This window comes from Nocardioides sp. SRI_004 (genome assembly GCF_057586415.1).
Genome location: NZ_JBYCZV010000005.1, coordinates 280,452 through 371,657, shown reverse-complemented (window position 1 = coordinate 371,657; position 91,206 = coordinate 280,452). Strand labels below are relative to the sequence as shown.

Annotated in this window: 86 protein-coding genes and 2 tRNA genes (1 of these 88 cut by a window edge); 53 read left to right on the top strand and 35 right to left on the bottom strand. The window is 72.4% G+C overall.

Annotation, left to right across the window (positions count from 1 at the left end; genetic code table 11):
- The 5 genes from surE to ilvC all read left to right on the top strand — a co-directional run.
- Positions 1–909 (top strand): 5'/3'-nucleotidase SurE (gene surE / locus AC2YHB_RS09555; protein ID WP_487353808.1); only part of this gene is annotated, 909 nt, incomplete at its 5' end.
- Positions 910–969: 60 nt separating this feature from the next.
- Positions 970–1,836, top strand: a complete 867-nt coding sequence (locus AC2YHB_RS09550; RefSeq protein ID WP_179647650.1) for a CHAD domain-containing protein — start codon at positions 970–972, stop codon at positions 1,834–1,836.
- Between the two features lie 237 nt (positions 1,837–2,073).
- A complete protein-coding gene (locus AC2YHB_RS09545; RefSeq protein WP_242530292.1) occupies positions 2,074–3,834 on the top strand; it encodes an acetolactate synthase large subunit in 1,761 nt (586 codons plus the stop codon).
- Entirely contained in the window at positions 3,834–4,373 is a 540-nt protein-coding gene (ilvN, locus tag AC2YHB_RS09540) for an acetolactate synthase small subunit (RefSeq protein ID WP_036541462.1), read from the top strand. Before AC2YHB_RS09545 ends, ilvN begins: the two co-directional genes overlap by 1 nt.
- A 34-nt stretch (positions 4,374–4,407) precedes the next feature.
- A complete protein-coding gene (gene ilvC, locus AC2YHB_RS09535; protein WP_036541464.1) occupies positions 4,408–5,433 on the top strand; it encodes a ketol-acid reductoisomerase in 1,026 nt (341 codons plus the stop codon).
- 70 nt (positions 5,434–5,503) lie between these two features.
- Here ilvC and AC2YHB_RS09530 read toward each other — a convergent pair whose 3' ends face one another.
- The gene (locus AC2YHB_RS09530; protein ID WP_036541466.1) at positions 5,504–5,872 is read right to left on the bottom strand and encodes a DUF6907 domain-containing protein; all 369 of its coding nucleotides are present in this window, start codon (positions 5,870–5,872) and stop codon (positions 5,504–5,506) included.
- A 173-nt stretch (positions 5,873–6,045) separates the two neighbouring features.
- Between AC2YHB_RS09530 and AC2YHB_RS09525 the strand changes: the two genes are divergently transcribed.
- Complete coding sequence (locus tag AC2YHB_RS09525) at positions 6,046–6,321, top strand: helix-turn-helix domain-containing protein (protein ID WP_242530291.1); 276 nt, start codon at positions 6,046–6,048, stop codon at positions 6,319–6,321.
- Here the strand turns inward: AC2YHB_RS09525 and AC2YHB_RS09520 are convergent.
- The 5 genes from AC2YHB_RS09520 to AC2YHB_RS09500 all read right to left on the bottom strand — a co-directional run bounded on the left by AC2YHB_RS09520 (position 6,311) and on the right by AC2YHB_RS09500 (position 12,394).
- Positions 6,311–6,745, bottom strand: a complete 435-nt coding sequence (locus tag AC2YHB_RS09520; protein WP_036541468.1) for an EamA family transporter — start codon at positions 6,743–6,745, stop codon at positions 6,311–6,313. The two genes, AC2YHB_RS09525 and AC2YHB_RS09520, sit on opposite strands and share 11 nt — an antisense overlap.
- A gap of 60 nt (positions 6,746–6,805) precedes the next feature.
- Complete coding sequence (locus AC2YHB_RS09515; RefSeq protein ID WP_487353807.1) at positions 6,806–9,685, bottom strand: PKD domain-containing protein; 2,880 nt, start codon at positions 9,683–9,685, stop codon at positions 6,806–6,808.
- Positions 9,686–9,821: 136 nt separating this feature from the next.
- Entirely contained in the window at positions 9,822–10,646 is an 825-nt protein-coding gene (locus AC2YHB_RS09510) for an ABC-2 transporter permease (protein WP_179647647.1), read from the bottom strand.
- Positions 10,647–10,649: 3 nt separating this feature from the next.
- Complete coding sequence (locus AC2YHB_RS09505; RefSeq protein ID WP_036541474.1) at positions 10,650–11,471, bottom strand: ABC transporter permease subunit; 822 nt, start codon at positions 11,469–11,471, stop codon at positions 10,650–10,652.
- A complete protein-coding gene (locus AC2YHB_RS09500) occupies positions 11,468–12,394 on the bottom strand; it encodes an ABC transporter ATP-binding protein (RefSeq protein WP_036541476.1) in 927 nt (308 codons plus the stop codon). The genes AC2YHB_RS09505 and AC2YHB_RS09500 overlap by 4 nt, the downstream gene beginning before the upstream one ends.
- A 121-nt stretch (positions 12,395–12,515) precedes the next feature.
- Between AC2YHB_RS09500 and AC2YHB_RS09495 the strand changes: the two genes are divergently transcribed.
- A complete protein-coding gene (locus AC2YHB_RS09495; protein WP_179647646.1) occupies positions 12,516–13,160 on the top strand; it encodes a DsbA family oxidoreductase in 645 nt (214 codons plus the stop codon).
- Between the two features lie 85 nt (positions 13,161–13,245).
- Here the strand turns inward: AC2YHB_RS09495 and AC2YHB_RS09490 are convergent, their stop codons facing one another.
- From AC2YHB_RS09490 to AC2YHB_RS09465, 6 genes are all read right to left on the bottom strand, one after another.
- Complete coding sequence (locus tag AC2YHB_RS09490) at positions 13,246–13,698, bottom strand: MaoC family dehydratase (RefSeq protein WP_036541482.1); 453 nt, start codon at positions 13,696–13,698, stop codon at positions 13,246–13,248.
- Between the two features lie 83 nt (positions 13,699–13,781).
- Positions 13,782–14,315: a hypothetical protein gene (locus tag AC2YHB_RS09485; protein ID WP_179647645.1), complete on the bottom strand. Its 534-nt coding sequence runs from the start codon at positions 14,313–14,315 to the stop codon at positions 13,782–13,784.
- Positions 14,312–15,601, bottom strand: a complete 1,290-nt coding sequence (locus AC2YHB_RS09480; RefSeq protein WP_179647644.1) for a DUF58 domain-containing protein — start codon at positions 15,599–15,601, stop codon at positions 14,312–14,314. Before AC2YHB_RS09480 ends, AC2YHB_RS09485 begins: the two co-directional genes overlap by 4 nt.
- A gap of 5 nt (positions 15,602–15,606) precedes the next feature.
- The gene (locus AC2YHB_RS09475) at positions 15,607–16,590 is read right to left on the bottom strand and encodes an AAA family ATPase (protein ID WP_242530290.1); all 984 of its coding nucleotides are present in this window, start codon (positions 16,588–16,590) and stop codon (positions 15,607–15,609) included.
- Positions 16,587–16,970: a hypothetical protein gene (locus AC2YHB_RS09470; RefSeq protein WP_179647643.1), complete on the bottom strand. Its 384-nt coding sequence runs from the start codon at positions 16,968–16,970 to the stop codon at positions 16,587–16,589. Before AC2YHB_RS09470 ends, AC2YHB_RS09475 begins: the two co-directional genes overlap by 4 nt.
- Complete coding sequence (locus AC2YHB_RS09465) at positions 16,967–17,710, bottom strand: DUF4129 domain-containing protein (RefSeq protein ID WP_179647642.1); 744 nt, start codon at positions 17,708–17,710, stop codon at positions 16,967–16,969. The genes AC2YHB_RS09470 and AC2YHB_RS09465 overlap by 4 nt, the downstream gene beginning before the upstream one ends.
- Positions 17,711–17,793: 83 nt before the next feature.
- Here AC2YHB_RS09465 and efeU point away from each other — a divergent pair, with 83 nt between their 5' ends.
- The 4 genes from efeU to serA all read left to right on the top strand — a co-directional run bounded on the left by efeU (position 17,794) and on the right by serA (position 22,844).
- On the top strand, positions 17,794–18,648 hold the full coding sequence (gene efeU, locus AC2YHB_RS09460) for an iron uptake transporter permease EfeU (protein WP_036541492.1): 855 nt from the start codon (positions 17,794–17,796) through the stop codon (positions 18,646–18,648).
- 17 nt (positions 18,649–18,665) lie between these two features.
- Positions 18,666–19,862 carry an iron uptake system protein EfeO gene (efeO, locus tag AC2YHB_RS09455; RefSeq protein WP_179647641.1) on the top strand — a complete coding sequence of 399 codons (1,197 nt, stop codon included), beginning with the start codon at positions 18,666–18,668 and terminating at the stop codon, positions 19,860–19,862.
- Positions 19,859–21,133 carry an iron uptake transporter deferrochelatase/peroxidase subunit gene (gene efeB, locus AC2YHB_RS09450; RefSeq protein WP_179651918.1) on the top strand — a complete coding sequence of 425 codons (1,275 nt, stop codon included), beginning with the start codon at positions 19,859–19,861 and terminating at the stop codon, positions 21,131–21,133. The genes efeO and efeB overlap by 4 nt, the downstream gene beginning before the upstream one ends.
- A gap of 121 nt (positions 21,134–21,254) precedes the next feature.
- Positions 21,255–22,844 carry a phosphoglycerate dehydrogenase gene (gene serA, locus AC2YHB_RS09445; RefSeq protein WP_179647640.1) on the top strand — a complete coding sequence of 530 codons (1,590 nt, stop codon included), beginning with the start codon at positions 21,255–21,257 and terminating at the stop codon, positions 22,842–22,844.
- Positions 22,845–22,847: 3 nt separating this feature from the next.
- Here serA and yczR read toward each other — a convergent pair whose 3' ends face one another.
- Positions 22,848–24,308, bottom strand: a complete 1,461-nt coding sequence (yczR, locus tag AC2YHB_RS09440; RefSeq protein ID WP_179647639.1) for a MocR-like transcription factor YczR — start codon at positions 24,306–24,308, stop codon at positions 22,848–22,850.
- A 61-nt stretch (positions 24,309–24,369) separates the two neighbouring features.
- Between yczR and yczE the strand changes: the two genes are divergently transcribed.
- From yczE to AC2YHB_RS09380, 12 genes are all read left to right on the top strand, one after another.
- Entirely contained in the window at positions 24,370–25,062 is a 693-nt protein-coding gene (yczE, locus tag AC2YHB_RS09435) for a membrane protein YczE (RefSeq protein ID WP_179647638.1), read from the top strand.
- A 40-nt stretch (positions 25,063–25,102) separates the two neighbouring features.
- Positions 25,103–26,332 (top strand): toxic anion resistance protein, encoded by a 1,230-nt coding sequence (locus tag AC2YHB_RS09430; RefSeq protein ID WP_036541503.1) that lies wholly within the window; start codon positions 25,103–25,105, stop codon positions 26,330–26,332.
- A 38-nt stretch (positions 26,333–26,370) separates the two neighbouring features.
- Entirely contained in the window at positions 26,371–26,880 is a 510-nt protein-coding gene (locus tag AC2YHB_RS09425) for a hypothetical protein (protein ID WP_051931552.1), read from the top strand.
- Positions 26,877–28,721 carry an AAA family ATPase gene (locus AC2YHB_RS09420; RefSeq protein WP_308645455.1) on the top strand — a complete coding sequence of 615 codons (1,845 nt, stop codon included), beginning with the start codon at positions 26,877–26,879 and terminating at the stop codon, positions 28,719–28,721. The genes AC2YHB_RS09425 and AC2YHB_RS09420 overlap by 4 nt, the downstream gene beginning before the upstream one ends.
- Positions 28,718–30,037 (top strand): hypothetical protein, encoded by a 1,320-nt coding sequence (locus AC2YHB_RS09415; protein WP_179647637.1) that lies wholly within the window; start codon positions 28,718–28,720, stop codon positions 30,035–30,037. The genes AC2YHB_RS09420 and AC2YHB_RS09415 overlap by 4 nt, the downstream gene beginning before the upstream one ends.
- Positions 30,034–30,999 (top strand): glutamate ABC transporter substrate-binding protein, encoded by a 966-nt coding sequence (locus AC2YHB_RS09410; RefSeq protein WP_179647636.1) that lies wholly within the window; start codon positions 30,034–30,036, stop codon positions 30,997–30,999. Before AC2YHB_RS09415 ends, AC2YHB_RS09410 begins: the two co-directional genes overlap by 4 nt.
- Positions 30,996–32,123 carry a hypothetical protein gene (locus tag AC2YHB_RS09405; RefSeq protein WP_179647635.1) on the top strand — a complete coding sequence of 376 codons (1,128 nt, stop codon included), beginning with the start codon at positions 30,996–30,998 and terminating at the stop codon, positions 32,121–32,123. The genes AC2YHB_RS09410 and AC2YHB_RS09405 overlap by 4 nt, the downstream gene beginning before the upstream one ends.
- Positions 32,120–34,543: a serine/threonine-protein kinase gene (locus AC2YHB_RS09400; RefSeq protein WP_179647634.1), complete on the top strand. Its 2,424-nt coding sequence runs from the start codon at positions 32,120–32,122 to the stop codon at positions 34,541–34,543. Before AC2YHB_RS09405 ends, AC2YHB_RS09400 begins: the two co-directional genes overlap by 4 nt.
- Positions 34,540–35,688 (top strand): PP2C family protein-serine/threonine phosphatase, encoded by a 1,149-nt coding sequence (locus tag AC2YHB_RS09395; protein ID WP_179647633.1) that lies wholly within the window; start codon positions 34,540–34,542, stop codon positions 35,686–35,688. Before AC2YHB_RS09400 ends, AC2YHB_RS09395 begins: the two co-directional genes overlap by 4 nt.
- The gene (locus AC2YHB_RS09390; RefSeq protein ID WP_036541511.1) at positions 35,681–36,967 is read left to right on the top strand and encodes a vWA domain-containing protein; all 1,287 of its coding nucleotides are present in this window, start codon (positions 35,681–35,683) and stop codon (positions 36,965–36,967) included. Before AC2YHB_RS09395 ends, AC2YHB_RS09390 begins: the two co-directional genes overlap by 8 nt.
- The gene (locus AC2YHB_RS09385) at positions 36,964–37,770 is read left to right on the top strand and encodes a double zinc ribbon and FHA domain-containing protein (RefSeq protein ID WP_179647631.1); all 807 of its coding nucleotides are present in this window, start codon (positions 36,964–36,966) and stop codon (positions 37,768–37,770) included. Before AC2YHB_RS09390 ends, AC2YHB_RS09385 begins: the two co-directional genes overlap by 4 nt.
- 65 nt (positions 37,771–37,835) lie before the next feature.
- On the top strand, positions 37,836–38,729 hold the full coding sequence (locus tag AC2YHB_RS09380; protein ID WP_179647630.1) for an SDR family oxidoreductase: 894 nt from the start codon (positions 37,836–37,838) through the stop codon (positions 38,727–38,729).
- Positions 38,730–38,764: 35 nt separating this feature from the next.
- On the opposite strand, the gene AC2YHB_RS09375 is transcribed toward AC2YHB_RS09380, so the two are convergent.
- The gene (locus tag AC2YHB_RS09375) at positions 38,765–39,730 is read right to left on the bottom strand and encodes an IS481 family transposase (RefSeq protein WP_179647629.1); all 966 of its coding nucleotides are present in this window, start codon (positions 39,728–39,730) and stop codon (positions 38,765–38,767) included.
- 104 nt (positions 39,731–39,834) lie between these two features.
- Positions 39,835–40,404 carry an O-methyltransferase gene (locus AC2YHB_RS09370; protein ID WP_036541517.1) on the bottom strand — a complete coding sequence of 190 codons (570 nt, stop codon included), beginning with the start codon at positions 40,402–40,404 and terminating at the stop codon, positions 39,835–39,837.
- Between the two features lie 558 nt (positions 40,405–40,962).
- On the opposite strand from AC2YHB_RS09370, the gene AC2YHB_RS09365 reads away from it, so the two are divergent.
- The 5 genes from AC2YHB_RS09365 (at position 40,963) to AC2YHB_RS09345 (ending at position 45,365) form a co-directional block, all read left to right on the top strand.
- Positions 40,963–41,124 carry a hypothetical protein gene (locus AC2YHB_RS09365; RefSeq protein WP_179647628.1) on the top strand — a complete coding sequence of 54 codons (162 nt, stop codon included), beginning with the start codon at positions 40,963–40,965 and terminating at the stop codon, positions 41,122–41,124.
- A gap of 10 nt (positions 41,125–41,134) precedes the next feature.
- On the top strand, positions 41,135–42,229 hold the full coding sequence (locus tag AC2YHB_RS09360) for a 3-isopropylmalate dehydrogenase (RefSeq protein WP_051931559.1): 1,095 nt from the start codon (positions 41,135–41,137) through the stop codon (positions 42,227–42,229).
- Between the two features lie 79 nt (positions 42,230–42,308).
- On the top strand, positions 42,309–43,388 hold the full coding sequence (locus AC2YHB_RS09355; RefSeq protein ID WP_487353811.1) for a branched-chain amino acid aminotransferase: 1,080 nt from the start codon (positions 42,309–42,311) through the stop codon (positions 43,386–43,388).
- Positions 43,389–43,549: 161 nt separating this feature from the next.
- A complete protein-coding gene (locus AC2YHB_RS09350) occupies positions 43,550–44,518 on the top strand; it encodes a daunorubicin resistance protein DrrA family ABC transporter ATP-binding protein (RefSeq protein ID WP_036541521.1) in 969 nt (322 codons plus the stop codon).
- A gap of 1 nt (position 44,519) precedes the next feature.
- Positions 44,520–45,365, top strand: a complete 846-nt coding sequence (locus AC2YHB_RS09345) for an ABC transporter permease (RefSeq protein ID WP_487353806.1) — start codon at positions 44,520–44,522, stop codon at positions 45,363–45,365.
- 6 nt (positions 45,366–45,371) lie between these two features.
- Here AC2YHB_RS09345 and AC2YHB_RS09340 read toward each other — a convergent pair whose 3' ends face one another.
- The gene (locus AC2YHB_RS09340; RefSeq protein WP_179647625.1) at positions 45,372–48,482 is read right to left on the bottom strand and encodes an ATP-binding protein; all 3,111 of its coding nucleotides are present in this window, start codon (positions 48,480–48,482) and stop codon (positions 45,372–45,374) included.
- A 59-nt stretch (positions 48,483–48,541) separates the two neighbouring features.
- Here AC2YHB_RS09340 and AC2YHB_RS09335 point away from each other — a divergent pair, with 59 nt between their 5' ends.
- Positions 48,542–48,958 (top strand): MmcQ/YjbR family DNA-binding protein, encoded by a 417-nt coding sequence (locus AC2YHB_RS09335; RefSeq protein ID WP_487353805.1) that lies wholly within the window; start codon positions 48,542–48,544, stop codon positions 48,956–48,958.
- On the opposite strand, the gene AC2YHB_RS09330 is transcribed toward AC2YHB_RS09335, so the two are convergent.
- On the bottom strand, positions 48,945–49,766 hold the full coding sequence (locus AC2YHB_RS09330) for an alpha/beta fold hydrolase (RefSeq protein ID WP_487353804.1): 822 nt from the start codon (positions 49,764–49,766) through the stop codon (positions 48,945–48,947). The two genes, AC2YHB_RS09335 and AC2YHB_RS09330, sit on opposite strands and share 14 nt — an antisense overlap.
- A gap of 72 nt (positions 49,767–49,838) precedes the next feature.
- Between AC2YHB_RS09330 and AC2YHB_RS09325 the strand changes: the two genes are divergently transcribed.
- Both AC2YHB_RS09325 and cimA read left to right on the top strand, forming a co-directional pair.
- The gene (locus AC2YHB_RS09325) at positions 49,839–51,530 is read left to right on the top strand and encodes a serine/threonine-protein kinase (RefSeq protein ID WP_179647623.1); all 1,692 of its coding nucleotides are present in this window, start codon (positions 49,839–49,841) and stop codon (positions 51,528–51,530) included.
- 161 nt (positions 51,531–51,691) lie between these two features.
- A complete protein-coding gene (gene cimA / locus AC2YHB_RS09320; protein ID WP_179647622.1) occupies positions 51,692–53,299 on the top strand; it encodes a citramalate synthase in 1,608 nt (535 codons plus the stop codon).
- A gap of 4 nt (positions 53,300–53,303) precedes the next feature.
- On the opposite strand, the gene AC2YHB_RS09315 is transcribed toward cimA, so the two are convergent.
- Positions 53,304–53,900 (bottom strand): TetR/AcrR family transcriptional regulator, encoded by a 597-nt coding sequence (locus AC2YHB_RS09315; RefSeq protein ID WP_179647621.1) that lies wholly within the window; start codon positions 53,898–53,900, stop codon positions 53,304–53,306.
- Between the two features lie 96 nt (positions 53,901–53,996).
- On the opposite strand from AC2YHB_RS09315, the gene AC2YHB_RS09310 reads away from it, so the two are divergent.
- Positions 53,997–54,551, top strand: coding sequence for an NAD(P)H-dependent oxidoreductase (locus AC2YHB_RS09310; RefSeq protein ID WP_036546901.1), 555 nt, complete (start codon positions 53,997–53,999; stop codon positions 54,549–54,551).
- 60 nt (positions 54,552–54,611) lie between these two features.
- Complete coding sequence (locus AC2YHB_RS09305) at positions 54,612–56,036, top strand: amidase (RefSeq protein WP_036546899.1); 1,425 nt, start codon at positions 54,612–54,614, stop codon at positions 56,034–56,036.
- A gap of 10 nt (positions 56,037–56,046) precedes the next feature.
- Here AC2YHB_RS09305 and bioD read toward each other — a convergent pair whose 3' ends face one another.
- From bioD to AC2YHB_RS09270, 7 genes are all read right to left on the bottom strand, one after another.
- Positions 56,047–56,760 (bottom strand): dethiobiotin synthase, encoded by a 714-nt coding sequence (gene bioD / locus AC2YHB_RS09300; RefSeq protein WP_179647620.1) that lies wholly within the window; start codon positions 56,758–56,760, stop codon positions 56,047–56,049.
- Complete coding sequence (locus AC2YHB_RS09295) at positions 56,757–57,884, bottom strand: 8-amino-7-oxononanoate synthase (protein ID WP_179647619.1); 1,128 nt, start codon at positions 57,882–57,884, stop codon at positions 56,757–56,759. The genes bioD and AC2YHB_RS09295 overlap by 4 nt, the downstream gene beginning before the upstream one ends.
- A complete protein-coding gene (locus AC2YHB_RS09290; RefSeq protein ID WP_487353803.1) occupies positions 57,881–59,173 on the bottom strand; it encodes an adenosylmethionine--8-amino-7-oxononanoate transaminase in 1,293 nt (430 codons plus the stop codon). Before AC2YHB_RS09290 ends, AC2YHB_RS09295 begins: the two co-directional genes overlap by 4 nt.
- A 4-nt stretch (positions 59,174–59,177) precedes the next feature.
- On the bottom strand, positions 59,178–60,380 hold the full coding sequence (gene bioB, locus AC2YHB_RS09285) for a biotin synthase BioB (protein WP_179647617.1): 1,203 nt from the start codon (positions 60,378–60,380) through the stop codon (positions 59,178–59,180).
- A gap of 97 nt (positions 60,381–60,477) precedes the next feature.
- Positions 60,478–61,089 (bottom strand): CbiQ family ECF transporter T component, encoded by a 612-nt coding sequence (locus tag AC2YHB_RS09280; protein WP_179647616.1) that lies wholly within the window; start codon positions 61,087–61,089, stop codon positions 60,478–60,480.
- Between the two features lie 8 nt (positions 61,090–61,097).
- Positions 61,098–61,799, bottom strand: coding sequence for an energy-coupling factor ABC transporter ATP-binding protein (locus tag AC2YHB_RS09275; RefSeq protein WP_179647615.1), 702 nt, complete (start codon positions 61,797–61,799; stop codon positions 61,098–61,100).
- Positions 61,796–62,386 carry a biotin transporter BioY gene (locus AC2YHB_RS09270; protein ID WP_036546880.1) on the bottom strand — a complete coding sequence of 197 codons (591 nt, stop codon included), beginning with the start codon at positions 62,384–62,386 and terminating at the stop codon, positions 61,796–61,798. The genes AC2YHB_RS09275 and AC2YHB_RS09270 overlap by 4 nt, the downstream gene beginning before the upstream one ends.
- A gap of 128 nt (positions 62,387–62,514) precedes the next feature.
- On the opposite strand from AC2YHB_RS09270, the gene AC2YHB_RS09265 reads away from it, so the two are divergent.
- Positions 62,515–63,015, top strand: coding sequence for a TetR family transcriptional regulator (locus tag AC2YHB_RS09265; protein ID WP_179647614.1), 501 nt, complete (start codon positions 62,515–62,517; stop codon positions 63,013–63,015).
- On the opposite strand, the gene AC2YHB_RS09260 is transcribed toward AC2YHB_RS09265, so the two are convergent.
- The 3 genes from AC2YHB_RS09260 to AC2YHB_RS09250 are packed head-to-tail and all read right to left on the bottom strand — an operon-like array spanning position 62,999 to position 65,121.
- Positions 62,999–63,811 (bottom strand): hypothetical protein, encoded by an 813-nt coding sequence (locus AC2YHB_RS09260; RefSeq protein ID WP_487353802.1) that lies wholly within the window; start codon positions 63,809–63,811, stop codon positions 62,999–63,001. The genes AC2YHB_RS09265 and AC2YHB_RS09260 overlap by 17 nt on opposite strands.
- Positions 63,804–64,340 carry an RNA polymerase sigma factor gene (locus tag AC2YHB_RS09255; RefSeq protein WP_487353801.1) on the bottom strand — a complete coding sequence of 179 codons (537 nt, stop codon included), beginning with the start codon at positions 64,338–64,340 and terminating at the stop codon, positions 63,804–63,806. The genes AC2YHB_RS09260 and AC2YHB_RS09255 overlap by 8 nt, the downstream gene beginning before the upstream one ends.
- Positions 64,341–64,359: 19 nt before the next feature.
- Positions 64,360–65,121 carry a hypothetical protein gene (locus AC2YHB_RS09250; RefSeq protein WP_036546874.1) on the bottom strand — a complete coding sequence of 254 codons (762 nt, stop codon included), beginning with the start codon at positions 65,119–65,121 and terminating at the stop codon, positions 64,360–64,362.
- A gap of 133 nt (positions 65,122–65,254) precedes the next feature.
- Here AC2YHB_RS09250 and zwf point away from each other — a divergent pair, with 133 nt between their 5' ends.
- Positions 65,255–66,703, top strand: a complete 1,449-nt coding sequence (gene zwf / locus AC2YHB_RS09245) for a glucose-6-phosphate dehydrogenase (RefSeq protein ID WP_036546871.1) — start codon at positions 65,255–65,257, stop codon at positions 66,701–66,703.
- A 3-nt stretch (positions 66,704–66,706) separates the two neighbouring features.
- On the opposite strand, the gene AC2YHB_RS09240 is transcribed toward zwf, so the two are convergent.
- Positions 66,707–67,606 carry a helix-turn-helix transcriptional regulator gene (locus tag AC2YHB_RS09240; RefSeq protein ID WP_036547059.1) on the bottom strand — a complete coding sequence of 300 codons (900 nt, stop codon included), beginning with the start codon at positions 67,604–67,606 and terminating at the stop codon, positions 66,707–66,709.
- Positions 67,607–67,755: 149 nt separating this feature from the next.
- On the opposite strand from AC2YHB_RS09240, the gene AC2YHB_RS09235 reads away from it, so the two are divergent.
- Positions 67,756–69,093 (top strand): MFS transporter, encoded by a 1,338-nt coding sequence (locus AC2YHB_RS09235; RefSeq protein WP_487353800.1) that lies wholly within the window; start codon positions 67,756–67,758, stop codon positions 69,091–69,093.
- Positions 69,094–69,106: 13 nt separating this feature from the next.
- Here AC2YHB_RS09235 and AC2YHB_RS09230 read toward each other — a convergent pair whose 3' ends face one another.
- From AC2YHB_RS09230 to AC2YHB_RS09220, 3 genes are read right to left on the bottom strand one after another with little or no spacing between them, the layout of a single operon-like run.
- A complete protein-coding gene (locus AC2YHB_RS09230) occupies positions 69,107–70,597 on the bottom strand; it encodes a flavin-containing monooxygenase (protein WP_179647609.1) in 1,491 nt (496 codons plus the stop codon).
- Positions 70,594–71,439: an SDR family oxidoreductase gene (locus tag AC2YHB_RS09225; protein ID WP_179647608.1), complete on the bottom strand. Its 846-nt coding sequence runs from the start codon at positions 71,437–71,439 to the stop codon at positions 70,594–70,596. Before AC2YHB_RS09225 ends, AC2YHB_RS09230 begins: the two co-directional genes overlap by 4 nt.
- Positions 71,436–72,374 carry a patatin-like phospholipase family protein gene (locus AC2YHB_RS09220; RefSeq protein WP_218864585.1) on the bottom strand — a complete coding sequence of 313 codons (939 nt, stop codon included), beginning with the start codon at positions 72,372–72,374 and terminating at the stop codon, positions 71,436–71,438. Before AC2YHB_RS09220 ends, AC2YHB_RS09225 begins: the two co-directional genes overlap by 4 nt.
- A gap of 85 nt (positions 72,375–72,459) precedes the next feature.
- On the opposite strand from AC2YHB_RS09220, the gene AC2YHB_RS09215 reads away from it, so the two are divergent.
- The 5 genes from AC2YHB_RS09215 (at position 72,460) to AC2YHB_RS09195 (ending at position 76,234) form a co-directional block, all read left to right on the top strand.
- Positions 72,460–73,089, top strand: coding sequence for a TetR/AcrR family transcriptional regulator (locus AC2YHB_RS09215; RefSeq protein ID WP_179647607.1), 630 nt, complete (start codon positions 72,460–72,462; stop codon positions 73,087–73,089).
- A 149-nt stretch (positions 73,090–73,238) separates the two neighbouring features.
- A complete protein-coding gene (locus tag AC2YHB_RS09210) occupies positions 73,239–74,255 on the top strand; it encodes a methionine ABC transporter ATP-binding protein (protein WP_179647606.1) in 1,017 nt (338 codons plus the stop codon).
- A complete protein-coding gene (locus AC2YHB_RS09205; protein ID WP_036546863.1) occupies positions 74,252–74,923 on the top strand; it encodes a methionine ABC transporter permease in 672 nt (223 codons plus the stop codon). The genes AC2YHB_RS09210 and AC2YHB_RS09205 overlap by 4 nt, the downstream gene beginning before the upstream one ends.
- A gap of 11 nt (positions 74,924–74,934) precedes the next feature.
- A complete protein-coding gene (locus AC2YHB_RS09200; RefSeq protein WP_179647605.1) occupies positions 74,935–75,867 on the top strand; it encodes a MetQ/NlpA family ABC transporter substrate-binding protein in 933 nt (310 codons plus the stop codon).
- An 82-nt stretch (positions 75,868–75,949) separates the two neighbouring features.
- Positions 75,950–76,234 carry a hypothetical protein gene (locus AC2YHB_RS09195; protein ID WP_179647604.1) on the top strand — a complete coding sequence of 95 codons (285 nt, stop codon included), beginning with the start codon at positions 75,950–75,952 and terminating at the stop codon, positions 76,232–76,234.
- Between the two features lie 14 nt (positions 76,235–76,248).
- On the opposite strand, the gene AC2YHB_RS09190 is transcribed toward AC2YHB_RS09195, so the two are convergent.
- A complete protein-coding gene (locus tag AC2YHB_RS09190; protein WP_179647603.1) occupies positions 76,249–77,454 on the bottom strand; it encodes an HNH endonuclease signature motif containing protein in 1,206 nt (401 codons plus the stop codon).
- Positions 77,455–77,799: 345 nt separating this feature from the next.
- On the opposite strand from AC2YHB_RS09190, the gene AC2YHB_RS09185 reads away from it, so the two are divergent.
- Entirely contained in the window at positions 77,800–78,579 is a 780-nt protein-coding gene (locus tag AC2YHB_RS09185) for a DUF6357 family protein (RefSeq protein WP_179647602.1), read from the top strand.
- On the opposite strand, the gene AC2YHB_RS09180 is transcribed toward AC2YHB_RS09185, so the two are convergent.
- A complete protein-coding gene (locus AC2YHB_RS09180; protein ID WP_308645454.1) occupies positions 78,569–79,444 on the bottom strand; it encodes a 3-methyladenine DNA glycosylase in 876 nt (291 codons plus the stop codon). The two genes, AC2YHB_RS09185 and AC2YHB_RS09180, sit on opposite strands and share 11 nt — an antisense overlap.
- 124 nt (positions 79,445–79,568) lie before the next feature.
- Between AC2YHB_RS09180 and AC2YHB_RS09175 the strand changes: the two genes are divergently transcribed.
- The 10 genes from AC2YHB_RS09175 to AC2YHB_RS09130 all read left to right on the top strand — a co-directional run bounded on the left by AC2YHB_RS09175 (position 79,569) and on the right by AC2YHB_RS09130 (position 89,275).
- A complete protein-coding gene (locus AC2YHB_RS09175) occupies positions 79,569–80,342 on the top strand; it encodes an acetoin reductase (protein ID WP_179647601.1) in 774 nt (257 codons plus the stop codon).
- A gap of 52 nt (positions 80,343–80,394) precedes the next feature.
- The gene (locus AC2YHB_RS09170; RefSeq protein WP_036546854.1) at positions 80,395–81,207 is read left to right on the top strand and encodes a fumarylacetoacetate hydrolase family protein; all 813 of its coding nucleotides are present in this window, start codon (positions 80,395–80,397) and stop codon (positions 81,205–81,207) included.
- A complete protein-coding gene (gene gltX / locus AC2YHB_RS09165; protein ID WP_179647600.1) occupies positions 81,204–82,679 on the top strand; it encodes a glutamate--tRNA ligase in 1,476 nt (491 codons plus the stop codon). The genes AC2YHB_RS09170 and gltX overlap by 4 nt, the downstream gene beginning before the upstream one ends.
- Positions 82,666–83,646 carry a CPBP family glutamic-type intramembrane protease gene (locus AC2YHB_RS09160; protein ID WP_179647599.1) on the top strand — a complete coding sequence of 327 codons (981 nt, stop codon included), beginning with the start codon at positions 82,666–82,668 and terminating at the stop codon, positions 83,644–83,646. The genes gltX and AC2YHB_RS09160 overlap by 14 nt, the downstream gene beginning before the upstream one ends.
- A gap of 45 nt (positions 83,647–83,691) precedes the next feature.
- Positions 83,692–83,766: transfer RNA gene (locus tag AC2YHB_RS09155), tRNA-Gln, on the top strand.
- Positions 83,767–83,955: 189 nt separating this feature from the next.
- Positions 83,956–84,028, top strand: a tRNA-Glu gene (locus AC2YHB_RS09150).
- Between the two features lie 268 nt (positions 84,029–84,296).
- Positions 84,297–86,669: a M4 family metallopeptidase gene (locus AC2YHB_RS09145; RefSeq protein WP_487353799.1), complete on the top strand. Its 2,373-nt coding sequence runs from the start codon at positions 84,297–84,299 to the stop codon at positions 86,667–86,669.
- A gap of 155 nt (positions 86,670–86,824) precedes the next feature.
- Complete coding sequence (locus tag AC2YHB_RS09140) at positions 86,825–87,289, top strand: DUF2231 domain-containing protein (RefSeq protein WP_036546851.1); 465 nt, start codon at positions 86,825–86,827, stop codon at positions 87,287–87,289.
- 7 nt (positions 87,290–87,296) lie between these two features.
- Positions 87,297–87,968, top strand: a complete 672-nt coding sequence (locus AC2YHB_RS09135) for a response regulator transcription factor (RefSeq protein ID WP_487353798.1) — start codon at positions 87,297–87,299, stop codon at positions 87,966–87,968.
- A gap of 47 nt (positions 87,969–88,015) precedes the next feature.
- Positions 88,016–89,275 (top strand): sensor histidine kinase, encoded by a 1,260-nt coding sequence (locus AC2YHB_RS09130; RefSeq protein ID WP_487353797.1) that lies wholly within the window; start codon positions 88,016–88,018, stop codon positions 89,273–89,275.
- A 1-nt stretch (position 89,276) separates the two neighbouring features.
- Here AC2YHB_RS09130 and AC2YHB_RS09125 read toward each other — a convergent pair whose 3' ends face one another.
- Positions 89,277–89,759, bottom strand: coding sequence for a hypothetical protein (locus tag AC2YHB_RS09125; protein ID WP_487353796.1), 483 nt, complete (start codon positions 89,757–89,759; stop codon positions 89,277–89,279).
- Between the two features lie 95 nt (positions 89,760–89,854).
- Between AC2YHB_RS09125 and AC2YHB_RS09120 the strand changes: the two genes are divergently transcribed.
- On the top strand, positions 89,855–91,206 hold the 5' portion of the coding sequence (locus AC2YHB_RS09120; RefSeq protein WP_487353795.1) for a DNA-3-methyladenine glycosylase 2 family protein. 154 nt of this gene lie beyond the right edge of the window; the window shows 1,352 of its 1,506 coding nt (coding positions 1–1,352); it begins with the start codon at positions 89,855–89,857; its stop codon lies beyond the right edge, outside the window.

Genomic DNA, 91,206 nt, shown 5'->3' with positions numbered 1-91,206 from the left:
GGGCTCAAGGTGCTGCTCACCAACGACGACAGCGCGCGCGGCCTGGACGCGGGCTACGGCACCGACGGCAAGGGCCTGTACGTGCTGCGCAAGGCGCTGTGTGCCGCGGGAGCCGACGTGCTCGTCGTGGCGCCGTGGTCGCAGCAGAGCGGCGCCGGCGCACGGATGACCTCGCCCGGCTTCGCCCCGGTCTCGATGACCGTCCAGGCCGTCACGCCGCCGGCGGCGTACGCGGGCGACTGCGCCGGCAGCCCGAGCGCCGGTGCGGTCTTCGGCGTCTGCGTCGCCGCCGCTCCCTGCTCCTCGACGACGCCGTCCGGTTCCCCGGCCGACGCGGTCAACATCGCGCTCAAGCGCTTCGCCGCCAACTACTGGCCCGCCGGCCCGGACCTCGTCCTCTCCGGCACGAACTTCGGGCAGAACATCGGCGCCACGCTCAACCACTCCGGCACGGTCGGCGCGGTCGTCACCGCGCACGAGTACGGCGTCCCGGCGATCGCGTTCAGCGCCGAGGCGCCGCGCGACCTGGCCCAGATCCCGAACGTGCCCTTCGCCGCGACCGCCGACTTCGCGGTCAAGCTGGTCACCGCGCTGCGCAAGCGCAACGCGCTGACGGCCGGCCTCGTCCTCAACGTCAACCACCCCTTCGTCGGGGCCGGTGAGACGCTCGGCAAGGCCGTCCAGGCCGATGTCGGCTACAGCAGCGACCTGGGCCTCACCTTCCTCGACGACGTCCCCGCGACCGGTGGCACCTACCGCCTGGTGGCCGGCGCGCCCGCCACCGAGACCCGGCGCAACGCCGACACGACGGCGCTGGCCCGCAACGACATCCCGGTGACGGCGCTCGACGGTGACTGGGGCCGCCCGATGCCGATCCAGGTGTCGCTGGTCATCGGCTCGCTGAAGTAGCAAGGACCCCGGGGTCACTGCCCCGTCCGGGACGTCGTGTCCGGATGGGAGGATGGGGCAGTGACCACGGCTGGGGAGCTGCTCGCCGCAGAGATCGGCCGCCTCGCCGCGGACCTGACGGCCCGGCGCGCAGGAGCGTTGTCCGACGAGCCCGACGCGGTGCACCAGCTCCGCACGACGGTACGACGCCTGCGGAACGTGCTCGCCGCCTTCCGCCGCTGCTTCGACCCGGACCGGTCGGCGGAGCTCGCGGCCGCCCTGGCGTCGTACGGCGACCTGCTGGGGGAGTGCCGTGACCTGGAGGTCCGGGCCGCCGACGTGACCGCCGCGCTCGACGCCCTCGGACTGGCCGACGCGCGGGGCGACGCGCTCGGCGAGGCGCTGGTCGGCCCCCTGCTCGTCCGTCACGCCGCCGCCCACGCCGCACTGGTCGGCTGGCACGCCGGCCCCGGCGTGCGGGCGCTCGACGCACTGCTCGCCACCTGGACCGAGTCACCGGCCCTGGCCCGCCGCGCCCGCCGGCCCGCGGCCGGCGTGGCGACGAAGGCCGTACGCCGCCAGGCCCGCCGGGTGCTGGCCCGCGCCGACGCCGTCGTCGCTGCCGAGGGGGTCGAGGAGGCCCGGCACGGCCTCCGCAAGGCCGGCCGGCGGCTGCGGCACACGGCCGACGCGGTCGCCTCCGTCGACGTCGACGGCTCCCTGCGGGTGCTCGGCGGGCTCGGGCACCGGGTCCAGGGCGCGCTCGGCGACCACCGCGACGCCCTGCTGCTGGCCGAGCACGTGCGCCGGTGCGCGGCCGGGCAGGCCGACCGCGCCGACCGGGCGTCGTACGAGCTGGTCGCCGGGCACGCCGAGAAGCTCGCTGCCGAGGCCCTCGCGGGGCTCGACGAGACCCTCTCCGCACTCCGTGCCGAGGTCATTCCATGAGACGCGCGTCTTGGTATCTGGGACGGGGGCGCTACGTTATTCGACGGCACGACCGGGGCGGCGTACGGTGGGCGCATGCATCAGCAGCTTCTCGTACGCACCGGACGCGCCGCCTGACCTCGTCAGACGTCGCGTCCCACCCCTCGTTGCCTCCGCAACAGAGGGGTTTTTGTTTGTACGACGAACCACACCCCCGCCGGCGCAGGCCGGCAAGCAGCAGAGACAGGAATGAGTCGGATGACTGAGCAGCAGGGCTCGGGCGAGACGATGACCGGCGCGCAGAGCCTGGTCCGGTCGCTCGAGGCGGCAGGTGTCACGGACATCTTCGGCATCCCGGGAGGCGCGATCCTCCCGGCCTACGACCCGCTGATGGACAGCAGCATCCGGCACATCCTCGTACGCCACGAGCAGGGCGCCGGCCACGCCGCGCAGGGCTACGCCTCGGCGTCGGGCCGCGTGGGCGTCTGCATGGCGACCTCCGGCCCGGGGGCGACCAACCTGGTCACCCCGATCGCCGACGCGCACATGGACTCGGTCCCGATGGTCGCGATCACCGGCCAGGTCGGTGCCTCGATGATCGGCACGGACGCCTTCCAGGAGGCGGACATCCGCGGCATCACGATGCCGATCACCAAGCACAACTTCCTCGTCACCGACCCGGCGGAGATCCCGGTCAAGATCGCCGAGGCCTTCCACATCGCCTCGACCGGTCGCCCCGGCCCGGTACTCGTCGACGTCACCAAGTCGGCACTGCAGGCGACGACGTCGTACGCCTGGCCGACCGAGGTCACCCTCCCCGGCTACCGCCCGGTGACCCGGCCGCACGCCAAGCAGATCCGCGAGGCGGCCCGGCTGATCCTCGAGTCCCGCAAGCCCGTCCTGTACGTCGGCGGCGGCACCATCCGCTCCGGCGCGGCCAGGGAGCTGGCGACCCTCGCCGAGCTCACCGGCATCCCGGTGATCACCACGCTGATGGCGCGCGGCGCGTTCCCCGACAGCCACCCGCAGCACCTCGGCATGCCGGGGATGCACGGCACCGTGGCTGCCGTGGCCGCGCTGCAGAAGAGCGACCTGATCATCAGCCTCGGCGCCCGCTTCGACGACCGCGTGACCGGCAACCTCGACTCCTTCGCGCCCGGCGCGAAGGTGATCCACGCCGACATCGACCCGGCCGAGATCGGCAAGAACCGCTACGCCGACGTCCCGATCGTGGGCGACGTGCGTGAGGTCCTCGTCGACCTGATCACGACCCTGCGCACCGAGCAGGAGGCCGGCAACACGGGCGACTACGAGGGCTGGGTCGCGTTCTGCGCCGGGGTGAAGAAGAAGTACCCGCTCGGCTACGAGACGCCCACCGACGGCGGCCTCTCCCCGCAGTACGTCATCGAGCGCCTCGGCGTGATCTCCGGCGACAACACCATCTACACCGCGGGCGTCGGCCAGCACCAGATGTGGGCGGCCCAGTTCGTGAGCTACGAGAAGCCGAACACCTGGATCAACTCCGGTGGCCTCGGCACCATGGGCTTCGCCGTCCCCGGCGCGATGGGCGCCAAGGTCGCGATGCCCGACCAGACGGTGTGGGCGGTCGACGGCGACGGCTGCTTCCAGATGACCAACCAGGAGCTCGCCACCTGCGCGATCAACAACATCCCGATCAAGGTCGCGGTCATCAACAACGAGTCGCTCGGCATGGTGCGCCAGTGGCAGACGCTGTTCTACAACAGCCGCTACTCCAACACCGACCTGCAGTCGAAGCGGATCCCCGACTTCGTGAAGCTGGCCGACGCCTACGGCTGCGTCGGCCTGGCCTGCGAGTCGCCCGACGACGTCGACGCGACCATCGCCAAGGCGATGGAGATCAACGACGTCCCGGTCGTCGTGGACTTCCGGGTCCACCGTGACGCCATGGTGTGGCCGATGGTCGCCGCCGGCACCAGCAACGACGACATCAAGTACGCGCGCGACCTCGCGCCCCAGTTCGACGAGGACGACCTCTGATGGCCCAGCACACCCTGTCCGTCCTCGTCGAGGACAAGCCCGGCGTCCTGGCGCGGATCTCCGCACTGTTCAGCCGTCGCGGCTTCAACATCACCTCGCTCGCGGTCGGCCCGACCGAGCACGAGGAGATCTCGCGGATGACGATCGTCGTCAACGTCGACTCCTCGCCGCTCGAGCAGGTCACCAAGCAGCTCAACAAGCTGGTCGAGGTGATCAAGATCGTCGAGCTCGACCCGGCCGCCTCGGTCAACCGCGAGCTGGTCCTGGTCAAGGTCGGCGCCACCGCCGAGAACCGCAGCCAGGTGCTCGACGTCGTCCAGCTGTTCCGCGCCAAGGTGATCGACGTCGCCTCCGACGCGATCACGATGCAGGTCGTCGGCAACGCCGACAAGATCAGCGACTTCCTGCGCGTGCTCGAGCCCTTCGGCATCCGCGAGCTCGTGCAGTCCGGCATGGTGGCCATCGGCCGCGGGTCGCGCTCCATCTCGGAGCGGGGCAAGCCCGTCGCCGTACCGGTCCCGCCTGCCGCCAACGCCTGAAATCCCCAACCCAACCAGCAAGGAGAAGCCCGACGTGGCTGAGATTTTCTACGACGACGACGCCGACCTGTCCCTCATCCAGGGCAAGAACGTCGCGGTCATCGGTTACGGCAGCCAGGGCCACGCCCACGCGCTCAACCTGCGCGACTCCGGCGTCGACGTCCGCGTCGGCCTCAAGGAGGGCTCGAAGAGCCGCGCCAAGGCCGAGGAGCAGGGCCTGCGCGTCCTGACCCCGCGCGACGCCGCGGAGGAGGCCGACGTCATCGTCATCCTCGCCCCCGACCAGCACCAGCGGAAGCTGTACGCCGACGACATCGCGCCGGCGCTGACCGAGGGCGACACCCTCGTCTTCGGCCACGGCTTCAACATCCGCTTCGGCTACATCAAGGCGCCCGAGGGCGTCGACGTGATCATGGTCGCCCCGAAGGCCCCCGGCCACACGGTGCGCCGCGAGTACGTCGCCGGCCGCGGCATCCCGGACATCATCGCCGTCGAGCAGGACGCCTCGGGCACCGCCTGGGACCTCGCGAAGTCCTACGCGAAGGCGATCGGCGGCACCCGCGCCGGCGTCATCAAGACCACCTTCACCGAGGAGACCGAGACCGACCTGTTCGGTGAGCAGGCCGTCCTCTGCGGTGGCGTCTCGCACCTGGTCCAGGCCGGCTTCGAGGTCCTCACCGAGGCGGGCTACCAGCCGGAGATCGCCTACTTCGAGGTGCTCCACGAGCTCAAGCTGATCGTCGACCTCATGTGGGAGGGCGGCATCGCCAAGCAGCGCTGGTCGGTCTCCGACACCGCGGAGTACGGCGACTACGTCTCCGGCCCGCGCGTCGTGACGCCCGCCGTCAAGGAGTCGATGCAGGCGGTCCTGGCCGACATCCAGAGCGGGGCCTTCGCCGAGCGGTTCATCGGCGACCAGGACAACGGTGGAACGGAGTTCCTCAAGCTCCGCGAGGAGGAGGCCGCCCACCCGATCGAGGCGACGGGCAAGGCCCTGCGCGCCCACTTCTCGTGGAAGCAGACCGACGACGACTACACGGAGGGCTCGGCCGCGCGCTGACCTTCCGTCGTACGACGCCCGACGCCCCCGGATCCCGTGTGGATCCGGGGGCGTCCGCGTCTCACCCGTCTCACCCGTCGACGCCGACGGCGTCGAGCTGGGCCAGGAGGGCTTCCGCCAGCGCCCGGGCCCCCTCGACGGTCAGCACCATGCGGGGCCGGGCGGCCTCCGTCGCCTCGACGACCAGCCAGGTGCGGTCGTCGGCGTCATGGCGGCCGGCGCGCACCACGAGGGTGAGCGGCCGCAGGGAGGCCGTGACCGGCACCGTGTCGGCGGGGCCCGCGACGACCGGCAGCAGCGCCGGCTCGCTCTGGTGGTAGCGGTCCTCGGGGTGGTCGTCGGCGGCGTGCTCGCGGGTGCACCACGGTGGGCAGCGCCCGTCGGGCCAGGGCGGGCGGCCCGCCTGTGCTGCCGCCCGCACGCCGTCGCCACCGGTCATGCGCCTCACCCCCGAGATGTCCCTTGCTCCGTCAGCCGGACCCTAGGACCCGCGCCCGACGCATGCACCCGTCGCCGGGGCCGTCGTCCACAGGTCGTCGGCAGGCAGCCAGTTGTCCGATTAGCATACGAGTATGGTCCCTTCCGGGTGGTCATACGTGGATGATGGTGGGCGTGGCGGGCAAGCGTGCGGACGACAGCTGGCAGGCCTACGCGCGCGAGCTCGGGGTGAACCTGCAGCGGGCCCGGCTCGCGAAGGGCCTCAGCCAGGAGCGGGTCGCGCATCTCGCCGGCATCGCGGGCTTCACCTACCAGAAGTTCGAGAAGGGCGAGTCGCGCCCGGGCACGCCGATGAACCCGCAGCTGCTGACCCTGGTGTCGCTGAGCCAGGTGCTCGAGGTGCCGATCGTCGACCTGCTGCCGGACTTCCAGCCCGACGTCAGCCGCTGACCACCAGCAGCACCGCACCGGCGCCGACCAGGGCGATCCCGCCCCACTGCAGGAGCGAGAGCCGCTCCCCGAGCAGCGTCACGCCGAAGACCGCGACCAGCACGACGCTGAGCTTGTCGACCGGCGCCACCAACGAGGCGTCGCCGACCTTGAGCGCCCGGAAGTAGCAGATCCACGACGCGCCCGTGGCCAGGCCCGACAGCACCAGGAAGAGCCAGGTGCGGCCGCCGACCTCGCCGGGGGAGTGGAACTTCCCGAGCGCCAGCAGGATCAGGCCGAGGGTCACGAGGATCACGACCGTGCGAACGAAGGTCGCGACGTCGGAGTCGATCTCCTTCACGCCGACCTTGGCGAAGATCGCCGTGAGGGCCGCGAAGACGGCCGAGAGCAGGGCCCAGAACCACCACGCCGAGGTCAGCTCCATGTCCCGACGCTACCCGGGCCGATGCCGTCGTGGGGACACAGGACGGCACCGGCCGGGCAGTCAGTGCAGGGCGATGACGACGCTCGACCCCTTGGCGGCGGCGTCGGTCGAGGCCACCTGGTCGCCGTACTGTCCTGCCGCGACGGGGCCGCCGGTGTCGACGACGAGCTGGTCGACGTGCCCGCCACCGACGCCGATCAGGCGCTGGCGCACGCTCGAGCCGGCCGGTTCCGCGAAGGTGGTCGTCGCGGACGAGCGGTCGGACCACACGGTGACCACCCAGCCACCGGGAGTGGTGACCGTCGGACTGCGATGGGCCGTCGTGGCGGTCGTCTCGGCTGCGCCGGCGAGCGCGGCGACGGGGCCGCCGGGGTCGGTGCCGGAGTACGCGAGCACCGTCAGGGTGGCCTTGACGGCGGTCGCGCCGAAGGCCACGGTGACATTGCGCCCCGCGTCGTCGGCGGCAGCGACCCGTTGCCAGACCACGGTCGTCATGGAGTCGGTCGTCGCCGCCTGGCCCACCTGGGTCCACCCGGCCGGCGCCGCCGGCACCGTGGTCGTCGCGGTCGAGACCACCGCGACGAGCCCGTCGCCGGCCTGGGCCGTCGCCGGGATCGGGGACACGATGCTCGTCGCATTGGTGACCTTGCCGGTCGAGTCGCGGAACGCCACCGGGCTGGTCGTGCCCTCGATCACGACGGGCTGGGCCGAGGACCCCGTGCCGCCCCTCTCGTCGGTCACGGTGAGGGTGACCTGGTAGGTCCCCGCCGCGGTGTAGAGGTGGCTCGGCTGCGGCCCGGTCGCCGTGGTGCCGTCGCCGAAGTCCCAGGACCAGCCGACGACGGTGCCGTCGGCGTCGGTCGAGGCGCGGCCGTCGAAGGCGCACGTCTGGCCCGCGCAGGTGGTCGTGAACGACGACGTGGGCAGCTCGTTCGTCAACGGGCCGAGGAACATCGTGCCCGAGGACCATTGCGGGTTGGTGTCGATGCCGCCGCCGCTGATCCGCGTCCAGCCGCCACTCGCGATGCCGTTCGTCACCGGCATGCTCCACAGGTCGTTGGTGGTCATCCCCGCCCAGAGCCGTCCGTCCGCGTAGAAGAGGTTGCGCACGTCGCGCAGCACCGGGAAGGCGGAGGAGGGGACGCTGAACTCCTGGGCGCCCACGATCAGGCTGTCGGGGGAGAACCACCGCCAGAAGATCTTGCTCTGCCCCGAGCGCGTGTAGTACAGCCGGTGCTGGGCGTAGGCCATTCCGGTGACGCCCGACAGCTGGCCGTACAACGTGGGCACCCGGCCGCGGTAGGTGCGGGTCCCGCCGCTGAGCGTCACGTTGCTCCACACCGGGTCGTTGTAGGGGTCGATCACGGTGTCCGGACCGAAGGCCGAGCCGTCGAAGGTCCGGTAGTGCAGCTTGTTGTCGTTGGCGCCGTACACCAGCTTGGTGCCGACCATGAACGCACCACGGACGCTGTTCCAGTTCGCGCCGCCGGTGGTCGGGACGGTCGTCGGCGTGGTGGCCGTCGTGCCGGTGAAGGCCCGCGTGGTGACCGTCGTACCGGACAGCCGGTAGAGGCTGCGCGGGAGAACCGGATCGGCGATCGAGACGGGCGCGCTGCCCCCGTCGACGGGGAAGAAGGCGAGCCGGGCACGGCGGTAGAGTCCGTCGCCGATGTACTCGGTGTCGCTGCCCACGTAGATGCCGTTGTCAGTGGCCAGCAGCTCCTCGGCCCCCACGCCCGTGGGGTTGCGGCCGGGGTTCCACGTCAGCGGGATGCCGTTGTCCGGGTCGAGCGCGGCCAGGCCGGGCCGCGGCACCTGACCGGCCTGCTCGTCGGCGCCGCTCTGGATCGCGTTCAGCCACTTCTGGTGACCGCCGACGTAGACCGCGTTGTCGGCGACCGACACCGAGAGCAGCGAGTCCTGGCCGGTCGCGGCCTGCCAGACCGGTTGCACGTCCTGGCCCGTCACCGCGACGTCGAAGCGAGCGGCCGAGTCGCACAGCGTGCCGTTGTAGCCGGCGCCGCTCGACGCCACCACGAAGTAGGAGCCGTCGGGGGAGAAGTCGACGTCGCGGACGTAGGAGTCGAAGGCATTCTTCTGGCACGCCGGCGTGTAGCGCAGCGTCTTCCAGTCCGGGGCGACCGTGGCGCTGTCCGGCCCCAGGTTGACCAGCATCACCTGGTCGCGGTCCAGCCCGTCGGCGTGCTTGAAGTTGCCGATCGCGGCCAGCCGGGTGCCGTCCGGGCTCGCGGCGAGCTTCGCGACGCCGACCGGCGCCTTCGCCGTGCCCGAGGGCCAGTTGTGGTTGGTGTCGACCGCGATCCTCAGGTAGTCGTCGACGGCCCCCGTGGTCGCGTCCAGGGACGCGAGCCCGGCGCGGGGCAGGGTCGCCACGGTCGTGAAGCTGCCGGCGAGCAGCAGCCGGTTGCCGACCAGTGCGATGTCCAGCACGCTGCCGTTGGGGCTGGGGTTGCGGAACGCCGTCACCAGGGCGCCGGTGGACGTGTCGATCTTGATGATGTTGCGGACCTTCGTCGTACCGGCGAGCTTGAAGGTCCCGGCGACGTACAGGGCGCTTCCGTCCGCCGACGGCACCAGCGCGTTGACGCTGCCGTCGAGCGCCGGTGCGAAGGTCTGGTCGAGGGTGCCGGTGAGCCGGTCGTAGGCGAGGAGGTACGGCGTGGGGAGCTGCGCGCTCGTGCCGGGGTTCTGGGCGATGGTGAACGTCCCCCCGACGAACACCTTGCGCCCGACCTCGGCGATCGCGAGGATCCGGCCGTCGAGGATGTTGGGTGTGGTGGCCGGGACCGCGGACGGGATCAGTCGCTGGTGGGCCGGCTGCGCCCCGGCCGGTGGGCCGGCGGCCGCCGCGGTGAGGGCGGCGGCGGCCAGTGCCGCGGCGAGGACGACGCTCAGGGTCCGACGGTGTGGATGACGCACAGGTGCCCCCCATTGACTCGGCCGAGACGAGTCGAGAGTCGCACCATTCGACCTCCGGCGACTCACCCATTTCGGGCAAGAACGCCGACGGCTCGCCCCCGGCACGAGTGCGGGAACGAGCCGTCGACGTCGCGTCCTACTTCACCTCGGAGCGGCGCACGAACAACCCGCCCACGACGAGGGGCAGCACGATCCAGATGGCCGAGGTGGTCCCTAGCATCGCCCACTCCCGCGCCGTGTCCGTGGCTCCGTCGAAGAGCGTGACCTGGCTGGTGTTCCAGTCGACCCACGGCTGGAGGTCCGCGAACCACTCGCGCACCTCGGCCAGCAGCACGAGGATGCCCGGCATCACGAACGACACGACGAAGTAGCCGACGATCGCGGCCGGGGAGCTGCGGAGCACGACGCCGAGCGCGAAGCCGACCGCCATCCCGACGAGGTTGCCGAGCACGATCTGCGGCACGGCGCCGAGCGAGACGTTCCAGACGGTGTCGACGCCGGCCACGGCCGAGCCCGCCAGGTTGCCGAGGGCACCGACCGCGAACGCGACGGCCATCGACACCACGCCGACCAGGAGGGTCGCGGCGGCCTTGGCGCCGATCACCCGGCCCCGGCTCGGGACCAGGGTGAACGTCGTCAGTCCGCTGCGCTGGCTCCACTCGCTCGTGATCCCGAGGATGGCGATCATCGGCAGGATGACCGAGAGCGGCAGGCCGATGGCCGTCGCGAAGCTCTCGTAGGTGATCTGGTCATCGGGGGCGAACAGGATCACGGCGACGGTCGCGATGACCGAGAGGGCCGCGACGCCCACCATCAGCCAGAGCCCCGAGCGGGTGTCGAACATCTTGCGCAGCTCGACGTGGAGCACGCGGCGGAACGGGGTCGCGGCGGGGACGGCACGGGCGGGGGCGGCCTGGCCGGCGCCCCTGCCCGTGCCCGTCTCGACGGTGGTGGCGGTCATGGCTCACTTCACCTCGGACCGCAGCACCAGGCGCAGGCCGACGAGCAGCGGGAGCACGATCCACAGCGCCGAGGTGACGGCGAGCTGCGCCCACTCCTGGCCGGTGAGGGTCGAGTCGAAGAGGAGGAAGCGGGTCTGGTTCAGGTCGAACCACGCGCCGTTGTCCGCCCACCACTGCTGGGTGGACGCGAGGGCGCTGGTCAGCCCGGGCAGGACCAGCGCGGTCACGAAGTAGCCGACGATCGCGGCGGGGGAGTTGCGGAACAGCAGGCCCAGCGCGAAGCCGAGCAGCATGCCGAGCTCGTTGGCCAGCACGATCTGGGCGAAGGTTCCGGCGGAGATGTCCCACTGGGCGTCGACACCGGTGATCGCCGAGGTGATCAGGTTGCCGGCTGCGCCGACCGCGAGCGCGACGAGCATGCCGAGCGCGCCGATGGCGAGGGTGTTGAGCAGCTTGGCGGCGAGCACCCGCGGCCGGCTGGGCACCAGGGTGAAGGTCGTCAGCGACGTGCGCTGGCTCCACTCGCTGGTCACGGCGAGCACGCCGATCACCGGGAGGACGATCGACATCGGGCTGCCGACGGCGGCCGCGAACGAGTCGAAGGTCAGGGAGTCCCGGTCGCCCAGGAGGACGGTCAGGGTGGTCGCGATCACCGAGGCGATCACGATGCTGGCCATCAGCCAGAAGCCGGAGCGGGTGTCGAACATCTTGCGGAGCTCGACGCCCACGACGCGGCGGAACGGCGTGGCGGCCGGCGCCGGACGCGTCCGCGCCGCAGCGGGTACGACGGCTGCGGAGGCCTGCTCGAGGGTGGTGGCGCTCATGCTGCTGCTCCTTCGGTGGTCGAGGCGTGGTTCACGGTGTCGCGCTGGCTCTCGGCGGTCAGCGCGAGGAACATCTCCTCGAGGCCGGCGCCGTCGGCGGCGCGCAGCTCGGTGACGGCGATGCCGGCCGCGAAGGCGGCCTGGCCGACCCGGGTCAGGTCGGCCTCGGCGAGGACGGCGCCGCCCGAGCTCGGCCGGGCGGTGATGCCGGCGGCCTGGAGGGCGCCCGCGAGCGCCGTACCGTCGGCGGAGCGAACGAGGGTGCCGGCGCCGGCCAGCAGCTCGTCCTTGGTGCCCTGGGCGACGATCCGGCCGTTGCCGATGACGACGATGTCGTCGGCGATGACCTCGATCTCGTGCAGCAGGTGGCTCGACAGGAGCACCGTGCCGCCCTGGTCGGCGAAGTCGCGCAGCAGGTCGCGCATCCAGCGGATGCCGGCCGGGTCGAGGCCGTTGGCCGGCTCGTCGAGGATGAGCACCTCGGGGTCGCCCATCAGCGCGGTGCCGATGCCGAGCCGCTGGCGCATGCCGAGGGAGTAGTTGCGCACGCGGCGGCTGGCCTCGTCGGGCGTGAGGCTGACCCGCTCGAGCATCTCGTCCACGCGGGTGCGCGGCAGGCCCATCGTCAGGGCGGCGATGGTGAGGATCTCGCGACCGGTGCGGCCCGCGTGCTGGGCGGAGGCGTCCAGCAGCACGCCGACCTCGCGGCCCGGGTCGGGCAGGTCGCGGAACCGACGGCCCAGGACGCGGACCTCGCCGCTGCCCGGGTTGGTCAGTCCGACCATGACCCGCATGGTGGTGGACTTGCCGGCACCGTTGGGGCCGAGGAAGCCGGTGACCCGGCCCGGCGCGGCGGTGAACGACACGTTGTCGACAGCGGTGAAGCTGCCGTAGGTCTTGGAGAGCGACTCGACTGTGATCATGGCCCGAAGCCTCGCCGGGAGCAGGCCTCGGGCGCTTCGGGCAGATCCCTTGACCGACCCCTGAGCCGACCCTGAGGCGGGTCAGGGGAAGCATTCAGGGGTACGACGCGTTGCACCCCTCGTGCGTATCGAGATCTGGGCCGACGTCGTCTGTCCGTGGTGCTACATCGGCAAGCGACGCCTGGAGAAGGCGGTCGCCGGGTTCGAGCACGCGGACGAGGTGGAGGTCGTCTACCGCTCCTACGAGCTGGACCCCTTCGCCCCCGAGGTCGGCACCGAGTCGACGGTGACCGTGCTGGGCCGGAAGTTCGGCGCCGACGAGGCCGGCACCCGCGCCATGATGGCGCGCGCGGACGAGGTCGCCGCCGGCGAGGGGCTCACCTTCGCGCACGCCGACGCCCTGCACGCCCGCACCCTCACCGCCCACCGGCTGCTGCACCTGGCCGAGGCGGAGGGCCGGCAGCACGAGCTGATGGAGCAGGTGCTGGCGGCGTACTTCACCCGTGGTGAGTCGCTCGGCGACCACGACGTGCTCCGCAAGGCGGCGGCCGAGGCCGGTCTCGACGCGGGCCGGGTCGACGAGGTGCTGGCCGGCGACGAGTACCGCGACGAGGTCATGGCCGACGTCGCGCAGGCGCGCGCCTACGGCTCGTCCGGCGTGCCCTTCTTCGTCATCGACGGACGCTTCGGGATCTCCGGCGCGCAGCCGACCGAGCTGTTCGAGCAGGCGCTCGAGCAGGCTTGGAGCAGCCGGGCCGACGCCTGACTCGTCCGGCAGCTCATGCACTTGTCGGGTGTTGCAACGCCTGACAAGTGCATGAATACCCGGTCGACCGGGGATTCATGCAGCGTCAGGGCAGCAGCAGGACGACCGTCTCCGCGACACAGGCGGGCTTGTCCTCGCCCTCGATCTCGATCGTGTGCTGCACGGTGAGCTGCTTGCCGCTGGGGATGTCGACGACCTCGCCCATCTTCACGTGCAGGCGGATCCGCTTGCCCACCAGCAGCGGGTGGGGGAAGCGGACCTTGTTGACGCCGTAGTTGAGCTTGGCGCCCGGGGTGCGCAGCGTGAAGACCTGGCTGCCGAGCCACGGCACCAGCGACAGGGTCAGGTAGCCGTGGGCGATGGTCCCCCCGAAGGGGCCTTCCTTGGCGCGCTCCATGTCGACGTGGATCCACTGGTGGTCGCCGGTCGCGTCGGCGAACTGGTTCACCCGGCGCTGGTCGATGGTCACCCACTCGCTCGTGCCGAGATCGGTGCCGGCCGCCTCGGCGACCTCCTCGAACGTCGTGAACACCCGCATGCCTGACTCCTTCGTCCCGTGAAGCTCGCTGGATCCGACCCTAGTAGTCACCGGGACCGCCGCGCACCGGGGCCCGCCGGGTCTCACTGCCTGGTCGTCAGCCACGCCAGTGCGGCCAGGGCGAGCAGCGCCACCACCACCGCCCCCGGTACGACGTCCGTCCCCTCCGCCGCGACCGCGAGCACCCCGACGGCGAGGGTCGCCGCCCCGATCGGCGTCGTCCGGGAGACCACGGCGCGCACGACCCGGCGGTCCGCCGTGCGGCCGGGCGGGCCCGAGGCGGCGTACGCGGTCGTCGTGTGGAAGACGAGGAAGGCCACGGCCACGACGAGGACGGGACCGCCCGTCGGGTCGGGGACGGCGGCCACCCACCATGCCGCGGCGACGCCCAGGGTGAGCAGGGGAGCAGGACTGTCGGGCAGCTCGGCGGACCCGAGCGCGAGCAGCCCGACGACCGCGGCCGGCCACCACGGGCTGTCGGGTGCGGCGGTCGCGACGGCGACCACGACCGCGAGCATCGGCCCGACCACGAGGAGCCAACGGCCGACGGCGGCGGGGGACAGGGTGGCGACCCAGCGACCCCGGCGGTCGCGGACGGTGACCTGCAGGCCGCTCATCGCCGCACCATGCGTGGCGTCGACGAGCGCCGGGTGAGGTCGCGCAGGACGCGGTCGATGCTGTGCGGACCGGCCCAGGTGACGACCGGGATGCCCAGCGACGCCATCCGGTCGCGCTCGACGCGGCGCTGCAGCATCCGCAGCCGCCAGGCCAGCCGCTCCTCGGGCGTGCCGCCGGGGCCGGCGCCGCTCGCCAGCTCGGCCGGCAGCGTGTCGACGACGACCACGTCGATGCCGGCACTGGTCAGCATGGCGACCTGCTGGGTCGACGCGGGCTCGATCAGTGGGGACAACAGGATCGCCAGGGTGCCCGCGCCGAGACCCTGGCGGGCCGCGAGCGCGTCCTCGCCACGGGCCGTGCCGGGCTCCACCAGGGCGAGCGTGTCGAGCAGCCGTCGCAGCTGGTGGCGGCCCGACGACGAGGGCAGGAAGCTGACCCGCCAGTCGCCGAACACCCGCAGCCCGACCCGGTCGCCCCGGCGCAGGAAGTGCTCGGCCAGCACCGCCGCCGCGCGCACGGCGAGGTCCATGCTGCTGCGGGCGCCCGTGATGCCCTCGCTCGCGCCCACGTCGTTGACCGCGTCGACCAGCAGCACGACGTGGGCGTCCTCGTCGGCGTGCGTCGCCGTCACGTGGAGCGTCCCGGTGCGGGCCGAGGCCGCCCAGTGGATCCGCCGCAGCCGGTCGCCCGGCTCGAACGGGCGCACCTTCGCGAACTCGGTGCCCTCGCCCGGACGGCCGGCCCGCTCCTGCCCGACCAGCCCGTTCGGGTGGGGTGCGGGAGCGGTCGTGTCGACCTGCTCCTTCGACGGCAGGACCGTCAGCCGGAGCGGCTGCGGGCGGTCCGCCACCCAGCGCCAGGCCGCCCAGGCGTCGTACGCGGTGACGGCGGGGGCGCCCAGCGTGCGCCGGCCCCACCGGACCGGGCGGAGCCCGATCTCCGCCCGCGCGACCCCGCCCTCCTCCGGCACGAGGAGGCCGTCCGCGGGCTCCACCTCGAGCCAGCGCTGGCCGGGGTGGTGGGCGGCGACCACGCCGCCGGGCGGCAGGTCCTCGACGGTCGCCGACCAGAGCAGGTCCTCGCCCTCGTGCACGGCGAGCGAGCCGCCGGTCGCCGCCACGGCGGGTACGACGCGCGGGCGGGACGCGGCGCCGGCGAGCGCGACCAGCAGCAGCGGGGTCGCCAGCACGACGAGGTCGATCCGGCCGAGCACGATGCCGACGAGGAGCAGGCCGAAGCCGAGGGTCACCGCCCGCAGGTGGGCGTGGGTGGGGTGCCAACCCATGGTGCTCACCGTCGTTCCCGCGCCGACGGCGCCGGGACGTGGCCGAGGACGGACTCCACGACGGAGCGCCCGGTGACGTCGCTCATCCAGAGCTCGGGACGGATCGTGATCCGGTGGGCGAGCGCCGGCACCGCCACCGCCTTGACGTCCTCGGGGGTCACGAAGTCGCGGCCGGCGACCACCGCGTGCGCGCGGGAGACCAGGAGCAGGGCGAGCCCGCCGCGGGGTGAGGAGCCCACGAGCGTGTGGTGGTGGGTACGGGTCGCGGCGGCCAGGGCCACGCAGTAGCGGCCCACGTCCGGGTCGACCGTCACCGACTCGACCGCCTGCTGCACGCCGAGCAGTCCGGCCGCGTCGACGACCTGACGGACGGCGACCTCCTCACGTCCGCGCTCGAGCCGGCGGCGCAGCACCTCCCACTCCTCGTCGGCGCCCGGGTAGCCGAGCTCGACCCGGAGCAGGAAGCGGTCGAGCTGGGCCTCGGGCAGGGGATAGGTGCCCTCGTACTCGACCGGGTTGGCCGTGGCGAGCACGTGGAAGGGCGCCGCCAGCGGGAAGGTCTCGCCCTCGACGGTGACCTGCCGCTCCTGCATCGCCTCGAGCAGCGCGGCCTGCGTCTTCGGCGGGGTGCGGTTGATCTCGTCGGCGAGCAGCAGGCCGGTGAACAGCGGGCCGGGCCGGAACGTGAACGCCGCCTCCCGCTGGTCGTAGATGAACGAGCCGGTGAGGTCGGCCGGGAGCAGGTCCGGCGTGAACTGCGCCCGCTTGAAGTCCAGGCCCAGCGCCTGCGCGAAGGACCGCGCGGCCAGCGTCTTGCCGAGGCCCGGGAAGTCCTCGAGCAGCACGTGGCCGCCGGCGACGATCGCACTGAGCACGAGGGTGAGGGCGGGCCGCTTGCCGACGATCGCCGTCTCGACCTCGTCCAGGACCCGCTGGGCGATCGCCGACGCCTCGGCCGGCGTCGTCGCGGGGACCACCGGCGCGCTCACAGCTCCTCCAGCCGGTCGAGAACGCCGGCGAGCTGCCGGCGGTAGCGGTCGGGGGAGTCGAGGGGTGGCCGGTCGAGGAAGCGGCGCACCTCCCCGGGCAGGGCCGAGCGCGGGGCGATCCCCGCAGGACCCGCGAGGACGGCCGTCGTACCCAGGAGCTGGTCGACGACCTCGACCACCTCGGCATGGAGGGCGGTCGGGTCCTGGGCGGCTACCAGCCGGGCGAGGTGGGTGAGCTGCAGGTCGTGGGCCCGGTCGTCGCGCACGTGCAGCGGCTCCTCGTCGGGCCACACGATCTCCGGGACCTCCCCGGCGAGCACGAGGGCGAGGACGACGAGGGTCGCGGTCGCGACGACGGCAGCGATCAGGGCGAGGGTCATCGGACGTTCCTCCGTCGCGCTGCGGGCAGGCCCCGCAGCAGGGTGGCCAGGCAGGCCGCGGCCTCGGACCGCTGGGCCTCCCCGAGGGCGTGCTGCGAGAAGCGCGCCTCGCGGTAGAGCACGGCGAGGCGGTCGATCGCCCCGCCATCGAGGTCGTACGACGCCAGCACGTGCGCCACGAACTCGGCCGGGGTGTCGGCGGGATCGCGGTGGAAGCGCTCGGACTCGGTGGCGGCCTCGAGCCGGAGCCAGGCCGCGACGATGCCGTTGCGCGCGGTTCCGGCGTCCAGGTCGGCGATGCCCTCGGCCAGCGCCTCGGCCAGCGCGTCGGCGTCGTCGAGCGTCTCGGGCTCGACCGGGTCGAGGAGGAGGCCGGCCGCGGGGCGGCCGTCCCGGCGCCGGCGGTGGCGCAGCGAGAAGCGCAGCCGGACGAGCACGGCGGCGAGCACCAGGCCGAGCGCGACGACCAGCGCGACCGCGGCGGCGCGGCCCGGCAGCAGCAGGCCGTCGCCGTCGCCGGACCGGTCCCGGTCGTGGTCCGCCTCCTCGGGCTCGCCGCCCCGCTCGCCGGTGATGTCGTCGGTCGGCCGCTCGCCCTCGGACACCGAGGGCGGGTCCGACTCGAGGACCGGCCAGTCGACGCCCTGCCCGGACGCGGTCGCCAGCACGCACAGCAGGAGGACCAGGGCCCCGGCGAGCAGGAGGCCCGGTCGTTCGAGGTCGCGCGACCCCTTCCCCATGACGGGAGGCTACGCGCATCCGGTGCCATCGGAAATGGACCCCGGTTAGGTGAGGCTAAGCAAACGGCGTACATTGGCGAACCGTGCTCGCCAACTTCCTGATCGGACTGCGCGAAGGCCTCGAGGCCGCGCTGGTGGTCAGCATCCTGGTGGCCTACCTGGTCAAGTCCGGGCGCCGGGAGCTGCTGCCGCGGATCTGGGCCGGAGTCGGCCTGGCCGTCGGGGTCGCGCTCGCCTTCGGCGCCGCGCTGACCTTCGGTCCCCGTGGGCTCACCTTCGAGGCCCAGGAGGCCATCGGCGGGACGCTGTCGCTGGTCGCCGTCGCGTTCGTGACCTGGATGATCTTCTGGATGTCCACCGCCGCGCGCGGGCTCGGCGCGGAGCTGCGCGGCCAGGTCGACCGGGCCGCCGACGCCGGCCGGTGGTCGCTCGCCCTCGTCGCGATGCTCGCGGTCGGGCGCGAGGGCCTGGAGACCGCGCTCTTCCTGTGGGCCGCCACCCAGGCCGGCACCCGCGACGCAGCCGGCTCGGTGACGCCCACCTGGGAGCCGCTCGTCGGCGCCCTGCTCGGCATCCTCGTCGCGGTCCTCCTCGGCCACCTGATCTACCGGGGAGCGGTGCGGCTCAACCTGACCGCCTTCTTCACCTGGACCGGCGCCTTCCTGATCGTCGTCGCCGGCGGCGTCCTGGCCTACGGCATCCACGACCTGCAGGAGGCCGGGATCCTGCCGGGCCTGCACAGCCTGGCCTTCGACGTCTCCGACGTGATCCCGCCGTCGTCCTGGTACGGCACGCTCCTCAAGGGCGTCTTCAACTTCTCGCCCGCCACGACGAGGCTCGAGGCCCTCGCCTGGGTCGTGTACGTCGTGCCGGTCGGCCTCCTCTTCCTGTTCCGCACCCGGATCCCCACCTCTCGTCCGACGCCCGCGGCGTCCTGAACCAGGAGCACCCCTCCATGCGCATCCGCACGACCCTCCTCGCCTCGGTGGCCACGCTGGCCGTCGTACCCGCCCTCGCGGCGTGCACCGAGAACGCCTCCTCGGACGGCGACAAGGGCGGCGACGCCCGCGCCGTGACGGTCACGTCGAGCGACGTCGCGTGCGAGCTGTCCGCGGTCGAGGCCCCCGCGGGCACGCTGACCTTCGACGTCACCAACACCGGCAGCGACGTGACCGAGTTCTACCTGCTCGGCAGCGACGGACTGCGGATCGTCGGCGAGGTCGAGAACATCGGTCCCAACCTGACCAAGAAGCTCACGGTCAACGCGCCCGAGGGCGACTACTTCACCGCCTGCAAGCCGGGCATGGTCGGCGAGGGCATCCGCGCGAAGTTCGCGGTCAGCCACTCCGACGACGAGGCCGGGGTCAGCGCCTCCGACCAGGAGCTGATCGACCAGGCGCAGGCCAACTACCGCTCCTACGTGCAGGACCAGTCCGACCAGCTGCTGCTCCGGACGAAGGAGTTCGTCCAGCTCTACAAGGACGGCAAGGACGACGAGGCGCGCGCGCTCTACCCGAAGGCGCGCGAGCACTGGGAGCGCATCGAGACCGTCGCGGAGTCCTTCGGCGACCTCGACCCGAAGACCGACGCGCGTGAGGCCGACGTCGACTTCGCGGCCGGCGAGAAGTGGACCGGCTGGCACCGCATCGAGAAGGACCTGTGGCCGCAGGACGCCACGGGCTACCGGGTGCTCACCCCGCAGCAGCGCGCGACCTACGCCGACGACCTGCTCGCGAACACGACCGAGCTCGACCGGCGCATCCACGCCACCGGCAAGGACGCGCTGACCTACCCGATCGACGCGATCGCCAACGGCTCGATCGGCCTGCTCGAGGAGGTCGCCACCGGCAAGATCACCGGCGAGGAGGAGGCCTGGTCGCACACCGACCTGTGGGACTTCCAGGCCAACGTCGACGGCGCCCGCGTCGCCTACGAGGGCGTGAAGCCGCTGCTCGCGACCAAGGACGCCGCGCTCGCCGACGAGCTCGACGCCAAGTTCGGCGCCCTGCAGGAGCTGCTCGACCAGCACCGGTCGGGCGACGGCTTCGTGTCCTACACCGAGCTGTCGAAGGACGAGGTCAAGGCCCTCTCCGACGCCGTCAACGCGCTCTCCGAGCCGCTCTCCAGGCTCACGCCGGCGGTGACGTCCTGACCGCGGCAGGCGGCCCGGCCCGGCTCAGCCGGCGCGGCCTCCTCGGCGGGGGCGCGGCCGCCGCCGGGGTCGCCGGCGCGTTCGCCGCCGGACGCCTCACCGCTCCCGAGACCACTCCGGTCGCGGGCCCGGTGGCGTCGTACCCCTTCCACGGCGAGCGGCAGGCCGGCATCGTCACGCCCGCCCAGGACCGGCTGCACTTCGTCGCGCTCGACGTCACCACCGACGACCGCGACGAGCTGGTCGCGCTGCTGAAGGCATGGACCGAGGCAGCTGCGCGGATGACGAACGGCGAGTCCGCAGGCCCCGTCGGCGCCGTCGACGGCCCCGGCAACGTGCCACCCGACGACACCGGCGAGGCGCTCGACCTGCCGCCGAGCGGGCTCACCATCACCTTCGGCTTCGGCCCGGGGCTGTTCGTCGACGCCGACGGCAAGGACAGGTTCGGCATCGCCGACCGCCGCCCGGAGGCGCTCGAGCAGCTGCCGCGCTTCTCCGCCGACGTCCTCGACCCGGCCCGCAGCGACGGCGACATCTGCATCCAGGCCTGCGCGGACGACCCGCAGGTCGCCGTCCACGCGATCCGCAACCTGGTCCGCATCGGGTTCGGTACGACGGCCGTGCGCTGGTCGCAGCTGGGATTCGGCCGGACCTCGACGACCTCGACCAGCCAGTCGACGCCGCGCAACCTCTTCGGGTTCAAGGACGGCACGGCCAACATCAAGGCGGAGGAGACCGCCGCCCTCGACGAGCACGTCTGGGTCGGCGCCGAGGACGACCCGAGGGCCGGCTGGCTCGCCGGCGGCTCGTACCTGGTGACCCGCCGGATCAACATGACCATCGAGGTCTGGGACCGGCAGCCGCTCGAGTCGCAGGAGCAGTTCGTCGGGCGCACCAAGGGCTCCGGCGCGCCCCTGTCGGGCGGCGAGGAGTTCACCGAGCCGGACTTCGCGATGTCGGGCTCGAACGGGCCGATCATCCCGACCGACGCGCACGTCCGCGTCGTGCACCCCGACGCCAACGACGGCGTCCGGATCCTGCGCCGCGGCTACAACTTCGTCGACGGCAGCAACGACGTCGGTGGCCTCGACGCGGGGCTGTTCTTCATCGCCTACCTGCGCGACCCGCGCACGCACTTCATCCCGCTGCAGCGGGCGATGTCGAGGAACGACGCGCTCATGGAGTACCTCCGATTCACCGGCCAGGCACTGTTCGCCGTACCCCCCGGAGTGGCCGAGGGGGAGTGGGTCGGCCAGGCGCTCTTCGCGTGATCACGGGGCCTGACCACTCCGTGTTCACAAGTTAGAAACACGCTCCCCGTGGGGGTACTGTGGCGAGCGCGCACAGCGTCGTGCACGTCTCCACCCGCACGTTCCCGCGAAGGACACCGCTGTGACTGATCGCCCCGTCGTCCTCATTGCCGAAGAGCTCAGCCCCGCCACCGTCGAGGCGCTCGGCCCGGACTTCGAGATCCGGCACTGCAACGGTGCCGACCGTGCGGAGCTGCTGCCCGCGATCGCCGACGTCGACGCGATCCTCGTCCGCTCGGCGACCAAGGTCGACGCCGAGGCGCTTGCGGCGGCCAAGCGGCTCAAGGTGATCGCCCGCGCGGGGGTCGGGCTCGACAACGTCGACGTGAAGGCGGCGACCCAGTCCGGCGTGATGGTCGTCAACGCCCCGACCTCCAACATCGTGTCCGCCGCCGAGCTCGCCGTCGCGCTGATGCTCGCCGCCGCCCGCCACGTCTCGCCGGCGCACGCCGCGCTGCGCAACGGTGAGTGGAAGCGCTCGAAGTACACCGGCATCGAGCTCTTCGAGAAGACCGTCGGCATCGTCGGCCTCGGCCGGATCGGCGTCCTCGTCGCCCAGCGCCTCGCCGCCTTCGGCATGAACGTCATCGCCTACGACCCCTACGTGCAGCCCGGCCGCGCCGCGCAGATGGGCGTGCGCCTGGTCGACCTCGACACCCTCATGGCCGAGTCCGACTTCATGTCGGTCCACCTGCCGAAGACGCCCGAGACGGTCGGCCTGATCGGTGCCGAGCAGCTCGCGAAGGCGCGGCCGCAGCTGGTGCTCGTCAACGCCGCCCGGGGCGGCATCGTCGACGAGGCGGCCCTGTACGACGCCCTCAAGACCGGTCGCATCGGCGCAGCCGGCCTCGACGTGTTCGCCAAGGAGCCCTGCACCGACAGCCCGCTCTTCGAGCTGGAGAACGTCGTCGCCACGCCGCACCTGGGGGCCTCGACCGACGAGGCCCAGGAGAAGGCCGGCATCGCCGTCGCGAAGTCGGTGCGCCTCGCGCTGTCCGGCGAGCTCGTCCCCGACGCGGTCAACGTCCAGGGCGGCGTCATCGCCGAGGACGTGCGCCCCGGCATCCCGCTCACCGAGCGGCTCGGCCAGATCTTCACGGCCGTGGCCGGCGAGGTCGCGCAGAGCCTCGATGTCGAGGTCCGCGGCGAGATCGCCGAGCAGGACGTCAAGGTGCTCGAGCTCGCGGCCCTCAAGGGCGTGTTCAGCAGCGTCGTCGAGGACCAGGTCTCCTACGTCAACGCGCCCCTGCTCTCGGCCGAGCGCGGCGTCGCCGTACGCCTCGTCACGGACAGCGACAGCCCCGACCACCGCAACCTGATCACGCTGCGCGGCACCCTCGCCGACGGCACCCAGGTGTCCGTCAGCGGCACGCTGGTCGGCATCCACCAGCGCGAGCGGCTCGTCGAGGTCAACGGCTACGACATCGACATCGAGCCGACCGACCACCTCGCGTTCTTCACCTACGTCGACCGGCCCGGCATGGTCGGCACCGTCGGCCAGATCCTCGGCCAGGCGCAGGTCAACATCGCCGGCATGCAGGTGTCCCGCGAGACCAAGGGCGGCGAGGCGCTGGTGGCGCTGTCCGTCGACTCCGCGATCCCGGGCGAGACCCTCGCCGAGATCGAGGCCGCCATCGAGGCCACCTCGATCCACGCCGTCGACATCCTCTGACCGTCAGGCGACGAGGACCGGTTCGCTGCCTGACGGCGGCGTGGGCGACCCCGTCCGCCCGCTGCTGACGACGGCCCAGGCGTCGGCGATCCGGTCCACGGCCTCGACGAGCTGGGGCGCCGCGATCGCGTACGGGATCCGCAGGTAGCGGTCCAGGCCACCCTCCGGTGCGAAGGACGGCCCGGGAGCCAGCAGTACGCCGTGCCGCTCGGCCTCGGTCGACAGTGCGGTCGCCCCGCTCGCGGGCAGGCGGCACCACAGCGCCATCCCGCCGGCCGGCATCCGGAACTCCCAGTCGGGGAGGCGCTCGGCCAGTGCGCCGGCGAGGGCGTCGCGCTGCTCGCGCAGGCGGGTGCGCTGGATCGCCACGACGTCGTCCATGCTGCTGGTGAGCAGCCGGGTGAGGACCAGCTGCTCGAGCACCGGCGCCCCCAGGTCCAGCCCGACGCGGGCGCGGGTGAGCCGGTCGACGAGCGCGTGCGGTGCACGGATCCAGCCGAGCCGCAGTCCGCCCCACACGCTCTTGCTGGCGCTGCCCACGCAGATCGCGTCCTTGCTGTACGACGCGAACGGGCGCCGCGCGACGAACGCGGGATCCTCGTCCAGGTGGAGCAGGTGGTGGGCCTCGTCGACGACGGCGATGGCGTCGTGGCGGGCCAGGAGCCGGGCATAGGCCGCGCGGTCCGGCTCCGACATCACCAGCCCCGTCGGGTTGTGGAAGTCGGGCATCAGGTGCACCAGGCGCGGCCGGTGTCGCGCGAGTGCCGCGCCGATCGCGTCGAGGTCCCAGCCCAGCGGGTCGAGGGTGGTCGTCGCGAGCCGCCCACCGCCGCTGCGCAGCGCCTGCACCGCGTTGGGGTAGGTCGGCGACTCCATCAGCACCCGGTCACGCGGACCCGCGAGTGCGGCGCCGACCACGGCGGTCGCGGCCAGCGCGCCGGGCGTCACGATCACCTGGTCGGGATCGGTCGGCAGCCCCCGGGCGTCGTACCTCGCGGCGATCGCGGCCTGCAGGGCGGGCATGCCGGCGGGGAAGTACCCGTGGCTGCCGAGGTGGGCGGGCAGCTCGGCGGCGGCCTCGGCGTACAGCGCGGCGATGCCGGGCGGAGCGGTGGCGGCCGCGCAGACCAGGTCGATGACGCCGTTGCCGACGTCGCTGGGCCACAGGGCCCGGTCCAGCGCCCGGGTGCGACCGCCGGGCAGGCGGGTGAAGGTCCCCGACCCCTGCCGGGCCTCGGCGTAGGCGGTGTCGCGGAGCCGGGCGTAGGCGCGGGTCACGGTGGTCCGCGAGACGCCGAGCGCCTCGGTCAGGTCGCGCTCGCTGGGCAGGCGGGTGCCGTAGCCGATCCGGCCGTCGCCGATCAGCTCGCGCAGGGCGTCGGCGAGGCCGGCGTACGCGGGGGAGCGGTCGAAGCCGTCGACGAGGGCCGCCAGCCGTGCGGCGGTCAAGGTGGTCTGGCTCATACAGGCCACTCTCTCATGATTGGCTATTTGGAAACAGTCCAATCCCGGACAGGCTGGTCCCATGTCCAGCTCGACCGTGCAGCTCGCCGACCTCGGCCCGATCACCCAGCTCCGTGCCGGCCGCCTGCCGCGCCGTCTCGTCCAGCTCTACGTCGGCCTCTTCCTGTACGGCGCCAGCCTCGCCCTCATGGTGCGCGGCGACATCGGCCTGGCTCCCTGGGACGTGCTGCACTCCGGGTTCATCCGCCACGTGCCGATCACGCTGGGCCAGGCGGTGGTCCTCTTCAGCTTCGTGGTGCTCGTGCTCTGGATCCCGCTGCGGGAGAAGCCCGGCATCGCCACGATCTCCAACGCGATCGTGGTCGGTCTCTCCGCCGACCTCACGCTCGCCGTGCTCGACGCCCCGCACGCGATGGCCGCCCGGGTGGCGCTGATGGTCGGCGGCATCGTGCTCTGCGGACTGGCCACCGCGCTCTACATCGGCGCCCAGCTCGGCCGCGGACCCCGGGACGGCCTGATGACCGGCCTCGCCCGTCGTACCGGTCTCTCGATCCGGCTGGTGCGCACCGCCCTCGAGGTCGCCGTCGTCGTGATCGGCCTGCTCCTGGGCGGCACGCTCGGCGTCGGCACGGTCGCCTACGCGCTCGCCATCGGGCCGATCGCCCAGTGGATGATGCCGTGGTTCCTCGTCGATCTGGGCCCGCTCGGCCGGGTCGGTGGCATCCCTGAGGCGGACCCTGAACTTCTGCGCTGACCCTGCATGAAGGGTGGGTTCCGTGGATAGGCTCGGGGCCATGACCACCGATGGTTCCCAGGCACCCGCTCCCGAGCCCAGCCCGCTCGCACCCCCCGAGCCTGCCCTCACACTCACCGCGCCCGAGCCGGCCGCGCCCGTCGTCGAGACCCAGGCGCCGAAGATGGCGCCGCAGGTCGAGGCGGCGATGGTGCCCGAGCTCGACGCGAAGGTCGACAACTTCCTCACCTCGCTGACCTCGACGAAGGCCGGCAGCCCGGAGTTCGCGGCGCAGGCGGAGAACGTCCGCACCATGGGCGACGCCGACATCCGCAAGGCCGCCGAGACGTCCAACCGGATGCTCGACAAGCCGGTCAGCGCGCTCAAGGCGGGCGGTCTGTCCGAGGGCTCCACCGTCGGCAAGACGCTGCTCGACCTCCGTCGTACGGTCGAGGACCTCGACCCGGGCCAGGCCACCGGCGCGAAGAAGTGGTGGAACAAGCTGCCCTTCAACGACAAGATCGAGGACTACTTCCGCAAGTACCAGTCCTCGCAGACCCAGCTCAACGGCATCCTGCACTCGCTGCGCAGCGGCCAGGACGAGCTGACCAAGGACAACGTGGCGCTCAACCTCGAGAAGACCAACCTCTGGTCGGTCATGGGACGCCTCAACCAGTACATCTACGTCGCCGAGAAGCTCGATGCCAAGCTGTCCGCGAAGATCGCCGAGCTCGAGCTCAGCGACCCGGAGACGGCCAAGACGCTCTCGCAGGACGTGCTGTTCTACGTCCGCCAGAAGCACCAGGACCTGCTCACCCAGCTCGCGGTGTCGATCCAGGCCTACCTGGCGATCGACATCATCATCAAGAACAACATCGAGCTCATCAAGGGTGTCGACCGGGCCACCACGACCACGATCTCCGCCCTGCGGACCGCGGTCATCGTCGCCCAAGCACTGAGCAACCAGAAGCTGGTCCTCGACCAGATCACGGCGCTCAACACGACGACCTCGGCGATGATCCAGCGCACCTCCGAGATGCTCAAGGACAACTCCGCGCGCATCCAGGAGCAGGCGGCGTCGTCGACGATCGGCATCGAGCAGCTCCAGGCCGCCTTCGCCAACATCTACGCCACGATGGACTCGATCGACGAGTTCAAGCTCAAGGCGCTCGACAACATGTCGACCACCATCGGCGTCCTCGAGAACGAGGTCCAGAAGTCCAAGGCGTACCTCGACCGGGTCCAGCAGCACGACGCGCGCAATGCCGCCGGCACGCTGGACATCGGCTGAGCGCGCGGTCGCCGGCCGAGGGGACAGGACGGGATCGGGTGGGGCTGAAGTCGTGGTTCAAGCGGGGCAGGGACGCTGAGGAGCAGCAGTACGCCGCCCCGCCACCGCCGACCGAGAAGGACATCCTCGCGGCGCTGAACCGGATCAACGCGATGCTCCGGGACGGCAACGCGCCGCCGGTGGTGGTCTCGCGCGTCGTGCGGATCGCGCGCACGATCCACCAGACGCTGCCGCGCCTGCAGCAGATGGGGCTCGGCAGCCTCGAGGCCTTCTCGGTCGTCGCGACCGCGACGGACTACCTGCCCGAGGCGGTCGACGGCTACCTCCGCCTGCCCCGCGACTGGGCCGACACCCGGCCGATCGACGGCCAGAAGACCGCGCTGATGATCCTCATCGAACAACTCGAGCTGCTCGGAGCCACGATGGACAAGATCTTCGATGCGGCCAACCGCGCCGACGCCCAGGCGCTGGTCGCGCACGGACAGTTCCTGGACGCGAAGTTCGGGCACTCCTCGACCGGTGGCGACCTCAACCTGGGGTCGCAGTGACGGCGCCGGTCGGCAGCCTCGCCGACGCGCTCGACGCGCTCGCGGCCGTCGCCCGTGCCGCTGGTGCGGACGAGGCAGCCGCCCGGGCGGAGGGCGAGGCCGTCGCGGCCACGGTCTCGGAGCGCTCGCGCGGCGCGTTCGTCGACTGGTGCATCCAGACCGGGCGGGATCGGTCGGCGGAGGAGCACATGCTCGCCGCCAAGCGCGGCAACCGCTTCCGGGCCGGGCCGACGCCGCTGATGGCCCAGCTGCTGCTGGAGAAGTCCCCCCACTCCGCCGACTACGCCGGCGCGCTCGCCGACGCCGCCCTCGCCGGCTCCCGGCTCGGCGAGCCCGGGCCCGACGCCGTCGGCGCGGCGACCACCGTGACCACCGCCCAGCTGGGTGGTGGCAGCGCCGGACTGACCCCGCCCGTCGGCGGTCCGGGCGCCTTCCAGCTGCCCGAGCGGCAGCCGGTCCCGGGCGTTGGCGACGAGGTGCTGGAGCAGGTCCGCCGCGTCGGTGAGCAGGTACGACGCCAGCTCGGCGCGCTCAACGACGCCGCGCCGCTCCTCCCCGCCGACCCGGTGACCGGTCCTGCGCCGGCGGTTCCGTCCGCGGGCGGCCCCGCTGACGGCGTACAGACGCAGGCGGCGGAGCCGGAGAAGCCGGCCGAGGAGCCCGCGAAGCCGGAGGAGCCGACCAAGACGGTCGAGGAGCTCCTCGCGGAGCTCGACGCCCTCATCGGTCTCGCCAACGTCAAGGGCGAGATCCACCGGCAGGCCGCGGTGCTGCGGGTCGAGGGGCTGCGCAAGAAGGCCGGCCTGGACACCCCGACGATCACCCGCCACCTGGTCTTCAACGGCAACCCGGGCACCGGCAAGACGACGGTCGCCCGGCTCGTCGCAGGGATCTACCGCGCCCTCGGGCTGCTCTCGAAGGGCCAGCTGGTCGAGGTCGACCGCTCCGAGCTCGTCGCGGGCTATCTCGGCCAGACGGCCGCGAAGACCGCCGAGGTCGTGGCGTCGGCCGAGGGCGGCGTGCTGTTCATCGACGAGGCGTACTCGCTCTCCGGCGACCAGTACGGCAAGGAGGCGATCGACACCCTCGTGAAGGAGATGGAGGACAAGCGCGACGACCTCGTGGTCATCGTCGCCGGCTACCCGCTCCCCATGGCGGTCTTCATCTCCGAGAACCCCGGCCTCGAGAGCCGCTTCCGCACCACCATCGACTTCGCCAACTACACCGACGACGAGCTGGTCGGCATCTTCAGCTCGATGGTCTCCGGCGCCGACTACGACGCGAGCGACGCGGTCGTCACGCGGCTGAAGGAGATCCTCGCCGAGACCCCGCGGGGTCCGTCCTTCGGCAACGCGCGCTTCGTGCGCAACCTGATGGAGGCCGCGATCGGCCGCCACGCCTGGCGCCTGCGCGACATCGCCGAGCCGACGCTGGAGCAGCTGCGCACCCTCGAGCCCGAGGACCTGGTCGTCGACCCCAACGACACCGCGCCGGATGCGGCCGATGCGCCGGCAGCCGAGGGCGAGGTCGTGCCGCCGGCCGACGCGCCGCCGGCCGAGCCGGTGGAGCCGTTCGTCCCCGAGCCCCAGCCCGAGCCGGAGCCTCAGCGCGAGCCTCAGCCCGAACCCCAGCCCGTTCCGGAGCCGGAGCTGGAGGCGTCGCCGCTCAGCGGCGCGGAGGCGACCCTGATCGTCAAGCCGTCCGCGGCCCCGCCGCCCCCGCCACCCCCGCCGCCGGCACCTCCGGCGCAGGAGGCGGCCGGTCCGTTCGGCACCGAGACCACCCTGCCCCAGCACCCCCGCCGGCCCGACCGGCCCGCCGCCCCCGAGGAGCAGTCGTGAGCCAGACCGCCCCCCCGCAGGCAGCCCCGCCGCCTGCGGCCCCCGCTCCCGCGGCCGCCCCCGCCACGACGTCGGCGACGGCGTCAGCCGACCAGGGCCACGTCGACACCCCCGCCCTGCTCAACCGCTGGCAGCTGATCGGGATGACGGTGGCGATCGTGTTCGGCATCGTCAGCGCGCTCGTGCAGTTCCTGGGGTGGCAGGCGGACGGCCGGGCGGCTGACGACACCCAGCAGCTCGTCCGCGTCCAGAAGATCCAGTCGTCGCTGCTCCGTGCGGACGCCCTCGCGACGAACGCCTTCCTGGTCGGTGGCCTGGAGGATGCAGGGCAGCGCGCGGAGTACGACGCCGCGATCGACGACGTGCTGACGGGCATCACCGCCGCGGCCGACGCGCAGCCGAAGGATCGTGCGGTCCTGGAGGAGCTGGCCCTCCGGGTCAACGACTACGTCACCGCGGTGGCCCAGGCTCGCGACTACAACCGTCTCGGCTATCCCGTCGGCGCGGAGTACCTCAGCGGGGCCAGCACCGCGCTGCGCAACTCCGTGCCCGCGACCGACACCTCCGACCCCATCGACGCCGCGATCCCGATCCTCGCCGCCCTCGTCGCAGCCAACACCGACCGAGCAGAGGGCTCCATGAACGGTCAGCACCCGTTCTGGCTGCTGCTGGTCGGGGTCCTCGCCCTCGCGGCTCTGTTCGTCATCAACCAGCAGCTGGCCGGCGCCTTCCGGAGGCGGGTCAACAAGGGTGTCGCCATCGCGGGCGCGATCGTGCTGGTCGTGACGATCGTGGGTGTCGTCGGTGCGTGGCTGCGGGACAACTCCAACGACAGCCTGCGTGAGGGCGACCTCGCGCTGGCGATCTCGCAGGCCAACGCCCGGACCGCGGCGAACGACGCCAAGGCCAACGAGAGCCTCGCGCTGATCAAGCGCGGCTCCGGTGCCACCTACGTGACCAACTGGGAGAAGTCGGCGGAGGTCGTCAAGAAATCGTCTCGCCGTGACACCGGTGAGCAGTGGAGCGACTACGACGCGGTCTACCGGGAGATCCGGAAGCAGGACGACGGCGGCCACTGGACGAAGGCCCGCGACCTCGCGACGACCACCGGTGATGACGGCTCGTCGAAGCCGCTCAACGCCTTCGACAGCGCATCGGAGACCATCGTGGCGACGGCAAGCGACAACGTCACCGGCGACCTCGAGAGCGGTCGGGGACTGGCGCTGGCGGTCAGCATCCTGTCCCTGCTGCTCGGACTGGGCGCAGCGGCCTTCGTCGCCCGAGGTATCGGCGAGCGACGGAGGGAGTTCTCGTGATCCGTGCGACGACGCCGCGCGTGCTCGCCACCACGCTCACGGCTGCACTGCTCCTGCTCGGCGCCTGCGGCTACGACGAGACCGTGGTCCCGCCGCCGAAGGCGGCAGGGAGCACGCCTGCCGCCGGCACGAAGCCGGTCGAGTGCGACAACCCGACCCAGTCGTACGCGCCGAGCACTGACCGCGGTGCCGCCAGGGCGCAGCTGCTCAACGAGGACCGGCTGGTCGTCGGAGTCTCCGCAGACACCTTCCAGATGGGATGGGCCAATCCCTTCAAGGACAGTGAGATCCAGGGCTTCGACATCGATGTCGCCCAGGCCATCGCCGACGCGCTCGGCGTCGACCTCCAGTTGCGCGTCATCAGCGCGGCCGAGCGTCCCACGCTGCTCGGTGCGACCATCGACGGTGAGACGCACGAGCAGGAGATCGATCTCGTTGCCCGCAACTACACGATGAACTGCACGCGCTGGAGCCAGATCGGCTTCTCCGCCGTCTACTACAACGCGACACAGAAGGTGCTGGTCCGCGAGGACGACGTCGCGGCCTTCGAGAAGAAGGGCGTGAAGTCGCTGTCGGGCAAGAAGGTCTGCGCTCCGGCCGGGTCCACCAGCATCGACAACATCAAGAAGATCCAGCCCGACGTCGTGACGGTGGCGGCAGCCAACCACACGGGATGCCTGGTGAAGTTCCAGCAGGGTGAGGTCGACGCGATCACCGGCGACGACACGGTGCTCGCCGGTCTGGCCGCGCAGGACCCCTATGCCGAGGTTCCCGAGCAGAAGAAGCTCACCGACGAGCCCTACGGCATCGGCGCCAACCAGGACGACGTCGCCCTGATCCGCTTCGTCAACTCCGTCCTCGAGGAGCGGCGCAGCAACGGCGACTGGCAGGCGTCGTACGACGAGTGGCTCGAGCCCTACCTCGGCGACGCGACGCCGCCGACCCCGCAGTACGGCCGGTGACCGTGCAGCAGGCCGCGACCGCCACCGCCCCCACCGCCCCCGGCAAGCTCGGGGACGCGCTGGACCCTGCGGCGATCCAGACCTACCTGGCCGAGCTCGACACCTGGCTGCGGGTACGACGATCGGAGCTCGACGAGCTCGACCGAGCCGCGATCGCGGCGGGTCGGGGTGGCGAGCTCGCGGGCGACATGTCCCTCGCGCTGGCGCTCTGGAAGGCGATCGCCGACCGCTACCAGCTCGTCTTCGCGACGTGGGACGGCGGACGGGTGCTCCGCCAGGAGCGGGAGCGGATCTCCGCGCTCGTGTGGGGGCGCCTCGACAGCGCGTCCGAGCTGCCCGGCGGGTTGGCGGTGTCGCTGCCCGAGGCCGGCCGGCTCTGCGACGCGCTGACCGGCCAGCTCCGCACCCGCCTCGCGCTGGTGCCCGACGCGGACAGGTCGGCGACCCGGATCCGTGAGCTGCGCGCCCAGCTGGAGCGGATCCGCGACCAGGTGGGCCTCGAGCCCGCCAACAGCCGCGACGCCGCGATCGAGCGCCTGGCCGAGCTGATGGCCCGGCTCGAGGTGCTGACGGCCAAGGCGGAGCGCGGCGGCGACGTGGGGGGCATGCTCGGTCCGCTGGAGGCCGAGGCGACGACCTTCGAGCGCGACCTGATCGTCGGCAACGCGCGCCGCCGCGACGCCCGCAGCAAGGTCCTCTCCGCACGCGAGCTCCGCGCGGACCTCGAGGCCCGCGAGGCCGCCCTGGCCAAGCTCGCCGAGACGGCGGTCGCCACCGTCGACCCGGCGCCGCGCTACGCCGTCCCCGACGTCGAGCTGCTCGGTCCGGTGCCGGTCACCCCGGAGGGGATCGAGCCCTACCTGGAGCGCCTCGACCGGGTGGCGCAGGCGATGGAGGTCGCGCAGCACGCGTACGCCGCCGCGCTCGACGAGCACACCCAGCTCGTCGGGCTCCTCGACGGCTACGTCGCGAAGGCCCGCGCCGCTCGCCTCGCCGACAACCCCGACCTGGCCGAGAGCGAGCGCGCCGCGCGCGCCCTGCTGGAGCGTCGCCCGTGCCCGATGGCCGTGGCCCGCCAGCTCGTCACGACCTACCAGACCTGGCTCACCAAGGAGACGCCATGAGCTGCACCCAGCCCGGCTGCACGGGCAGCATCGTCGACGGCTACTGCGACGTCTGCGGCATGGCCGGCGACAGCGCCGCCGCAGCCCCCGCAGCCCCCGCAGCCCCTGCCGCGACGGCGGCGTCCGCACTGCCCGGCCCCGCCGGCGTGACGGCCACGGGCACGCTCAAGGCCTCCCGCGGCGCCAACGGCGACCCCTGCCCGCAGCCCGGGTGCACCGGCAAGATCCTCGACGGCTACTGCGACGTGTGCGGCTCGCCCGCCCTGCCCGGCGCACGCGTCGCCGAGGCCGCGGCCATCGCGGAGTCGCAGCCGCTCTCGGGCCGCGAGGGGACGTCCGCCACGGCCGCCAGCCGCGTGCAGTCGGCGGCGATCGGCTCCAAGCGCGCCGGTACGACGGGCAGCTACGCCACGCGGCGCACCCGCACCGGCTCGCAGCGGATGCGCTCGGCCCGGCTCGGCGCCGGCCTGACCGTCGTACCTCCCGCACCGCCGGTGGACGCCGCCAAGGCGATCATGGCCGACCCGCAGGTGCCCGAGGACAAGCGCAGCTGCTCCAAGTGCGGCAACCCGGTGGGACGCAGCATCAACGGGCAGCCCGGTCGCAGCGAGGGCTTCTGCCCCAACTGCGGCCAGCAGTTCTCGTTCACCCCGAAGCTGCAGCAGGGCGACCTCGTCGCGGGGCAGTACGAGGTCGCGGGCGCGCTCGCGCACGGTGGCCTCGGCTGGATCTACCTCGCCCGCGACCGCAACGTGTCCAACCGCTGGGTCGTGCTCAAGGGCCTGCTGAACTCCGGCGACCCGGACGCGCTGGCGGCGGCGATCGCCGAGCAGCAGTTCCTCGCCCAGGTCGAGCACCCGCTCATCGTCGAGATCTACAACTTCGTGACGCACGAGGGTGCGGGCTACATCGTCATGGAGTACGTCGGCGGCAAGTCCCTCAAGCAGATCCTCAAGCAGCGGATGGCCGCCAACAACGGCGCCTACGACCCGCTGCCGGTCGACCAGGCGCTGGCCTACATCCTCGAGCTGCTGCCGGCGTTCCAGTACCTCCACGACCTCGGCCTCGTCTACTGCGACTTCAAGCCCGACAACATGATCCAGGTCGGCGACGCGATGAAGCTGATCGACCTCGGCGGCGTCCGCCGGATCGACGACGAGGAGTCGGCGATCTACGGCACGGTCGGCTACCAGGCGCCGGAGGTCGCGGAGATCGGGCCGTCGGTCGCCTCGGACATCTACACGATCGGGCGCACGCTCGTCGTGCTGACGATGGAGTTCCGCGGCTACCAGGGCACCTACCTGCACAGCCTGCCGCCGGTCGACTCCACGCCGCTGTTCCAGGAGAACGACTCGCTCTACCAGCTGGTCGCGAAGTGCTGCGCCCCTGACCCGGCCGACCGGTTCGCCTCCGTCGACGAGATGCGCTCCCAGGTGCTCGGCGTGCTGCGCGAGGTCGTGGCCCGCAAGCGGCAGGGGACCGCGACCACGTCGGCGGCCTCCGTGCTCTTCGAGTCGCCGGCGACCTCGCGACCGATCACCGAGTGGAGCCAGCTGCCGAAGCTGCGCGAGGACACCACCGACCCACAGCACAGCTGGCTGTCGTCGATCAGCGCCGACGACCCGAAGAAGCGGCTCGCCGACCTGCAGCAGGCACCGGAGGACAGCGCCGAGGTGTGGCTGGCCCGCGCCCGCGCCGCCCTCGAGCTGTCCGACGCGAAGGGCGCGCAGGCGCACGCGCAGGCGCTCCTCGCGGCCGACCCCTGGGAGTGGCGCGCGCTGTGGATCGAGGGCCTGGCCGCCGTACAGGCGCAGGACTGGGAGACGGCGAAGGCGTCCTTCAACGCGGTCTACCAGCAGGTCCCCGGCGAGCTCGCGCCCAAGCTGGCGCTGGCCTTCGCCTGCGAGCGCGGCGGCCTGCCGGAGGTGGCCGAGGGGCTCTACCAGGTGTGCGTCGCCACGGACGCGGCGTACGTCCCGCCGGCGGCCTTCGGCATGGCCCGCGTGCGGGCCGACCGCAAGGACACCCCGGGTGCCGTGGCCGCGCTCGACCTCGTCCCGAACACCAGCCGCGGCTACACCGAGGCCCGCCAGCAGCGGGCGGAGGTGCTGCTCTCCGGCGGTGCGCACGACCTCGCCGTGCTCGACCAGGCGATGCGGACCATCGAGTCCTCGAGCATCGACGGCAGGACCCGCCAGCGCTACACGGTGCGGATCCTCACCGAGGCGCTGCCGGTCGTCTCCGGCAACGGGCAGGTGCCCGAGGGCGCCCGGATCGGCTCCGTCGCCGCGACCGAGGTGGGGGTGCGCGACGGCCTCGAGAACGCCCTGCGCTCGCTGGCGCGCGACGCCATCGACGTGAAGGAGCGGGTCGAGCTGGTCAACCAGGCCAACGCCGTGCGGAACTGGAGCCTGACGTGACCTGTCCCTCCTGCGGCACGGCCGTCACCGAGGGTGCCCGCTTCTGCGAGGCCTGCGGCGCCCAGCTCGGTACGACGGTCGCGGCTCCCGCCGCGCCGATGACTGCGCCCGGGGGCGACGCCGACCACCCCCTCGGCGACGCGCCGATCAGCGCGCCCACCCGCAAGCCCGCCTCGGCGCTGCCGGACCCGCCCGCTCCCGCGGGCCGTCGGCCCTGCACGGAGTGCGGGGGAGAGGTCGGTCCCGACCTCTACTGCCTGGAGTGCGGGACGAAGGCCCCCAGCGAGCGCGACCACTTCGAGGAGCAGCCCGCCCCGTGGGTGGCCGGCGTGTGCGACAAGGCGATCGGCAAGAGCCGCAACGAGGACGCCATGGCGCTCCTCGCCGGCCAGGCGCCCGGCTCACGGGCCGTGCTGGTCGTGATGGACGGGGTCTCCAACTCGATCGACTCCGACGTCGCCTCGCTCGCCGGCGCCCGGGCGGCGCGCGAGGTGCTGCGCGTCCCGCTCCCCGCCGGCATGGGGACGCCGCAGGGCCGCGACGCCGCCGTCGCCAAGGTGTTCGCCAACGCCGCGGCCGCGGCCAACACCGCGATCATCGCCGTCACCGACCCCGACTCGACCAACCCCGCCTCGGCCACCTTCACCACGGCCGTGCTGGAGGGCGCCCGGATCAGCTGGGCCAACATCGGTGACTCGCGGACCTACTGGATCCCCGACGCCGGCACCCCGGTGCAGCTCTCGGTCGACGACTCCGTCGCACAGGCGCAGATCGCCTCCGGCGTACCGCGGGAGGTCGCGGAGAACGGCCCGCAGGCCCACGCGATCACCAAGTGGCTGGGCCGTGACTCGGAGGACTTCGTGCCGACCGTCGGCAGCCTGGAGGTCACCGAGCCGGGTTGGCTCCTGGCCTGCTCCGACGGCCTGTGGAACTACGCCTCGACCCCCGAGGCGATCGCCGAGCAGGTCCACGCCGTCGGCTCCACCGAGCCGCTCACGATCGCCACCGCACTCGTCGCCTTCGCCAACGGCGCGGGCGGGCACGACAACATCACCGCAGCGCTGGCCCGCGTCGATCCCGGGCAGACCGCCCTCGGGCAGAATGGCCAGACGCCGACCCCAGGAGGAGAGCCGAGCGATGGCTGAGTTCACCGCTTCCGTCTACCAGAACGAGTTCCTGCCCGACGGCGGGACCGACGTCAACGCGATCGTGACGGTGACCTGCTCCGGCGCCGGCACGGCCGGACAGGCCGGCTCCGGCTCGGCCGGCGAGATCATCATCGTCGACACCTCCGGCTCGATGGGGCCCGCGACGATGGCCGCGGCGAAGGAGGCCGCGCAGGCGGCGCTCGCCGAGATCGTCGACGGCACCTACTTCGCCGTCATCGCGGGCGCCGACCGCGCGATGCTCGCCTTCCCGCAGGTCTCCAGCGGCCCGGGCATGGTCCGCATGGACCCCTCCGCACGCCAGGCGGCCTCCGACGCGATCGGCCGCTTCGTCGGCAGCGGCGGTACGGCGATCAGCACCTGGCTCGACCTCGCCGGCCAGCTCTTCGCATCGGTCGCCGAGGTGACCCAGCGCCACGTGCTGCTGCTCACCGACGGCGAGAACCGCGAACGCCCCGGCCGCCTCGACGAGGCGATCAACCGCGCCACCGGCTACTTCCAGGCCGACTGCCGCGGCGCCGGCACCGACTGGCAGGTCGCCGAGATCCGCCGGATCGCGCAGGCCCTGCTCGGCACGGTCGACATCATCCCGAGCCCCGCGGAGATGAAGGCGCAGTTCGAGGAGATCATGCGCAACGCCATGTCCCGCGGTGTCGCCGACGCGTCGCTGCGGGTGTGGACGCCGCAGGGCGCGGAGGTGCTCTTCGTGCGGCAGGTGTCGCCGACGGTCGAAGACCTCACCAGCCGTCGTACCCCCGTCAACCCGCTGACCGGTGACTACCCGACGGGCGCCTGGTCCGACGAGTCGCGTGACTACCACGTCGCCGTCCGGGTGCCGGCGAAGGCGATCGGCCAGGAGCAGCTGGCCGCGCGGGTGCAGCTCGCGATCGGCGACGACGTCGTGACGCAGGGCCTGGTGAAGGCGACCTGGTCCAACAACTCCGAGCTGACCACCCGCATCGACCAGCAGGTCGCCCACTACACCGGGCAGACCGAGCTCGCGCAGATGATCCAGGAGGGCCTCGCGGCCAAGGCCTCCGGTGACGAGGCGACCGCGACGACCAAGCTCGGCCGTGCGGTCCAGCTCGCCGCCGAGACCGGCAACGACGAGGCCACCAGCAAGCTGCGGAAGGTCGTCGACGTCGAGAACGAGGAGACCGGCACGGTCCGGCTCAAGCGTGCCGTCGACAAGGCCGACGAGATGGCGCTCGACACCGCGTCCACCAAGACCACGAGGATCCGCAAGGAGACGCCGTGACCTCCACCTGCCCGTCCGGGCACGAGTCCGGCTCGGACGACTACTGCGACGTCTGCGGCCTGCCCATCCCTGCCGGCGGTGGTACGACGACCGCCGCTCCGGCTGCTCCCGACCCCGCGCCGGCGGCACCGGAGCCGACGCCCGCGCCGACCACGTCGGCCTGCCCGAACTGCCAGGCCGCCAACCCGCCCAACGCGCTCTTCTGCGAGGCGTGCGGCTACGACTACACGACCGGGTCGATGCCGCGCCCGGTGACCCCGTCGGTGCTCGACCTCGACACCCCCGTCGGCACCGCGGCGGCCGACCCGTCCGCCGATGCCGGTGACTCGCCGGCCGCCACGGGACCGGTGGCCCCGCCCGCGGAGTCGGCGCCCTCCTCGGTGGCGCCACCCCTGGGGGAGGCCTGGGTCGCGGAGGTCTGGATCGACCCGGACTGGTACGCCGACCAGGAGTCGACCGATCCGCTGCCCTCGGCGGGCGTGCCGGTCGTCGTACCCCTGCGGACGACGTCGATCCTCGTGGGCCGCACGTCACGCAGCCGCGGGATCCACCCCGACATCGACCTCGGCGCCGACAACGGGATCAGCCGGCGGCACTGCCAGCTGACCACCGACGGCACGCGCTGGTGGGTGGAGGACCTCGGCTCGTCCAACGGGACCTATCTCGGCTCGGCCGTCGGGCCGCTGCCGAATGACCCGCTGCCGGCGGGGGAGAAGCGCGAGATCGGGCCCGACGACCGGGTCTACCTCGGCGCCTGGACGCGCATCGTGATCCGGAGGGCACAGCCGGGCGAGACCGCCTGATCCTGGCTCATCTTTGGTCCGGCGCACCAAGACCACGGCCAGCGGGCTGTGGAACCATCGCCGCCATGGCGATCAAGGACCAGGTCATCCTCATCACCGGCGGCGCCCGCGGCATCGGGCTCGAGACCGCGAAGGCGCTGGCGGCACAGGGCGCGAGGCTGGTCCTCACCGACCTCGACAGCCCCGCGTTGGAGGAGGCCGTCGCCGCGATCGGTGACGACGCCTGCACGGGGATCGTCGCCGACGTCACCGACCTGGCGGCGATGGAGGGCGCGGTCGCGAGCGCCGTCGAGCGCTTCGGCCGCCTCGACGTGGTCCTCGCCAACGCCGGCATCGCCAGCTACGGCTCGGTGATGGCGATCGACCCCGCGGCCTTCCAGCGCACCCTCGACATCAACATCACCGGCGTCTTCAACACCGCGCGGGCCGCGATCCCGGAGCTGGAGAAGACGAAGGGCTACCTGCTGGTGGTCTCCTCACTGGCCGCCTTCGCGGCCGCCCCGGGGCTGGCGGCGTACAACGCCAGCAAGGCGGGGGTCGAGCACTTCGCCAACGCGCTGCGTCTCGAGGTGTCCCACCTCGGCATCGCGGTCGGGTGCGCGCACATGTCGTGGATCGACACCCCGCTGGTGCAGGACGCGAAGAAGGACCTGTCGACCTTCCAGGAGATGCTCACCAAGCTCCCGCCGCCGCTCAACAAGACGACGGACGTGGACGCGTGCGTGAAGGCGTTCGTGAAGGGGGTGGAGAAGCGCTCGCGGCACGTCTACTGCCCGGGCTGGGTCCGGGGCGCCGGCCTCAACCGCAATGTCATCAACTCCGCCGTCGGCAACCTGCCGATCCTGCGGTTCGTACCCGACCTGCTGCCGCGGATGGACGCCGAGGTCCGGGCACTGGGGCGGTCGACGAGCGCGCGGAACGTGGCCAACGACCAGCGGAAGGCGGCGGGGGAGGGCTGATCCGCCTCGCGGGAGGCGCTAGCTGTACCCGGCCATCAGGTTGGTAGCAGCCGGCTGACTGGCGGCTTGCCTCCGAGTGCGCTGTGGCGGCGTTCAGTGTTGTAGTGCTCGATCCAGGGCGCAAGGGCGGCCTGGCGTTCGTCGTTGCTGGTGAAGACCTGGCGGTAGGCCCACTCGGTAGTCAGGGTGCGGTTCAGGCGCTCTACCTTGCCGTTCTGCCACGGGCAGTGCGGCTTGATGAACTTCTGTGTGATGCCGTGATCGGCGCACACCGTTCGTAGCGACCATCGGTAGGCCCAGGCGTTGTCCGTCATCAGTCGCTCGATCCGGGCGATGCCGTGCGCGGCGAAGTAGGCGATGGCTCGCTCGAGGAACTCTGCACAGGCGGGGCCCTTCTCATCCGGCAGGATCTCGCTGTAGGCCAGCCTGGAGTGGTCGTCGACGAGCGAGTGCACGTAGTCGTATCCGACCTTGGTGCTGCGATCACGCATGATCGATCCGGCCCCTCGGCCGTGGGCCTTCCACCCACCGCCGGCGGGGATCTTGCCGAGCTTCTTGACGTCCATGTGCACCAGCTCGCCTGGTCGTTCGCGCTCGTAGCGAACGCCAGTCTGCTTCGAGGACCGGATCACCTCACCGGTGATCGGATCTAGCTCGCGCAGGTACGGCACATGGTGGCGGCGCAGAATCCGCGACACCGTGCGCGCGGGCACGCCGACCTTCGGTCCGAGAACGTCGGGGCCGTCACGACGCTCGGCACGCGCAGCCAGGACCTTCTGCTCGACCTCGTCGCGGGTCTTGGTGGGCATCGAGTGCGGGCGCGACGACCGGGTCATGAGCCCTACTTCGCCTTCAGCAGCGAACCTGTCGATCCAGGTCTTCACACATTTGCGGGACACGCCCATCGCCGCGGCGATGTGGGCCTGAGGCCAGCCAGCCTGGTGGCGGGCAACGATCAGCCGACGACCATGAACGGTCAGCCGGGCACTACCGTGGGACACGAGAACCTCCGGGTGGAAGTGGGCCTTAGACAAGCCACATCCCATTCGGAGGTTCTCGTTTGTTCAACCAGGCTCGCCGCTACCAACGTCCTGGCCGGGTACAGCTAGCGCCGCGTCGCGATCAGCGCCGACGCGTCCGGCGCCACCATCACCTCGACGGTCGTGAACCGCTCGTCGGTGAGCCACTCCTCGCGCAGCGTGTCCACGCGGCCGCCGGTGATCGGCGGCCACATCTCGCACGGGACGAAGTCGTCGAGGACCACGATCCCGCCGGGCTCCACGAGGTCGGCGATCTTGTCGACCCGGACCGCGGTCGGGTCGCCGGAGTCGAGGAACAACAGCGAGAACGGGCCCTTGTCCATGAGGGTCGACCAGTCCGCCTCGAGTACGTCGACCAGCGGGTCGTCGACGAAGATCTCGCTCGCCGCCGCGGCGAGGCGCGGCTCGAGCTCCGCGGTGAGGATGCGGGCCTTGTCGTTGCGGACCCCCGAGCGCAGCCAGGCGGTGCCGACGCCGCAGCCGGTGCCGAACTCGGCCATCGTCCCCTCACGGGTCGCGGCGAGCGCGGCCAGCAGTCGGCCGGTCTCGTTGCGGCAGAAGGACACGTAGCCGGCGCGCCGGGACACGTCGAAAGCGCGGGTCACCACGTCGGGCAGGTCGGGGGGCGCGCTCATGCAACGAGTTTCACCCGGCGTTCAAGGCCCGGGACGGCGGTCTCGGATCGTGGTCCTACCGGCTGCCGCTGCGGCGTACGGAAGTCCCACCAGCACCACCGGTCACGCCGAGGGGGCGGTTCATGCGCTTGTCAGGTGTTGCAACGCCTGACAAGCGCAGGAATCCCCGGTCGACCGGGGATTCCTGCAACCCCCCGACACGCCCGCATCGTGGACGCTTCCGCGACATCGCGTCCGGCATCGGTCTAGAGTGCACCCATCATGCGGAGCGCTCTTCTCGTAATCGTGCGCCGCGGCGAGGCCTGAGAGAGGCCACCTCGCCGCGGTGATTGCGGCGTTCCCCGATTCGCGCCGGGGCTTCTCAGATCCAACTGAAGTCCTGGCATTCTCCGCAGACTGCACCGCGGCGGGCCCACCGGCCGGCAACGCGCGATCCGTAGCCCCGTCGCAGTCGAGCTCCCGTGAGATCCACGAGCTGACGCCCACCCGCCGCGGTGGGAGAGGCCAGGACTGATCCCCACCATCAGCCCAGCAGCACCAGCCCTCACGGAGACCACGATGTTCACCACCACCCGCCCCACGACCCAGTACCGCGACTCGCAGGAGTGGGGCCCGGCGAAGCACGACCCGGAGCACCCGTTCCACGTCGACGCCCTCGAGACCCCGGCGTACGGGACTGCCCTGCGAGACGGTGACGACGCGTTCCCGGACGACAACTAACGTCTTCACCATGACCGACAGCACCCCCTTCACGCCCGCGACCGGACAGGTCGACCTCGCCGTCATCCCCGGAGACGGCATCGGTCCCGAGGTCACCGCGGAGGCGCTCAAGGTCCTCGAGGTCGCTGCGCCCGCCGAGCTGAAGTTCGCGAAGACCCAGTACGACCTGGGCGCCGAGCGCTACCTCGCGACCGGCGAGGTGCTCCCGGACAGCGTGCTGGAGGAGATCCGCGGCCAGGACGCGATCCTGCTCGGTGCCGTCGGCGGCAAGCCGAACGACCCGAACCTGCCGCCGGGCATCCTCGAGCGGGGACTGCTGCTGAAGCTGCGCTTCGAGCTCGACCACTACGTCAACCTGCGTCCGTCGCGCCTGTTCCCGGGCTCGGTCGCGCCGCTGTCCGACGCCGTGCTCGGCAAGGGCGACATCGACTTCGTCGTCGTCCGTGAGGGCACCGAGGGCCCCTACACCGGCAACGGCGGCGCGCTGCGCGTCGGTACGCCGGCCGAGGTCGCCACCGAGGTCTCCGTCAACACCGCCTTCGGCGTCGAGCGCGTCATCCGCGACGCCTTCGCCCGCGCCCAGAAGCGCCCGCGCAAGAAGCTGACGCTGGTCCACAAGACCAACGTGCTCGTCAACGCCGGCTCGGTCTGGTGGCGGCTGTTCGAGGAGGTGGCGAAGGAGTTCCCCGACGTCACCACCGACTACAGCCACATCGACGCGGTCATGATCTACCTGACCACCGACCCGCAGCGCTTCGACGTCATCGTCACCGACAACCTGTTCGGCGACATCGTCACCGACCTCGCCGCCGCGATCACCGGTGGCATCGGCCTGGCGGCCTCGGGCAACGTCAACCCGGACCGCACGGCGCCGTCGATGTTCGAGCCCGTCCACGGCTCGGCGCCCGACATCGCCGGCCAGCTCATCGCCGACCCCACCGCCGCGATCCTGTCCGGCGCGCTGCTCCTCGACCACCTCGGCCACCCCGAGGCCGCTGCGTCGATCGAGGCCGCGGTGCTCGCCGACCTCGAGTCGCGCGACCCCGCGAAGCAGCGTCGTACGCCCGAGGTCGGCGACGCGATCGCCGCCCGAGTAGCCGGTTAGGCCCGTCGCAGGGGAGTCCCCTGCACGCGGGCAGACGGCCCATTCCACTCCCGCGTTAACGAGGACTAACCTGATGACCATGCAGATCACCACCACGCTCTCTGCGAACCCCACCGACGACGCCCGGCTGGCAGAGATCCTGGCCAACCCCGGCTTCGGCACGTACTTCTCCGACCACATGTTCACCGTCGAGTGGACGCAGGAGAAGGGCTGGTACGACGCGCGCATCACGCCGTACGGACCGATCACCCTGGACCCCGCGGCGGCCGTCCTGCACTACGCGCAGGAGACCTTCGAGGGGATGAAGGCCTACCGCCACGCGGACGACTCGCTGTGGCTGTTCCGGCCCGAGGCCAACGCCGAGCGGATGAAGCGCTCCAGCCACCGCCTCGCGCTGCCCGTCCTCGAGGTGCCCGACTTCGTCCAGGCCGTCGAGGAGCTGGTCAAGGTCGACGCCCGCTGGGTGCCCGGCAACGCCGACGGCGGCGAGAAGAGCCTCTACATCCGGCCCTTCATGTTCGCCTCCGAGAAGTTCCTCGGCGTGCGCCCGGCCCAGCACGTCACCTTCATGGTGATCGCCAGCCCGGCCGGGGCCTACTTCAAGGGCGGCATCAAGCCGGTCACGCTGTGGCTGACCGAGGAGTACACCCGCGCCGGCCGTGGTGGCATGGGCGCGGCCAAGACCGGCGGCAACTACGCCTCGTCCCTCGTCGCCCAGCAGGAGGCCTACGCCCACGGCTGCGACCAGGTCGTCTTCCTCGACGCGCAGGAGGGGAAGTACGTCGAGGAGCTCGGCGGCATGAACATGTACTTCGTCTTCGACGACGGCTCGATCGTCACGCCGGAGACGGGCACCATCCTCGAGGGCATCACCCGCGCCTCGATCATCGAGCTCGCCGGCAAGATGGGCCACCAGGTCACCGAGCGGAAGTTCAGCATCGACGAGTGGCGCGAGGGCGTCGCCAGCGGCCGGATCACCGAGATCTTCGCCTGCGGCACCGCCGCCGTCGTCACCCCCGTCGGCTCGCTCAAGTACGCCGGCGGCGAGACCGCCGCCCCGGCCAGCCAGGACCTCACCATGCGGATCCGTGAGGCGCTCGTCGGCGTCCAGCTCGGTCGCAACGAGGACACCTTCGGCTGGATGCACAAGATCGTCTAGGACTGCTCTCGCGCGCGGCCGCCCCGGACACCGGGGCGGCCGTTCGCGTCTCCCGGCGCCCACGGCCGCCGTGAAACCGGCGTGATGCCGCGGTGAAACCGCGGCGCCGGATGCTCCTCCCATCGACCGGGTCGATCCCCGGTCAGACAAGGAGCACTCCCATGACTGCCACCAACGCAGTGCACGCCACCGGCCTCGTGAAGAGGTTCGGGGCCTTCCACGCCGTCGACGGCATCGACCTCGAGGTCCGGCCGGGCGAGATCTTCGGCGTCCTCGGCCCCAACGGCGCGGGCAAGACCACGACCCTGAAGATGCTCGCCACGCTGCTGCCCATCGACGGCGGCGAGGCCGAGATCTTCGGCGTCGACGTACGACGCGAGCCGCACCGGATCCGTCAGCTGGTCGGGGTCACCGGCCAGTACGCGTCGGTCGACGAGAACCTCACCGGCGCGGAGAACCTCATCCTGTTCGCCCGCCTGCTCGGGCAGTCGACTGCGCAGGCGCGGCGTACCGCCGCCGACCTGCTCGGCCGCTTCGGCCTGGAGGAGGCGGCGGACCGCCAGATCCAGAACTTCTCCGGCGGCATGCGTCGCCGGCTCGACCTCGCGGCGTCGCTCATCGCCCGCCCGCCGCTGATCTTCCTCGACGAGCCGACCACCGGCCTCGACCCGCGCACCCGCGGCCAGATGTGGGACACGATCCGTGAGCTGGTCGCGCAGGGCTCGACGATTCTGCTCACGACGCAGTACCTCGACGAGGCCGACCAGCTGGCCGACCGGATCGCCGTCATCGACCGCGGCCGCAAGGTCGCCGAGGGTACGCCGGACCAGCTCAAGTCGAGCGTCGGCAGCTCCACCCTGCACCTGCGCGTGGTCGACCGCGAGCAGACCGCCCGCGCGGCAGCGATCGTCGAGCGGGTGCTCGGCGAGGCGCCGGTGCTCACGCCCGAGGCGGGCGGCCTCAACATCGCGCTCGGCGACGCCAACCAGACCGCCGACGTCCTCATCGCGCTGCGCCAGGGCGAGGTCGACATCACCACCGCGGCCGTGCGCCAGCCCACCCTCGACGAGGTCTTCCTGACCCTCACCGGACACCACGCCGAGGACGACACCGACAAGGAGGTGGCCTGACATGACCACCCTGCTCCCCGACACCACCACCGGCGCAGCCGTGCCGGCCGCCGCGAGCCCCCACCGCGAGCTCCCCGCCCGTCCCTCGCTGCGCGACACCGTCCACCAGACGCTCGCGATGGCGTGTCGGGCCACCAAGAAGATGCGCCGCAACCCGGAGCAGTTCTTCGACGTGACCCTGCAGCCGATCCTGTTCACCGCGATGTTCGCCTACATCTTCGGTGGCGCGATCTCCGGCTCGGTCGCGGACTACCTGCCGCTGATCATCCCGGGCATCCTCGCCCAGACCGCGCTCACCGCGTCGATGGCGACGGGCACGCAGATGCGCGAGGACATGGACAAGGGCGTCTTCGACCGGTTCAAGTCCCTCCCGATCGCGCGGATCGCCCCGCTGGCCGGCCCGATGCTCGCCGACCTGATCCGCTACGGCACGGCCGCGACGATCACCATCGTCGTCGGCCTGGCGATGGGCTACCGGCCCGGCGGCGGCTTCCTCGGCGTGCTCGCGGGCTGGGCGCTGACCATCTTCGCCGGCTGGTCGCTGTCGTGGATCTTCTGCTGGCTGGGCACGATCGCGCGCTCGGCGCAGGCCGTCCAGGGCATCGGCATGATGATCATGTTCCCGCTGACCTTCCTGTCCAACGCGTTCGTCCCGATGGACACGCTGCCGGGCTGGCTGGAGGCCTTCGTGAAGGTCAACCCGGTCTCGCACGTGGTGACCGCGGTCCGCGACCTGATGAACAACGGCGACCTCACCGGCCAGGTCGGCTGGGCGCTGCTGGGCTGCACCATCGTGGTCGCGATCTTCGCGCCGCTGGCGGTGCGGACCTACTCGCGCAAGATGTGACGCCCGTCAGAGCACGCGCGTGACGGCGGCGCGGGCCTCGGCCACCAGGTCGGGCCCGCGCCGTTCGCCGTACTCCGCCTCGATCTCCGCGAGTACGCCGGGCGCGCGCTCCTCGCACAGCGCGCGGGCCGGCTCCCACTGCATGGTGGGAGCGAAGCGGTAGTAGGAGAAGCGGTCGGCGAGCACGAGCACCCGGACCGCGTCCTCCGCCGGACCGTCCGTGCGCAGCAGCGCCCACAGGCCCAGCCCGAACAGGACGAGGCCGCCGACGGGGTAGTCCATGAAGGGCCGCTCGGGGTCGAGGGCGTCGAGCGCCCGGGCGGCGAGGGCGTCGCGCAGGTCGCGGCCCTCGTCGCCGCGTCCGTGCAGCGCGAACGCCGACACCGCCGCGGCCTCGCCGGAGATCGTCCACGGCGTGGTGACGTCGTCGGTGCCGGGCAGGCGCATCGCGCGGGTCGCCTCGGCCGCGACCCGGTGCAGGTGGAGGCCATCGGCCACCTCCCCGGTCAGGAGGGCGAGCTCCGCGCGGGTGCGCAGGATCGCGACGTCACCGCCGGGCATACCGGTCGGGGCGAGCGCGGCCAGTTCGGCGACCTGGGCCGACGCTGCGGCCAGGTCGCCGCCGATCATCGTCGAGGTCGCGACGATCGCCCTGTTCTGCACGGCGTCGTCGATGGCGCCGAGGCGCTCGAGCACGGGCAGGGCCAGCCGGGCGTGCTCCGCGGCCCGGACGGCGTCGCCCAGCTGGGCGTGCAGCTCGGAGAGCTGGGCGTCGATCATCGCCCGCCGCCACGGGCCCTCCTCGACGTGCACCAGCGGCAGCGCACGGTGCAGGGCCTCGACGGCGCCGTGCGGGTCGCCGCGGTTCTCCCACTGGTGGGCTGCCCACTGCAGGGCGAGGCAGCGCACCCACGGGTCCGGGTCGTCGATGAGGTGCGTGAGGTCGGTCGCGACGCCCTCGGTCTGGGCGAGGGTCACCCGGACCAGCGCCGCCAGGGCGGGATGGTCGGTGCCCTCGCCGAGGTCCTCCAGCTGCCCGGTGAGCTGCTCGGCGCCGTCGGAGCCCGTGAACCGCACGCTGAACAGCGTGATGCAGAGGGCCGAGCGGGCCGTGTCGGCCAGCTCCGGCGGGACCGCCCAGTCGTCGAGCACGCCGGCGACCGCCGGGGCGACGGTCATGCTGCGGAAGTGGTCGCCGCTGATCGACCAGTAGCCGCCGAGGGTCGCGAACAACCCGGCCACCGCGTCCTGGTCGCCGGCGCCGAGCGCCTCCCGCAGGACGTCGGCGAGGTTGGTCTCCTCCTCGCGGATCCGGTCCATGGCCTCGACCTGGTCGGTCGAGAACAGGCGGCTGCCCTCGCGGGCCGCGAAGTCGACGGCCCAGTCCTGCAGGGCGCGCGCGACCTTGTCGGACTCGCCCGCTGCCTCCCGCTGCAGGCGGCCGAACTCACGGACCGTCTCCAGCATCCGGAAGCGGGTGCCGTGGTCGGTGTCGGTGACGACCAGGAGCGACTGCTCGACGAGGTCCTCGACCGGCTCGAGCGCGTCGTCGCCGAGGACCGCCCCCGCCGCCTCGAGGGTGAACCCGTCGGGGAAGGCGGCGAGATAGCGCAGCGCCCGGCGCTCGCGCTCGTCGAGCAGGTTCCACGACCAGTCGATCACCGCGAGCAGGGTGCGGTGGCGGTCCGGGGCGCTGCGGTCGCCACCACGGAGCAGGGCGAAGCGGTCGTCGAGGCGCCGCGCGATCTCGGCGGGCTGCATGACCCGGACCTTCGCGGCCGCGAGCTCGATCGCCAGCGGCAGCCCGTCCAGCCGGTCGACGACCGAGCGGACCGCGTCGTCGTCGAGCCGGACCCCGGGACGCGCCGCCTCGGCGCGCGTGCGGAACAGGTCGACGGCGTCGTCCGTGCCGAGGTGGGGGAGCAGGTGGACGTGCTCGGCCGCGATCGCGAGCGGGGCCCGGGTCGTGGTCAGCACCCGCAGCTCGCGGGTGGTGGCGACGAGGAAGGCGACCAGGTCGGCGACCGCCTCCACGATGTGCTCGCAATTGTCCAGCACCAGCAGGGTCGGCGCCTGGTCGAGCTGCTGGGCGATCCGGGCCCGGATGTCGGCCCGCTGCTCCGCCGTGAGGGTACGACGCCCGCTGACCGAGTCGCGCACGCCGAGCGCCGAGCCGACCTCACCGACCAGGTCCTCCGGGTCGGTCACGCCGACCAGCTCGAGGAAGTGCACCACGGGCAGGCTGGCGGCGCGGGCCACGGTGTGGGCGAGGCGGGTCTTGCCGAGTCCGCCGGGGCCGACGATCGACACCACCCGGGCCGAGGTGAGCAGGCCCTCGATGGTGCGCAGGTCGGCGTCGCGACCGAGCAGCGGCCCGGCCTCGTAACGCAGTCCCTCGCGGACCGGGCTGTCCAGCGCCAGCAGCTCGCGGTGCACACGCTGCAGGTCCGGGCCGGGGTCGGCGCCGAGGCGCTCGCGCACGTCGGTGCGGTGCGCCTCGAAGAGCTCGAGCGCCGCCGCCGGGCCGCGGACCGTCGCGACGGCGTGGAGCAGGTCGGCGAGCAGGGGCTCGTCGTCGGGCGCTCCCGCGGCCGCCTCCTCCAGGCCGGGCAGCGCCTCGGCGTGCCGTCCGGAGCGGGCCAGCGCGCGGGCGCGGACGACGGCGGCGTCGCGGAGGTCGTGGTCCGCCCGTCGTCGTACCTCGGCGAGGGGACCGGCGGCCTGCTCGACCACCCCGGCCGGGGCGAGCGCGAGCGCGACCTCGGCGTGCTGGAGGGCGGCGGCCGGGTCGGTGGCGAGGATCTCGCGGGCGCGGCGCGTGCTGAGGCGGAGGTGGACGGCGTCGATGTGCTCGGGAGGGAGCGCGAGCCGGTAGCCGTCCCCGTCCGTCACCAGCGCGGCCGCGCCGATGGTCCCGCGCACGCGGGAGACCAGCACCTGCAGCGCCTTCGCCGGGTTGGCCGGCTCGTCCTCGCCCCAGACGAGGTCGACGAGGCGGTCGGTGCCGATGGTGCGCCCGGCGTCCGCGAGTGCCGCGAGCAGTGCCTGCGGCCGGTCGCCGGTGACCGGCGTGCCCTCCCACCGCACGCCGTCGAGCAGCGTCAGCTGGATCGGCACGGGGGAAGTCTAGGAGTCGGGTGGCGCGCCCCGGCGGCGCGCAGTGCTCTACTGGCGGTGTGGCCCACCCGATCATGTTCACCGACGACGACCCTGGTCTGGCCGAGCTGCGGCGGATCTGCCTCGCCCTCCCGGGCGCCGAGGAGCGGGTCAGCCACGGCCGGCCGACCTTCCGTGCGGGCAGGATCTTCGCGGCCTTCGGCGGATCGGAGCGGATCCGGCCGGGGGAGCACCGGATGGTGCCGAGCGCCTTCATCTTCACCCCCGACGACGTCGACCTGCCGGCGATCGACGCTGACGAGCGGTTCTTCGTGCCCGCCTACTACGGCCCCCACGGTGGCCGAGCGATCGACCTCGCCACGCCCGACATCGACTGGGCCGAGATCGCGGAGCTGGCCGACGCGTCCTACCGGCGGATCGCCTCGAGGAAGCTGCTCGCCGAGCTCGACGCCCGCGGCGGCGTCACGCCGGGCTGACCCGGGCGCCGCCCAGGAAGGCGGCGACGGCCGCCGCGACGTCGGCCGGGTGGGTGAGCATCAGGCCGTGGTCGGCCCCGGCCACCTCCGCCTGGAGGGCGTGGGGGAACCACTGGAGGGCCAGGTCCCGGGAGGCGGCGAACCACGGGCCGCTGCCGTCGGCGGCGACGTGCAGCACCGGGCAGCGGACCCGTCCGGCGCGGGTGGCGTCGAACCCCCACGCCAGCAGCGCCGGCATGTCGTGGACGAAGAAGGTGGCCGCGTCGCGCTCCATCTGCGCGACCGAGCCCGGCAGCGCTGCCTCGGTCGCGGGGTGCCAGTCCGCGCCCAGCAGCCGCGACAGCAGGGCGTCGAGCGCTGCCTCCGCTCCGTCGCGCGTGAAGACACCGGCGAGCTCGGCGTTCACCTCCGCGAACTCGCCCGCGAACGCCGTGTGCACGGGCGGCGGCTCCACGAGGACCACCGACGCGACGCGTTCCGGCCAGGTGGCCGCGACCTCGAGCACGACGGCGGTCGAGTACGAGAAGCCGAGCAGGTGGGCGGCCGGCAGGTCGAGCGCGTCCAGCAGCGCGATGCAGTCGGCGGCGTCGTCGCCGACGGCGGGCGGGTCGAGCGCGGGCCCGCTGGCGTCGTACCCGCGTCGGTGGGGGAGGACCCGCCGCCAGCCCGCCAGTGCGGGCTCCTGCGCGACGGGGAGAAGCTCGTCGGCGGTGAGCGCCGTCTGCACGAGCAGCAGGACGTCGGGGCCGTCGCCGAGGTCGGTCACGTCGAGCTCGGCGCCGTCCGGCAGCCGCACCAGGGTGCTCACCCGGCCATGCTCGCGCGGAATCCCTCGTGTGGCGAGCGCGTCGTGCACCGAAGTGCTGGGTAGCCTCGGTTCGTGACGACCCAGCCCGGCCCCACCCCTGTGCGGGTGGGCGACTACGCCCTGCTGACGAAGCTGGGCGAGGGCGGCATGGGCATCGTGCACCTGGCGCGGGGCTCGGACGGGCGCCGGGTCGCGCTGAAGGTGCTGCGTCCGCAGATCGTCGGCGACCAGGAGGCGCGCGGCCGGCTGGCCCGCGAGGTCAGCTCGCTCACGCGGATCCGCAGCCCGTGGGTGGCCGAGATGCTCGCCGCCGACCCGTGGGCCGACGTGCCCTATGTCGTCACCCGCTACGTGCCGGGGCTCTCGCTCCACGAGCACGTCGCCACGGAGGGCCCGGTCGACGGGTCCGACCTGAACTGGCTCGCCGGCTGCCTCGCCGAGGGTCTCGCCGCCGTGCACGCCGTCGGCGTCCTGCACCGCGACGTGAAGCCGGGCAACGTGCTGATGGAGGGTCGTACGCCGATCCTCATCGACTTCGGGCTCGCCCGCGTCGCCGACGACGTCCGGCTGACCCAGACCGGCTGGCTGCTCGGTACGCCGGGCTATCTCGCCCCCGAGATCCTGTACGGCGACGAGGCGACCCCCGCCGCCGACGTGCACGCGTGGGCGGCGACCGTCGCGTACGCCGCCAGCGGCCGCGCTCCCTACGGCCGCGGCCCGGCGATGGCGGTCATGGACCGCACCCGCCGTGGGCAGCACGACCTCTCCGGCATCCCGCGGCCGATGGCCGACGTCCTCGCCGCCGCGCTCCACCCCGACCCCCTGGAGCGACCGCTCCTCGACGAGGTCCTGGCCTGGCTGCGGCCGCTGAGCACGCGCCCCGAGCTGCCGCCGGTGCCGCCGCCGGGCGCCCTGTTCGACGGGCCGCCCGCGCCGGAGCAGGACGACTTCACGCTGCCGCTCGCGCTCGCCGCCCAGGCCGGTGCCCCCGACGCGCCGACCGTGGTGCCGGCTCCGCCCGCGCCGCCGACGCCGCGCACGATGCCCGAGCCGGTGTCGACCTCCCGGCCGGCGCAGCCCCCGCCGCCGGTCACGCTCCGGCAGGACGCGCCGCCGGCTCCCGACGCGATGCGGCGGATGGAGCAGGAGTGGGACCAGGCCAACGGCTTCGACCCCGAGGCCCCGTTCGCGCCCCAGCCGCAGGCGCCGCTGCCCGAGCGGCTGCGTCGCTGGACCGCGATCGGTGCGGGTGCCGTCGCCCTCGGCGCCGGCTTCGCGGCCGCCCCGTGGGTGGCCGCCCTCCTCGTCGTGCTCGCCGTGTGGCTGCTCCGTGCCGGCTCGCTGGCCGCGTCGGCGGTCGCGCAGCGTCGTACCGTCCGCGGCGCGAAGTGGTACGACGCCCTGCGCTGGCTCGCCACCAGCCCGTGGCACCTGGTCCGGGCCGTGACCGGGACGGTCGTCCTGGTGGCGTGGAGCGCCGGCCTGGGGCTCGCGGCGGGGCTGATCTGCTACGCGCTGGCCGTCGACGTGCCGGGCACGTTGATGGCATGCGGGGCCACCCTCGGCGTCGCCCTGTGGTCCGGTCCCGGCGGCAGCCGGTTCCGCTCGCCGGTCGCCCGGGTGCTCTTCCCGGCCTGCCGCAGCACGCTGCCGTGGCTGTTCCTGTGCGCCGGCCTGCTCGCGGTGGCGGCGGTCCTCGGCGTGCTGGTCGCGGGACAGGGCGTCAGCTGGATCCCGTGGTCGAGCGGTCCTTTCGGACTGTGACGGGGCGGCCGCGCGCGACGTGGCACACTGGCCTCGTGAGCACCATCACCTCGATCATTACCTAGCGCGTCCGGAGCATCCCGGACGCGCAGCCTCTCGTACCCCGGGAGGCTTTTGTTTTGCCTGCTTTGCCCTGTGACACGCACGCGAGAGATTCCCCGATGAACCAGCAGCTCGACCTCCACGGCGCCTTCCACGTCTACGACACGACCCTGCGCGACGGCATGCAGCAGGAAGGCCTCAACCCGACCGTCGCCGACAAGCTCGCGATCGCGCGGCACCTGGACGGCCTGGGTGTGGGCTACATCGAGGGCGGCTGGCCGGGGGCCAACCCGAAGGACACCGAGTTCTTCCGGCGCGCGGCGACCGAGCTCGACCTCAAGCACGCGCGGCTCGCGGCCTTCGGCGCCACCCGCCGCGCGGGCGTCCAGGCCGCCGACGACCCGCTGGTCGCGGCGCTCCGCGACAGTGGCGCGGGCGTGGTCACGCTGGTCGCGAAGTCGCACGTCGGCCACGTCGAGAAGGCGCTGCGGACCACGCTCGAGGAGAACCTCGCGATGGTCCGCGACACCGTCAGCCACCTGCGGGCCGAGGGGCAGCAGGTGTTCCTCGACGCCGAGCACTTCTTCGACGGCTACAAGCTCGACCGGTCCTACGCGCTCGAGGTGCTCCGCACGGCGTACGACGCCGGGGCGGAGGTGATCGCGCTGTGCGACACCAACGGCGGCATGCTGCCCGGCTGGGTCTCCGACGTCGTCCACGACGTGCTCGAGACCGCGCAGGTCCGGGTCGGCATCCACTGCCACAACGACACGGGCCTCGCCGTCGCGAACACCCTCGCGGCCGTCGACGCGGGCGCCACCCACATCCAGGGCTGCATCAACGGCTACGGCGAGCGCACCGGCAACGCCGACCTCGTCAACGTCGTGGCCAACCTCGAGCTGAAGCTCGACAGGCAGGTGCTGCCGCCGGGGCTGCTCACCGAGGCGACCCGGATCGCCCACGCCGTCGCCGAGGTGACCAACGTGCCGCCCGCCGCCCGGCAGCCCTACGTCGGCACGTCGGCCTTCGCGCACAAGGCCGGCCTGCACGCCAGCGCGATCAAGGTCGACCCCGACCTCTACCAGCACATGGACCCGGCCGGCGTCGGCAACGACATGCGCCTGCTGGTCTCGGAGATGGCCGGCCGCGCGTCGATCGAGCTCAAGGGCAAGGAGCTCGGCTTCGACCTGTCCGGCTCGCCGGACGTCGTCAACCGGGTCACCGCCCGGGTCAAGGAGATGGAGTCCCGCGGCTACACCTTCGAGGCCGCCGACGCCTCCTTCGAGCTGCTCCTCATCGAGGAGGCCGAGGGTCACCGGCCGTCGTACTTCGAGGTCGAGAGCTGGCGCGTGATCACCGAGACCCTCACCCACGCGCAGCCGGGGGAGGAGGCAGTCTCGGAGGCGACGGTCAAGCTCAAGGCCGCCGACGTCCGCTATGTCGTCACGGGCGAGGGCAACGGCCCCGTCAACGCGCTCGACCAGGCGCTGCGCTCGGCGATCGTGCAGGCCTTCCCGGAGATCGCGAAGTTCGAGCTGATCGACTTCAAGGTCCGCATCCTCGACCAGGGCCACGGCACCGACGCGATCACCCGCGTCCTGATCGAGACCAGCGACGGGGAGTCCTCCTGGGTCACCGTGGGCGTCGGCGCGAACATGATCGAGGCGTCGTGGGAGGCGCTCGTCGACGGCCTGACCTACGGCCTGCTGCGCCACCACGTGGGCTGAACCGTCAGCCGTCGTCCCGCACCACCCGGCGGATCAGGTCGGACCAACCTGCGAAGACCTGCTCCTCGCTCATCCCGCCGTGCTCGATCTGCTGGCGCAGCACGGGCAGGCTCAGCGGCGCGATCAGCGCCGTCGCGAGGTAGTGCAGGTTGCCCGTGACACCGAGCTGACCGAGCAGCAGGCGCACGTGCATGCTCGCGAAGCCGAGCACGGCGTAGTTCTCGCCCCACGTGCGGCCGGCCGCCTCGATGAGCGCGCCCTGGTCGAGGTGGAGGCGCAGCCGGGAGGCGCCGAACGCCAGCAGCCTCTCCATCGGGGGAGCGCCGGGGCCGAGTGGCGGCGGGCCGCTGATCACGCCGGCCTGCCACTCCTCCTCGCGGTGGTTGAGCAGGGAGGCCATCAGGCCCTCGCGGCTGCCGAAGCGTCGGAAGACCGTGCCCTTGCCGACGCCGGCCTTCGCGGCGACGGCGTCCATGGTCAGCGCGTCGACGCCGCACCCGCCCATCAGCTCGGCGGCAGCGTCGAGCAGGGCCCGGCGGTTGCGGGCAGCGTCGCGCCGCTCCGGAGGCGTCGACACGAGGAGCGGAAGGTCCTTCGACATGGTGCAGCCACCCTAGGCGGGACCACCGACGTCCGCCTGCGAAAAAAGATCGAAGCTCCCGGGAATGAAAGCGGACCGTGGTCCGTTTCGACCATCATGACTGACACCACCACCCGCGTCGCCGTCCTCGTCGGAAGCCTCCGCGCCGACTCCCTGAACCGCCGGATCGCCGAGATCCTCAAGGCCGAGGCCCCCGCCGGTGTCGAGCTCGACATCGTCGACGGTCTCGACCAGGTCCCGTTCTACAACGAGGACATCGACGGTGCCTCGGCTCCCGCCGCCGCCACCGCCCTCCGCGAGCGCGTCGCCTCCGCCGACCGCGTCCTCGCCGTCACCCCCGAGTACAACGGCACCATGCCCGCCGTCCTCAACAACGCCATCGACTGGATCTCGCGCCCCTACGGCGCCGGCGCCATCGTGGGCAAGCCGTTCGGCGTCATCGGCGCCACCCCGACGCCGTACGGCGGCAAGTGGGCCCACGGCGACACCGCCCGCTCCGCCGGCATCGCCGGTGCGATCGTGGTCGAGGACGTCACCGTCTCGCAGCCGGCCGTCGACGTCGACCCGACCACCGACCCCGAGGTCCGCGCCAAGCTGCTCGCCGCGCTCGGCACCCTGGTCGAGTTCGCGCCGGCCACCAGCGCCGCGTGACCCACTGAGGTTTCGAGGCTCGCAGGCTCGCACCTCAACCACCGGCACTAGGGTCAGGTCGTGGCCGATCTCCACGACCTGACCGCCCTCGAGCAGGGCGCCCTGATCCGCTCCGGCGAGATCAGTGCGGTCGAGCTCACCGAGCACTACCTCGAACGCGCCGCGCGTCTCCCCAGGGAGTACGTCGACGGCGCGTTCGCCTTCCTCGACCCGGACGCCGCGCGGCGCCGGGCCCGCGAGGTCGCGGCCGTCGGACCGGTCGGCGACGGGGCGTCGCCGCTGGCCGGCGTACCGACGGCGATCAAGGACCTCAACCTGACCCGGGGCGTGCCGACGGCCTTCGGGTCGCCGGCCTTCGCCGACTACGTGCCGGAGGTCTCCGACGGCGTGACCCTGGCGATCGAGGACGCCGGGATGGTCAGCCTCGGCAAGACCAGCACGCCGGAGTTCGGCTCGCCCTGCTACACCGAGCCGGAGGGCCGGCCGGCCGCCGTCACCCCGTGGGACACCTCGCGGATGGCGGGCGGCTCGTCGGGAGGGGCCGCGTCGGCGGTCGCGGCCGGGCTGGTCTCCGTCGCCCAGGGCTCCGACGGCGGCGGCTCGATCCGGATCCCGGCCGCCTGCTGCGGTCTCGTCGGCCTCAAGCCGACCCGCGGCCGGATCAGCGGCTTCCCGATGTACGGCGACCCGGTCGGCCTCGCCACGTCGGGCTCGATCGCCCGCACGGTCGCCGACGCGGCGGCCCTGCTCGACGTGCTGGCCGGGCGGCGGGCCGGCGACCCCGCCTGGGCGCCCGAGCCGTCCGGCACCTTCCTCGCGGCCGCCGGCCGCGACCCCGGCCGGCTCCGCATCGCCTGCTTCGACACCCCGGTGATCGCGGACGTCGAGGTCGACCCCGAGGTGCTCGCCGCCTACGACGCCACGACGCGGCTGCTGTCGTCGCTCGGCCACGTGGTCGAGGACGTGCCCGTGCCGATCCCACCCGAGGCGGTGCCGGTGTTCGAGACCTGCTGGGCGGTGCTGACCGCCATGTCGACGGTGCCGCTGTCGGCGGCGCAGGCGGAGCTGGTCCGCCCGCTCACCCGGTGGCTGGGGGAGCGCGGCACGGCGGTCTCCGGCCCGGAGTTCGGGCTCGCCATCGGTCAGCTGCGGCGCTTCGCCGGCGAGGCGCTGGTCGCCCTGGCGCCGTACGACATCGTGCTGACGCCGACCCTCGCGACCGTGCCGCTGCCCGTCGGGGCGATCCGCGACGACGCCGACCCGGCCGCCGACTTCGAGGCGCAGAAGCGCTTCACCCCGTGGACCTCGGCCTGGAATGTCACCGGCATGCCGGCGATCTCGCTGCCGCTGCACCAGTCCGCCGCCGGCCTGCCCATCGGCATGATGCTCGCCGCCCGCCCCGCCGAGGAGGAGCTGCTGCTCTCACTGGCCGCCCAGCTCGAGGCCGCGCTGCCCTGGCAGGACCGCCGCCCGCCGCTCTGGTAGCCGCGAGCGATCAGGCGAACCAGGTGGGTGCGGCGGCTCGGAAGTCGTCGCCGGGGAGGGAGCCCGCCCCCTCGGGGACCACGGCGAGCACGGGGACGCCGGTGATGCGGGTGAGGTCGGCGCGGTTGCAGGTCTCCGCCAGACCGGGGGTGGAGGGCCAGGAGCCGATGACCAGCCCGGCGGGCTCGACCTGGACCGCGCGGAGGGCGGTGACGGTGAGCTCGGTGTGGTTGAGGGTGCCGAGGCCCGCGCGGGTGACGACGACGACCTCGACGGGTGAGGAGACGACGCCGTCGGGTCCCCGGCGGCGCAGGGCGAAGGTCAGGTCGCGGGCGATGTCGAGGAGGGTGCCGCCCTCGGCGTCGAGGCGCACGAGGAGGCCGCCGGCTCCTTCGACCAGGACCAGGTCGTACGACGGCAGCAGCTCGCGGATCCGCGCCACGTGCTGGCGCACGGAGGGGATCGCCACGCCCTGGCGGCGGGCGGCGGTGTCGGGGGCCAGCGGCTCGTCCAGCGCGACGAGCTGCACGGCGTCCACGCCGGCGAGCGACCGCACGGTGTCGACGTCGGGGACGTCCGGGTCGTCGCCGCCGATCCCGGTCTGCACCGGCTTCACGACGAGCACCCGCTCGCCGGCCGCCGCGGCACGGGCGGCGAGGGCAGCGGTCGCGATCGTCTTCCCGACGCCGGTGTCCGTGCCGGTGACCACCACGACGCGGGTCACTGGTGCTCCTTCACGAGCTCGACGAGGACGTCGACCGCGCGCGCCCAGTCGTCGGCCGGCACCCCGGCGGTGACCGTGATCCGCAGCCGCGAGATGCCGTCGGGGACGGACGGCGGGCGGAAGCAGCCGACCCGCAGGCCGGCCTCGAGGGCGGCGGCCTGGGCGGCCACCGCCGCCTGCGGCGACGACATCGGCACCGACAGCACCGCGCCCGCGGGTGCGACCACCCCGAGCGCGTCGGCCAGGGCCGCGACCCGGGTCCGCACGGTCTCGCCCAGCTCGGGACGGCGACGGATCTCGCGGAGCGCGGCCAGCGCGCCGGCGGTCGCGGCGGGTGCGAGGCCGGTGTCGAAGATGAACGGCCGCGCCCGGTTGACCAGGTGCTCGCGCAGCGCGGCCGGGCCCAGGATCGCGCCACCCTGGCTGCCGAGCGACTTCGACAGGGTGGCGCTGACGACGACGTGCGGCAGGCCGGCCAGGCCGAGCGTGGCGACCAGGCCGGGGCCGTGGACGCCGACGCCGTGCGCCTCGTCGACGACCAGCAGGGCGTCGTACTCCTCGCAGAGGGCGGCCAGCTCGACCAGCGGAGCGGCGTCGCCGAGCACGGAGTAGACGGACTCGACGAGCACGATGGCCCGCTCCCCGGCCTCCGCCGCGACGACCAGGCCGGCGTGGACGGCGTCCACGTCGCTGTGCGGCACCACCGTCAGGGCCGCGCGCGAGAGGCGCACCGCGTCGACCAGCGAGGCATGGATGTGCGCGTCGGAGATGACCCGGACCGTGCGGTCGGCGAGGGCGGTGACGATCGCGAGGTTGGCGTGGTAGCCGGTCGAGAACACCAGCGCCGAGGGCTGGCCGAGGTAGTCGGCGAGCTCCTGCTCGAGCTCGGCGTGCAGGGCGAAGGTGCCCGTCACGAGGCGCGACGCGCTCGCTCCCGAGCCCCACGCCAGCGCGGCGTCGGCCGCCGCCTGCCGGACACCCGGGTCCCGGGCGAGGCCGAGGTAGTCGTTGCCGGCGAGGTCGATCGTCGGGTCGTCGGCGGACCGCTCACGCAGCCGCCGGGTCAGCCCGGCCTCCTCCCGCTTGCTCGCCTCAGCCGCGAGCCAGTCCTGCCACGCACTCATCCGGCACGCACCGCCGCTCCGATCCCTGCGACGAGCGTGTCCAGCTCGTCGTCGCTGATGACATAGGGCGGCATCGCGTAGACCAGGTCCCGGAAGGGCCGCAGCCACACGCCCGCCTCGATGGCCGCCTCGGTCGCCGCCACCACGTCGACGTCGTGGTCGAGCTGGACGACACCGACCGCACCGAGGGTGCGCACGTCGCGCACGCCCGGCAGGTCGCGCAGCGGCGCCAGGCCGGACGACAGCCGGTCGCCGATGTGGCCGACGGTCGCGGCCCAGTCCTGGCCGAGGAGCACGTCGATCGACGCGCTCGCGACCGCGCACGCCAGCGGGTTGCCCATGAAGGTCGGCCCGTGCATCACGACCCCCGACTCGCTGGCGGAGATGCCCCGCGCGACGGCGTCGGTGGTGAGGACGGCGGCGAGGGTGAGATAGCCGCCGGTCAGCGCCTTGCCGACGCAGAGGATGTCGGGGGTGACCAGCTCGCTGACGAAGAGGTGGCCGGTGCGGCCGAATCCGGTGGCGATCTCGTCGAACACGAGCAGGAGGCCGTGCTCGTCGGCGATCTCCCGCAGCACCTGCAGGCACGCGGGCGGGTAGGGCCACATGCCACCGGCGCCCTGCAGCAGTGGCTCGACGATGATGCCGGCGAGCTCGTGGTGGTGCTGGTCGGCGACGTGGCGCAGCGTCGTCGCCCACTGCGCGATGTCGGCGTCCGGTGCGGCAGCGGCCGGCGGCTGGGGAGAGAACACCTGCTGCGGCAGGAGGCCCTGCCACATCGCGTGCATCCCGCCGACCGGGTCGGTGACGCTCATGCAGTCGAAGGTGTCGCCGTGGTAGCCGCCGAGGACGGTGAGCATCCGGGTGCGGTCGGGCCGGCCGACCCCACGCTGGTACTGCAGCACCATCTTCATCGCGACCTCGACCGACACCGAGCCGGAGTCGGCGAGGAAGACCCGCTCCAGCGGCTCGGGCGTCATCGCGACCAGCCGGCTGCCCAGCTCCACGGCCGGCGCGTGGGTCAGCCCGCCGAACATCACGTGGGAGAACTCCGCGGCCTGCTCGCGCAGGGCCGCGTCGAGGACCGGGTGGCGGTAGCCGTGGATCGCCGACCACCACGACGACATGCCGTCGACGACCTCGCGGCCGTCGTACACGTCGCCGAGCCGGAGGCGCGCGCCGGACGCGCCGGTGACCAGCCGCACCGGGGTGGGCTCGGTCATCGACGTGTACGGGTGCCAGAGGTGCGCGCGGTCGAACGCGAGCACGTCGGCGGCTACGGCGGTCATGGGCTCAGGCGTTGGCGGCGACCTCGGTGCCCGCGCCCCGCGCGCGGATCACCGGCTTGTTGTCCTCGGCCGACGACGGGGCGGGCGCCTGGGCGACCGAGCAGCCGCCGCACCCGTCGCCGCAGCCGGTGCCGGCGGACGAGCCGCACGGCGTCGTCGCGTGCGCGCGGTGGACGGTGGCCGCGTTGGCCTCGTGGGTCGCGATCAGCTCGGCGAAGCCGGCGTCGTCGAGGCCGAGGATCGAGAAGCCGTTGTCGCGCAGCATGTGCAGGTCGGCGAGCGCGTCCTGGCCCTCGGAGGTGAGGTAGTCGCCGAGGAAGATCGAGTTGGCGACGTGCAGCGCGGTCGCCTGCAGCGTGCGCAGGTGCATCTCGCGGCCGCCGGCGATGCGGATCTCCTTGTCGGGGCACACGAAGCGCGCCATCGTCAGGATCTTCACGCAGCGGGTGGGGGAGAGCTCCCACGTGTTCTGGTACGGCGTCCCGTCGAACGGCATCAGGAAGTTCACCGGGATCGAGTCGGTGTCGAGCGCCTTCAGCGCGAAGAGCGCCTCCACGAGCTGCTCGTCGGTCTCGCCGAGCCCGGCGATCAGGCCGGAGCAGGGCGACAGCCCGGCCGACTTCGCCTTGCCGATCGTGTCGACGCGGTCGGCGTAGGTGTGGGTCTGGACGATGTTGTCGTGGTGGGACTCGGCCGTGTTGATGTTGTGGTTGTAGGCGTCGACGCCGGCCGACTTGAGCCGCTCGGCCTGCCCGTCCTTGAGCAGCCCGAGGCAGGCACAGACCTCCACGCCGTCGTACTCGTCCTTGAGGGCCTCGGTCATCTCGACGACCTTGTCGATGTCGCGGTCGGAGGGACCGCGGCCCGACGACACCATGCAGACGCGGGTCGCGCCGCCGCGCAGGCCGGCGCCGGCCTGCTTGAGGGTCTCGTCCTTCGACAGGTAGGAGTACTTGAGGATCGGCGCCTCGGAGCCCATCGCCTGGCTGCAGTAGTTGCAGTTCTCGGGGCACAGGCCCGACTTCAGGTTGACGAGGTAGTTGACCTTGACGGTGTTGCCGAAGTGCTCGCGGCGCAGCCGTCCGGCCGCCGCGACGAGGAACATCAGCTCGTGGTCGGGCGCCCGGAGCACCGCGAGCGCGTCCGCCTCGGTCGCGGCGCCGCCCTCGAGGATGCGGGTCGCGAGCGCGTCGAAGTTCGTGGTCATGGGTGCTCCTTGCGGGCGAGGCGGCCTAACTGAACAGTGTTCAGGTGGGAAGGATAGCCGGGATCGGCCGGCACGTCGAGACCGTCCCGGGGCCGGGTCAGTCGTCGCCGATGCCCCGCGCGTGCAGCGCCTCGCCCGTCGCCCGCGCGTGCGCGACCACCCGGATCACCAGCGGGGTGAGGTACGCGCGAGGGCTCCGCTCGAGCCCACGCGCCCGGGCGGCGTCCCGCGTCTCGGCCGCGATCTCGAGCGTCAGCGGGATGCCGCGGACGAGCAGCGAGAAGGCCAGCGCGACCAGCTCGGGCCGCACGCCGAGGGCGCGGAACGGCTCGAGCCACCGGGTGATCGCGTCGACCATCCGCTCGATCGACGTCGTCGTGGTGAAGGCCGTCGCGAGCAGCACCATCGCCACCAGGCTGCCGACCACGACGAACGCCCGCTCGCCGCCCTGCTGCCAGCACTGGTACGCCGCCAGCAGCGCCAGGCCGATCGCCACGCCCCGCAGCGCCCGGGCCGCCCGCAGCAGCCGTACGCCCGCCACCGCGCAGGCCAGCAGTCCGAGAGCCAGCAGCGTCGCCGTCGTCGGGACCCCGCGCAGGGCGACGCCGGCCGCGCTGAGGACCAGCAGCCCGAGCAGCTTGGCGCCGACGGGCAGCCGGTGCAGGACGGAGGTGCCGGGCTGGTAGTCGCCGAGCGGGCTGGCTGCCACCGGGCGCCTCAGCTCGCGCCGGCGCGGTAGTGCGCGACCACCTCGGCGGGCGCACCGTCGGCGACCACGCGACCGTCGTCGACGAGGAGCGCGCGGTCACAGCGCAGCGCGAGGTCGAGGTCGTGCGTCGCGACGACCAGCTGCTGGGGGAGCCCCAGCAGCAGGTCGCCGATCCGGCGGGCGTTGCGGAGGTCGAGCAGCGTCGTGGGCTCGTCGGCGACGAGGATCGCGGGATCGGTGGCCAGTACGCCGGCGATGGCGAGCAGCTGGCGCTGGCCGCCCGACAGTGCGTGCACGCTGCGCTCGCCCAGCCCCTCCAGCCCGTACGACGTCAGCACCTCCCGCGCCGCGGCGGCCCGCTCCTCGCGTCCGCGGACCCGGTGGCGCAGCGACAGCGCGACGTCCTCCAGCACCGTCGGCATCACCAGCTGCGCCGTCGGGTCGGTGAAGACGAAGCCGACCCGGCGTCGCACCTCCCGGCCCTTGCGGGCGACGTCGAGACCGTCGACGACGACCCGCCCGGACGTGGGCTCGACGAGCCCGTTGACGAGCCGGGCGAGGGTCGACTTGCCGGAGCCGTTGGGGCCGACGAGGGCGATCCGCTGCTCGGTCAGCTCGAGCGAGGTCTCGTGCAGCACGGTGACCTCCGGCGTGGGGCCACCCGGCGTCGCTGCCCGGACGACGACCCGGTCGAGCTCGATCCGGCTCATGCGGTGGCCGCGACCGGCTCCTGCGACCTCGTCCGGCGCGCGACCAGGTCGGGGAAGGCGCGGTGCACCGCGGTGGCGACCAGCGCCATCACGACGTTCTTGGCGATGTCGCCCGGGAAGTAGGCGGTGTCGATGACGAAGGCGTCCTTGATGCCCATGTCGCCGCGCCACGCGAGGTTGAGCGGGCCGAGGGTGTGGATGAACACCACGCTGCTGAGCAGGCCGCAGGTGAAGACGACCGCGAACTGCGTGGCGTTCTCGCGCTTGCGGTGCACGAGATAGCCGCACAGTGCGGCGGCCAGCGGGAAGGCCACCAGGTAGCCGGCGGTGAGGCCGCTGTAGTGCGCGATGCCGGAGGTGCCCCCCGAGTAGATCGGCAGCACGAGGCCGGCGACGAGGTAGAGGACGACCGCGAGGAAGCCCCGCACGGGGCCGAGCACGGCGCCGGCGAGCAGGACGCCGAAGGTCTGCAGCGAGTAGGGGACGCCCACCCCGGTCTTGATCTCGGGGAGCAGGGCGCACACGGCGATCAACGCGGCGAAGCCGGCGACCAGGGCGACGTCGGTGGTGGGGGTACGGCGGTTCATCGTCCACTCTCAGGGGTGCTCGGGGGGATCGCGGCTCGACGGCCGCGCGAACTGAACGGTGTTCAGGTTAGGCTGGTGCCGCGACCGGGGTCAAAGCGGGCCCGGCGAGCGGTGTTCGAGGAGGTCGGGTGCGCTACCGGCGGCAGGACGTGGTCGAGCGGGCGATCGCCGTGCTCGACGAGCGCGGCATCGATGGGCTGACGATGCGCAAGCTCGCGGCCGACCTGGGCGTGCAGCCCGGCGCGCTCTACCACCACTTCGCGGGCAAGGACGCGCTGCTGCAGGCGGTCGCCGACGAGATCCTGCGGCGCGGACGCCGGCCCGCGGAGATCATGGCGTGGGACGCCGAGCTGCAGCTGCTGTGCCTCGGCCTGCGCGACGCGATGCGGCGCCACCGCGACGGAGCGCTCCTCATCGCCCAGGTGCACCGCGCGGACGCGGAGGCGCTGGAGCAGCCGCTGCGCGCCGCCCTCGACCGGGCCGGGGCGGCCGACGACCTCGCCCGGGTCGGGGCCCGCGCGCTGGTCCGGTTCGTGCTCGCCCACGAGGACGACGAGGCGGTCGACTTCGCCCTCGGCCTGGGGCTCCTTCTCGACGGGCTGCGCCAGCGGGTCAGTCCGTCGGCGTGAAGGTGATGCTCTGCGGCGTCTGCGGTGCCTCGTCGAACCGGCCGGCCGGGCATCCCCAGCAGTTCTGCTGGACGACGACCCGTCGGCCGTCCACGTCGAGGACCCACCAGCGCCCGAGATAGGGCGCCGGACCGCCCACGGCCGTCTCGGGGTTCCCGGGCAGCTTGACCGCGCCGCCCTCGCACCGTGAGTCGTCGAAGGTGTCGGGCACCCGCGCCTCCAGGTAGATCGCGTCGGCTCCACCGAGCTGGACGTGCGCGGGCCGGGACACCTCGTAGACCGGCACGTCGACGAGCGCCCGGACCAGGTCGTCGACGGTCGGTCCGACGGGCGCGAGCCGGGGGTCGGTGCAGGGATCACGCGGGACGCCGTACGCGTCGCCGGCGACCTCGGTCTTCACGATGAAGTCCTGGGTCGCGAGGAAGAGGCCGCCGTCGTGGGCGGTGGTGCGGTCCGGCAGGTCGATGTCGAACGAGAGGTGGCCGTCGACCGGCACCCGGTACCGGCCGGCCGCGACGTCGACCGACGTCTCGCCGGGTGCCGCGTCCGGCAACGCCCGGACCGCCTGCGGCGACTCGCCCTGCGTCTCGGTCGGGTCCTTGGCCGGCTCGACGGTGCCGTCCCGGCCGCCGGTGCTCAGGATGCCGATCCCGCCACCGACCAGGGCCAGGGCCGCCACGGCAGCGACGACCGCTCCGGCCAGCCGCTGCCGCCGGTGCGCGGTGCGCTCCAGCGTGGCGAACTCCGGCGGCACGACCTCACGTGCGAGGTCCCTCAGTTGCTCCCAGTCAGCCATGGCTCGGCTCCTCCCTCTCGCTCGCCGGATCCCACTCGGCCATCAGCTCCGCGAGCCGTTGGCGCCCCCGCCCGAGCCGGGACTTGACCGTGCCCACCGGCAGCCCGAGCTGCTCGGCGATCTCGGACACCGGCAGGTCGGCCAGGTGGTGCAGGACCACCGCCTCGCGCTGGTCCGGGTCGAGCAGCGCCAGCGCCGCCACCAGGGCGACGTGCTCGGGGCCGACCTCGACGGTCGGCTCGCCGGGCCGGTCCAGCGCCTGGTGGCGGCGTACGACGGCGAGGTGGCGCCAGCCGCGGTGGAGCCGGCGCAGGGCCACGGTCCTGACCCACGCCTCGGGGTTGGCGACGGAACGGAGGGTCCGGTGCTTGCGGATCGCGGTGATGAAGGCCTCCTGCACCGCGTCCTCCGCATCGGTCAGGTCGCCGCAGATGGCGTACATCTGCACGACCAGCCGGCGGTACGACGCGGCGTACAGGGCCTCGATGCCCTCTGCCGCGCGCCTGCCGTCCACCAGCACCTCCGTCATGTCGTTCAACCGTCCCGCATCACGGGGTCGCTGTGAAGGTGATGGTCCCGGCCGTCTTCGGCGCACGGGCGAGGTCGCGGTCCGAGCACCCCCAGCAGTTCTGCTGTACGACGACCCGTCGGCCCTCGACGTCGAGGACCCACCAGCGACCGGTGTAGGGCGCGGGCCCGCCGACCGCGGTGTCCGGGTTGCCGGGCAGCTGCACGGCACCGCCGGCGCACTTCGAGTCGTCGTAGCCGCGAGGGACCCGCGCCTCGAGGTAGGCGCCCTCGGCACCGCCGAGCTCGACCGCCTCGGGAGCCGAGACCTCGTAGGCCGGCAGGTCCGACAGCGCGGCGACGAGGTCTTCGACCGTGCTGCCCGCGGGCTCGATGGTCTGGTCGGTGCACGGGTCGCGCGGGACGCCGTACTCCTCGCCGGCGAGCTCGGTCTTGAGCACGAAGCTCGGGGTGGCGAGGAAGAGCCCGTTGTCGTGGACCGTGCTGCCGGCCGGCAGGGTGACGTCGAACGACAGGGCGTCGTCGAGCCTCACGCGGTAGCGGCCGGCGGCGACGTCGATGGACGTCCCGCCCGTCGGGGCCTCGGGGAGGGCGAGCACGCCCGCGGGCAGGTCGGCCGGGGTCGACGGGCTGGACCCGGCGGGCTCGCTGGGCTCGCTGGACTCGCTGGAGGACGGCGTGGCCGTCGTGTCGTCATCTGCATCGCTGTCGGAGCAGGCGCCCAGGAGGGCGGTCGCCGCGGCGAGGGCGACCGACGTCCGGAGGAGGGAGGTGGTTCTCATGAACCCACGAGGTCCGGGGTACCGCCCAGGTTCCCGGGACGCCCCATTCTTTACCTGGAGCGTCTCCACCCGCGCGGGCGGCGTTCGGCGAGCGTTATTGTCCCGGAAACATCTGGGAGGCAATGTGGACGACATGGCAGTGAAGACGCAGAAGCCCGTGACCGTGGTGCTGTTCGGTGCGACCGGCGACCTGGCGCGACGCAAGCTCCTGCCGGGGCTGCTGCACCTCTTCGAGACGGGACTGCTGCCCCAGCTCCAGATCGTCGGCACGTCGCTGGACGACCACACGACGGAGTCCTTCGTCGCCTTCGTGCACGAGGCGGTCAAGGAGTTCTCGGGCGACGACGGCGACATGGACGCCTGGCCGGAGTTCAGCAAGCTGCTGCACTGGGCGCCCGGTGCCGAGGGGTCCTCCGGGCTGCGAGCGGCGGTGGAGAAGGCCGAGTCCGGCCTGGACGGCGACCGGATCCGCCTGCACTACCTGAGCGTCCCACCCAAGGCGGCCCTGTCGGTGGTGAAGACCCTCGACGAGGCGGAGCTCGTCGAGGGCAGCCGGATCATCATGGAGAAGCCGTTCGGCGTCGACCTGACGACGGCCAAGGCGCTCAACGCCGAGCTCCACAAGACCTTCGACGAGTCGCAGATCTACCGGATCGACCACTTCCTCGGGAAGGAGGCGGCGCAGAACATCCTCGCGTTCCGCTTCGCCAACGGGCTGTTCGAGCCGATCTGGCACCGCAACAACATCGACCACATCCAGATCGACGTGCCCGAGGAGCTGGGGCTCGACCAGCGCGCGAACTTCTACGAGTCGACCGGCGCCTACAAGGACATGGTCGTCACCCACCTCTTCCAGGTGCTCGCGTTCATCGCCCTGGAGCCGCCGACCGAGCTGACCCCGGCCGCCATCAACGAGGAGAAGAACAAGGTCTTCCGCTCGATGGTCCCGATCGACCCGGCCGACGTCGTACGGGGCCAGTACCAGGGCTATCGCAACATCGAGGGTGTCGCGCCCGAGTCGGAGACCGAGACCTTCATCGCGCTCAAGTGCTACATCGACAACTGGCGCTGGGCCGGCGTGCCCTTCTACCTCCGCACCGGCAAGCGGCTGGCCGAGGGGGCGCGGATCATCTCGATCGCCTTCAAAGAGCCCCCGAAGTCGATGTTCCCGAAGAACTCCGGCGTCGGCGACCACGGCCCCGACCACCTGACCTTCGACCTCGCCGACAAGGCCAAGATGTCGCTGTCCTTCTACGGCAAACGGCCCGGCCCGGGCATGAAGCTCGACAAGCTCTCGATGCAGTTCGCGATGGGCGACACGACGTGGGCGGGCTCGGTGCTCGAGGCCTACGAGCGGCTCATCTACGACGCCGCGCGCGGCGACCGGACGCTGTTCACGTCGGCCGAGGGCATCGAGCGGCTCTGGGAGGTCTCCGCCCCGCTGCTGGAGAACCCGCCCGTCGTGCGGCCCTACCGGCAGGGCAGCTGGGGGCCCAACCAGATCCACCAGCTGATCGCGCCCTACGCGTGGCGGCTGCCGTTCGAGCGGCAGTGGCGCGACCCGAACACCCTGGGCGGCTGAGCGCTAGTCGATGACGCCGGCCTCGCGGGCCAGCCGTACGGCGTGCACGCGGTTGGTCGCGTGCAGCTTGCGCATGGCGTTCTTCAGGTAGGACTTCACGGTGCTCTCCACGAGCCCGAGGGACTCGGCGACCTGGCGGTTGCTCTGTCCCAGCGCCACCTGCGCGAGGACGTCGATCTCGCGTGCGGCGAGACCGGTCGGCACCGGCGTGCGGGGTGCTGCCGGCTCGGGGGAGCGGCCCAGCTCGACGCGGTGGCGCACCTCCTCGAGCCGGGAGCGGAGGCCCTCGTCGTCGATCAGCGCAGCGAGGTCGGCGAGCTCGTCGGAGATGTCGCGGAGGTCGGCGCGGGTCAGCTGCACCGCCGGCGGCGTGGACGTGGTGGTCGGCAGCGACGGCACCGCTCCCACGCGGCCCAGGGCCAGCAGGCGGCGTCGCACCTCGTCGTCGACCGCGATCTCGCGCTCGACCTTGCGCACGAGGGGGAGGAAGGCGTCGTACCAGACGTCGCCGAGGACGACCTGGGTGCGGTGGGCGAGGTAGACGACCATCCGCGGGATCCGGTCGACGACGATGGGCAGCGCGGTCACCGTCTCCAGCTGCTCGGCGCGCACCGGGCCGTCGTACTGGTGGGTGATGCCGCGGGCGTCGTAGTAGTTGGTGACCGAGACCGGGCGACCGATCATCAGTGCCTTGCCGCCGAGGCCGTAGCTGCTGCGCACCCGCAGGCCCTGCAGGGAGCGGGTGTTCGTGCCGTGGAGGCCGGTGATGTCGAGGGCCGTGCCCCCGGCGACGACCGGCCCGCCGAACGCGACGTCGCTGCGGCCGACCGCGCGGAAGTCGGCGAGCGCGCGCAGGAGCCGGCTGCCGTCGTACGGCGCCTCCTGGACCACTCCGGTTGCCATGACGACAACGGTAGGTGACCGCGGTCACACCGGCAATGCGGCTACCTCCTTAGGGGGGTGAGGGGTGGTCGACCCCACCTTCGGGGGGCCCGCGGTGATTGTGGCCCGGCTCACACTCTGCGCCACGCACGACCACCGAGGAGTGATCCATGTCCGACCGTTCGACACCCCCGACCCCGATGCGCCGCGTCGCCTTCGCGAGCTGCGCCGGTACCACCATCGAGTTCTACGACTTCTTCATCTACGGCACCGCCGCGGCGCTGGTGTTCCCGACGGTGTTCTTCCCCGCACTGGGCGACTCCGCGGCGAGCGTGGCGTCCTTCGCCACCTTCGCCGTGGCGTTCATCGCCCGGCCGGTGGGCGCGATCGGCTTCGGCCACTTCGGTGACCGGCTGGGCCGCAAGAGGACGCTGATCAGCACCCTGCTGCTCATGGGCGCCGCGACCGTCGCCATCGGCCTGCTGCCCAGCGCCGACACGATCGGCGTCGCCGCGCCGATCCTGCTCGTGGCGCTGCGCTTCCTCCAGGGCCTCGCCGTCGGCGGAGAGTGGGCGGGCGCGACGCTGCTCGCCGCGGAGTACGCGCCGCCGAACAAGCGCGGCCTGTACGCCGCCTTCCCGCAGCTCGGCCCGGCCATCGCCTTCGCCCTCTCCAGCGGCACCTTCCTGTTCATCAACCGCGCCGTCGGCGAGACCAGCCCGGCGTTCGTCGAGTGGGGCTGGCGGGTCCCGTTCGTGGCCAGCGCGCTGCTCGTCCTGGTCGGCCTCTACGTCCGGCTGAAGGTCGAGGAGACCCCGATGTTCCGGGAGACCACGAAGACCCGGGCCAGCACGCAGGGCCCGCTCGCGGCGGCGCTGAAGCACCAGTGGCGGGAGATCCTGCTCGGCGGTGGGTCGCTGGCGATGCTCTTCGCCTTCTTCTACATCGGCACCGCGTTCCTGACCTCCTACGGCACCACCGTGATCGGCCTGTCCCGCGCCACCGTGCTCACGATGGGTGTCGTCGGCGCCGTCGTCTTCGGCGCGCTGATCACGCTGTCGGCCGTCTACAGCGACCGCTTCGGCCGTCGCAAGGTCGTCCTCGCGTCCTGCCTGGTCGCCGTCCCGTGGGGCTTCGCGCTCTTCCCGATCCTCGACAAGGGCACCGGCACGGCCTTCGCCATCGGCCTGTTCGGCACGCTCGCGATCTTCGCCGTCTCCTACGGCCCGGCGGGCGCGATGCTGCCGGAGATGTTCCGCACGGAGTACCGCTACACCGGCGCGGGCATGGCCTACAACCTCGCCGGCGTCATCGGAGGCGGTACGGCGCCGTACCTCGCCTCGGACTTCGTCGAGGCCGGCAACACCAACGCCGTCGGCTGGATGCTGGCCGCGTTCGGCGCGCTCAGCGTGGTCTGCGTGCTGCTGATGGCCGAGACCCGGCACCGCGCGATGCACGCGGCGCCGGGCACCGGCACGCACGTCGAGGAGGACGTCGTCCCCGTCTGAGCAGTCGTCGCCGTCAGGCGGTGCGGTACTCGTAGTCGTCCAGCGGGAACCGCACCGCCTCGCGGTGTGCCGACAGCGTCGACGTCGGTCGAAGCAGCACGGCTTCGCCGTGCTGGTTGAAGTAGTAGCTCCGCGCGGTCGAGCAGCTCCCGGCGGAGAACACCGAGTTCCCGAGCAGGCCGGTCATCCGCTCCAGGAAGGCGTCGTTGGCCTCCTCGGTGACCTCGACGACGTCGGCGCCACGCTTCGCCATCGCCTTGAGCAGCCGCTCCATGTGGGCCATCTGGGTCTCGATGGTCGTGAAGTAGGACAGGCCCGAGTAGGAGTAGGGACTGTTGAGCGAGAAGAAGTTCGGGAACTTCGGCACCGCGATGCCCTCGTAGGCCTGGAACCGGGTCTCGCGCCACCACTTGCCGAGGTCGCGGCCCTCGCGGCCGATCACCTCGATGGCCGGGAAGTTGGTGTCCCACAGGTTGAAGCCCGTGGCGAGCACCAGGACGTCGAGGTCGGCCCGGTTGCCGTCCGCGGTCACGATCCCCGCCGCGTCGACGTGGTCGATCGTGGTCGTCTCCAGGTCGACGTGCGGCTTGGTGAAGGTCGGGAAGTAGGTGTTGCTGAAGGTCGGGCGCTTGCACCCGAAGTCGTAGTCCGGCGTCAGCTTCGCCCGCAGCTCCGGGTCCTTGACCTGGCGGCGCAGGTGCGCCTCGCAGACCCGCTTGCCGATCTGGTTGGCCGCCGGGAGGTCGCGGAAGTGCAGGACGCCGGCGACCATCAGCAGCTCGAGGATCGACGTGCCGACCAGGCGGGTGGCCTTCTGGGTCAGCGGCACCTTCGCGAACGCCCCGCGCACGACGCCGGGCACCGGGCCGTCCATCTTGGGGCTCACGTAGATCGGCGTGCGCTGGTAGACGGTGAGGTGGTCGGCCACCTTCGCCAGCTCGGGGATCAGCTGCACGGCGGTCGCGCCCGTGCCGATGATGCCGATCCGCTTGCCCTGCAGGTCGATGCCGTCGTCCCAGCGGGTCGTGTGCATGACCGTCCCGGCGAAGTCCTCGACCCCCGGGATGTCGGGCAGCTTCGGCTGGGAGAGGAAGCCGGTCGCGGTCAGCAGGAAGCGGCCGACGACGCTCTCGCCGCCCTCGAGGGAGACGCGCCAGGTCGACGTCTCCTCGTCCCAGCGCGCGCCCTCGACGACGGTGTCGAAGCGCATGTGGCGGCGCAGGTCGTACTTGTCGGCCACGTGCACCGCGTAGGCCTTGAGCTCCGGCCCGGGCGCGAACAGCCGCGTCCAGTGCGGGTTCGGCTCGAAGGAGTAGGAGTAGGTCGAGCTCGGGATGTCGACGGCGAGACCGGGGTAGCGGTTGACGTGCCAGGTGCCGCCGAGGTCGTCCTCGCGCTCGAGGATCACCAGGTCGTCGTACCCGAGGCGCTTGAGCTGGATCGCGGCACCCATGCCGCCGAAGCCGGCGCCGACGATGACGGCGTCGTGGATGTGGGTGGTCATCGGTTGCTCCGATCGGTGGCGGCGTCGAGCCTGGCGGTGTACGCCGCTCGCGCGACGTCGTCGGGGTGGAGGGCGCGGTCGCCGCGGACGACCTTGCGGACCCGGTCCATGACGGGGACCGGGACGAGGTGGGTGCCGGCGGCCAGCGCGCCGACGTAGCGGGGGACGGCGATCTCGGCGGCGCGGTTGCGCACCGAGTCGACGACGGCGTCGGCGATGTCGCCGGGCTTCACCTTCGGGATCGGCTTCATGTCGAAGCCGGAGGCGAGGTCGGTGTCGACGGCCGAGGGCAGGATCGCGGTCAGGGTGACGCCGTGGGGCGCCATCTCCAGGCGCGTCGCGGCGGTCAGCCCGACCACCGCGAACTTGCTGGCGTTGTAGACCGCCAGACCGGGGACCGGGAACTTCCCGGCCAGCGAGGCGATGTTGACGACGTGCCCGCGGCGGCGCTCGACCATCCCCGGCAGCACCCGGCGCATGCCGTTGAGCACGCCCTGCACGTTGACCTCCATGGTCAGCCGGTCCGTGGCCGGCGTCTGCTCCAGGAAGGCGCCGCTCGGCATCACGCCGGCGTTGTTGACCAGGACGTCCACGGGACCGTGCTCCGCCTCGGCGGCGTCGACGAAGGCGTCGTACGACGCCGCGTCGGCCACGTCGACCTGGTGGGCGCTGGCACCGGTCTCCTCGGCGGTCCGGGTGGCGGCGGCGAGGTCGAGGTCGCCGACGGACACCCTGGCGCCGCGCGCCAGGAAGGCCTCCGCGGTGGCGCGGCCGATGCCGCGGGCGCCGCCCGTGATGACGACGTGGGCGCCGTCGAGGTCGATGCGGGCGGGTCGGGTCATCGGGTCAGCTCCAGGGTCTTCAGGCGTCGGGTGACGAGGGACGGGGCGTTGGTGCGGGCGGTCGCGCGCACGTCGTCGAGGCGGGCGGCGTCCATGAAGTTGGGGCCCATCGCGTCGAGGTCCGCGCGGGTGGGCTCGATGCGGGAGACCCGGGCGCCGGCGGCGCGGAGGAGCGCGACCTCGCGGTCGACGCGGCGGGTCATCGGGTGGCGCAGGAGGCGCTCGAGCCGGGCGGCACCCTTCGCCGGAGCGCCGCCGTGGCTCGACATCGGGGCGACGACCACGACCTCGTCGATCCGCCCGGCGGCGATCTCGGAAAGCAGCAGGTCCGCGGAGGTGGGGGAGACCGCGCCCCCGTCGAGCAGCCGGTGCCCGTCGATCGTGACCGGCGGGAACCAGCCCGGGATCGCCCACGACGCGGCGATCGCCTCGCCGAGGGTGGCCCGCGGTGCGTCGGGGTGGCCGAGCGCGATCCGCCCACCCGTGGCGGCGTCGGCCGCGACCAGCCAGGTCGCCGGGTGCCTGGTCCAGCCGTCGCGGGTGGCGAGCGCGTCCCCCAGCTCCACCAGCCAGTGCGGGTCGCCGCCGCCGCGCGGGAGGAGGCCGGCGAGCCCGGCGAGCACGTCGACGCGGCGGGTGAGGGCGGCACGGGTCAGGCCGAGGCCAGGCAGCCAGGGGCGCGGCAGGCCGGGCAGCCTTCCGGGGGCGCCGGGGGAGGAGAGGTGCGCGGCGACCTTCCGGTCCGTCGCGGCGTCGATCGCGGACGCCCGGATGCCCGAGCCCAGCATCGCGACCAACTCGGCCCCCGCCGACGTACCGACGAGCACGTCGGCCGTGCGCGGGTCCCAGCCCTGCCGCTCGAGCTCGGCGAGGACGGCGGCCGTCCAGGCGAAGCCCAGGGTGCCGCCGCACCCGATCACCAGTGCGCGTCCCACGAAGCCCCCTGAGGTCGAAACGGAATGGTGTGTCAGTTTCGGAACGTATCGTCATTTTCGGGCATCTGCAATAGGCTCCGAGGTCATGACGACGGTGGACCCGGGACTCTCGAGGCTGGAGCGGCGCAAGGCCGAGACGCGCCGCGAGATCATCGACGCCGCCTTCGCCTGCTTCGCCGAGCAGGGCTACCACGCGACCGGCATCGCCGACATCGCCGCGCGCCTGGGCATCGGCCACGGGACCTTCTACCGCTACTTCGAGAACAAGCGCGACATCGTCGAGCACGTCATCGACGACCTGATCGCGCGCATCGTCGAGACCCTCGGCGCGGAGAACGCCCCCGACGCCGTCGACACCCTCGAGGGCTACCGGGAGCAGAGTGCGCGGATCGGCGAGGCGCTCGCCCGGATCTTCGCCGAGGACCCGCGCGTGCCCCAGCTGCTGATCGCCGCCGCCGGCATCGACGACGCGATGCGCGACAAGATGCTCGACCTGTTCGAGCTCACGACCCCGCTCACCGCTGCCTACCTGGAGCACGGCGTGCAGGTCGGCTACCTCCGCGCGGACCTCGACGTCGAGCCGACCGCCCAGGCCATCAACGGCATGATCCTCGGCTCCGTCCTCGCGGCGCTGCGCGACCCGACGCCCGAGCGCCAGGCGCGGCTGAGTGCCGCCATCCGCGCCGTCATGTACGACGGCATCGCGGCTCGCTGAGCCACGGGCCGACCGGCGTCGCTGCAAGGTCGCGCTGATCGGGGGATCGGGACCTCCGTGGCTGCGAGGTGACCTTGATCTCTGGCGCCGGGACTCAAAGTCCATAAAGTCAGTCGAGAAACATTTCACGACTGGCAAGGGGGTGCCGGATGATCGAGATCACCGCGCTCACGAAGTCCTACGGGACGACCACCGTCCTCGACGGGATCGACCTCGTCGTCGAGGAGGGGCAGATCGCCGCCGTGGTCGGCCCGAGCGGGGCCGGCAAGAGCACGCTGGCGCGCTGCATCAACCTCCTCGAGCGGCCGACCAGCGGCGCGATCGCCGTCAACGGGCAGGACCTCACCCGGCTCTCGCGCCGCGACCTGCGCGAGGCGCGCCGCCAGATCGGCACGGTCTTCCAGTCCGCCAACCTCCTGCGCCGGCTCACCGCCGCGCAGAACGTCGCGCTGCCGATGCGGCACGCCGGCCTGCCCGAGCAGGAGGTACGACGCCGGGTCGGTGACCTGCTCGAGCGCGTGGGCATGGTCCACCGCGCCAACCACTACCCGTCCCAGTTGTCCGGCGGGCAGCGCCAGCGGATCGGCATCGCGCGCGGCCTCGCCCTGCAGCCGGCCGTGCTCCTGTCCGACGAGGCCACCTCCGGCCTCGACCCCGAGAGCACCCGCGCGATCCTCGACCTGCTCACCGAGCTGCGCGACGACCTCGGCGTCACGATCCTCGTGATCACCCACGAGATGGACGTCGTGCGCTCGATCGCCGACCTGGTGGCCCAGCTGGACCACGGCAGGATCGTCGAGCAGGGCACCGTCGCCGACGTCGTACGACGATCGGACTCGGCGCTCTCGCGGGCACTCCTGCCGATGCCGCCGGTCCCGGCCGACGACGACCTTCGGGCGTGGAGCGTGCGCTACGAGGCTGCTGCCGTCTCGCCGGTCTGGCTGGCCCAGGCGGGACGCGAGCTCGACACCGACATCGCGGTGCTCGCCGCGCTCGTGGAGGCGGCGGGCGACAGTCGGGTCGGCCGGCTGACCCTCGGGCTGGACCCGCGGCTCGACGACCGGCGCGTGGTCGAGGTCCTCGGCCGCCACGGCGTCGTCGCCGAGCCCGTCGAGGGCGCCGTCCTGCGTGCCGTCCCGGCCGGCTCGGGAGTGGGTGCCGCATGATCGCGCTGCTCGGCACGCCCTGGTCCGACGTACCGGACCTGATGCTTCCCGCCCTGGGCGAGACCTTCCGCATGGTCGGCCTCGTGATGGCGATCGTGGTGCTGGTCGGCGGCCCGCTCGGCCTGCTGATCTTCAACACCTCGCCGCTCGGGCTCTTCCCCAACCGCGCCGTGCACGTGTCGATCAGCTGGGTGGCCAACCTCGGGCGGTCGCTGCCCTTCCTCGTCCTGATGGCCGCCGTGATCCCGGTGACCAAGCTGGTCTTCGGCACCACCATCGGCTTCCAGGCCGCGCTGATCCCGATGTCGATCGCCGGCATCGCCTTCTTCGCGCGGCTGACCGAGAACGCCGTGCGCGAGGTGCCGCGCGAGCTGCTCGACGTCGGCCTCGCCGGCGGCAGCAGCAAGCGGCAGATCGTCACCTCGATCCAGCTGCGCGAGGCGCTTCCCGGGCTCGCGGCCGGCCTGACCCTCAACGTGATCGCGATGATCGAGTACTCCGCGATCGCGGGAGCCATCGGCTCCGGCGGCGTCGGCTACCTGGCCGTCAACTACGGCTACCGGCGCTTCGACGACAACATCATGATCGCCTGCATCGTGCTGCTGATCGCTCTCGTCCAGCTCATCCAGTTCTCCGGTGACCGGGTCGTCCGGGCGCTGACCCACTGAAAGGAACCGTCATGTCCACCACCCAGCAGCCCGGCAAGCGAGCCGCGGACGAGGAGAGGGACCTCATCGACCTCGGCGGCTCGCGCCGCAAGTGGCTCTGGCCCGCCGTCGGTGCCGTGGTCGTCCTCGCGCTCGCCCTGGTCCTCGTCCTCAAGTTCACCGGCGACGACGACAAGACCGTCGCCGGCAGCCACTTCGGCAACGACTTCCAGATCGCCTACCAGGCCAGCAGCGCCTCCGAGAAGGCGTTCCTCGACTACCTCAACAAGGAGATCGCGCCGGACTACGGCGTGACCATCGAGGGCGTCGGCATCGAGGACGGCAACCAGCTCGACCAGGCGACCGCCGACGGCAAGTACATCGCCAACATCTACCAGCACAAGCACTGGCTGAAGCAGGTCACCGACTCCACGGGCATGGAGCTCACCGCGCTGGGCGAGGTCTTCCAGTGGTCGTACTCGGTCTACTCGACCAAGCACGCCTCGCTCGACGACCTGCCGAAGGGCGCCACGATCGCCCTCCTCAACGACCCCGCGAACACCGCGCAGGCGCTGTGGATCCTCGAGCGCGCCGGCAAGCTCACCTTCAAGGACGGCGTCGACCCGTGGGCCGCCACCGAGCAGGACATCGCCGACAACATCGGCGGCTACAAGTTCACCTACATGGAGTACGGCGCCGGTCCCCGCACCCTCGACTCCGTCGACGCCGTCATCGACTACAACATGTCCTTCGTCGACGCCGGCACCCCCGAGAAGTACCGGATCTTCGAGCCCGACGCCCCCAAGGAGTTCGCCGGCCAGCTCGTCGTCGGCACCGCCTACCTCGACGACCCCCAGGTCGAGAAGCTCAAGAAGGTCTTCTTCGACGAGCGCGTCCAGCCCTACCTCGCGGAGAACGACGACCCGAACCTCTCGGGCCAGCTCGCTCCGGTCTCGGCGGAGTGACCGCCTGGTCCTGAGACGCCCGCCGCTGCGCCCCTTCGCCCCTTCCCGGCGGAGGGGCGCAGCTCCTTCGTAGGGTGGGTGGGTGGATCCCCGTCAACGTGCCGTCGACCGGCGTCGATCCACGAAGATCGCGGTGATGTTCGTCGTGGGGTTGGTGCTGTGTGGCATCGCATTGGCGCTCTTCCTGCTCGTTCCGGAGGACATCAGGAACGAGAGGAGTGGCCCGACGCGTGGGCCTGACAGCCTGAGCGAGGCGCTGGGAAGCGTGATCGTCGTGGGCGCGGTCCTCATGGTCGTCGCTGTCGGCGACCTGGTCGTGCGGTGGGTCAGGGGACCTCAGAAGCCCGGGAAGCGCGCACGAGACTGACGTCTCCATGCTGGTCAGGCGGCGGTGACTTTGCGTGTTCCGGTCTGGTCGACCAGGTAGTGGGCCCCGTGTGGGTCTCGCCAGATGACGATCCCGGGGAAGGGTTGTCGTACGTCCCAGCCGGCGTGTGTCTTGATGCGGTGATGGGTCCTCGTCAACGGCCCCAGGTTGTCAGTTGACGTGGTGCCACCTTCGGAATACGGGACCTGGTGGTCCAGATCGACCTTGCGGGAGAGGTTCGCCGCGAACGGGAAGGTGTCGCCGGGGTGAATGAGGTGCACGGCCTCACGCAGCTTGGCCGGGATCTCATAGGCGTCGACCGCGGCTCCCTGGTTGAGGTCGATGACCGGTTGGACCTTCACGCCGCTGGCGTAATGGTCGACGAGGTGGCGGACGTACTCGACCGTGAGCGGTCCGTGGCCTTCCATCCGGGCGATCGCGGAGTCGGGGGTGCAGTGCAGGACGATCTCGACCTTCGGCTTCACCGGACCCACCGTGAGGTCGACGTGGGCCTGAGGATTGGTCAGGAGGGCAAGGGCCGCGACGCGGCGCTCGTTCTTGGTGGCGTCGGGCATCTGCTCCTCCAGCGCCTTGGCCACGGCCGTGACACCTGCGTTGGAACCGAAGATGAGGGCCGCGTCGGCGTGAAAGGTGAGGGTGGCCTTGCCGTGCTTGTTGATCCGCGAGACCCGGACGTAGTTGTCCTTGGCGGCGGCTTCTTCCTTGGCTCGGGCGAGCTCGGGGGAGGCGGCGGCGACCTTGCCCTCCACGATGGCTTCGAACCGCGACCAGGCGAGCCGGCCGTCGGCGATCTCGACGACCTCCCCGTCCACCCAGGCGGCCTCCTCGGCCGACAGTTCACGTGTCGCGTCGGCGACATGACGCGCATGCGTGGACCGCACTTTCCCGGCTTGGACGCCGGCCCAGAGCTTGGGGAGGCGGTGGACGAGGTCGACCGCGTCCGCAATGAGCCTCTTCGCGCCGTACGGTGACGTCTGGATGCGGGCGCCGAAGGCCGCCGCGGCGTACTCCGTGATCCGCGGCGTACCCACCGCACCAGCAGGCTTCGCCCGCTCACGTCCGCGACGGTCCGACGCCGGCAGGGCGTCGGGTGAGTGCAGGACCGCCCACTGGTAGGCGGCTTCCAGGATGTCGCGCTCGGCATCGAGCCGGGCAGCATGCCGCTGCTCGACGAACGACAGCACTGCGTCGGCGGACATGTCCGCCAGTGCGTGGTGTCGGTCTCGAGTGGCCATACGTGTATTGGATCACGGGGCACCGACACAACCAGCCGGCCCGAAACCCACCTGTGCACAACCGCGCTCCCACCAGACCTTGTGGACGACAGGTGGCGCAAGGAGTGACTCGCCGAGCTGCCCGACCGCACCCGACAACCGGAACCCAGCCACCCGCCCACCGCTCTCGTCGCTGCGCCTGAAAACCCAACCACCGACAAACCGAAGGGCACAGCAGGTGCACCAGAGCCAGAGGTTTCGAGGCTCGGCGCTGGCGCGCCTCGCACCTCAACCAACGGTGGGTGACGGTCCCTGCGCGATACTCCCGGGGTGGACGACGTCGTGTTCGGGGGGCGCTTCCCCGGCTGGGGACCGTACGTCACGCGCGCGGGAGGGGACCTCCGACTCCACCTCGCCCAGTACGCCTCCGACGCCGACCGGGTCGGCGAGTTCGACTGGCCGATGACCGAGCAGCACCTGGAGGTCCTCGGGCAGGACCGGGTCCGTCGCATGCTGCTGGCCGCTGTGCTCGTGACGCGTTGTCGTCACCGGTCGAACGACGACCTGAGCCGGCTGCCCGACCCGCGCCGGGTCGCCGCGGCGCTCGACACGATCCTGCTCGCCGACGACGAGGAGCTCGTGGACTGGCTCGGCGGGACCCGCTGGAGCCGCGACGGGTTCCTCCGGGGTTGTGACCAGGAGGGCCTCGGTGAGGAGGGTCGCGCCTTGGTGGACCGCGTCACCCAGGGCCCGACCGACCTCGACCTCGCACTGGTCGCGTTCTGTGGCGGCGAGGACCCGCGTCCGAAGGAGGTCCGTCGTACCCCGGAGGCCGTGCCGCCCGAGATCCTGCCCGAACTGCTCCACCTCATCGACTCCGTCGAGTGGCGCGTGGCGAGCGGGATCGCGATGCGCCAGCGCGACGTGGAGGGCAGGGTGCTGGGCGCCTTCACCTCGATGTGGACCGACATCGCACCCGAGGCCCGCCGCGCGGTGCAGCGCCTCATGGTGGCCGAGATGCGGGACATGATCTGCGAGCCACCCCAGCACGGGCGCAAGCGCACCCGCCGGGGCAACTGCCTGCGCTGCCTCGGCGAGGTCAGCGACTGACGGCGAGCAGCCGCTCGCACTCCTCGATGAGCCGCTCCCGCAGCGGTCGGCCGCGCTCGGCGAAGGCGCGCTGCGCGTCGGCGTACGCGGCCTTGCCCTCGGCCGTCTCGATCCGGACCGGCTCGAAGCCCAGGTCGGCGAGGTCGTACGGCGCCGCGCGCATGTCGAGGGTGCGGATGTCCCAGGCGAGCTCGAAGCAGTCGGCGACCAGGTCGGAGGACACCATCGGGGAGAGCCGGAAGGCGTGCTTGTAGAGGTCCATCCCCGCGTGCAGGCAGGCCGGCTGCTCGAACGCGGGGCGGTCGTCGCGGCCGGGGGAGAGCGTGTTCAGTGGACGCGCCGGGGGAGTGAAGAAGCGGAACGCGTCGAAGTGGGAGCAGGCGATCCGGTGTCCCTCGACGACCTCGTCGGTGCCGGTGGGGCCCAGGCGCAGTGGCCAGTCGGCGTGCCGGGTCTGGTCCTCGGTGAGCCGGTAGACCATCGCCCACTCGTGCAGGCCGAAGCAGCCGAAGTGCGGCGCGCGGGCTGCCGTCGCGGTCAGCAGCCGGTGGATCGCCGTGATCACGGGGAGCTGTGAGGCGACGTACGACGGTGTGACGGTCACGTCGGAGCCGACCGGTCCGTAGCCCTTGAGGTCGGCGTACTCGGCGGCGTCCTCCAGCACGACGCCGAAGCCCGGGTGCCAACGCCGCAGCTGGCTGGGCCGGTGGGAGTAGTAGGTGAAGAGGAAGTCGAACACGGGGTGCTTCACGCGAGCCTCGCGGCGGGCGAGGTGCGGCGCGACGTAGCGGTCGATGCGCGCGGCGTGCTCCATGGCCTGCTCCCGCCATGCAGCGCCCGGCTCGACCGGCGTCCTGACCCTCACGACCGCCAAGCCTAGGCCGCGACGGTCTGCAACACCGCCGCAACGGTGGTGCCCGACGCGACGCCCTGCCAGCGTCGGCGGCCCACGGTTCGGCCACGAACCGACGTCGAAGAGGAAGATCGCCATGAGCACAGCGCACGTCACCGGAGCGGCCCGGGGTATCGGAAAGGCGATCGCCCTGCGACTCGCCAAGGACGGCCACGACGTCGCCGTGTCCGACCTGCCGGGCATGGCGGGGGAGCTCGACGCGACCCGCCAGGAGATCGAGGACCTCGGCGTGAAGGCGGTGGCGCTGCACGGCGACGTGTCCGATGCGCCGTCGGTACGACGACTCGTGGCGGACACGGTCGCCGCGCTGGGCTCGCTGGACGTGATGGTCGCCAACGCCGGGATCGCGCAGACCAAGGCCCTGCTCGACGTCAGTCCCGAGGAGTACGACCGGGTCCACGCCGTGAACGGCCGTGGCGTCTTCCTCTGCTACACCGAGGCAGCGCGCCAGATGATCGCCCAGGGCACCGGCGGCAAGATCATCGGCGCCGCCTCGATCGCGGCGCACAAGGGCTTCGCGCTGCTCGGGGTCTACTGCTCCTCGAAGTTCGCCGTGCGCTCGCTGACCCAGTCGGCGGCACAGGAGTGGGCGGAGCACGGGATCACCGTCAACGCCTACTGCCCCGGCATCGTCGACACGACCATGTGGGAGGAGATCGACCACGACCTCGGCGAGATCAACCACGTCGAGGAGGGTGAGTCGATGAAGGCGATGGCGGCGGGCATCGCGCTGGGGCGCGTGTCGACGGGGGAGGACGTCGCTGGGCTGGTCTCCTACCTGACCGGCCCGGACTCCGACTACATGACCGGCCAGTCGGTGCTCATCGACGGCGGCATGCTCTTCGTCTGAGTGCAGCGACTGCGATGGCGCTGTGCGCCCGCCGGGTCGATAGGCTCGGCGGGTGCGCATCGTCAGATTCACGACCGGTGAAGAGCCCGCCTACGGCGTCCTGACCGGCGACCTCGACGAGTACGGCCAGCCCGGCGACGACGCGGTCATCGTCGGCCTCGCCGGAGACCCGCTCTACGTCGGCATCAAGCTCCTCGAGAAGGAGTACCGCCTCGACGAGGTGCGCCTGCTGGCGCCCGTCCTGCCGCGGAGCAAGGTCGTCGGGATCGGCCGCAACTACGCCGCCCACGCAGCCGAGCTCGGCAACGACGTACCGTCCGAGCCGCTCATGTTCCTCAAGCCGAACACCAGCGTGGTGGGCCCCGGCGACGCGATCCAGTACCCCCGCCAGAGCAGCAACGTGCACTACGAGGGCGAGCTCGCCGTCGTCATCGGCCGGATCTGCCGCGACGTGCCCCCGGAGCAGGCGACGGACGTGATCCACGGCTACACGATCGCCAACGACGTGACCGCGCGCGACCTGCAGCGCTCCGACGGCCAGTTCACCCGGGCCAAGGGTTTCGACTCCTTCTGCCCGCTCGGGCCGTGGATCGAGACCGATCTCGACCCGAACGACTTCATCGAGGGCCGTCGTGTCCAGACGTTCCTCAACGGCGACGTCGTCCAGGACGGTACGACGGCCGACATGGTCTTCGACGTGCCCGCACTCATCGCGCACGTCTCCAGCGTGATGACGCTGCTGCCCGGCGACGTCATCCTCACCGGCACCCCCGAGGGTGTCGGCCCGATGGAGGTCGGCGACGAGATCGAGGTCTCGATCGAAGGCCTCGGAACCCTGATCAACAAGGTGGAAGCACGCGCATGAGCACCCCCAGCACCCCGGTCCGCGTCCGGATGGCCCCCTCCCCGACGGGCAGCCCGCACGTCGGCATGATCCGCACGGCGCTGTTCAACTGGGCGTTCGCGCGCCACCACGGTGGCACCTTCGTCTTCCGCATCGAGGACACCGACAAGGAGCGCAGCACCGAGGAGTCGCTCCGCTCGATCCTCGACCTGATGCGCTGGCTCGGCCTCGACTGGGACGAGGGCCCCGAGGTGGGCGGCCCCTACGCGCCGTACTTCCAGAGCGAGCGCAGCGACAAGTACGCCGACGCGCTCGCCCGGCTGAAGGAGAGCAGCTTCACCTACGACTGCTACTGCACCAACGAGGAGGCCGCCGCGCGCCGCAAGGCCGCCGGCTCCAAGGTGCAGGGCTACGACGGCTTCTGCCGCGAGCTCAGCCAGGAGCAGGTCGACGCCTTCCTCGCCGAGGGGCGCAAGCCGGTCGTCCGCTTCCGGATGCCCGACGGCTCGATCACGTGGAAGGACCTGGTCCGCGGCGACGTCACCTTCGAGACCGAGTTCGTCCCCGACTTCGCCCTCTGCCGCGCCAACGGCGACCCGCTGTACACGCTGGTCAACCCGGTGGACGACGCGCTGATGGAGATCACCCACGTGCTCCGCGGCGAGGACCTCCTGTCGAGCACGCCGCGCCAGATCGCCCTCTACGAAGCGCTCAAGGAGGTCGGCATCGCGAAGGCGACCCCGGAGTTCGGCCACCTGCCCTATGTCATGGGCGAGGGCAACAAGAAGCTCTCGAAGCGCGACCCCGAGGCGCACGCGCTGGCCTACCGCGACCAGGGCTACCTGCCCGAGGGCCTGCTCAACTACCTCGCCCTGCTGGGCTGGGCGATCGCGGCCGACCGCGACGTGTTCAGCCTGGAGGAGATGGTCGAGGCGTTCGAGATCGGCGACGTCGTCGCCAACCCGGCCCGCTTCGACCTCAAGAAGTGCGACGCCATCAACGCGGCGCACATGCGCCTGCTGTCCGTCGAGGACATCACCCACCGGGTGATCCCGTTCCTCAAGGCCGACGGCGTCATCAGCGACCCGGTCAACGACGCGGACGCGCAGCTGCTCGAGCTGGCGATGCCGCTGGTGGCCGAGCGGATCAACAAGCTGTCGGAGGCGAGCGCGCTGCTGGCCTTCCTGTTCGTCGACGAGGACGCCTTCGAGGTCGACCCCGACGACGCCGCGAAGCAGATCGGCGAGGCGGGGATCCCCGTCCTGCAGGCGTCGTACGACGCCCTGGCGGCCCTGCCGACGTGGTCGACGGAGGCCATCCAGACGGCTCTCCAGACAGCCCTCGTCGACGGGCTCGGCCTCAAGCCGCGCAATGCCTTCGGCCCGGTCCGGGTGGCGGTGACCGGTCGCCGGATCTCCCCGCCGCTGTTCGAGTCCCTCGAGCTGCTCGGCCGCGACCGCAGCCTCGGGCGGTTGCAGCGTGCCCTCGGCTGAGCCGGCCGCGCCCGAGCAGGGGCTGACCTACGAGCGGCTGCAGCTGCTCGGACCGACCGGTGCCTGGCGCCAGCCGGTCGGCGTCGGGCTGCTGGTGGTGCTCTTCGTCGCCGGCCAGCTCGTGCTGGGCGTGCTCGTCACGCTCTGGCTGGCGGTCGCCGGCGACTCGTCCGAGGAGATCGCCGACAAGCTGTCGGGCGACACGGCCACGCCGTCCTATCTCGCGCTGGTCAACGTCGGCTGGGCGGCCGCGATCCCGTCGGCGCTGCTCGTCGCCTTCGCCCTGCACCGGCTCCGCCCGGGCTGGGTGGCCTCGGTGGCCGGCGTGCTCCGCTGGCGGTGGCTGCTGACCTGCTTCGGGCTGGCCGTCGTGGCGCTCGCCTTGACCGTGGGCGTCTCCACCCTGCTGCCCGACCAGGGCGCCGGGACCGTCGACCTCGGCGGCGGCGCCAACCCGTGGACCAGCGCCAGCCGCGACTTCCTGCTCGTGGTGCTGCTCCTGACGCCGCTCCAGGCGGCGGGGGAGGAGTTCGTGTTCCGGGGCTACCTCGCGCAGGCGTGCGGCGGGCTGACCGCCCGCTGGCCGGCCGCGGTCAGTGCGACGGTGGCGGTCGTCGTACCGGCGGTGCTGTTCGCGCTCGCCCACGGCCTCGGGCAGGACGTGCCGATCTTCTTCGACCGCCTGGCCTTCGGGCTCGTGGCGGGGGTGCTGGTGCTGCTCACCGGCGGGCTCGAGGCGGGCATCGCGATGCACGTCCTCAACAACTTCCTCGCCTTCGGCCTGGCGATCGCCTTCGGTGACATGACCGAGACGCTGAAGCCATCCGACGGCACCTGGTGGTCGATCCCGGTGACCCTCGTGCAGTCGCTGTCCTATCTCGCGCTGACCCTCTGGGCGGCCCGGCGAGGAGGCCTCGAGACGCGGACGAGCGGGGCCATTTTGGAGGCGCGGCAAGCCCGCGTGTAGTGTTTCCCAGCGGTTCAGGTCCGCAAGGACCGGGGCCGCGAGCAGTGGTCTATGGTGTAATTGGCAGCACGACTGGTTCTGGTCCAGTTAGTCTAGGTTCGAGTCCTAGTAGACCAGCCACAGCATCACGGAGAAGCCGGGCACGAGCCCGGCTTCCGCCGTTTTTGCGGGTCTTTCCCGGCCTTCCCGGCACTCGTCCGTGAGGCTCGTTCCCCTCCCGGACGCCCGGATGTCGGCCCGATTTGGCCTCCGCGTTCGGGATCCTCTAAAGTTCTCATCGTTGTCGAGGCCAAGCGCCGAAGACAGCGTGCCCCCGTCGTCTAGCGGCCTAGGACGTCGCCCTCTCACGGCGGTAACGCCGGTTCAAATCCGGTCGGGGGTACAACACGAAGGGCCTGGTCTCCGGACCAGGCCCTTCGGCGTTTTCGCTGAAAGTCCTCCCGTGGTCGCCGGCCCGGCCTGCCTCAACTTCTTGCATTGCTCGAACTCGCAGGAACTCCTCCCTTGACCGCGAAAACCGCCGGGCACGAGGTTTACCCCTGGCCGCCCCGGCACCCCCACCTTCGCCGGCCCGGCCTTCCGCCGGCTCGCGATCTCCCCGGACCCTGGGGAGGGACGAGCCCGACTCTCAAGAGGAGTGTGGGTCAGTAGTGAAAAGAAACCTGACGGGTGGCTTCATCGCCACCCTCGTCGCCGCCTCGGCCTTTGCCGTGGCCCCTGTCGCGGCGCAGCCCGCGAATGCGGATCGGGGTGTCGCGGTCGCGGCACCGAAGGACGACCCGCACAAGCTCGCGCGTCGCTCGGCGAAGGCACTGGTCGACAGCGCCGCGCCGCAGCTGAAGGTGAGCGCCGGTGACCGGTTCGCCGCGAGGCCGGTGATCAGCGGCGGCAAGGGCCTGCAGTTCGCGTCGTACACGCGGACCCACGACGGCCTCCCGGTGCGGGGCGGCGACTTCGTCGTCGTTACCAACGAGGACGGCCAGATCCTCACGACGACGGTGGCGCAGCGCAGCGCGATCGGCGGCCTCTCGGTGAAGCCGAAGGTGACCTCCGCGGCCGCGACCAAGAAGGCGCGGGCGACCCTGCGCAAGGCGGCCGTGCGCGGCAAGCCCAGCCTCGCGGTGCACGCGCTCGCGACGCCGCGCCTGGCGTGGAAGGTGCGGATCAGCGGCCTGACGAGCGACGGCGACCGCTCCGTGCGCGACGTGTACGTCGACGCGCGCACCGGTGGCATGATCGAGTCCGACGAGCTGGTGCACTTCGCCACCGGCACCGGCAACGGCCACCACAACGGCCCCGGACTGTCGCTCCAGACGACCCAGGCCTCCTCGACGTCGTACACGCTGGCGGACCCGGGCAACCCCGGCGTCGACTGCCGCATCGACAACAACACCACCAACAGCGTCCCGGTCCTCTCCGGCCCGGACAACACGTGGGGCGACGGCACCGGCACCAGCAAGGAGACCGGCTGCGTCGACACGCTCTGGGCCCTGCAGACCCAGGACAAGATGCTGAGCGCGTGGCTCGGTCGCGACGGCTTCAACGGCAGCGGTGGCGGCTGGCAGGCCCGCGTCGGCAAGGACGAGGTCAACGCGTTCTACTGCCCGCCGGGCCTGAGCGAGCCGGGCTACTGCACCGGCACGGAGTGGGTCCGGATCGGCCACAACCAGGCCAACGACGAGTGGCTGACCAACCTCGACGTCGTCGGCCACGAGTACGGCCACGGCATCGACCAGAACACCCCGGGCGGCCACTCGAACGGCAACACCGGCGAGTTCGTCGGTGACGTCTTCGGCGCGCTGACCGAGCACTACGCCAACGAGTCCAGCACCTACGACGAGCCGGACTACCTCGTGGGCGAGGAGGTCAACCTCGTCGGCGACGGCGAGATCCGCAACATGTACAACCCGTCGGCCAAGGGCGACCCGAACTGCTACTCGAGCTCGATCCCCAACGCCGAGGTGCACTCGGCGGCCGGCCCCGGCAACCACTGGTTCTACCTGCTCGCCGAGGGCACCAACCCGGCCGGCGGTCCGACCAGCACCACGTGCAACAACGGCGGGACGCTCACCGGGATCGGCATCCAGAAGGCCGGCAAGATCTTCTACAACGCGATGCTGATGAAGACCACCAGCTCGAGCTATCTCAAGTACCGCACCTGGACGCTCACCGCCGCGAAGAACCTCTACCCGGGCTCCTGCGCCGAGTTCAACGCGGTCAAGGCCGCGTGGAACGCCGTCTCCGTGCCCGCGCAGACCGCCGACCCGACCTGCACCACGGCCGGCAACACGGTCACCGTCACCAACCCGGGCAACCGGTCGGGCACGGTCGGCACCGCCACGTCGCTGCAGATGACCGGCTCGTCCTCGGGCGCCGGCCAGACGCTGACCTGGTCCGCCACCGGCCTGCCGGCCGGGCTGTCGATCAACGCCACCACCGGCCTGATCTCCGGCACGCCGACCACGGCGGCGACCTCCAACGTGACGGTCACGGCGAAGGACACCACCAACGCGTCCGGCTCGACCAGCTTCACCTGGACGATCACCGGCGGCGGCACGCCGTCCGGCAACCTGCTGAAGAACCCGGGCTTCGAGTCCGGTGCGGTCGACTGGACCGGCACGAGCGGGCCGATCACCAACAACACCGGCCGCGCGGCGCGCACCGGCAGCTGGAAGATGTGGCTCGGCGGCAACGGCAGCACGTCCACGGAGAACGAGGGCCAGACCGTCGCGATCCCCGCGACGGCGACCACGGCCTCGCTGTCGTTCTGGATCGCGATCGACACCGCGGAGACCACGACCGGCACCGCCTACGACACGGCCAAGGTGCAGATCGTCGACGGTACGACGACGAGCACCCTGGCGACGTACTCCAACCTCAACAAGTCGAGCGGCTACGTCCAGAAGACGTTCGACCTGTCGGCGTACAAGGGGAAGACGGTCACGCTGAAGTTCCTGATGAACGAGGACTCGTCGCTGCAGACGAGCTTCGTCGTCGACGACACCGCGATCAACGTCGGCTAGTCGGCAGCACCACCTGACGGCGGGCGGTCACCGGGCTCCGGTGGCCGCCCGTCGGCGTGCGGGCGCGCTGACGCAGTCAGGTTCCTTGCAGGCGACGTCGGCCACGCTCGCTGCGACGGCCGGACCCGCGGCCGCGTCCTGCGAGGAGAAGATGCATGTTCGACCTGGTCAACGGAATCCCCGTCCACCCGCTGGTGGTGCACGCCGTCGTGGTCCTGCTGCCGTTGGCGGTCCTGGGCACGGTCGCGATCGTGGTGCGCCCTGCCTGGAGGGCTCGCTACGGCCCGCTCGTCGTGGCCTGTGCCGCCGTGGCGACCGCGCTCGTCCCGGTCGCCACGTCCAGCGGTGAGGAGCTGGAGCACAGGGTGGGGGATCCCGGCCGGCACGCCGCGCTGGGGGACCAGCTGATCTGGTTCGCGCTGGCCCTGCTGGCGACGTCTGCGGTCCTCGTCTGGCTCGACCGACGGCGCGACGCCGGGAAGGGGTCGGTCTCCGGCCTGCGCGCCGTCGCGGCGCTGGCCCTGGTCGCTGCCGTGGCCGCCGGGGTCCAGGTGTACCGGGTCGGCGACTCCGGGGCCCAGGCGGCGTGGGGCGACCAGGTCGCGTCGAGCGCGCCATGATGTGCCGGTGCTGACGATCGGTTTGTGCGAGGACGACGACGCGATCAGGAGCATCCTGGTCCGTTCGCTGCGTGCGGCGGGTCACGAGGTCGCGGCGGCGCACGACGGCCGTGAGGCCGTCGAGCTGCTCGGCCCGGAGCGCGCGCTGGACGTGATCGTCATGGACGTCGGCCTGCCGGACGCCGACGGCCGCGACGTGGTCCAGGCGCTCCGCTCGGCGGGGCAGGACGCGCCCGTGCTCTTCCTGACCGCGTTGGGGGCCACCCACGAGGTGCTGGCAGGGTTCGCCGCAGGTGCCGACGACTACGTCGTCAAGCCGTTCGAGACGAAGGAAGTGCTGGCACGGCTCGCCGCGCTCGCCCGGCGGGCGCGCCCGGCCCCGGCCCCTGCGGCCGGACTCGTCCTCGACCCGGTGACCCACTCCGTGCGGAGCGGGGACTCGTCCGCCGTGCTGACGCCGACGGAGTTCCGCCTGCTGGCCGCGATCACCTCGCGTCCGGGCGAGGTGGTCCGGCGCGGCGCGGTCGTCGCCGCTGCCTGGCCGGACGGCGCGATCGTCAGCGACAACACCGTCGACTCGTTCCTGCGCCGGCTCCGCGCCAAGCTCGACGAGATCGACTCCCCGCAGGTGATCAGGACCGTGCGCGGCGTCGGCTACACCCTCGAGGACCGCCTGTGACCGGGGCGCGCGCGGAGCCCTGGACCGTCCGGAGGCGGTTGGTCCTGGTGACCTTCCTGGTCTCCGCAGCCGTGGCGGTGGTCCTGGTCGCCGTCACGAACAGCATCATCGACCGGACGACGCGCAGTGTGGTGGGGCGTGTCCTCGACGATCGCGCCGCGGCGGTGGTCGAGGCCGTCGAGACGGGTCCCGACGGGTCGCCGCCCGCGGCCGTGCTCGGGCCCGGGACTGCCGTCTACCTCGACGGGCGGCTGGTCGCGGGGAGCGCCCCGCCCTTGCTGCGGGAGTCCTTCGACCGCCTGTCCCGGACCGAGGGACGGCGTACGGCGTCGGTCGGCGAGGAGTACCGGATCCTGGCGGTCCCGGTCGCACGAGGAGACGTCCCGGGCGCGGTGGTCGTCGCCGAGTCGCTCAGGCCCTACGAACGCGACGAGCGGACGGGACTCGTCGTCGCTGGGAGCGCCGGCGTCGTCATGGTCGCGCTGGCGAGCCTCGTCGCGGCGATGATCAGCCGCCGCGCGCTGCGTCCGGTGCGCCAGATGGCCGCTGCGGCGCGGGCATGGAGCGAGCACGACCTCGACCGCCGCTTCGACCTCGGGCCACCGTCCGACGAGCTGCGTGCGCTGGGGCAGGTGCTCGACGAGCTCCTCGACGACGTCGCGGCCGCGATCCGTGCCGAGCAGCGGCTCTCGGCGGAGATGGCGCACGAGCTGCGGAGCCCGCTGACGACGGTCCGGGCGACGGTGGAGCTGCTGGCCTCCCGGGCCGACCTCGACGACGACCTGCGCCACGACCTGGCCGTCATCGAGAAGGCCTGCGCGTCCATGTCGGGAACCATCACGGTCCTCCTCGACGAGGCGCGCGGCAGTGCACGTGAGGCGCGCGGGCTCACCGGCGCCGACGACATCGCCGGAGCCCTCGACGCTGCCGCCGCCGGTGGTCGTCTCGTGCTGGACCTGCCGGACGGACTCGAGCTGAGGGTGCCGACGGAGCTCGTGGCCCGGATCCTCGGGCCGCTGGTCGAGAACGGGTCGCGGCTCGCCACCACCGTGACGGTGACGGCCCGCGCCGACGGGCACGGCGTCGACCTGCTGGTCTCGGACGACGGCCCCGGCGTCGCGGCCGACCTCGTGGACCGGCTCTTCGAGCCGGGAGTGACGGACGGGGGCGGCGCCGGCCTCGGGCTCGCCCTGGCCCGGCGCCTGGCGCGCGGGGCCGGTGGTGACCTCCGGCTCGACAGGACCGGGGGCAGGCGCGGAGCGACGTTCGTCGTACGGCTGCCCGGGCGGATCAGCGGCGAGGGCTGAGTCAGTCGCCCGCGGCCGCCTTGCGCGGCGCCTGCCGCGCGGCGGCGGTCTTCTTCGACGCCCGCGTCTTCGGCGGCGTCGGATCCGTGCCGACGATCGTGAAGATCGGTGCGGTCACCTTCTCCAGTGCGGCCACCGCCTCGGCGTGCCGCTCGGCGAGCTTCGCGACGACGCCCGCGAGCTCGGCCTGCGCCTCGGCGAGGGTGTGGACGGTGTCGGCGAGCTCGCGCTGGCGGACGATGAAGTCCTGCAGCGGCTTCGCGGTCGCGCCGGCGATGCCGGTGACCGCGGTCGCCATGCCGGCGACGGCGCCGGCCAGCTCGCCGACCTGCTTCGCCAGCTCGTCGGGCTGGGTGACGGCGTCGACGGCCGTGTCGCGCACCGTCCGCAGGACGTCGGTCGTCAGCTTGAGCGCGACCTGCTGGGACTTGATCAGCAGGTCGAGCGGGTTGACGAGGTTGCTGGTGCTCGGTGTCTCCGCCATGGCGACAGCGTGGCAGAAGCAGCGCGCCGCGGGGAGCACCTCGTCGTGTCCGATTTCCGCCAGTCGATGTCGGTGGGGGAAGGCAGGATGGAGCCATGGAGACGACGAGCCCGCAGGTCGACGAGGCGGCGCAGCTGGAGTTCGACCGCTGCTACACGGCCGTCCAGTCGCGCGACCGCCGCTTCGACGGCGTCTTCTACACCGCGGTCCGCACCACGGGCATCTACTGCCGGCCCTCGTGCCCGGCCCGCACGCCGGCCCCGGCCAATGTGACCTTCCACCGCACCGCCGCGGCTGCCCAGGGCGCCGGCTACCGCGCCTGCAAGCGCTGCCTGCCCGACGCCACGCCCGGCAGCCCCGACTGGAACGTCGCCGCCACCGTCGCCGGTCGCGCGATGCGGCTGATCAGCGACGGCGTCGTCGACCGTGAGGGCGTGGAGGGGCTCGCGACCCGGCTCGGCTACACCTCGCGCCACCTCTCGCGGCTGCTGACGGCCGAGCTCGGCGCCGGCCCGCTCGCCCTCGCGCGCACGCAGCGCGCGCAGACCGCCCGGGCGCTCGTCGAGAGCACCGACCTCACCCTGACCGATGTCGCGTTCGCGGCCGGGTTCTCCAGCGTGCGGCAGTTCAACGACACCATGCAGGAGGTGTACGCCGCCTCGCCGAGCGAGCTCCGCGGCCGCCGCGCCTCCAGCGGGGCGTCGGCAGGCGGCATCCAGCTGCGGATCGCCGTGCGCACGCCCTTCCGCGGGAGTGCGCTGCTGCGCTTCCTGGCCGACCGGGCGATCCCCGGCATCGAGGTCGCGGAGGTCGACGAGGACGGCTCCGGCTGGTACGCCCGCACGCTCGACCTGCCGCACGGACCGGGGACCGCCCGGGTCGAGCTCGCGGACGTGGCGGGCGCCGGGACGTCGTACGTCCCGCTGCGGCTGGCGCTGGAGGACCTGCGCGACACCGCCGCGGCCGTGGCGCGGATGCGTGCGCTGCTGGACGCCGATGCCGACCCGGTGGCGGTCGACGCGCACCTCGGCGCCGACCCCGCGCTCGCCCCGCTGGTCGAGGCCAGGCCGGGGCTGCGCGTGCCGGGACATGTCGCCGGCAGCGAGATCGCGGTGCGGGCCGTGCTCGGACAGCAGGTCACCGTCGTCGCGGCGCGCACCGCCGCAGCCCGGCTGGTCGCCTCCCACGGCAGGCCGGTGACGACGACCGTCGACGGCCTGACCCACCTGTTCCCCGACGCCGCCACGGTCGCCGCCATGGACCCCACCGACTTCCGGATGCCGCGCGCCCGGGGCCGGGCACTGATCGGCCTGGCCGCGGCCCTCGCCGACGGCGACCTCGTCCTCGACCGCGGGCCCGATCGGGGCGAGGTCCGCGAGCGGCTGCTGGCGCTGCCCGGCATCGGCCCCTGGACGGCCGACTACATCGCGCTGCGTGCGCTCGGCCA

Coding starts and splice junctions, on each gene's coding strand:
- AC2YHB_RS09240 (WP_036547059.1), bottom strand. CDS start 67,606: ATGGCAACCGGAGTGGTCCAGGAGGCGCCGTACGACGGCAGCCGGCTC.
- AC2YHB_RS09230 (WP_179647609.1), bottom strand. CDS start 70,597: ATGACCACCCACATCCACGACGCCGTCATCGTCGGCGCCGGCTTCGGC.
- AC2YHB_RS09490 (WP_036541482.1), bottom strand. CDS start 13,698: ATGCGGGTGTTCACGACGTTCGAGGAGGTCGCCGAGGCGGCCGGCACC.
- AC2YHB_RS09255 (WP_487353801.1), bottom strand. CDS start 64,340: ATGACGGAGGTGCTGGTGGACGGCAGGCGCGCGGCAGAGGGCATCGAG.
- AC2YHB_RS09190 (WP_179647603.1), bottom strand. CDS start 77,454: ATGTCCGCCGACGCAGTGCTGTCGTTCGTCGAGCAGCGGCATGCTGCC.
- AC2YHB_RS09290 (WP_487353803.1), bottom strand. CDS start 59,173: ATGACCGCCGTAGCCGCCGACGTGCTCGCGTTCGACCGCGCGCACCTC.
- AC2YHB_RS09215 (WP_179647607.1), top strand. CDS start 72,460: ATGACGACGGTGGACCCGGGACTCTCGAGGCTGGAGCGGCGCAAGGCC.
- AC2YHB_RS09390 (WP_036541511.1), top strand. CDS start 35,681: ATGGCTGAGTTCACCGCTTCCGTCTACCAGAACGAGTTCCTGCCCGAC.
- AC2YHB_RS09360 (WP_051931559.1), top strand. CDS start 41,135: ATGACCGACAGCACCCCCTTCACGCCCGCGACCGGACAGGTCGACCTC.
- AC2YHB_RS09510 (WP_179647647.1), bottom strand. CDS start 10,646: ATGACCGCCACCACCGTCGAGACGGGCACGGGCAGGGGCGCCGGCCAG.
- AC2YHB_RS09480 (WP_179647644.1), bottom strand. CDS start 15,601: ATGGGTTGGCACCCCACCCACGCCCACCTGCGGGCGGTGACCCTCGGC.
- AC2YHB_RS09310 (WP_036546901.1), top strand. CDS start 53,997: ATGACTGACACCACCACCCGCGTCGCCGTCCTCGTCGGAAGCCTCCGC.
- AC2YHB_RS09235 (WP_487353800.1), top strand. CDS start 67,756: ATGTCCGACCGTTCGACACCCCCGACCCCGATGCGCCGCGTCGCCTTC.
- zwf (WP_036546871.1), top strand. CDS start 65,255: ATGGCAGTGAAGACGCAGAAGCCCGTGACCGTGGTGCTGTTCGGTGCG.
- AC2YHB_RS09500 (WP_036541476.1), bottom strand. CDS start 12,394: ATGATCACAGTCGAGTCGCTCTCCAAGACCTACGGCAGCTTCACCGCT.
- AC2YHB_RS09545 (WP_242530292.1), top strand. CDS start 2,074: ATGACTGAGCAGCAGGGCTCGGGCGAGACGATGACCGGCGCGCAGAGC.
- AC2YHB_RS09210 (WP_179647606.1), top strand. CDS start 73,239: ATGATCGAGATCACCGCGCTCACGAAGTCCTACGGGACGACCACCGTC.
- AC2YHB_RS09205 (WP_036546863.1), top strand. CDS start 74,252: ATGATCGCGCTGCTCGGCACGCCCTGGTCCGACGTACCGGACCTGATG.
- AC2YHB_RS09365 (WP_179647628.1), top strand. CDS start 40,963: ATGTTCACCACCACCCGCCCCACGACCCAGTACCGCGACTCGCAGGAG.
- AC2YHB_RS09125 (WP_487353796.1), bottom strand. CDS start 89,759: ATGGCGGAGACACCGAGCACCAGCAACCTCGTCAACCCGCTCGACCTG.
- AC2YHB_RS09430 (WP_036541503.1), top strand. CDS start 25,103: ATGACCACCGATGGTTCCCAGGCACCCGCTCCCGAGCCCAGCCCGCTC.
- AC2YHB_RS09270 (WP_036546880.1), bottom strand. CDS start 62,386: ATGAACCGCCGTACCCCCACCACCGACGTCGCCCTGGTCGCCGGCTTC.
- yczR (WP_179647639.1), bottom strand. CDS start 24,308: ATGAGCCAGACCACCTTGACCGCCGCACGGCTGGCGGCCCTCGTCGAC.
- AC2YHB_RS09520 (WP_036541468.1), bottom strand. CDS start 6,745: ATGGAGCTGACCTCGGCGTGGTGGTTCTGGGCCCTGCTCTCGGCCGTC.
- AC2YHB_RS09470 (WP_179647643.1), bottom strand. CDS start 16,970: ATGACCCTCGCCCTGATCGCTGCCGTCGTCGCGACCGCGACCCTCGTC.
- AC2YHB_RS09530 (WP_036541466.1), bottom strand. CDS start 5,872: ATGACCGGTGGCGACGGCGTGCGGGCGGCAGCACAGGCGGGCCGCCCG.
- AC2YHB_RS09275 (WP_179647615.1), bottom strand. CDS start 61,799: ATGAGCCGGATCGAGCTCGACCGGGTCGTCGTCCGGGCAGCGACGCCG.
- AC2YHB_RS09485 (WP_179647645.1), bottom strand. CDS start 14,315: ATGAGCGGCCTGCAGGTCACCGTCCGCGACCGCCGGGGTCGCTGGGTC.
- AC2YHB_RS09345 (WP_487353806.1), top strand. CDS start 44,520: ATGACCACCCTGCTCCCCGACACCACCACCGGCGCAGCCGTGCCGGCC.
- AC2YHB_RS09225 (WP_179647608.1), bottom strand. CDS start 71,439: ATGACCCGACCCGCCCGCATCGACCTCGACGGCGCCCACGTCGTCATC.
- AC2YHB_RS09505 (WP_036541474.1), bottom strand. CDS start 11,471: ATGAGCGCCACCACCCTCGAGCAGGCCTCCGCAGCCGTCGTACCCGCT.
- AC2YHB_RS09295 (WP_179647619.1), bottom strand. CDS start 57,884: ATGAGTGCGTGGCAGGACTGGCTCGCGGCTGAGGCGAGCAAGCGGGAG.
- AC2YHB_RS09200 (WP_179647605.1), top strand. CDS start 74,935: ATGTCCACCACCCAGCAGCCCGGCAAGCGAGCCGCGGACGAGGAGAGG.
- AC2YHB_RS09140 (WP_036546851.1), top strand. CDS start 86,825: ATGTTCGACCTGGTCAACGGAATCCCCGTCCACCCGCTGGTGGTGCAC.
- AC2YHB_RS09260 (WP_487353802.1), bottom strand. CDS start 63,811: ATGGCTGACTGGGAGCAACTGAGGGACCTCGCACGTGAGGTCGTGCCG.
- AC2YHB_RS09355 (WP_487353811.1), top strand. CDS start 42,309: ATGCAGATCACCACCACGCTCTCTGCGAACCCCACCGACGACGCCCGG.
- AC2YHB_RS09315 (WP_179647621.1), bottom strand. CDS start 53,900: ATGTCGAAGGACCTTCCGCTCCTCGTGTCGACGCCTCCGGAGCGGCGC.
- AC2YHB_RS09370 (WP_036541517.1), bottom strand. CDS start 40,404: ATGAGCGCGCCCCCCGACCTGCCCGACGTGGTGACCCGCGCTTTCGAC.
- AC2YHB_RS09465 (WP_179647642.1), bottom strand. CDS start 17,710: ATGGGGAAGGGGTCGCGCGACCTCGAACGACCGGGCCTCCTGCTCGCC.
- AC2YHB_RS09400 (WP_179647634.1), top strand. CDS start 32,120: ATGAGCTGCACCCAGCCCGGCTGCACGGGCAGCATCGTCGACGGCTAC.
- gltX (WP_179647600.1), top strand. CDS start 81,204: ATGAGCACCCCCAGCACCCCGGTCCGCGTCCGGATGGCCCCCTCCCCG.
- AC2YHB_RS09175 (WP_179647601.1), top strand. CDS start 79,569: ATGAGCACAGCGCACGTCACCGGAGCGGCCCGGGGTATCGGAAAGGCG.
- cimA (WP_179647622.1), top strand. CDS start 51,692: ATGAACCAGCAGCTCGACCTCCACGGCGCCTTCCACGTCTACGACACG.
- AC2YHB_RS09380 (WP_179647630.1), top strand. CDS start 37,836: ATGGCGATCAAGGACCAGGTCATCCTCATCACCGGCGGCGCCCGCGGC.
- AC2YHB_RS09350 (WP_036541521.1), top strand. CDS start 43,550: ATGACTGCCACCAACGCAGTGCACGCCACCGGCCTCGTGAAGAGGTTC.
- yczE (WP_179647638.1), top strand. CDS start 24,370: ATGTCCAGCTCGACCGTGCAGCTCGCCGACCTCGGCCCGATCACCCAG.
- efeO (WP_179647641.1), top strand. CDS start 18,666: ATGCGCATCCGCACGACCCTCCTCGCCTCGGTGGCCACGCTGGCCGTC.
- bioB (WP_179647617.1), bottom strand. CDS start 60,380: ATGACCACGAACTTCGACGCGCTCGCGACCCGCATCCTCGAGGGCGGC.
- ilvN (WP_036541462.1), top strand. CDS start 3,834: ATGGCCCAGCACACCCTGTCCGTCCTCGTCGAGGACAAGCCCGGCGTC.
- AC2YHB_RS09250 (WP_036546874.1), bottom strand. CDS start 65,121: ATGAGAACCACCTCCCTCCTCCGGACGTCGGTCGCCCTCGCCGCGGCG.